114 protein-coding genes and 2 pseudogenes (2 of these 116 running past the window's edge) are annotated in these 111,496 nt (G+C 64.4%); 72 read left to right on the forward strand and 44 right to left on the reverse strand.

The window, feature by feature from the left end; translation table 11 throughout:
• On the forward strand, positions 1-689 hold the 3' portion of the coding sequence (locus tag C4E04_RS07145; RefSeq protein ID WP_109596218.1) for an NAD(P)/FAD-dependent oxidoreductase. Its footprint begins 256 nt before the window's first position; 689 of the gene's 945 nt are visible here — the last part of the coding sequence; its start codon lies off the left edge, out of view; it ends in the stop codon at positions 687-689.
• A gap of 21 nt (positions 690-710) precedes the next feature.
• Here the strand turns inward: C4E04_RS07145 and C4E04_RS07150 are convergent, their stop codons facing one another.
• Positions 711-1,490 carry an alpha/beta hydrolase family protein gene (locus C4E04_RS07150; RefSeq protein WP_210204603.1) on the reverse strand — a complete coding sequence of 260 codons (780 nt, stop codon included), beginning with the start codon at positions 1,488-1,490 and terminating at the stop codon, positions 711-713.
• Positions 1,487-1,729 (reverse strand): hypothetical protein, encoded by a 243-nt coding sequence (locus C4E04_RS21165; protein WP_210204604.1) that lies wholly within the window; start codon positions 1,727-1,729, stop codon positions 1,487-1,489. Before C4E04_RS21165 ends, C4E04_RS07150 begins: the two co-directional genes overlap by 4 nt.
• A gap of 161 nt (positions 1,730-1,890) precedes the next feature.
• On the opposite strand from C4E04_RS21165, the gene C4E04_RS07155 reads away from it, so the two are divergent.
• Positions 1,891-3,225: a solute carrier family 23 protein gene (locus C4E04_RS07155; protein WP_109596220.1), complete on the forward strand. Its 1,335-nt coding sequence runs from the start codon at positions 1,891-1,893 to the stop codon at positions 3,223-3,225.
• 128 nt (positions 3,226-3,353) lie between these two features.
• On the forward strand, positions 3,354-4,214 hold the full coding sequence (locus C4E04_RS07160) for an SDR family oxidoreductase (RefSeq protein WP_109596222.1): 861 nt from the start codon (positions 3,354-3,356) through the stop codon (positions 4,212-4,214).
• A 64-nt stretch (positions 4,215-4,278) separates the two neighbouring features.
• On the opposite strand, the gene C4E04_RS07165 is transcribed toward C4E04_RS07160, so the two are convergent.
• Positions 4,279-4,482: a hypothetical protein gene (locus C4E04_RS07165; RefSeq protein ID WP_162559309.1), complete on the reverse strand. Its 204-nt coding sequence runs from the start codon at positions 4,480-4,482 to the stop codon at positions 4,279-4,281.
• Between the two features lie 196 nt (positions 4,483-4,678).
• Between C4E04_RS07165 and C4E04_RS07170 the strand changes: the two genes are divergently transcribed.
• A complete protein-coding gene (locus tag C4E04_RS07170) occupies positions 4,679-4,852 on the forward strand; it encodes a DUF1328 domain-containing protein (protein ID WP_109596226.1) in 174 nt (57 codons plus the stop codon).
• A 131-nt stretch (positions 4,853-4,983) separates the two neighbouring features.
• Here the strand turns inward: C4E04_RS07170 and C4E04_RS07175 are convergent, their stop codons facing one another.
• Complete coding sequence (locus C4E04_RS07175; RefSeq protein ID WP_174219259.1) at positions 4,984-5,529, reverse strand: sigma-70 family RNA polymerase sigma factor; 546 nt, start codon at positions 5,527-5,529, stop codon at positions 4,984-4,986.
• Positions 5,526-5,744: a NepR family anti-sigma factor gene (locus tag C4E04_RS21100; RefSeq protein ID WP_174219260.1), complete on the reverse strand. Its 219-nt coding sequence runs from the start codon at positions 5,742-5,744 to the stop codon at positions 5,526-5,528. Before C4E04_RS21100 ends, C4E04_RS07175 begins: the two co-directional genes overlap by 4 nt.
• A gap of 187 nt (positions 5,745-5,931) precedes the next feature.
• Here C4E04_RS21100 and C4E04_RS07180 point away from each other — a divergent pair, with 187 nt between their 5' ends.
• From C4E04_RS07180 to C4E04_RS07205, 6 genes are all read left to right on the forward strand, one after another.
• Positions 5,932-6,735 (forward strand): response regulator, encoded by an 804-nt coding sequence (locus C4E04_RS07180; protein ID WP_109596228.1) that lies wholly within the window; start codon positions 5,932-5,934, stop codon positions 6,733-6,735.
• A 298-nt stretch (positions 6,736-7,033) separates the two neighbouring features.
• On the forward strand, positions 7,034-7,450 hold the full coding sequence (locus tag C4E04_RS07185; protein ID WP_109596230.1) for a hypothetical protein: 417 nt from the start codon (positions 7,034-7,036) through the stop codon (positions 7,448-7,450).
• Between the two features lie 65 nt (positions 7,451-7,515).
• On the forward strand, positions 7,516-9,372 hold the full coding sequence (locus tag C4E04_RS07190) for an ABC transporter ATP-binding protein/permease (protein ID WP_109596232.1): 1,857 nt from the start codon (positions 7,516-7,518) through the stop codon (positions 9,370-9,372).
• A gap of 308 nt (positions 9,373-9,680) precedes the next feature.
• Positions 9,681-10,424, forward strand: a complete 744-nt coding sequence (locus C4E04_RS07195) for a PRC-barrel domain-containing protein (protein WP_162559310.1) — start codon at positions 9,681-9,683, stop codon at positions 10,422-10,424.
• Positions 10,425-10,700: 276 nt separating this feature from the next.
• Entirely contained in the window at positions 10,701-10,937 is a 237-nt protein-coding gene (locus C4E04_RS07200) for a hypothetical protein (protein WP_109596236.1), read from the forward strand.
• A 54-nt stretch (positions 10,938-10,991) separates the two neighbouring features.
• Positions 10,992-11,516, forward strand: coding sequence for a hypothetical protein (locus tag C4E04_RS07205; protein ID WP_109596238.1), 525 nt, complete (start codon positions 10,992-10,994; stop codon positions 11,514-11,516).
• 105 nt (positions 11,517-11,621) lie between these two features.
• Here C4E04_RS07205 and C4E04_RS07210 read toward each other — a convergent pair whose 3' ends face one another.
• Together C4E04_RS07210 and C4E04_RS07215 are read right to left on the reverse strand one after the other, a co-directional pair.
• Complete coding sequence (locus tag C4E04_RS07210; protein ID WP_109596240.1) at positions 11,622-11,816, reverse strand: general stress protein; 195 nt, start codon at positions 11,814-11,816, stop codon at positions 11,622-11,624.
• A 405-nt stretch (positions 11,817-12,221) separates the two neighbouring features.
• Positions 12,222-12,680: a hypothetical protein gene (locus tag C4E04_RS07215; protein WP_109596242.1), complete on the reverse strand. Its 459-nt coding sequence runs from the start codon at positions 12,678-12,680 to the stop codon at positions 12,222-12,224.
• Between the two features lie 131 nt (positions 12,681-12,811).
• Here C4E04_RS07215 and C4E04_RS07220 point away from each other — a divergent pair, with 131 nt between their 5' ends.
• The 4 genes from C4E04_RS07220 (at position 12,812) to C4E04_RS07235 (ending at position 15,032) form a co-directional block, all read left to right on the forward strand.
• Entirely contained in the window at positions 12,812-13,147 is a 336-nt protein-coding gene (locus C4E04_RS07220) for a helix-turn-helix transcriptional regulator (protein ID WP_109596244.1), read from the forward strand.
• A 12-nt stretch (positions 13,148-13,159) separates the two neighbouring features.
• On the forward strand, positions 13,160-13,585 hold the full coding sequence (locus C4E04_RS07225; RefSeq protein ID WP_109600892.1) for a YeeE/YedE family protein: 426 nt from the start codon (positions 13,160-13,162) through the stop codon (positions 13,583-13,585).
• 3 nt (positions 13,586-13,588) lie between these two features.
• Positions 13,589-14,047, forward strand: coding sequence for a YeeE/YedE family protein (locus tag C4E04_RS07230; protein ID WP_109596246.1), 459 nt, complete (start codon positions 13,589-13,591; stop codon positions 14,045-14,047).
• Between the two features lie 73 nt (positions 14,048-14,120).
• Positions 14,121-15,032 carry an MBL fold metallo-hydrolase gene (locus C4E04_RS07235; protein WP_109596249.1) on the forward strand — a complete coding sequence of 304 codons (912 nt, stop codon included), beginning with the start codon at positions 14,121-14,123 and terminating at the stop codon, positions 15,030-15,032.
• Positions 15,033-15,070: 38 nt separating this feature from the next.
• On the opposite strand, the gene C4E04_RS07240 is transcribed toward C4E04_RS07235, so the two are convergent.
• The gene (locus C4E04_RS07240; RefSeq protein ID WP_109596251.1) at positions 15,071-16,432 is read right to left on the reverse strand and encodes an ATP-binding protein; all 1,362 of its coding nucleotides are present in this window, start codon (positions 16,430-16,432) and stop codon (positions 15,071-15,073) included.
• A 1-nt stretch (position 16,433) separates the two neighbouring features.
• The gene (locus C4E04_RS07245; protein WP_109596253.1) at positions 16,434-17,093 is read right to left on the reverse strand and encodes a response regulator transcription factor; all 660 of its coding nucleotides are present in this window, start codon (positions 17,091-17,093) and stop codon (positions 16,434-16,436) included.
• A gap of 94 nt (positions 17,094-17,187) precedes the next feature.
• Here C4E04_RS07245 and dsbD point away from each other — a divergent pair, with 94 nt between their 5' ends.
• The 5 genes and pseudogenes from dsbD to C4E04_RS07270 all read left to right on the forward strand — a co-directional run bounded on the left by dsbD (position 17,188) and on the right by C4E04_RS07270 (position 22,766).
• A complete protein-coding gene (gene dsbD, locus C4E04_RS07250) occupies positions 17,188-19,029 on the forward strand; it encodes a protein-disulfide reductase DsbD (RefSeq protein WP_109596255.1) in 1,842 nt (613 codons plus the stop codon).
• 35 nt (positions 19,030-19,064) lie between these two features.
• Positions 19,065-19,694, forward strand: a complete 630-nt coding sequence (locus tag C4E04_RS07255; RefSeq protein WP_109596257.1) for a DsbA family protein — start codon at positions 19,065-19,067, stop codon at positions 19,692-19,694.
• Positions 19,695-19,745: 51 nt separating this feature from the next.
• Positions 19,746-20,411 (forward strand): annotated as a pseudogene (locus C4E04_RS07260) (L,D-transpeptidase); the annotation flags it as partial.
• Between the two features lie 122 nt (positions 20,412-20,533).
• Entirely contained in the window at positions 20,534-21,679 is a 1,146-nt protein-coding gene (locus tag C4E04_RS07265) for a c-type cytochrome (RefSeq protein ID WP_109596261.1), read from the forward strand.
• A 178-nt stretch (positions 21,680-21,857) separates the two neighbouring features.
• The gene (locus C4E04_RS07270) at positions 21,858-22,766 is read left to right on the forward strand and encodes a DMT family transporter (RefSeq protein ID WP_109596263.1); all 909 of its coding nucleotides are present in this window, start codon (positions 21,858-21,860) and stop codon (positions 22,764-22,766) included.
• A gap of 18 nt (positions 22,767-22,784) precedes the next feature.
• Here the strand turns inward: C4E04_RS07270 and C4E04_RS07275 are convergent, their stop codons facing one another.
• Entirely contained in the window at positions 22,785-23,495 is a 711-nt protein-coding gene (locus tag C4E04_RS07275) for a GntR family transcriptional regulator (protein WP_109596265.1), read from the reverse strand.
• Between the two features lie 168 nt (positions 23,496-23,663).
• Here C4E04_RS07275 and C4E04_RS07280 point away from each other — a divergent pair, with 168 nt between their 5' ends.
• The 19 genes from C4E04_RS07280 to C4E04_RS07370 all read left to right on the forward strand — a co-directional run bounded on the left by C4E04_RS07280 (position 23,664) and on the right by C4E04_RS07370 (position 42,098).
• Positions 23,664-24,401, forward strand: a complete 738-nt coding sequence (locus C4E04_RS07280) for an SDR family NAD(P)-dependent oxidoreductase (protein ID WP_245416264.1) — start codon at positions 23,664-23,666, stop codon at positions 24,399-24,401.
• A gap of 27 nt (positions 24,402-24,428) precedes the next feature.
• The gene (locus C4E04_RS07285) at positions 24,429-25,646 is read left to right on the forward strand and encodes an ABC transporter substrate-binding protein (RefSeq protein WP_109596267.1); all 1,218 of its coding nucleotides are present in this window, start codon (positions 24,429-24,431) and stop codon (positions 25,644-25,646) included.
• Positions 25,647-25,711: 65 nt separating this feature from the next.
• Complete coding sequence (locus tag C4E04_RS07290) at positions 25,712-26,614, forward strand: branched-chain amino acid ABC transporter permease (RefSeq protein ID WP_109596269.1); 903 nt, start codon at positions 25,712-25,714, stop codon at positions 26,612-26,614.
• A gap of 4 nt (positions 26,615-26,618) precedes the next feature.
• Complete coding sequence (locus tag C4E04_RS07295; protein WP_210204606.1) at positions 26,619-27,626, forward strand: branched-chain amino acid ABC transporter permease; 1,008 nt, start codon at positions 26,619-26,621, stop codon at positions 27,624-27,626.
• Positions 27,619-28,380, forward strand: coding sequence for an ABC transporter ATP-binding protein (locus C4E04_RS07300; RefSeq protein ID WP_109596271.1), 762 nt, complete (start codon positions 27,619-27,621; stop codon positions 28,378-28,380). Before C4E04_RS07295 ends, C4E04_RS07300 begins: the two co-directional genes overlap by 8 nt.
• A complete protein-coding gene (locus C4E04_RS07305) occupies positions 28,373-29,086 on the forward strand; it encodes an ABC transporter ATP-binding protein (protein ID WP_109596273.1) in 714 nt (237 codons plus the stop codon). The genes C4E04_RS07300 and C4E04_RS07305 overlap by 8 nt, the downstream gene beginning before the upstream one ends.
• A 3-nt stretch (positions 29,087-29,089) precedes the next feature.
• Complete coding sequence (locus C4E04_RS07310; protein ID WP_109596275.1) at positions 29,090-29,911, forward strand: SDR family NAD(P)-dependent oxidoreductase; 822 nt, start codon at positions 29,090-29,092, stop codon at positions 29,909-29,911.
• Positions 29,908-30,657: an SDR family NAD(P)-dependent oxidoreductase gene (locus C4E04_RS07315; RefSeq protein WP_109596277.1), complete on the forward strand. Its 750-nt coding sequence runs from the start codon at positions 29,908-29,910 to the stop codon at positions 30,655-30,657. The genes C4E04_RS07310 and C4E04_RS07315 overlap by 4 nt, the downstream gene beginning before the upstream one ends.
• 15 nt (positions 30,658-30,672) lie before the next feature.
• Positions 30,673-32,379 (forward strand): FAD-dependent oxidoreductase, encoded by a 1,707-nt coding sequence (locus tag C4E04_RS07320; protein WP_109596279.1) that lies wholly within the window; start codon positions 30,673-30,675, stop codon positions 32,377-32,379.
• A 23-nt stretch (positions 32,380-32,402) separates the two neighbouring features.
• Positions 32,403-33,005, forward strand: a complete 603-nt coding sequence (locus C4E04_RS07325) for a glutathione S-transferase (protein ID WP_109596281.1) — start codon at positions 32,403-32,405, stop codon at positions 33,003-33,005.
• Positions 33,006-33,146: 141 nt separating this feature from the next.
• Positions 33,147-34,769 (forward strand): ABC-F family ATP-binding cassette domain-containing protein, encoded by a 1,623-nt coding sequence (locus tag C4E04_RS07330; RefSeq protein WP_109596283.1) that lies wholly within the window; start codon positions 33,147-33,149, stop codon positions 34,767-34,769.
• Between the two features lie 307 nt (positions 34,770-35,076).
• Positions 35,077-35,745 (forward strand): cytochrome c, encoded by a 669-nt coding sequence (locus C4E04_RS07335; protein WP_371682056.1) that lies wholly within the window; start codon positions 35,077-35,079, stop codon positions 35,743-35,745.
• A gap of 52 nt (positions 35,746-35,797) precedes the next feature.
• Positions 35,798-37,027, forward strand: a complete 1,230-nt coding sequence (locus C4E04_RS07340) for a cytochrome c (protein ID WP_371682057.1) — start codon at positions 35,798-35,800, stop codon at positions 37,025-37,027.
• 6 nt (positions 37,028-37,033) lie between these two features.
• The gene (locus C4E04_RS07345) at positions 37,034-37,216 is read left to right on the forward strand and encodes a hypothetical protein (protein ID WP_109596287.1); all 183 of its coding nucleotides are present in this window, start codon (positions 37,034-37,036) and stop codon (positions 37,214-37,216) included.
• Between the two features lie 16 nt (positions 37,217-37,232).
• Complete coding sequence (locus C4E04_RS07350) at positions 37,233-37,802, forward strand: cytochrome C oxidase subunit II (RefSeq protein WP_109596289.1); 570 nt, start codon at positions 37,233-37,235, stop codon at positions 37,800-37,802.
• Positions 37,792-39,417, forward strand: a complete 1,626-nt coding sequence (locus C4E04_RS07355) for a b(o/a)3-type cytochrome-c oxidase subunit 1 (protein WP_109596291.1) — start codon at positions 37,792-37,794, stop codon at positions 39,415-39,417. The genes C4E04_RS07350 and C4E04_RS07355 overlap by 11 nt, the downstream gene beginning before the upstream one ends.
• Positions 39,414-40,232: a cytochrome c gene (locus C4E04_RS07360; RefSeq protein WP_109596293.1), complete on the forward strand. Its 819-nt coding sequence runs from the start codon at positions 39,414-39,416 to the stop codon at positions 40,230-40,232. Before C4E04_RS07355 ends, C4E04_RS07360 begins: the two co-directional genes overlap by 4 nt.
• Before the next feature lie 215 nt (positions 40,233-40,447).
• A complete protein-coding gene (locus C4E04_RS07365; RefSeq protein ID WP_109596295.1) occupies positions 40,448-40,822 on the forward strand; it encodes a YbaN family protein in 375 nt (124 codons plus the stop codon).
• Between the two features lie 106 nt (positions 40,823-40,928).
• Positions 40,929-42,098, forward strand: a complete 1,170-nt coding sequence (locus C4E04_RS07370; RefSeq protein WP_371682058.1) for a cytochrome P450 — start codon at positions 40,929-40,931, stop codon at positions 42,096-42,098.
• A gap of 13 nt (positions 42,099-42,111) precedes the next feature.
• On the opposite strand, the gene C4E04_RS07375 is transcribed toward C4E04_RS07370, so the two are convergent.
• Positions 42,112-42,954: a universal stress protein gene (locus C4E04_RS07375; RefSeq protein ID WP_109600903.1), complete on the reverse strand. Its 843-nt coding sequence runs from the start codon at positions 42,952-42,954 to the stop codon at positions 42,112-42,114.
• A 233-nt stretch (positions 42,955-43,187) separates the two neighbouring features.
• On the opposite strand from C4E04_RS07375, the gene C4E04_RS07380 reads away from it, so the two are divergent.
• Both C4E04_RS07380 and C4E04_RS21355 read left to right on the forward strand, forming a co-directional pair.
• The gene (locus C4E04_RS07380; RefSeq protein ID WP_109596297.1) at positions 43,188-43,799 is read left to right on the forward strand and encodes a hypothetical protein; all 612 of its coding nucleotides are present in this window, start codon (positions 43,188-43,190) and stop codon (positions 43,797-43,799) included.
• Between the two features lie 54 nt (positions 43,800-43,853).
• Positions 43,854-44,144, forward strand: a complete 291-nt coding sequence (locus C4E04_RS21355) for a DUF6522 family protein (protein WP_109596298.1) — start codon at positions 43,854-43,856, stop codon at positions 44,142-44,144.
• 22 nt (positions 44,145-44,166) lie between these two features.
• Here the strand turns inward: C4E04_RS21355 and C4E04_RS07390 are convergent, their stop codons facing one another.
• Positions 44,167-46,023, reverse strand: coding sequence for a mechanosensitive ion channel family protein (locus tag C4E04_RS07390; protein WP_109596300.1), 1,857 nt, complete (start codon positions 46,021-46,023; stop codon positions 44,167-44,169).
• 307 nt (positions 46,024-46,330) lie between these two features.
• Between C4E04_RS07390 and C4E04_RS07395 the strand changes: the two genes are divergently transcribed.
• The 8 genes and pseudogenes from C4E04_RS07395 (at position 46,331) to C4E04_RS07430 (ending at position 54,414) form a co-directional block, all read left to right on the forward strand.
• The gene (locus C4E04_RS07395; RefSeq protein WP_109596302.1) at positions 46,331-47,128 is read left to right on the forward strand and encodes a hypothetical protein; all 798 of its coding nucleotides are present in this window, start codon (positions 46,331-46,333) and stop codon (positions 47,126-47,128) included.
• A 120-nt stretch (positions 47,129-47,248) separates the two neighbouring features.
• Positions 47,249-48,163 (forward strand): LysR family transcriptional regulator, encoded by a 915-nt coding sequence (locus C4E04_RS07400; protein ID WP_109596304.1) that lies wholly within the window; start codon positions 47,249-47,251, stop codon positions 48,161-48,163.
• A gap of 245 nt (positions 48,164-48,408) precedes the next feature.
• Positions 48,409-49,452 carry a TRAP transporter substrate-binding protein gene (locus C4E04_RS07405; RefSeq protein WP_109596306.1) on the forward strand — a complete coding sequence of 348 codons (1,044 nt, stop codon included), beginning with the start codon at positions 48,409-48,411 and terminating at the stop codon, positions 49,450-49,452.
• A gap of 155 nt (positions 49,453-49,607) precedes the next feature.
• Positions 49,608-50,171 (forward strand): TRAP transporter small permease subunit, encoded by a 564-nt coding sequence (locus C4E04_RS07410; RefSeq protein WP_245416266.1) that lies wholly within the window; start codon positions 49,608-49,610, stop codon positions 50,169-50,171.
• A complete protein-coding gene (locus tag C4E04_RS07415) occupies positions 50,168-51,451 on the forward strand; it encodes a TRAP transporter large permease (protein WP_109596308.1) in 1,284 nt (427 codons plus the stop codon). The genes C4E04_RS07410 and C4E04_RS07415 overlap by 4 nt, the downstream gene beginning before the upstream one ends.
• A 42-nt stretch (positions 51,452-51,493) precedes the next feature.
• On the forward strand, positions 51,494-52,174 hold the full coding sequence (locus tag C4E04_RS07420; RefSeq protein ID WP_109596310.1) for a DUF2848 domain-containing protein: 681 nt from the start codon (positions 51,494-51,496) through the stop codon (positions 52,172-52,174).
• 40 nt (positions 52,175-52,214) lie between these two features.
• Positions 52,215-53,569: pseudogene (locus C4E04_RS07425) on the forward strand (amidase).
• Between the two features lie 50 nt (positions 53,570-53,619).
• Positions 53,620-54,414: a putative hydro-lyase gene (locus C4E04_RS07430; RefSeq protein WP_109596312.1), complete on the forward strand. Its 795-nt coding sequence runs from the start codon at positions 53,620-53,622 to the stop codon at positions 54,412-54,414.
• Positions 54,415-54,438: 24 nt separating this feature from the next.
• Here the strand turns inward: C4E04_RS07430 and C4E04_RS07435 are convergent, their stop codons facing one another.
• Positions 54,439-55,311 carry an IclR family transcriptional regulator gene (locus tag C4E04_RS07435; RefSeq protein WP_109596314.1) on the reverse strand — a complete coding sequence of 291 codons (873 nt, stop codon included), beginning with the start codon at positions 55,309-55,311 and terminating at the stop codon, positions 54,439-54,441.
• 197 nt (positions 55,312-55,508) lie between these two features.
• On the opposite strand from C4E04_RS07435, the gene C4E04_RS07440 reads away from it, so the two are divergent.
• The 9 genes from C4E04_RS07440 (at position 55,509) to C4E04_RS07480 (ending at position 66,527) form a co-directional block, all read left to right on the forward strand.
• Positions 55,509-56,528: a TRAP transporter substrate-binding protein gene (locus C4E04_RS07440; RefSeq protein WP_109596316.1), complete on the forward strand. Its 1,020-nt coding sequence runs from the start codon at positions 55,509-55,511 to the stop codon at positions 56,526-56,528.
• Between the two features lie 5 nt (positions 56,529-56,533).
• Positions 56,534-58,429 carry a TRAP transporter large permease subunit gene (locus tag C4E04_RS07445; RefSeq protein WP_245416267.1) on the forward strand — a complete coding sequence of 632 codons (1,896 nt, stop codon included), beginning with the start codon at positions 56,534-56,536 and terminating at the stop codon, positions 58,427-58,429.
• Positions 58,426-60,060, forward strand: a complete 1,635-nt coding sequence (locus C4E04_RS07450; RefSeq protein WP_109596318.1) for an acyl-CoA synthetase — start codon at positions 58,426-58,428, stop codon at positions 60,058-60,060. The genes C4E04_RS07445 and C4E04_RS07450 overlap by 4 nt, the downstream gene beginning before the upstream one ends.
• A gap of 55 nt (positions 60,061-60,115) precedes the next feature.
• A complete protein-coding gene (locus tag C4E04_RS07455; protein WP_109596321.1) occupies positions 60,116-60,901 on the forward strand; it encodes an SDR family NAD(P)-dependent oxidoreductase in 786 nt (261 codons plus the stop codon).
• Between the two features lie 40 nt (positions 60,902-60,941).
• Complete coding sequence (locus C4E04_RS07460; RefSeq protein ID WP_109596323.1) at positions 60,942-61,745, forward strand: SDR family NAD(P)-dependent oxidoreductase; 804 nt, start codon at positions 60,942-60,944, stop codon at positions 61,743-61,745.
• 40 nt (positions 61,746-61,785) lie between these two features.
• Complete coding sequence (locus C4E04_RS07465) at positions 61,786-62,646, forward strand: PCC domain-containing protein (RefSeq protein ID WP_109596325.1); 861 nt, start codon at positions 61,786-61,788, stop codon at positions 62,644-62,646.
• 82 nt (positions 62,647-62,728) lie between these two features.
• Positions 62,729-63,454 carry a hypothetical protein gene (locus C4E04_RS07470; protein WP_109596327.1) on the forward strand — a complete coding sequence of 242 codons (726 nt, stop codon included), beginning with the start codon at positions 62,729-62,731 and terminating at the stop codon, positions 63,452-63,454.
• A gap of 134 nt (positions 63,455-63,588) precedes the next feature.
• Complete coding sequence (locus C4E04_RS07475; RefSeq protein ID WP_162559313.1) at positions 63,589-64,881, forward strand: oligosaccharide flippase family protein; 1,293 nt, start codon at positions 63,589-63,591, stop codon at positions 64,879-64,881.
• Positions 64,882-64,985: 104 nt separating this feature from the next.
• Positions 64,986-66,527 (forward strand): alkaline phosphatase, encoded by a 1,542-nt coding sequence (locus C4E04_RS07480; RefSeq protein ID WP_109596331.1) that lies wholly within the window; start codon positions 64,986-64,988, stop codon positions 66,525-66,527.
• 6 nt (positions 66,528-66,533) lie between these two features.
• Here the strand turns inward: C4E04_RS07480 and C4E04_RS07485 are convergent, their stop codons facing one another.
• From C4E04_RS07485 to ccoN, 9 genes are all read right to left on the reverse strand, one after another.
• Complete coding sequence (locus C4E04_RS07485; protein WP_109596333.1) at positions 66,534-67,646, reverse strand: hypothetical protein; 1,113 nt, start codon at positions 67,644-67,646, stop codon at positions 66,534-66,536.
• Positions 67,643-67,792 (reverse strand): cbb3-type cytochrome oxidase assembly protein CcoS, encoded by a 150-nt coding sequence (gene ccoS / locus C4E04_RS07490; protein ID WP_109596335.1) that lies wholly within the window; start codon positions 67,790-67,792, stop codon positions 67,643-67,645. The genes C4E04_RS07485 and ccoS overlap by 4 nt, the downstream gene beginning before the upstream one ends.
• A 4-nt stretch (positions 67,793-67,796) precedes the next feature.
• A complete protein-coding gene (locus C4E04_RS07495) occupies positions 67,797-70,037 on the reverse strand; it encodes a heavy metal translocating P-type ATPase (protein ID WP_109600909.1) in 2,241 nt (746 codons plus the stop codon).
• 10 nt (positions 70,038-70,047) lie between these two features.
• Positions 70,048-70,548 carry a FixH family protein gene (locus C4E04_RS07500; protein WP_109596337.1) on the reverse strand — a complete coding sequence of 167 codons (501 nt, stop codon included), beginning with the start codon at positions 70,546-70,548 and terminating at the stop codon, positions 70,048-70,050.
• A gap of 14 nt (positions 70,549-70,562) precedes the next feature.
• Entirely contained in the window at positions 70,563-72,032 is a 1,470-nt protein-coding gene (gene ccoG, locus C4E04_RS07505) for a cytochrome c oxidase accessory protein CcoG (protein ID WP_109596339.1), read from the reverse strand.
• 224 nt (positions 72,033-72,256) lie between these two features.
• Positions 72,257-73,141, reverse strand: a complete 885-nt coding sequence (ccoP, locus tag C4E04_RS07510) for a cytochrome-c oxidase, cbb3-type subunit III (protein ID WP_109596341.1) — start codon at positions 73,139-73,141, stop codon at positions 72,257-72,259.
• 3 nt (positions 73,142-73,144) lie between these two features.
• Positions 73,145-73,300 (reverse strand): cbb3-type cytochrome c oxidase subunit 3, encoded by a 156-nt coding sequence (locus C4E04_RS07515; RefSeq protein ID WP_109596343.1) that lies wholly within the window; start codon positions 73,298-73,300, stop codon positions 73,145-73,147.
• A gap of 12 nt (positions 73,301-73,312) precedes the next feature.
• Positions 73,313-74,047, reverse strand: a complete 735-nt coding sequence (gene ccoO / locus C4E04_RS07520) for a cytochrome-c oxidase, cbb3-type subunit II (RefSeq protein WP_109596345.1) — start codon at positions 74,045-74,047, stop codon at positions 73,313-73,315.
• An 11-nt stretch (positions 74,048-74,058) separates the two neighbouring features.
• Positions 74,059-75,723 carry a cytochrome-c oxidase, cbb3-type subunit I gene (ccoN, locus tag C4E04_RS07525; RefSeq protein ID WP_109596347.1) on the reverse strand — a complete coding sequence of 555 codons (1,665 nt, stop codon included), beginning with the start codon at positions 75,721-75,723 and terminating at the stop codon, positions 74,059-74,061.
• A gap of 359 nt (positions 75,724-76,082) precedes the next feature.
• Between ccoN and C4E04_RS07530 the strand changes: the two genes are divergently transcribed.
• Positions 76,083-76,364, forward strand: a complete 282-nt coding sequence (locus tag C4E04_RS07530; RefSeq protein WP_109596349.1) for a hypothetical protein — start codon at positions 76,083-76,085, stop codon at positions 76,362-76,364.
• A 12-nt stretch (positions 76,365-76,376) separates the two neighbouring features.
• Here the strand turns inward: C4E04_RS07530 and C4E04_RS07535 are convergent, their stop codons facing one another.
• A complete protein-coding gene (locus C4E04_RS07535) occupies positions 76,377-76,841 on the reverse strand; it encodes a hypothetical protein (protein WP_210204608.1) in 465 nt (154 codons plus the stop codon).
• A gap of 393 nt (positions 76,842-77,234) precedes the next feature.
• Here C4E04_RS07535 and C4E04_RS07540 point away from each other — a divergent pair, with 393 nt between their 5' ends.
• Positions 77,235-79,004: a mechanosensitive ion channel family protein gene (locus tag C4E04_RS07540; RefSeq protein WP_109596351.1), complete on the forward strand. Its 1,770-nt coding sequence runs from the start codon at positions 77,235-77,237 to the stop codon at positions 79,002-79,004.
• 3 nt (positions 79,005-79,007) lie between these two features.
• On the opposite strand, the gene greA is transcribed toward C4E04_RS07540, so the two are convergent.
• The 10 genes from greA to C4E04_RS07590 form a co-directional block, all read right to left on the reverse strand.
• The gene (greA, locus tag C4E04_RS07545; RefSeq protein WP_109596353.1) at positions 79,008-79,475 is read right to left on the reverse strand and encodes a transcription elongation factor GreA; all 468 of its coding nucleotides are present in this window, start codon (positions 79,473-79,475) and stop codon (positions 79,008-79,010) included.
• 109 nt (positions 79,476-79,584) lie between these two features.
• A complete protein-coding gene (locus C4E04_RS07550; protein WP_109596355.1) occupies positions 79,585-80,706 on the reverse strand; it encodes a branched-chain amino acid ABC transporter permease in 1,122 nt (373 codons plus the stop codon).
• Complete coding sequence (locus tag C4E04_RS07555; protein WP_109596358.1) at positions 80,703-81,725, reverse strand: branched-chain amino acid ABC transporter permease; 1,023 nt, start codon at positions 81,723-81,725, stop codon at positions 80,703-80,705. The genes C4E04_RS07550 and C4E04_RS07555 overlap by 4 nt, the downstream gene beginning before the upstream one ends.
• Positions 81,722-82,459 (reverse strand): ABC transporter ATP-binding protein, encoded by a 738-nt coding sequence (locus C4E04_RS07560; protein ID WP_109596360.1) that lies wholly within the window; start codon positions 82,457-82,459, stop codon positions 81,722-81,724. The genes C4E04_RS07555 and C4E04_RS07560 overlap by 4 nt, the downstream gene beginning before the upstream one ends.
• Positions 82,452-83,231: an ABC transporter ATP-binding protein gene (locus tag C4E04_RS07565; protein ID WP_174219261.1), complete on the reverse strand. Its 780-nt coding sequence runs from the start codon at positions 83,229-83,231 to the stop codon at positions 82,452-82,454. The genes C4E04_RS07560 and C4E04_RS07565 overlap by 8 nt, the downstream gene beginning before the upstream one ends.
• Before the next feature lie 2 nt (positions 83,232-83,233).
• Positions 83,234-84,424, reverse strand: a complete 1,191-nt coding sequence (locus C4E04_RS07570; protein ID WP_109596362.1) for a substrate-binding domain-containing protein — start codon at positions 84,422-84,424, stop codon at positions 83,234-83,236.
• A 94-nt stretch (positions 84,425-84,518) separates the two neighbouring features.
• The gene (locus C4E04_RS07575) at positions 84,519-85,454 is read right to left on the reverse strand and encodes a DMT family transporter (protein ID WP_109596364.1); all 936 of its coding nucleotides are present in this window, start codon (positions 85,452-85,454) and stop codon (positions 84,519-84,521) included.
• A 110-nt stretch (positions 85,455-85,564) separates the two neighbouring features.
• A complete protein-coding gene (locus C4E04_RS07580) occupies positions 85,565-86,479 on the reverse strand; it encodes an SMP-30/gluconolactonase/LRE family protein (RefSeq protein ID WP_109596366.1) in 915 nt (304 codons plus the stop codon).
• 32 nt (positions 86,480-86,511) lie between these two features.
• Positions 86,512-87,348, reverse strand: a complete 837-nt coding sequence (locus C4E04_RS07585) for a universal stress protein (protein WP_109596368.1) — start codon at positions 87,346-87,348, stop codon at positions 86,512-86,514.
• A gap of 89 nt (positions 87,349-87,437) precedes the next feature.
• On the reverse strand, positions 87,438-88,262 hold the full coding sequence (locus C4E04_RS07590) for a polyphosphate kinase 2 family protein (protein ID WP_109596370.1): 825 nt from the start codon (positions 88,260-88,262) through the stop codon (positions 87,438-87,440).
• Positions 88,263-88,411: 149 nt separating this feature from the next.
• On the opposite strand from C4E04_RS07590, the gene C4E04_RS07595 reads away from it, so the two are divergent.
• The gene (locus C4E04_RS07595; protein WP_109596372.1) at positions 88,412-89,047 is read left to right on the forward strand and encodes a glutathione S-transferase family protein; all 636 of its coding nucleotides are present in this window, start codon (positions 88,412-88,414) and stop codon (positions 89,045-89,047) included.
• Here the strand turns inward: C4E04_RS07595 and ligD are convergent.
• From ligD to C4E04_RS07630, 7 genes are all read right to left on the reverse strand, one after another.
• Positions 89,028-90,620: a non-homologous end-joining DNA ligase gene (gene ligD / locus C4E04_RS07600; RefSeq protein ID WP_109596374.1), complete on the reverse strand. Its 1,593-nt coding sequence runs from the start codon at positions 90,618-90,620 to the stop codon at positions 89,028-89,030. The two genes, C4E04_RS07595 and ligD, sit on opposite strands and share 20 nt — an antisense overlap.
• Positions 90,621-90,662: 42 nt before the next feature.
• On the reverse strand, positions 90,663-92,303 hold the full coding sequence (locus C4E04_RS07605; RefSeq protein ID WP_109596376.1) for an ABC transporter ATP-binding protein: 1,641 nt from the start codon (positions 92,301-92,303) through the stop codon (positions 90,663-90,665).
• A 1-nt stretch (position 92,304) separates the two neighbouring features.
• Positions 92,305-93,441, reverse strand: a complete 1,137-nt coding sequence (locus C4E04_RS07610) for an ABC transporter permease (RefSeq protein WP_109596378.1) — start codon at positions 93,439-93,441, stop codon at positions 92,305-92,307.
• A gap of 8 nt (positions 93,442-93,449) precedes the next feature.
• Complete coding sequence (locus tag C4E04_RS07615) at positions 93,450-94,370, reverse strand: ABC transporter permease subunit (RefSeq protein WP_109596380.1); 921 nt, start codon at positions 94,368-94,370, stop codon at positions 93,450-93,452.
• 70 nt (positions 94,371-94,440) lie between these two features.
• Positions 94,441-96,024 (reverse strand): peptide ABC transporter substrate-binding protein, encoded by a 1,584-nt coding sequence (locus tag C4E04_RS07620; protein WP_109596382.1) that lies wholly within the window; start codon positions 96,022-96,024, stop codon positions 94,441-94,443.
• A 160-nt stretch (positions 96,025-96,184) separates the two neighbouring features.
• Complete coding sequence (locus C4E04_RS07625; RefSeq protein ID WP_109596384.1) at positions 96,185-96,619, reverse strand: heme-binding protein; 435 nt, start codon at positions 96,617-96,619, stop codon at positions 96,185-96,187.
• An 84-nt stretch (positions 96,620-96,703) separates the two neighbouring features.
• The gene (locus C4E04_RS07630) at positions 96,704-97,930 is read right to left on the reverse strand and encodes a urate hydroxylase PuuD (RefSeq protein ID WP_109596386.1); all 1,227 of its coding nucleotides are present in this window, start codon (positions 97,928-97,930) and stop codon (positions 96,704-96,706) included.
• Positions 97,931-98,160: 230 nt separating this feature from the next.
• Here C4E04_RS07630 and uraH point away from each other — a divergent pair, with 230 nt between their 5' ends.
• The 6 genes from uraH to C4E04_RS07660 all read left to right on the forward strand — a co-directional run bounded on the left by uraH (position 98,161) and on the right by C4E04_RS07660 (position 102,576).
• Positions 98,161-98,514 carry a hydroxyisourate hydrolase gene (gene uraH / locus C4E04_RS07635; RefSeq protein WP_109600913.1) on the forward strand — a complete coding sequence of 118 codons (354 nt, stop codon included), beginning with the start codon at positions 98,161-98,163 and terminating at the stop codon, positions 98,512-98,514.
• A 2-nt stretch (positions 98,515-98,516) separates the two neighbouring features.
• Entirely contained in the window at positions 98,517-99,959 is a 1,443-nt protein-coding gene (gene puuE, locus C4E04_RS07640; protein WP_109596388.1) for an allantoinase PuuE, read from the forward strand.
• A 79-nt stretch (positions 99,960-100,038) separates the two neighbouring features.
• A complete protein-coding gene (gene lysM, locus C4E04_RS07645) occupies positions 100,039-100,485 on the forward strand; it encodes a peptidoglycan-binding protein LysM (protein WP_109596390.1) in 447 nt (148 codons plus the stop codon).
• A gap of 63 nt (positions 100,486-100,548) precedes the next feature.
• A complete protein-coding gene (locus C4E04_RS07650) occupies positions 100,549-100,866 on the forward strand; it encodes a rhodanese-like domain-containing protein (protein WP_371682040.1) in 318 nt (105 codons plus the stop codon).
• A 137-nt stretch (positions 100,867-101,003) separates the two neighbouring features.
• Complete coding sequence (locus C4E04_RS07655; RefSeq protein ID WP_109596392.1) at positions 101,004-101,441, forward strand: cytochrome c; 438 nt, start codon at positions 101,004-101,006, stop codon at positions 101,439-101,441.
• A gap of 187 nt (positions 101,442-101,628) precedes the next feature.
• A complete protein-coding gene (locus C4E04_RS07660; RefSeq protein ID WP_109596394.1) occupies positions 101,629-102,576 on the forward strand; it encodes a cytochrome c in 948 nt (315 codons plus the stop codon).
• 45 nt (positions 102,577-102,621) lie between these two features.
• Here the strand turns inward: C4E04_RS07660 and C4E04_RS07665 are convergent, their stop codons facing one another.
• A complete protein-coding gene (locus C4E04_RS07665) occupies positions 102,622-103,239 on the reverse strand; it encodes a helix-turn-helix domain-containing protein (protein WP_109596395.1) in 618 nt (205 codons plus the stop codon).
• 127 nt (positions 103,240-103,366) lie between these two features.
• Positions 103,367-104,296 carry a DMT family transporter gene (locus C4E04_RS07670; RefSeq protein ID WP_174219262.1) on the reverse strand — a complete coding sequence of 310 codons (930 nt, stop codon included), beginning with the start codon at positions 104,294-104,296 and terminating at the stop codon, positions 103,367-103,369.
• 211 nt (positions 104,297-104,507) lie between these two features.
• Between C4E04_RS07670 and C4E04_RS07675 the strand changes: the two genes are divergently transcribed.
• The 3 genes from C4E04_RS07675 to C4E04_RS07685 all read left to right on the forward strand — a co-directional run bounded on the left by C4E04_RS07675 (position 104,508) and on the right by C4E04_RS07685 (position 106,950).
• Positions 104,508-105,317 (forward strand): UDP-2,3-diacylglucosamine diphosphatase, encoded by an 810-nt coding sequence (locus tag C4E04_RS07675; RefSeq protein ID WP_109596397.1) that lies wholly within the window; start codon positions 104,508-104,510, stop codon positions 105,315-105,317.
• Positions 105,317-106,333, forward strand: coding sequence for a glycosyltransferase family 1 protein (locus C4E04_RS07680; RefSeq protein ID WP_109596399.1), 1,017 nt, complete (start codon positions 105,317-105,319; stop codon positions 106,331-106,333). The genes C4E04_RS07675 and C4E04_RS07680 overlap by 1 nt, the downstream gene beginning before the upstream one ends.
• A gap of 107 nt (positions 106,334-106,440) precedes the next feature.
• On the forward strand, positions 106,441-106,950 hold the full coding sequence (locus tag C4E04_RS07685) for a DUF305 domain-containing protein (protein ID WP_109596401.1): 510 nt from the start codon (positions 106,441-106,443) through the stop codon (positions 106,948-106,950).
• Between the two features lie 17 nt (positions 106,951-106,967).
• On the opposite strand, the gene C4E04_RS07690 is transcribed toward C4E04_RS07685, so the two are convergent.
• Entirely contained in the window at positions 106,968-107,453 is a 486-nt protein-coding gene (locus C4E04_RS07690) for a hypothetical protein (RefSeq protein WP_109596403.1), read from the reverse strand.
• 104 nt (positions 107,454-107,557) lie between these two features.
• On the opposite strand from C4E04_RS07690, the gene C4E04_RS07695 reads away from it, so the two are divergent.
• Entirely contained in the window at positions 107,558-108,736 is a 1,179-nt protein-coding gene (locus C4E04_RS07695; protein WP_162559314.1) for an MFS transporter, read from the forward strand.
• Here C4E04_RS07695 and dgcA read toward each other — a convergent pair.
• Positions 108,706-109,689, reverse strand: coding sequence for an N-acetyl-D-Glu racemase DgcA (gene dgcA, locus C4E04_RS07700; protein WP_109596407.1), 984 nt, complete (start codon positions 109,687-109,689; stop codon positions 108,706-108,708). The two genes, C4E04_RS07695 and dgcA, sit on opposite strands and share 31 nt — an antisense overlap.
• Before the next feature lie 79 nt (positions 109,690-109,768).
• Between dgcA and C4E04_RS07705 the strand changes: the two genes are divergently transcribed.
• Both C4E04_RS07705 and C4E04_RS07710 read left to right on the forward strand, forming a co-directional pair.
• Entirely contained in the window at positions 109,769-110,920 is a 1,152-nt protein-coding gene (locus C4E04_RS07705) for an MlaE family lipid ABC transporter permease subunit (RefSeq protein WP_109596409.1), read from the forward strand.
• A gap of 2 nt (positions 110,921-110,922) precedes the next feature.
• Positions 110,923-111,496, forward strand: the 5' portion of a protein-coding gene (locus tag C4E04_RS07710) for an ABC transporter ATP-binding protein (protein WP_109596411.1). The gene runs 224 nt beyond the window's last position; only the first 574 of its 798 coding nucleotides appear in the window; its start codon is at positions 110,923-110,925; its stop codon lies off the right edge, out of view.

Genomic DNA, 111,496 nt, shown 5'->3' on the forward strand with positions numbered 1-111,496 from the left:
GTCTGCGCAGGCAGCCGGATCGGTTCGTCGCCGTCACCGAAGGGGAGGGCGGCAGCCGCCAGATTTCTGCAAGGTACGTTCTTCTTGCCACGGGCGGCGTCGATATCGAGCCCGACCTGCCCGACCTGCCCAATGCGATCCAGCGCGGTCTCGTGCGGTATTGCCCGATCTGTGACGGCTACGAATCCCGCGACCGCCGCATTGCGGTGATCGGTTACGGCGACCGGGGCCTCGGCGAGGCGATCTTCATCGCACGCACATATTCGCGTGACGTGACGCTCCTCACCCTCGGGCAGCCTCTCGAAAAGCCCCTGAGGCGGCAGGGCGAGCTCGATGCCCTCGGCGTTAAGGTGGTCGAGGCCCCAGTGGAGCGTCTCGATCTTGAGGGTGACCGGATCGCAGCACTGCATGCGGGTGGCAAGGAGCTGCATTTCGACGTGCTCTATTCCGCCCTCGGTCTCAAATACCGTTCCGATCTCGCCCTGTCTCTGGACGCGGAGCACGATCCTTCCGGCGGCCTCATCGTCGACGGCCATTGCCAGACGAGCGTGAAGGGACTCTATGCGGCCGGCGACATCGTGCGCGGCCTCGATCAGATCGTCGTCGCCATGGGCCATGCGGCCATGGCCGCCATTCACATCCACAACCGTTGCGAGTTGCCCACCGAGGACGAGCCCGACGGCGCATGATGCTCGGCCCTAAGCTGAAATTCAGCTCAGGGCTTTGGCGAGGAGCGGGAGGCTGATGTCCATCCGGTAGTCCACGGAGGAGTGGTTGTCGTGGAACTCCTCGTAGACATGGGTGATGCCGGCCGCCGCGAGCTTGCGATGGAGGATCCGCGATCCGTAGACCATGTTGTACTGGTCGATGTCGCCACAATCCACATAAAGGCATTTCATGCCGCGCAGGGCCTTTTGGTGCCGCTCCTCGTCCACCATGCGCAGGGGGTCCCAGCGCAGCCAGTTCGCCCAGCGCTCCTCGATCAGCTCGCAGGTCTGCATGTCGACCGGCAGGCGCACGCCGTAGAACGCCTCGGGGGCCGGATCGAAGGTCGCGGACTGGGCGAGGATCATTATGGTGTGCCAATCGGCATCCTTCGCCTTTGGGCCAGCCTCGAACTTCCGGATGAAGGTCTCGATGGACATGCCGTGATCGGCGAGGTGCCGGAGCGCGCCGGCGAATTCACCGAGGTGATAGAGGAACTCGAAGCCCACATCGCCCGAATGGCTCGCCGCTGCGGCCCAAACGGTCCCGCCATGGCGCAAGGCGTGAACCAGGGAGCCGTATCCGCCCGAGCTCTTGCCGAAAACACCCCGCCGCCCATCGCCGCCGCACCCGAAGCTGCGCTCCACGAGGGGCAGCATTTCCCGGATCAGGAAAGTTTCCCAGGCGCCGGTGGCGGCGCTATCGATATACTGATTGCCACCAAGGCGGGTGAAGCAGTCGGGAAATACCACCACGACCGGCGGCATGGCGCCCGTGCCGATCAATCGGTCGAGGCGCTCGGGACGTTCTCGCCGTAATTCTTCCAGTTGGTGTGGGCCGGGCCGCCCGCCGTGTAACCGACCAGGTCCACCAGGAGGGGAAGGCCGCTCCCGTCGTGGCCCGCCGGAACATAGACGTCGACGCGCCGCCGCGACGGGTCGCCGAGCAGGTTGCCCTTCAGGCACTCGCTGTCGATCCAGAGGGTGTGCACCGTTCCTTCCGGCTGGGTGTAGTCCTTCCGCATGGTCATCCTCGTCCCGTGGAGGACGAAACGTGACGGCGGACGGCTCCTTTGTCCAGATCGAAGCCTCGCGTGGCCGTGAATAAGTCCTTTCCGGACCTAGCCATTTCCCCGGTCCCGGCGCTACGGTGCGCGGGACATTGCATTGCTCGGGGGATTGGACAATGGCCGCAGGCTACCTTCCAAAATGGACGTTGAAGACGGAAGGCATCATCATGCCGGATGAGCGCCTGCCGATGGGGCAGACGCTCGTCGTGGGGCTCCAGCACGTGGTCGCCATGTTCGGCTCCACGGTGCTCGCTCCCATCCTCATGGGGTTCGATCCCAACGTATCGATCCTGTTTTCCGGCATCGCGACGCTGCTCTTCTTCGTGATCGTGGGCGGCCGGGTGCCGAGCTATCTCGGGTCGAGCTTTGCGTTCATCGGGCCGGTTCTCGTCGCCACCGGCGCGACGGTCGGCAGCCCTAACCCCAATATCGCTCTGGCGCTCGGCGGCATCATCGCGGCCGGTGCCCTGTATTTCCTGATCGGTGTCGTCGTTCAGATGGCAGGCCACCGCTGGATCGAGCGGCTCATGCCGCCGGTGGTGACGGGCGCCATCGTGGCAGCCATCGGCCTGGTGCTCGCACCCATTGCGATCTCCAGTGCGTCGGGCACGACGCCTGACAATCAGGCAGGCTCTGACTTCGCCCGTTGGATTGCGCTCACCACAGTCGTGGCGGTCGGCCTTGTGGCGGTCTACGCACCGGGCATGTGGCGCCGCCTGCCGGTGCTCGTCGGTGGCGCCGTGGGCTATCTCGCCTATTATGTGTGCGCCAATATCCTCGGCCTCGGCCAGGCCATCGACTACGCGAAGGTGAGCGAGGCGGCCTGGTTCGGAATGCCGCAATTCCACAGCCCGGTCTTCGACATGCGCGCCGTCAGCCTGATCGCTCCGGTGGCTCTGATCCTGGTTGCCGAGAACCTGGGTCATATCAAGGCCATCGGCGCCATGACCGGGCGCAATCTTGATCCCTATCTTGGCCGCGCCTTCATGGGCGACGGGCTCGCGACCATGCTCTCAGGTGCCTCTGGCGGCACGGGCATGACCACCTATGCCGAGAACATGGGCGTCATGGCAGTGACCCGCATTTACTCCACGCTGATCTTCATCGTGGCGGCTTTCATCGCGCTCATCCTCGGCCTTTCGCCGAAGTTCGGGGCCTTCATCGGCACCATCCCGGGTCCGGTGCTCGGCGGCCTGTCCATCGTGGTGTTCGGTCTCATCGCCGCAACGGCCGGTCGGATCTGGGTCGAGAACAGGGTCGACTTCTCCAATCCGCGCAACCTGATCACCGTCGCGGTGGCCCTGATCCTTGGGGCCGGCAATTTCAAGTTCACGCTTGGCGGGTTCACTCTGGATGGCATCGGAACCGCGACCTTCGGCGCCATCATTCTCTATCACCTCCTCCATGCGGGCCAGCCGACCGCAGCCGAGCGGGCCCAGCCGGCCGAATAGCTCTCCGCAGGAACACGCCTCGAAAGCCCGCGTTGGGAAGCCAGCGCGGGCTTTGTCATGAATGAGCCCGGCGTTCCCCTGAACGCGCCGGTCGCAGGACCGCGCCCCATCGCCAAGCGGATCATGCCATGAGCTCTCAGCAGACCAAGACGTTGCCGCCTCAGACCCAGGACAAACAGCCGGGCCGGGAAACCGAGATGCATCCCAGGCCCGATTACGAGCCGCGCTTTCCCGGCAGCGGCCGGCTGAAAGGGAAGGTCGCGCTCATTACAGGCGGCGACAGTGGCATCGGGCGGGCTGTATCGGTTCTCTTCGCCCGCGAAGGAGCAGACGTAGCCATCGTCTATCTCAACGAGGGGGAGGACGCCCAGGAGACAAAGCGCCTGGTGGAGCGCGAGGGGCGGCAATGCCTGACCATCGCGGGCGATGTCCGCGACCCGGATTTCGCGAAGGCGGCCGTCGAGCGGACCCTGAAGCAGTTCGGGCATCTCAATATTCTTGTGAACAACGCAGCCGAACAGCACCCGCAGAAGGACATTGCGGCGATCAGCCCCGAGCAGCTCGACCGAACCTTCCGAACCAACATCTTCGGGTATTTCTACATGGCTCAGGCGGCCCTTCCGCACCTTGGAAAAGGCTCTGCCATCATCAACACGACCTCGGTCACGGCCTATCGCGGCAGCCCCGAACTGCTCGATTACAGCGCTACCAAGGGAGCGATCCTGGCCGTCACGCGGTCCCTGGCGAAAAAACTCGCCGAAAAGGGCATTCGCGTGAATGGGGTCGCGCCGGGGCCGATCTGGACACCTCTTATCCCCTCGACTTTCACGGCTGAGCACGTCGCCAAATTCGGAGCCGATACACCACTGAAACGTCCCGGACAGCCGAATGAAGTGGCGCCGAGCTTCCTTTTCCTGGCCTGCGAGGATTCGTCCTACATCACCGGCTCCGTCCTGCATCCCAATGGCGGCGAGCCGACGGAATCCTGACAGCAAAGAGGGCGGCTTGCGATGGGCCGCCCTCGGTTCAGGATGAAAAGAAATTGGGAAGCGTTTAGCGCCTGTTGCGCACCCTGACAGGTACCGGCACGGGAACAGGCGCTGCCCACACAAAGAAGAGCATGACTGCGGACAAGGAAGCGCCGATCAGGAAGACGATTTCGGCGATCTTCACTTGGGATGTCCAGCCGATGACAGCCGCAAGAGACGTGAGGATCGTAAAGATAAAAAATGTGCGGATGGCAATGGAACGATTCATTGGAATAGCCTCCCAAGTGTTCTGGGAAACGTGCTTATCAGACCGCGGTTCCATACTGCTCTGGTCTCCTTTCAATACTTAATGTGTCGTCAGGAAAGCAGTGAAATGAGTCAGAAAGACGGAACCCTACAGTCGCGCTTCGCGTTGTTTGTGCATCATCGGCTGCGGCCGAAGTCACTGTAAGCGAGGTAACACCATGCTCGGTTGGGCTGTCACTTTTCTGATTATCGCTCTGGTCGCGGCTCTGTTTGGTTTCGGCGGTATTGCCGGTACGGCGGTCGAGATCGCAAAGCTCATTTTCTTCGTGGCAATCGTCCTGTTCGCCATTTCGGCTGTCATCGGACTGCTGCGTGGACGAAACCCTCTCTGACGTAAGTCACGCTCCACCTAAAAAAGCGCCGCCCCCCGGGCGGCGTTTTTCATGTCTGACGTTAGGGAAATCAGGCTTCCAAGGGAAATGGTTGGGGATCAGAGAGTAAGGAAAGGGTGATCCGGGCCGTGTTAGCCGGTTCCTTGCAGGGCAGCCCGCGTCATGCTGTCGGGACCGAGGTCGTCCACGTCGTCCACATTGAGAAGAGAGGCGAGGCGGAACCTTGCTCTGTTGACACGGCTTTTAATGGTCCCAACGGCGCAGCCGCAGATATTGGCGGCCTCTTCGTAGGAAAATCCCTGTGCGCCGACGAGCAGAAGCGCTTCCCTTTGGTCAGGCGGGAGCTTGGCAAGTGCGCTGCGAAAATCCTCGAAATCGAGGCGGGCGCCCTGTTCCGGCTGCACCTTCAGGCGACTGGCGTAAGAACCCTCCGGGTCCTCCACCTCGCGGCGGCGCTTGCGGTATTCGGAGTGGAAGAGGTTGCGCAGGATCGTGAAGAGCCACGCGTTGAGATTCGTTCCGCGCTCGAAACGATGCAGATTGGAAAGCGCGCGGAGCAGCGTGTCCTGAACGAGGTCATCGGCCCGATCAACTTGTCCTGACAGGGAAATTGCAAAGGCGCGGAGGCTCGGAACGGCAGCGAGGAGAGCCTCGCGAAGAGCCGGTTCCGGAGTCATTTTGCCTTCTCCCCGCTGCTTCTCTCCAGCTTCTCCAGGAGATCCTTGAAGCGGTCGGGCACGGGCTGCTGCATCAGCTCATCGTACATTGCCCGCAGCTGGTCGCCGATGCGATTCTGACTCGTTTTGTCCAGCTGAGGCTCGGATGCAAGCTTCTCGTTCAACGACTCCTCCGGGATGACCCGAGCCAGCTTGTTTCCCTTTTCACCCGTCATTGAGGTCCCCTTGTGATACCCACAGGCTAATTCAGGATGGTTAACCTTGGCAGTATCTGTATATTCATTTTCGAGCAATAACGCCGACCGTTGCCTCTGGTTCCCAAAAATGGAACTTTCTTCGTGCCGTCGAGTTTAATGGGTCCGTAGCGAGAACCGAGTCAAAAAGCTAAATAAGGGGAAGCTAATGTCGACAGCCCAGCTTGTCGTCCAGCACTTGCCATATCTTCGTCGTTATGCCCGCGCACTCACCGGCAGCCAAATGGCCGGCGATGCCTATGTGGCAGCCACCTTGGAAACCCTCGTCAGCGAGCCCGAGACCATCGGGCCGTCAGGGAACGTCAAGGTCGAGCTGTTCCGGGTCTTTACCCGCATCTGGAATTCCCTTTCGGTCAACGGCCGTAGTGAGCAGGTTCAGCGTGACCTGCCCGCAGAGGTCCGCTTGGGCCAGATTACCCCGCTGCCGCGTCAGGCCTTCCTCTTGTCCTGCCTCGAAGGTTTCGGAGAGGAAGAAGTGGGCCAGATCCTCGAGACGGACACGAAAAGCGTCCGTGATCTCGTCGACGAGGCGGGGCGCGAGCTGGCCGCCGACATGGCCACCGATATCCTCATCATCGAGGACGAGCCGCTGATCGCCATGGATCTTGAAGCCCTCGTCGAGGGGCTCGGCCATAATGTCACGGGCGTTGCCCGCACCCGCACGGAAGCCGTCAAGCTGGCTTCCGCCAAGCGCCCGGGGCTCATTCTCGCCGATATCCAACTTGCCGATGGCAGCTCTGGCCTCGATGCGGTCAACGACTTGCTCAAGGCCTTCGAGGTTCCGGTTATTTTCATCACGGCTTATCCGGAGCGCTTCCTCACCGGTGAGCGGCCGGAGCCGGCCTTCCTCATCGCGAAGCCGTTCCAGCCCGCGAACGTGTCCGCCGTCATCAGCCAGGCCCTGTTCTTCCAGCAGAGTGCCCGTCGGCGCGAAGTCCGCGCAACGGCCTGATCGGACAGGCGAGTGTGAGCAGGAAAGTAAATGCCCGGCGCTAGGCCGGGCATTTCTTTTTGGTGGCTCAAAAAGGCAAATAAAAAAGACGGGCTTATAAAAGCCCGTCTGAAGGTGCCGGCCAATGCACAAGGGGAATGCGGGGAGGACCAGGAGGCCGGTACTTCAAGAACGCCACAGTACCGGGAAGGTTCCGGACCTGTTCTTTTATTTACGAAAAGTAAATCTCCAGGAACATCGCCGATAGGGCCGCGTTGTTCTGCCGGAAGTAGCCAAGCTGCCGGAATTGGAGGGGAAAATGCGCAACCTGCCTGCGATCGTCATCGGAACCGTAGGAAGCGCTTTCCTGGCCGGCGGGCTGTTCTTCGCCGATTCGGACATGATGCGTAACGTATCAGGTCCCGAAAGCCTGATGACGGAGCAGGGCAGGGGTGAAATTGCCTCCCGGCCCTCGCAGTTTGAAAGTCTCGATTTCCGGATTCTCTTCGGGTCGGATTCGGTGACGAACACGACCTATTTCGGCGACGCGAGGCAGCCTCTGGCGACCTTGAAGGAAAAGCGTCAGGAGCCCGCCCCGAAGGCCTTGCCGCAACGTCACGAATCCAAGGACGAGCTGCAGAAAAAGGGCAGGCCGCGGACCTTTGGCTGCGTGACGTCCGTCAGCCCGCTGGCGCGCGCTGCCGCCGAACAGAGCCCCAGCCTCTGCCTGGCGTAGCATGGGCAGGCGCCCGTCCAGGGTTAGGTGCACGAGGACCGGCATAGCCACCATCGGAGGATTGTGTGAGTGAGGATGGGCAGGCTGTTGGCCGGCGTCGGCTGTTCGCCCGGTTCTGGCGAACGGCGTCTGGTTTCTGGACGGGCGTACGACGGCAAGAGGCTTGGTTCCTTACCGTATCGCTCCTCGCGATCATTCTCGCCCAGCTCTTCGTCCAGTATCGACTGAACGTCTGGAATCGCGAAATCTTCGACGCACTTGAGAAGCGCGACGTTGCCCTGGTCGGTCGCCTTGCCCTGCTGTTCCTGCCCTTGGCTTTAGGGGCTGTGGCATTCAATGTCGCGTCCGTCTGGGGGCGGCTGACGACCCAACGCGCCTGGCGCGCCTGGCTGACCGACCACCAGATCGACCGCTGGCTGAAGAATGGGCGCTACTACCAACTCAACCTTGTAAAGGGACAGCATCAGAATCCTGAATTCCGTATCGCCGACGACACGCGGATTGCTACGGAATCTCCTGTGGATTTCGCTTTCGGCGTCACGACCGCGGTTCTGACCGCCGTCACGTTCATCGGGGTCCTATGGGCGGTTGGGGGCGGGATTTCTTTCGAATTGGGTGGGCGCTCCCTGACCATTCCCGGCTATCTGGTGTTTGTCGCAGTCATCTACTCCGCCATCACCACGACCGCGATGATCTTCATCGGCCGTCGTTTCGTTCAGGTGGCCGAGGACAAGAACCAGGCGGAGGCCGAGTTTCGTTATGCGGTCACCCGCCTGCGTGAGAATGGGGAGAGCATCGCTCTACTGGGCGGAGAACCCGAGGAGCGTAGCAGCCTGAGCATCGCGCTCGGCCACGTGATCGCGCAATGGAAGGCGCTGTGTGGACAATACCTGCGCACCACCGTGGTGTCTTACGGCAATTTTGTGCTTGCACCCGTCATTCCCCTCATCCTGTGCGCGCCAAAGTACCTTGCCGGAACCATGACGCTTGGAGAGGTCATGCAGGCGGCGACTGCCTTTGTGACAGTCCAGCAATCCTTCAACTGGCTCGTGGAGAATTACCCTAAGCTTGCCGACTGGACGGCCTCCGCCAACCGTGTCGCTGGCCTGATCGTCTCTCTTGACCAATTGGAGCGGGCCGAGGGGCCGGGCATCGGCCGGATTGCCCGCAAGGAAAAGGAGGAGCAGGCGGCGCTTCGTCTCCATGGGGTCTCCGTAACCCTGGACGATGGCACGGCGGTCGTTGGGGAGACAGAGGTCAAGATCAATCCCAGCGAGAGGGTGCTGGTCGTCGGTGAGTCCGGGGCCGGCAAAAGCACGTTGATCCGGGCCATTGCTGGTTTGTGGCCCTGGGGAGAGGGCGAGATCATTTTCCGGCAGGGCGCCAAATTGTTTTTCATGCCGCAACGTCCCTACGTTCCCATGGGGACGCTCAAGCATGCCGTCGCCTACCCTAACCCGGCCGACAGCCTGGAAGATGGCGCCGTGGTCGAAGCGCTGAAGAGCGCGGGTCTGGGTCACCTGACCAATCGCATCAATGATGAGGGCGAGCCCTGGGATAGAACGCTCTCCGGGGGCGAGCAGCAGCGCTTAGCCTTCGCCCAGCTTTTCATTCAGAGGCCCGACATCATCGTCATGGACGAGGCGACCTCTGCGCTGGATCCCGAGACGCAGGACGTGCTCATGGAAAGGATCATCGAGCGCCTTCCCGATTCGGCGATCATCAGTGTGGGGCATCGTCCGGAGCTGGAGGCCTTCCATAATCGTCGTCTGGTCCTCGCGCGCCGAGAAGATGGGGCCCGTCTCGTGGCGGATGAACCTTTGTCCCCGCGAACCTTCGCCGTGAGGCGCGCTATGTCGCTTCTGTTCCGTCGGCCGGGACCCAGGACTTCCGAACCGTCCCAACCTCGCCAGAAAGCCTGATTGAGCTTCTCAAAGGTTTTGGCGAGAGCCCGCTGCCGGGAAGCAGCCGCCAAGGGAACCAATTGCGGGCCGGCTAGTTGATAAAAATTCATGTATTTTATGCTCCTCCCCAAGGGATGGGGCAGTATTTGTCTGTGTGCTTGAATATAAATTCAGGAATTTAGCTGCGCCACGAGCATAATGGTGAGTATGCACTGCTCGCATTAGTGAATTTGGAGAATTTTGTCGGAACGACAATGCCAAGATTGCGTTAAACCGACACGCGCTCAGGCGTATCGTGCGGATTAATGACCTTAGGAGATTATGCAATGCTTAAGAAGCATATGGCTGCCTGTCTTGTTGCGACCTTCTTCGCGGCGCCTGCTTTCGCTCAGACCTCGACGGCGCCGACTTCCGGTGCGACCGACCGCCCGGCCGCGACGGGTTCGGGCTCGACCACGTCCGGTTCGCCCGCCATGCAGCCCGGCAATACGGGTTCGTCGATGAATTCGTCCTCCATGGACACGTCCAAGTCGACCACCATGGCGCAGTCTGGGACGACGCAGGGCCAGTTCATGACCCACATGCAGGCCGACCAGATGATGGCCTCGGACCTCATCGGCACCAAGGTGATCAGCGCCAATAACGAGTCGATCGGCGACATTAACGATGTGATCGTTGACCGGAATGGCCAGGCTGTGGCGGCCGTGGTCGGCGTCGGCGGCTTCCTCGGCATTGGCGAGAAGGATGTGGCAGTGCCCTTCAACTCGCTGGAATTCGCGACCCGCGAGCAGGTCAATGCCATGAATAACGCCAACGCTTCCAACAATGCTGCCTCGACGACCGGTTCGACGGCCCCCAATACGGCTGCCACGAACAACTCGGCGATGAACAACAACGCTGTGAATGCGACTGGCTCGACGACCACGGCCGGCACCTCGGCCAGCAGCCGCGATAATGAGCCGGAGCGGGTGATCCTGCGCATGACGAAGGCCGAGCTTCAGGCCGCTCCGAAGTTCGACAAGCGCGCTGACAGCAGCACTGCGACCGGTACCGCTGCGCCGAAAAAGTAAGATTCGGCGATAGGCTGTTTGAGACGGCGCCCGGAAACCGGGCGCCGTTTTTCTATATCGGGTCAATAGGGGCCAAGAAAAAGGCGCGGTCTAAAGACCGCGCCTCGAAAGGTGCCGGCTCAGGGGGCATTGGAACCGGTTGAGCAGGTAACGCCGTTGAAGGTCTCCGGTTCCGTGGGATTTCGAAATTTTTTCCGGGCCCCGTCGAAGGGCGCATTGCCGCAGGAGGAACCGTAGCGGAGCCGGCACGTTGCCCCCGCAGATGCGGAGGTTTCCATGACTGCAACCAACGAGCTCGACGCTGTTCTCACCCACGAAATTATTCCTGACGAGTTCTGTCGTCTCGCTTCCAGCACGCCCCCTCGGGAGAAGCCTCTTGTCGCGTCGCTCCTGAGCGGAGTTGTGCCGGCACGCCAGCAGGATGGGGTTCTGTGTCCTCTCATGCTGCGACGGCACCTCGTCGTTCCGCTTTGGGAGCCGAGCCTGGCTGGGGAGGCCGGGGGACAGTTTTAGGGATCTCATATCGGTCAGTAGCGATTGCAGATGATTCAAGTCGAAAACCGCCCTATGAACGAGAATTCTGTTACGGTCCTCTTTCCTCCCCCGATCGTCCCTCTGATCGATGCGTTCCGATCTCTCGAAGTGCTTGCGGAGCATTATGATCTCCATGTCCTCGAAGGGCCCGAGGAGGATCTTGCGCGCTTCATGGAACCGAGTGCCGCAAAGGCAGTGATCTCGGACGCTATGCTGCTGGCATTCGCTCTCGGCCGTCAGAGGGGCGAGCCTCTCGTCCACTGCCCCTTACGGTCACGCAAAGGCAGCGCTGACGAATATTGCATCTTCACCCTGATTGCGGCTGCCCGGGAGCCCGATACCGGCCTTGCGTTAGAGGCGGCAGCTACCCTTCGCGTGATTTCCTTCGAATTCGTGTTCGCCATGGCGACGGATCTTCTGCGACGAATGGACCGTGGCGGTTTCGTGCTTGAACGGCCGAGCCTTCACGAGTTTCGGGCCATTGTCGGGGAAGGGGAGCTTTTCGAGCAATCGATTGAGCCCATAGGCACAGAGGCGACTTTCCGTTTCCACCATTGACGCATAGCGCTGCGGTACCGCCGAGACGCAGGCTTTTTGGATCCGTCCTGTCGGAATAAAGAAAAGGGGCCGTCTAGCGGCCCCTTTTAGTTGCTATGAGGAGCTTTACTCCTGGTTGGAGCGGTTGCTGCCCGAAGCCTGGCCGCCCTTGCGTCCTGCCTCCGAAGCCAACTCGCGATCCTGCGAGAACGAGCGCTTCTCGGCCGGAACACTCTTGCCGCCTTTGCTCGCAATCTCACGCTGCCTGTCACCATCCATCGAAGCAAAGCCACGCTTCGAAGTCGAACTTCCTGTTGCCATCACAAGCCTCCTAAGCAATTAACTCTGCCTTGAAAACCGCGGGGAATTTGGTTGGTTCCGGCTGTTCTTAACAGTTTCCTTGCTCGCTTATTAAAGTTATCAAAAATGAGGAGATGGGTTGTTTTATGTAAGGCGCTGTAAGGGCAAGAAGAATGTTGTCCTTTTATTTCCGATGATGAAAGCTTGGCGGTTTCATTCGTATTTTAACCCCTTGGGAGACTACACGTTTCGTTTCAGCCAGAATGGGGATGCGGAGATAGCAAAATGCTTTGGGACTATTTGAGTGGGTAGCGTAGGCTTATTGTGTGCTAAATCCACTTGATAAGCAGGTCTCGCAATAAAAGTATAGCCTTTGCAAAGACATGCATTGATCAAGTGCATTTACATGCAACTTCGCTATATATGCTATAGCCGGGCCGCCTGAAGGGCGTGGCTGGCGCGGCTGTCGTGGTCGTGGGGGCCGGGTCCGATGGGGCCGAAATCGCCGCGCAGCGCTTTCAGCGCATATCGCTCGGTATCGATCTCACGAGCGGTATGGAAGCCGAGCCGTCGGAGGACGGGCAGGGGCGGGCACCACCCCTGAATCGCATGCTGGAGTAGGAAGGCGGTCACCAGTGCCGGGAGGGCCAGCCAGCGCCTGTCGCCCTTATAGGCGAGCGCAACGCCCGTGAAGGCGAGGGTGGCGGCATTGGTCTCCAGCGTCCGCTCGATATCCCATTCCCGGTCAAGCTCGCGCAGTCGGCGGTCGATGCCTTCCGGGTGGGCCGCATGCCACCGAATGCTTTCGGCAATGCCGCGCATGATTTGATGATTGGCCGATGCGGATGTGTGATCTGTGACCCGTTCGACAGTGCTCGCAACCATGCTTCAATTTCCTCCAAAACGGGGCAACGGCGCGTCTGCGCGCCGGTTCCGCCGTAGCCTTCGGCCGGATCTCTTGACATATACTAAGCAAGTACTAAATTAGCATGATCTTATTTAAGAGAGGCACATAAATGCTCCGGCCGGACCTTGATCTTGAGAGTTTTGAGCGCCAGGCGACTGAGGTCGCCGACATCCTTCGGGCAGTGGCCAACGAGCGTCGCCTGATGATCCTGTGCAAGCTGGTGGAGTGGGGCGAGGCCAATGTAACCTCTCTGGCTGAGGCGGTGGGCCTGTCGCAATCGGCCCTGTCGCAGCATCTGGCCAGGATGAGGGACGAGGGGATCGTCACGTTCCGGCGTGAGAGCCAGACGATCTGGTACCGGATTGCGGATCCGCGCATCGAGCAGCTTCTCGCCACCCTCTACGGACTGTTCTGCAAGCAGGCCGAGCCCGGCAAATCGGCCTGAATGGAGGTCGCCATGGATCACTTCACGCCCATCTCGGCCCTCATTGGCGGCCTTCTGATCGGCCTGTCGGCAGCCTGGCTCCTTGTGCTGAACGGGCGCGTCGCCGGCATCAGCGGGATTCTTGGAGGGCTGCTTCCTCCGGCCCCTCGCGAAACCGGCTGGCGCATGGCTTTCCTGGCCGGCCTGTTCGCCGCGCCACTCGCCTATGCGGCATTCGGCGGAACACTGCCGCCTGTGGACTTCGATGTCTCGCTGCCCGTTCTGGTCACGGCGGGTCTGCTTGTCGGCTTTGGAACACGCCTGGGCTCGGGCTGCACCAGCGGTCACGGTGTCTGCGGCATCGGGCGCGGATCGCCTCGCTCAATCGTTGCGACCGGCATCTTCATGGTCTGCGCCATCGCGACCGTCTACCTCACCCGCCATATTGTAGGGATGTAAGCCATGCCGTTGATCGCTTCCGCCTTCGCGTCGGGCCTGCTGTTCGGCCTCGGGCTGATCGTCTCGGAGATGGTCAACCCAGCCAAGGTGCTCGGCTTCCTCGACATCTTCGGCAACTGGGACCCAAGCCTCGCCTTCGTCATGGGCGGTGCCGTCATTGTCTCGGCCCTGGGAACCTTCGTCGCAAGACGGCGCGGCGTGCCTGTGCTGGCGCCACGCCTCGACATGCCCAGCCGGCGCGACCTCGATCCGCGCCTGATGACAGGCGCCGCCTTGTTCGGCATCGGCTGGGGCCTGGTCGGCCTGTGTCCCGGTCCGGCGCTCGTCGATCTGACCTTCGGTCCCTGGCAGATATTCGCCTTCGTCGCCGCCATGGTGGTCGGCATGGCGCTCTTCCGTCTCGTTCCCGATGATTGGCCGCAAGCCGCCTTCAGGCGAGAGGCCGCGCGCGTGGATGGGTGAGCCTGCCGAGAAAACGTCGCCCGACCCATTTTGTCCTAAACCGACCTTCACTCTGTCATGAGGAGAAGACCCTATGCCGACCCTGACTTCGCCCCTGCATGGACGCCCTATCGTGAAGGGCTTCTATGAGAAGCGCACCGGCAGCGTCCAATACGTGGTCGCTGATCCTGAGACGAAGAAATGCGCCATCATCGATCCGGTGCTGGACTTCGATCCAAAATCCGGAGCGACCGCCACGACACAGGCCGACGAGCTCCTCGCCCATATCGAGCGCGAGGGATATGAACTGGAGTGGATCCTCGACACCCATCCCCACGCCGACCATTTCTCGGCCGCCGGTTACCTCAAGGACAAAACCGGTGTGCCTACTGCCATCGGCGAAAAGGTGGTCGAGGTCCAGAAGCTCTGGAAGGGCATCTATAATTGGCCCGACAGCTTCCCGACGGACGGCTCGCAATGGGACAAGCTCTTCGCCGATGGCGAGCGCTTCAAAATCGGCAACATGGACGTCGAAGTGATGTTCATGCCGGGCCACACGCTCGCCTCCATCACGTATGTCGTTGGCGATGCAGCTTTCATCCACGACACGATCTTCATGCCCGATAGCGGCACGGCCCGTGCCGATTTTCCTGGCGGCTCCGCCAAAGTTCTGTGGCAGAGCATTCAACGGATCATGTCCTTGCCGGACGACACGCGCCTCTTCACCGGGCACGATTACCGGCCGGGCGGACGTGAAGCAAAATGGGAAAGCACGGTGGCGCAGCAGCGGCGCGAGAACACCCATCTCGTCAAGGCGAAGACCGAGGCGGAATTCGTTGCCCTCCGCGAGGGACGGGATCGTGAATTGCCGATGCCGAAGCTCATCCTGAACGCCCTGCAGGTGAATATCCGAGGCGGGCGTCTGCCTGAGCCGGAGAGCAATGGCACGCGCTATCTCAAGATTCCGCTCAACGTTCTCGGAAACGCTCCCTGGGGCGACGACTAAGCGGCACGAAGTGGGACCTTCTGGCGGACCGGATGCCGTCAGCCTGGAACCACTTCGACACCGAAACCTGCCCTCAGGCCGGGATGGCCATGGCGGTTGCGAAGCTCGAATGGTGCTTTCGCGTGCCTGAGCGCCGTCGCGACGATGGCGAGGCCAAGCCCGCTCCCGATGACGCTGCGGTGGCGGCCGCGAAAGAAGCGGTCGGTCACGAGGCCGATCTCGTCTTCCGGGATGCCGGGGCCGTCATCCTCCACAGTGATGACGGGAGGGTTTGAACTGTCGTCGAGGAACCATCGCACACGGCCGCCCTCCGGCGAATGCTGCACGGCGTTTTCATGCAGATTGCGTACGGCGAGATGGAGGAGCTCCCTGTTCATCCGGATCGTCGTTCGATAGAGCAGGGGGTCGATCTCCACCACAACGCCGGATGCAGTGGCACCGAGGCTCGCCGCAACATCCTCGATAGCGCGCCCGGCCACGATGTCCTGCACTTCTCCCTCGTTTTGCGAGGCATCGAGCGCCGACATGGCAAGCAACTGGCGCACGAGCCGGCCTGTACGGTCGACCGCCACCAGAGTCTGCCTCAGGGCAGCTTCGCGGATTTCCGGATCCTTCGCGGCTAAGGCCACCTGGACCTGGGTACGCAGGCCGGCGAGCGGCGTGCGCAATTCGTGGGCAGCGAAAGCCGTGAAGCTGCGCTCGTGCTCCCGTGCCGCCGCGACCTTTCCGAACAGGCCGTTCAGGGCCTCCACCACTGGGCGGATTTCTGAGGGCGGGACATTGATCTTGACCGGGCTCAGATCCTCCGGACCGCGCTCCTTAAGACCGCGTGCGAGGCTGCGGAGGGGCCGCAAGCCCTGCCCGACGCTGGCCCAGATCAGGAAGGCCAGTATCGGCACCATGAGGGCCGCCGGCAGGAGCAGGCTGCGGACGAGATCCGTCACCAGACGGTCGCGCAACCCCAGCCTGTCGCCGACCAGGACGCGGATGCCCGTATTCCGGTCGGCAACCGCATAGACGCGCCACGGTTCGCCCTCGATCTCGCGCTCGGAAAAGCCACTTGCCTCGTTCGACAGCTCCTCCTCTGGAGCCCCCGTGGAGCGTCCGATCAGCCGCCCGTCCAGGGACCAGATCTGGCACGAGAGCTGGCGCTCATAACCGAGATGCAGGGACTCTGGGATGGGGAGCGGGGCCGTGGATGAGTCCCCCCTTGACGCCAGAGCGACCTCGCCGCTTCTGGCGAGCGACGCGACCATGCGGGCCGCCTCCATGAGCCGCGTATCGAGCACATGTTGCAGCTGACGCTTGGTATCGACGTAGATCCAGGCGGCTGCGACCAGCCAGATCAGGCCCGTGGTGGCAATCAGGACAACGAACAGGCGGGTGCGGATAGAGCTCATGTTACGGGCTCCGAAGGCGATAGCCGAGGCCGCGCACTGTCTCGACGGCGTCCCGCCCGATCTTGTTGCGCAGGTGATGAATGTGCACCTCGACGGTGTTGCTCTCCACGTCCTCGTCCCAGCCATAGAGGCGGTCGGCAAGCTGGTCCTTCGACAGTACCGTGCCCGGATGGCTCATCAGTGCCTCCAGGATGGAGAACTCGCGCCGGGACAGGGCGGCGGGCCGGCCATCCACCTCGACGGTGCGGCGGCCGGGATCGAGCACAATGTCGTTCCAGGTCAGGACCGGCGATGCGCGTCCGGCGGCGCGACGGGAAATGGCCCGCAGACGGGCCGCCACCTCGTCGAGGTCGAAAGGCTTGCCGAGATAATCGTCCGCGCCGCTGTCGAGACCATCGATGCGGTCTGCAACCGTGTCCTTGGCGGTCAGCAGCAGGACGGGCGTTGCGTCCTGGCGCCGGCGCAGTTCCCGCAGGATGTCGAGCCCGGAACCGTCGGGCAGCATCAGGTCGAGCACGACGGCGTCGAACGCCGTCGTGGCCAGAGCCGCCCTGGCATCACCGCAGGATGCAACAGCATCGGCCGTGAATCCGTGCAGCCCGAGACCGATTTTCAGGCCGTCGAGCAGCATCGCGTCATCTTCAACCACGAGAATTCGCATCAAGCACCTCTGCGGGCTCAGTGGCCCGCTAGCCTTAAGGCTGCCTTAAGGTTGGCCGGGAGTTTGGGGACATCGCCCGATTGCGAGGATTCGCTTGTCCCATAATCTTATCCGAATTGTGTTCGCGCTTGCGGCATGGATTGTCGGCTCGGCCGGAGTGGAGGCTCAGTCCAGGATCCCACGCGCCGACGAGGTTTTCCGGCTCAGTACCTCAAAGAGCCCCGATGGAGGTGTCTCCTTCGAATGGGAAATCGCTCCAGAAACCTATCTTTATCGCAACAAAGTAGCGGTTTCGGTCGCCTCTGACGGTTCCCGGCCGATCCCGGTCGAGACCAGCGCGGGCACGAATAAGGACGATCCCACTTTCGGCGAGACCGAGGTCTATTACGAGGCCGCCCGTGCGGTTGTTTCGGCGGGCGCCCTGGCGGCTGCAGGCTCGCCACAGACCATCCACGTCACCTACCAGGGCTGCGCGGAAAAGCTTGGGATCTGCTATCCGCCCGAGACGAAAGCGCTCGACCTTGCGGCGCTTCCCATTGCGCCCGGAGAGGAGGGCAAATCCGCCGCTGCGGTCTCATCCCCCAATGACGTGTCGGCGGATCTGTCGTTGCCGGCCGAGACACCAGCCCCGTCCACGATTGCCACGCCGACATCGGAGGCCGGCGCATGGATGGGCGGTAGCCTCGCATCAACCCTGGCGGCCTTCCTGGGTTTCGGCTTGCTGCTCACTTTCACGCCTTGCGTGCTGCCGATGATCCCGATTCTGTCCGGAATACTCGCCCGCAGCGGCGGGCGGCTCTCGGCGGGCCGGGGCTTCGCGCTCTCCACTGCCTATGTGCTGGCCATGGCGGCGGCCTACGCCCTGCTCGGCATTGCGGCCGCATGGTCCGGACAGAACCTGCAGGCAGCCCTTCAGGCGCCCTGGGCGCTCGGGGCCATGAGCGTTCTGTTCGTCATCCTTGCGCTGTCCATGTTCGGGCTGTTCGAGCTTCAGCTTCCGAGTTCCTGGACCGGCTTCATTTCAGGGAAAACCTCCGGCATGGGCGGCTCGCTGTCTGGCGCAGCGGTTCTCGGCTTCACGTCCGCCCTGATCGTCGGCCCCTGTGTGACGCCGCCGCTCGCCGGGGCGCTGCTCTATGTGTCCCAGACCGGGGACGTGGCGCGCGGCGCTGCGGCCCTGTTCATGCTTGGCCTCGGCATGGGCCTGCCGCTGATTGCGTATGGCACCCTCGGCGCCAGGGCGCTGCCGAGATCGGGGCCGTGGCTGGTGCGCGTGAAGCAGGTCTTCGGCGTGGTCTTCCTCGGGATTGCGGTCGCGATGATCTCCCGCATCGCACCGCCGCAGGTATCGCTCGCCCTCTGGGCACTGCTCGCCATCGGCGCAGGTGTGTTTCTGGGTGCCTTCGATGCACAGCCCGACGGGTCCCTGCGCCGGCTGGCGAAGACGGCCGGCATTGCGGCGGTTCTCTATGGCGGGACACTGGTCGTCGGCACCGCCGGCGGCGCAAGCGACCCGCTCCAGCCGCTCGCATTCCTGGCGCGGGACGCCCAGCCTGCTGCAGCGACGGAGCTGGCGGCATCGCGCGTAACCACGCCCGCCCAGTTCGACGCGGCACTCCGCACGGCGCGGGCGCAGGGCAAACCGGTCCTCGTCGACTTCACGGCCGGGTGGTGCGTGACATGCCGGGAAATCGACCGCACGGTCTTTGCCAATCCGGTCGTACAGACACGGCTCAAGGACGTTGCAGTCATCCGCGCGGACGTGACGGATTACAATGAAGGCAGCCGTGCGCTGATGCAGCGCTTCGAGGTGGTCGGACCTCCGACCATGTTCTTCCTCAGCCCCAAGGATGGCCGGGAAATTCCAAGAACGCGTCTGATCGGCGCCGTCGACGTCAACCTCTTCCTCGACACGATCAACCTCGCAGGCCTCTAGGCTGAACCTTCCCTTTCCAACCCTCGGTGTTATCCATGGCTCATTTCATCAAGACCCTGTTTGCCGCGCTGTTGATGGCGGTGGCTCTCGTGCCCCTGTCGGCGCCAGCCCAGGCTCAGGCCAAGGCCATTTCGGAGGAAGCGATTCTGAACGATCCAGAGGCGCCCGTGGGCGGCAATCTCACAGGCGACATCACGATCGTGGCGTTCCTCGACTACAACTGTCCGTACTGCAAGCGATCGGCGCCGGACCTGGAGAAACTGGTCAAAGCCGATGGCAAGATCAGGCTCGTCTACAAGGATTGGCCCGTCCTTACGCCAGCCTCCTTCCACGGCGCCCAGCTCGCACTCGCGGCCAAATACCAGGGCAAGTACGAACTGGCCCACCATGCCCTGATGAGCCTTCCGGGCCGCAGGAACGACAAGGACAAGATGACCGAAGCCATCCAAGCCGCGGGCATCGACATGGAGCGTCTGGCCCAGGACCTGAAGCAGCATGGTGCTGAGATCCAGTCGCTCCTCCAGCGCAACCTCGATCAGGCAGAAGCCCTTGGGCTGACGGGCACGCCGGCCTACCTGATCGGCCCGTTCAAGGCCGCCGGAGCGCTCAACTACGAGCAGTTTCAGCAGGCGGTGGCCCAGGCCCGCGCCCAGGGGCGGCAATAACCGGCCTTCGCTTCGCGTCCGATCCTTATCTCACTCCGCTACGGAGCTTGCATGACCATTCTCACTCGGCATACCGGCCTTCTCCGCGCTTTCCTCCTGCTTCTGCCGGTCGTTCTGGCCGGCTGCAACACGACGGCGCCACCACAAGCCGTGGCCGCTGCGGCGCCAGCGGTCGATCCCCTGACTGCCCGGCGCTATGCGGCAATCCATGACGAGAAGCATCAGGTTCCGGGCGTCGACCCGTCAGCCCTCAAGCCGCGCAACGTGCGTCAGCTCGTGGATTATCCCACCAAGGAGAAGCCCGGCACCGTCGTGATCGATACGAATGCCCGTTTCATCTACCTCGTGCAGGAGGGCGGCAAGGCACTGCGCTACGGGGTCGGGGTCGGCAAGGAGGGGCTGGAGTTCAAAGGGTCGGCGAATGTGCAACGCAAGGCCCAATGGCCGCGCTGGACTCCGACGCCCGACATGATCCGGCGCGAGCCCGGACGCTACAAGCGCTGGACCGGCGGGATGGAGGGCGGTACCGCCAACCCCCTCGGCGCCCGCGCCCTGTACCTGTTCAAGGATGGAAAGGACACGCTCTACCGCATCCATGGTACCAATGAGCCGGATACCATCGGCGAGGCGGTGTCCTCGGGTTGCATCCGCATGATGAACCAGGACGTGATCGACCTTTACGGCCGCGTCCCCCTCGGCAGCAAGGTGATTGTCCTGTAAAGATTATTCATTCCGCTGCGGAAGAGGCGGGACTCGTCGCCCTTTTCGAGCCTTCGGGTCCGCGTCCATTCCGGTTCGGTCAAACATAAGCGTCGCCAGTCATTGCCAAGGATATGCCCATGGATTGGAGAATTTTCATCGGCTACAGCCTCGCCGGCGTGGCGGCGCTGGCTTATGCCGGCTTGACCAGCGGCCCCGAGCATCGCCCGCAACCACCGGCGACGAGCGGGGCGGGCGCCCGGGTGGTCGAGAGCGCGGCGGCGCCAGTTGCGCCATCAGCGGCGCCAGCCCAAGCCAACAAGGCGCCAGAGAGCGCCAGCGCAGCCCCCGCTGGAGCAGCCAGCCCTTCCGGAGATGGGTGGAGCGTTCCCAATGTCGACGACCTCCCCAACGATGCATGGGGCAGGGCGGTGCGCTTCGGCCGGGATCTCACGGCCGCCACCTATGCCCATATCGGCCCGGAAGTGGCCGACACCTCCAAACGCTATGCGGGCAATAACCTCTCCTGCCAGAACTGCCATCTGGATGCAGGCACCAAGAAATTCGGCCTGCCCTTCGTGGGCGTGTTTGGCGATTTCCCGCAGTATCGCCCGCGGGAAGGGGGCGTCGGAACCATCGAGGATCGGGTCAACGGCTGCATGACGCGCAGTATGAACGGCAAGCCCTTGCCTCTGGACTCCGCCGAGATGACTGCGTTCGTCGCCTATATCAAGTTCGTGTCGACCGGACGTCCTATCGGCGCCAAGACCGACGGGCGCGGGTCGGGCAGCATCCCGGAACTGACGCGGCCCGCCAATGTGGAGCACGGCAAGGCTGTCTACGCCGAGAACTGCGCCGCCTGCCATCAGGAGAACGGGCAGGGGGTCCGCAGAGGGGTCGTGGGCGATGCCAAGGGTTATGAGTTCCCACCCCTATGGGGACCGGACAGCTTCAATAACGGCGCCGGCATGGCCCGCCTGATCGCGGCCGCAAACTTCATCCACAGCAACATGCCGCTCGGCGCGAGCCTTGAAGCGCCGGTGCTCTCGCCGGAGGATGCCTGGGACGTCGCCGCCTATGTCCAATCCCATGCCCGCCCGGAAAAGGCCGGTCTGGAGAACGACTTCCCGGTGCGGTCGCAGAAGCCGCCGGATGCGAGCTACCCGCCTTTCGCCGACGGTTTCAGCCAGGAACAGCATAAGCTGGGTCCCTTCCAGCCTATCCGCGAGAAGCTGAAAGAGCTGAAGGCGTCGGAGACCGAGAAGGCGACATCCACCACGAATTGAACCTTGCGATTACGAGCGCCTGAATGGAGCCGCTGACCTTTGGGAAGCGGCTCTCTTTCCTGTTGGCACCGTCTTCTTCGAGCCCGGACCGGATCCCCTCCGCCGAAAAATGCTCTAAAGGAGAGGCCAGAACGTTTCATCGCGGACCGGAGGGTCAACTCCGGCGAGGATATTCCCCGTGGCTCTCTTCGCTCTCGGCACGTCATTCTGCATCGCGCTGGCCAGCCTGATCTCCGCCGAAGTGGTGAAGGCCGTCGGCGGGCCCATGGCACTATCGCGCTGGCGCATGCTGATCGGTTTTCTCATCCTGGCCCTGATCGCGACCGCCGTGGGCGGCTGGAGCACCGTCTCGGCGCATCATTTTCCGCTGATCCTTCTCTCGAGCCTCGTGGCCATCGTCGTCGCGGACCCTGCACTGAATGCCGGTATCGCGCTGATCGGCGCGCGCCGAACCGGCCTGATCTTCTCGTTGAGCGCGCCGTTTGCGGCGGCGCTCGGGTTTCTGACACTCGGGGAGACCCTGCGTTGGAGTCAGCTGATCGGCTGCGCCCTCGTCGCCTGCGGAATTGCTGTGGCAGTGGGCTTCAGCCGTAGACCGGCATCCAGCCCGGATGCGAAACCCGACAGCTCCGTTCACGCGGAGGTTCGCCTGTCAGGCGCGGGAGTTCTCCTGGCCGTGCTTGCGGCCTTCGGTCAGGCGGTCGGGATCCTTACCATGCGGCCGGTGATGCTCGACAATCCGGACCCGTTCGCCGTGATGGCTCTGCGGGGCCTCGTGGCCGTCGTCGTCCTCTGGGCCTACCACCTCGCATTCCCGGGAACCTGGAAGAACGGTATCGGCGTTCCTGACCGGAAGACCATGGCCCGGGTCGCGATTGGGGTCTTCATCGGCTACGTGGTTGGCATGTCGATGCTGATGATCGCTCTGACAGGAACGAGCGTGGCGGTCGCCTCGACCCTGTCCTCCATGGCGCCTGTCGCCATCCTGCCGATGCTGTGGCTGCGTACCGGGACCAGGCTTCCTTGGCAGGCCTGGTTCGGCGCCTTCGTGACGGTTCTCGGCACCGCAGTCCTTTTCCTGAAGTAGAGGCCGAGCGGGCCGCCGTCAGAGTGAACTGACCTCGTCTGCCAGATTGAACCTGATCCGTTTCTGCTGAAGGCCCTTGTCGAGGGAGCGCTGGAGGACAAGGCCTGCGAAATAGACATGTTCGCGCATGAGATACTCGGCCCGTTCGCCGTCGCGTTCCGACAGAGCCTCGGCGATGCGGTGGTGATCGTCATGGGAGCGCTTGATGATCTCGTAATCCTCCCAGACGAAGATGCGGTCGGAGGCCAGCGGCACGTTATGGCACTGCCGCACGAAGTCCGTCACATAGCGATTGTCGGCGGCCTGGATGACGGTGTCGTGGAACTCGACATTCATCTGCCGGTAGGGGCCGAGATCGTCGGGATCGAGAAACCCTTTAGAGAGGATGCGGTCGCCTGTCTCGACGCATTCATCGAGCACCCGGAGAGCTTCTGGTGACATACCGCGCCTTGCGGCGAGTCCGCAGGCGAGGGCTTCCAGCCGTGCCCGGACGTCGAATGCCGCAAGCACATCGCTGAGCGAGAAGGCGCGGACCGTATAGCCGCGGTTAGGTTCGTAGATCAGGAGGCCCTCGTTCATGAGGGTCGCGAGTGCCTCGCGCAGCGGTGTACGCGAGACACCAAGGGATTCGGCCAAAGGGATCTGCTGCAGTCGCTCGCCCGGCGGAATCTCTCCCGAAAGGATGCGCTCCCGCAGAAGGTCGCCGATTTCCGTAGAGCTGTTCGCCACATTCGCCTCCCGAGAGGTCCAATTCGCTGAGGATTGGATACAATCATTCGTAAAAGAGGGAAAGCGGATTGACAAACTTGTCTTTCTCTTGCTCGATTGTATCCAAGAGATGGCTACAGACCGTCCGCGGAGGAAATTTTGACACGGCAGGCGCAACGAGTTGCGCTGGTGACCGGTGGAGCCGGAGGCATTGGTGCCGCGGTTTGCCGGACGCTGGCAGAGGATGGCCTCACCATTGCGGTCACGGACAAGGATCTCACCGTGGCGCAGGAGCTTGCGGAACGGCTGCCCGGCTCCGGGCATCGGGGCTTCGCCGTCGATGTGTCCGACGAAGGCTCTGTGAGGCGCCTCTACGACGAGGTCGAGTTGTCCCTCGGCAAGGTCTCGGTTCTCGTCACCTGTGCGGGCGTTCTGCTGCTGCGATCTGATGGATCTCGCAATGAAGTGGTCGAAACCTCTCTCGATGAGTGGGAGGTGACGCAGGCCGTCAATGCGCGCGGGACGTTCCTCTGCTGCCGGGAATATGCGCAGCGGATCGGCCCGGCCCCCATCGACGGACGGGTCGTCACGCTCTCGTCCGTCGCTGCGCAGCTTGGCGGATATCGCTCCAGTTCCTCCTATATTGCCAGCAAGGCCGCGATCCTCGGGCTGACCAAGGGACTTGCCCGGGAACTCGCCCCGAAGCGCGTAACCGTGAACTCGGTCGCTCCGGGCCTGATCGACGCGCCCATGCTGCGCCTGTCGCTCGATCCCGCCGACGACGAAAAGGCTGCATCCACCATTCCTCTCGGGCGCCTCGGCACGCCGGAGGATGTAGCGGGCGCGGTGCGCTTTCTCGTCTCGCCGGCAGCTTCGTACATCACGGGGGTCACCATCGACGTCAATGGCGGCTACCGGATGCAATAGGCCTCAAGGCCGAAATGGGAGGAAACAATGAAAGTCACGGCAAAACAGATATGGCTTGGAGCGGCCCTGCTGGCGGCAGGTCTCGTTCATGCGTCACAGGCCGGCGCGCAGGAGCCTGGCCTCACGGACAAGACAATTAAGATCGGCATGTTCTCGCCCCTGTCAGGGGCCAACATGGCCTACGGCTTCGATGTCGTGAACGCCGCCAAGATGTACTATAACAAGATCAACAAAGAGGGCGGCGTCCACGGTCGCCAGATCGAGCTCGTCGTCGAGGACGACCGCTGCAACGCGAACGATCTCGTCTCCGCGGTCAAGAAACTGGTGGAGCAGGACCAGGTCTTCATGCTCAACGGCGGATCGTGCTCCGCGGCTGCCGTCGCGGCGAAGGATTATGTCGTCCGCAGCAAGGTCCCGTGGGTCATGCTCAATGCCTCGGCCGACGGCGCTCTGTATCCGCCGACCGACTATATCTTCGGCGCCTATTCGATCACGCAGTATGCGGTCGGCGGCTCGGTCGTGGATTTCGGCAAGGAGCATCTGAAGGCCAAGAAGATCGGCTACATCAACCATGACGATGCCTATGGGGCCTGGAACCTCGAGGCGGCGCAGGACACCGCCAAGCAGCTCGGCGTCGAGCTCGCGGTGGAGTCCATCAACCCGAACATCACGGACGTGACGGCACCCCTGATCAAGCTCCGGGCCGCCAATCCGGACATGATCGCGATCACGACCTATGCGAAGCCAGCGGCTCTCATCATCAAGAAAGCGCACGAACTCGGCATCACGAAGCCCATCGTGCTCACGGTGACCGGCACAGCCAACATGTCCCAGCTGGTGGAGAATGTCGGCAACAAGGATGCGCTCAAGAACTTCTATGTCCAGGATGTTCTCGCTGACGTGCCCGGCGGCCCCAAGATCAAGTGGGTCTACGACATGTATAAGGAGAACTATCCGGACCTCGCCGCAAAGCCGGACCACCCGCAGGCCTATATGCCGTATGGCATCGCTCCCGCCATGTCGGTCGTGAATGCGCTCAAGGAGGCCGGGCCCAACCCGACCCGCGAGAAGGTGGCCGAGGCCCTGCGATCCCAGAAATTCGACTCCGGCGTGATGGCCGGCCCCATCGAATTCGGGCCGAACGATCGCGCGGCACAGGAATCGACCATCTACCTGAAGTTCGATGGCAGCCAGCAGACCCTGATCCCCGGCTCGTTCCAGAGCCGCTGGAAGTACAAGGGCTGAGTTAAGCATCCAACTTCCGCGGAGGCCTGGCGCCTCCGCGGCCCCCCTGACTTAGCGAGGTCGGCATGACGCTCGAGGTGGCACTCCTTTTCCTGCAGCAAGGCATCGCCTCCGGCCTGGTGGTCGGCAGCGTCTATGCGTTGCTCGCTCTCGCCATCGTTGTCATCTTCAAGACATCGGAGGTGCCGAACTTCTCGCAGGGCGAGATGGTGATGGCGGCGGGCTATATTGCGCTCTACCTGCTCGTCTTCCGGAACCTGCCGCTCTGGGTTGTGATGCCTGCGACGATTCTCGCGGCTTTCGCAGGAGCGGCCCTTTTCCGGCGTCTGATCCTGAATCAGGTGGCGCGGGCAAACGGAAGCCCGGTCAATCTCGTGATCGCGACGCTGGGGCTCTCGTATGTTCTCAGAGGGTTCGTCCGGCAGACCGGGTTCGGCGATACGCCGCGCTCGTTTCCCCCGGTTATCGAGCCGCAATCGATCATGATCGGGCAGGCCTCCGTGACGACCCTGGACCTCGTGATCCTCGCAACGGCGGTCGTCGTCATGGCTGCCTTCTTCTGGATGTTCAAATACACGAAAGTCGGGCGCGCCATGCGGGCCGTCGGCATGAATCCTAAGGCTGCACAGCTCGTCGGCGTTGATCTCACGCGCATCCACATGATCGTGTGGGGCTTGTCAGGGGCGATCTCGGCCGTCGCCGCACTGCTGATCTCGCCGAAGGTGTTGATGACGGCCGATATGGGTTCCATCGTGACCCTGGGCTTCGCCGCGGCCATCGTCGGCGGTTTCACGAGCCTGCCGGGCGCGGTCGTCGGCGGGTTCCTGATCGGCATCATCGAGAATCTCGTGGGTCTTTTCGTCACCTCGCGGGCCATCGTGCTCGCGCCGTTCCTGGCCATCATGCTCGTGCTCGTCATCCGTCCGCAGGGGCTGTTCGGTGGCCGCGTCGAAATCAAGAAGGTCTGAGCTCATGTCCGACAAGACGGCCGCCATGGCTCCTCGCTCCGAGGCCAGTCTGCCGGCGGGCTGGTCCGCACGGGGCATTCCTTTCGTGCAGATTGCGCTGCTCGCCCTGGCGGCGGCCGCCCTGGTCATCCTGCCCTTTGTGGTGACCGGATACGTTCTCTATATCGCCAATCTTCTCCTCGTATTCGTGGTGCTCTGCCTCGGTCTCCACCTCGTAATCGGCGAGACGGGGCAGTTCGCACTGGCGCACGCGGCTTTCTATGGCATCGGCATCTATACGAGCGGGCTGGCGGGCAACGCTTTCGGGTGGCCTTTCCCACTGTCCATGCTCCTCGCTGGGCTGATCGCCGGGGCGGTCGGAGTTGTGATCGGTGCTGTCGCGCTGCGCATGCGTGACATCTATCTGGCGCTCGCGACCTTCGCGTTCGGCGAGGCCATGCAATGGGTGTTCCTGAACTGGGACCGGGTAACCGGAGGCCCGAACGGCCTGCGGATCAGCCCGGCCCGCCTGGGCGCCTTCGAGATCCTCAGCGACAAGCAGGCCTATCCGGTCGTGGTCGTCATGGCGCTGTTGATGCTGGTCCTGACGATCATCATATCTCGCTCGCGCCTCGGCCGCGCCTTCCGGGCCGTGCGGGAATCCGAGGTCGCCGCGATGGCGATGGGTGTCCCGGTGCGCCGCGCCAAGATCGTAGCCTTCGGGCTCTCGGCTTTTTATGCGGGCGTCGCGGGCAGCATGTTCGCGACATTCTCCACCTATATCCATCCGGACAGCCTCGGCTTCCAGACCACGATCCTGGTGCTGACGATGGTCGTGGTCGGGGGGCTCGGCTCCATCGCCGGCGCGGTCGGCGGCGCCATTGCGTTCGGGCTCATATCCGAGGTCCTGCGCCAGACACCTTCGTATCAGGAGATCATCTACGGGCTCATCCTGATCGTCTTCATGATGTACGCCCCGCGCGGCGTCTTCGCGTTCATTCGCGACAGGATGGGGAGGGCGGCCCGTGGCTGATCATCTGCTCCAGGTGCATGACCTCACTGTCAGGTTCGGCGGCCTGACGGCGGTCAATCGCTTCGACATTTCCGTAGAACGCGGCACGATCCACGCCCTGATCGGGCCGAACGGTGCCGGAAAGTCGACGACGTTCAATTGCATCTCGCGGTTCTACCAGCCGACGACCGGGACGATCCTCCTCGACGGCACGGACGTGACGACCATGCCGGCCAGTGCCATGGCACGGCTCGGTGTCGCGAGGACTTTCCAGAACCTCGAGCTGTTCGGGGAGCTGACGGTTTTCGAGAATGTGATGATCGGCGCGCATGTCCACGCGGGGCGGACATGGCGCGATGCGCTGTCGGCGCGTCCACCCGAGGTCGCCGAGCACGCCGAGCATCTTCTGGAGCGCACCGGCCTGTCGGCCTATCGCCATACCCGTGCCCGCAACCTGGATTTCGGGCATCAGAAGCTTCTGGAACTTGCGCGGGCTCTGGCCATCCGACCGCGCCTCCTCCTGCTGGACGAGCCCGCCGCCGGCCTCCGCAACCGGGAAATCGCCGCCCTCGATGCGCTGCTCACGGATCTTTGCCGCCGGGAGGGGATCACGATCCTGCTCGTGGAGCATGTCATGCAGCTCGTCATGGCGATCTCCGATCGGATCACTGTCCTGAATTTCGGAACGAAGATCGCGGAGGGCACGCCCGAGGACGTCCGGAACGATCCCGCCGTCATCGAGGCCTATCTGGGACAGGAGATGGCTCATGCCTGACCTTCTCGAACTGACCGGCGTTTCCGCCTCCTATGGCCGCATTCAGGCCCTGTCGAATGTATCCCTCCGGGTGCAGGAGGGCAGCGTCGTGGCGCTGCTCGGCAGCAATGGCGCCGGAAAGACGACCACGCTCAACACGATCTCGCGCCTCGTGCCCGTCACCTCTGGCAGCATCCTGTTCGACGGCAAACCCATCGAGAACTGGCCGTCCCACAAGGTGGTGGAAGGCGGAATCGCACAGGTCCCGGAAGGGCGGGAGGTCTTCCGGGACATGAGCGTCCGTGAGAATCTCGAATTGGGCGCCTATAGACGCAAGGACACGGCGGCGGTCCGGTCCGATTTCGAGCGGGTGCTCGACTATTTCCCCAAGCTCAAGGAACGGCTGCAGCAGCGAGCCGGGACGCTCTCGGGCGGGGAGCAGCAGATGCTCCTGATTGGCCGCGCGCTCATGATGCGTCCGCGTCTTCTCCTGTTGGACGAGCCTTCGCTCGGCCTTTCGCCCGTGCTCGTGCAGCAGATCTTCGGCATTATCGACCGCCTGCACAAGGACGGGCTCACCATTCTGCTCGTCGAGCAGAACGCCGCCATCGCTCTGGCGTGTTCGCGCTACGCCTACATTCTGGAAAACGGTGAAATGGCCCTTCAAGGTCTCTCGGACCAGCTGCGTCGTGACGACGGCGTGCGCCGGACCTATCTCGGGCACTGACGCATGGGGCGCTTCGACGGACGTGTATTCCTGATCACCGGCGCCGCCCGCGGGATCGGCGCAGCCGTTGTGCGTCGCCTTGCGAGCGAGGGTGCGGCAATCGCGGCCGCCGATCTGAATTCCGAGGGGCTGGACGATCTGCGCGAGGAGATGGGAGGTCAAGGCACTCCGATCCTGACACGGACGCTCGATACTCGCCGTTCGGACGATGTCGACCGTTTCGTTGCCGATATCGAAAGCAGGCTGGGTCCGCTCTGGGCAGCGGTTCCCTGCGCGGGCGTCGCGCGTGCCCGGCCCGCAGAGTCGATGCAGGATGATGATTGGGCCACCGTGATCGACGTCAATCTGACGGGTGTCTTCTATACATGCCGCGCCGCTGGCCGGGCCATGCTCGCGTATGGCAGGGGAGCCATCGTCAATGTTGCGTCGGTTACGGCACTCGGCGGGCAGCCGGGCCGGGCCAATTATGCGGCGTCGAAATGGGGATTGGTCGGACTGACCAAGACCCTTGCGACGGAGTGGGGCAGGCGCGGCATTCGCGTCAACGCGGTTGCGCCGAACGGCGTAGACACGCCGATGATCCGGGATGGCATTCCGGCGCCCTTCCTTGAAGACGTGATGCTCGACCGCACGCCGCTCGGGCGCTTGGCGCAGCCGCATGAAATCGCCGCCGCCATCGCGTTCCTGCTCTCTGACGATGCGGCCTACGTCAATGGCGCGGTGCTCGAGATCGATGGAGGTCTGACGGCCGGGTTCCTCACCCACCGCCACGGAGCCGACTTCGCGACGAAATCCATATCGGCAAGCCAGGGAGAGAGCGCGTGAACGGAAAGGGCAGCGGCGACAGGCCTGTCGCGTTGGTGACGGGCGGAGCCCAAGGCATCGGACGCGCCATCTGTGAGCGGCTTGCGCGCGACGGCTTTCATGTGGTGGTCCTCGACCGTAACGAGGCCGCGACCGAAACCGCCTGCAGGGAGATGAAAGCCGGCGGCCTGTCCGCACAGCCAGCCTGCGTCGACCTGACGGATCATGAGGCGATCCGCTCGCTCATAGGCGAGCTTCCGCCTCTTTCTGCCTTGGTGAACAATGCCGGGATCTTTGACGAGCGGCGCTTCTTCGATCTCACGGCGGAGGATTTCAGGCGTGCCTACGAGGTCAACCTCGTCGCGCTGTTCGCCCTGTCGCAGGCAGCCGCGGAGCGAATGGCTGCCGGGGCCAAGATCGTCAACATCGCGTCCCGCGCCTTTCTGGGAGCGAGAAACCACGCTCATTACGTCGCGTCGAAGGCTGCCGTCGTCGGCTTCACGCGGGCGATGGCGATGGAACTTGCGGGCCGCGGAATCCTGGTCAACGCCGTCGCGCCTGGACTGATCGACACGCCACTGCTCGCGGCACTCACGCCCGATCGTCTTGCCGCGCAGCTCGCGCTCCAGCCGACCGGCAAGGCCGGGCGTCCGGAAGATATTGCGAACGCAGTGGCTTTTCTCGCGTCGCCCGGAATGGACTTCATCACCGGCCAGGTCCTCCTAGTGGATGGCGGCAAGTCCCTGGGCGGCGGCATGGGCCTTTGAAACAGAGATTGCTTGATGGCTGATCGTAGCGAGACGTTCGACGAAGCTTATGATGTCGTGGTCGTGGGGTCCGGTGCCGGAGGCATGGCGGCGGCGCTCGCGGCTCGCAAGGCCGGCCTCGACGTCATCGTCGTCGAAAAGGCTGCCTGGATCGGCGGCAGCACCGCCATCTCCGGTGGGGCCGTGTGGATCCCTAAGAACCACCACCTCGCAGATGTCGGCCTTGAGGATGACGACACGCAGGTCCTCTCCTATCTTCGAGCCATTCTGGGAAACCGCCTGCGCCAGGACATGATTGAGGCATTCCTTGAGAACGGCCCGCGGATGGTATCGTTCATGGAGCGCGAGACCGAGGTCGTCTTCCAGGCCCGTGCCTATTCGCCCGATTATCAGCCCGACCTGCCGGGCGCGTCCCTCGGCGGGCGGACCATCGACCCGGCACCGTTCGATGGCCGAACCCTTGGCCGGAACTTCGGTCTGCTCCGCCCGCCTCTGAAGGAGTTTCTGGCGTTCGGTGGGATGATGGTGAACCGGAAGGACATCGACGCTCTCCTCGGCATATCGAGCTCTGTGGCCAATCTCCGCCACGGAATGGAAATTCTTCTCCGGTATTTCGCAGATCGGGTGTCCTATCCGCGTGGCACGCGCCTGTTGATGGGCAATGCACTGGCGGGACGGCTCCTGAAATCGGCGCTCGACGCGAGAATTGTCCTGCGCACGGAGACTTCCGCCAAGAGGTTGATGATATCTGAGGGCCGTGTTGCCGGGGTCCTTGTCGAGCATGGGGGACGAACGGCCAGCATCGGTGCGCGGCGCGGGGTCGTGCTGGCTGCCGGGGGCTTTCCGGCCGACGATCGAATGCGCGCTGAGTTCATTCCGTTCGCCGACCGGCACAAATCCATGGCGCCTGCCGCGAATACGGGCGACGGCATCAGGCTTGCCCTTGAGGTTGGCGGAGTAATCGACGAGGACAATATCGGGAATGCCTTCTGGGCACCGGTTTCAACGCTGAAAAGGGCTGACGGGACCGAGATCCGGTTCCCGCATCTCATTCTCGACCGGCAGAAGCCGGGCCTTGTGGCCGTGAACGGGGCAGGGCGGCGCTTCGTGAACGAGGCGGTCTCGTACCATGAGTTCGTGGAGGCGATGCATCGTTCCCATGAGACGGTGCCGACGATCCCGGCCTTCCTGATCTGCGACCGGGCCTTCATCCGGCGTTATGGCCTCGGGCTCGTCCGCCCCGGCCTTCGCCGCCTGCGTCCCTTTATCGATGCCGGATATCTGATCGAAGCCGGCAGCATCCAGGAACTCGCCCGAAAGCTGGAGATCGACCCCGTGACCCTGTCGGAGACAGTGCGCCGGATGAACGATTACGCGGCTTCCGGTCATGACCCCGAATTTGGCAAGGGCTCCAGCGCTTATAACCGCTATCTCGGCGATCCGGCGCACAAGCCCAATCCCTGCCTGGGGCCGATCGCGACGGCTCCCTTCTATGCGGTTCGCGTTTGGCCCGGGGATATCGGGACGGCTGCCGGCCTCAAGGTCGACGCCAAGGCCCGTGTTCTCGACCGGGGCGGCGAGCCGGTTCCGGGGCTGTTCGCCTGCGGCAACGACATGAACTCCATCATGGCCGGAGCCTATCCGGGCGCCGGCATCACGCTCGGCCCCGCCTTGACCTTCGGCTACATTGCCGGCCGGGAGCTGGCCCAGTCAGCCGCTTGACACGAAAAGGAGTGCCCTTTGCCATGAAGCTGTTCTATTCCTCGACCTCGCCGTTTGTCCGCAAGGTCCTTGTCGTCGCCCATGAACTTGGCCTCGCCGACAGGATCGAGCGCCTCGCCTGTGCGGCCCATCCGGTCAATCGGGACAAGACGATCATCAAGCACAATCCTCTTGGCCAGGTGCCGACCCTCCTGCTCGAGGATGGGCGCATGCTCGCGGACAGCCGCGTCATCTGCGAGTATCTAAATGACCAGGCGGGCGGCACGATCTTCCCGTCCGGCCCGCAGCGGTGGGACGTGCTCGTCGAACAGAGCTTGGCGGATGGATTGCTGGATGCGGCTCTTCTGGCCCGCTACGAGCGCGCGGTTCGGCCACCCGAGAAGCTCTGGCCGGAATGGCTCGACGGGCAAATCGACAAGATCCATACGGCCCTCGCGGCACTCGAAAAGGCCGCGCCGGGGCTCGGCGACCGTGCTGATATCGGAACTATTTCCTACGGATGCGCCCTGGGATATCTCGACCTGCGCTTTGAAGATTTGAACTGGCGGGAACATTATCGGGCCGCGAAGGACTGGTTCGCGCGCTTTGACGAAAGACCCTCCATGCGGGAGACCCGGCTCGGATAATCCGTCAGAGCTCAAGCGTGAGGCCGTACCGCCGGTGCGGCCTTGCGTCTCGACCAAAGGCGAAAAGATCGCGGCGGAGCCTTCTCGTCGCGAAGCGCGACCCATGGCATAAGGCCGCCGAATTTCCCCGGGCCAAGGTCTATGATTCGCGTCGAGAATGTCAGTAAGCAGAGCAGCCATCGGATCCTCTTCGTGGAGGCTTCCGCGACCCTGCAGAAGGAAGAAAAGGTCGGTCTGGTCGGCCCGAACGGTGCGGGGAAGACCGCTCTCTTCCGCATGATCAACAGGGAGGAGCAGCCCGACGAAGGCCAGATCTCCGTCGATCGGGGCATCACCGTCGGCTATTTCAGCCAGGATGTCGGCGAAATGGCGGGTCGCAGCACCATTGCCGAGGTGATGGATGGCGCCGGCCCGGTGAGCACCGTGGCTGCCGAGCTTCGGGAGCTGGAAGCCGCAATGGTGGACCCGGACCGGGCGGACGAACTCGACCAGATCATCGAGCGCTATGGCGAGGTTCAGGCACGGTATGAGGAGCTGGATGGCTACTCCCTCGAGGGGCGGGCGCGAGAGGTCCTGGCCGGGCTGGGCTTCAGCCAGGAGATGATGGACGGCGATGTCGGCGCCCTGTCCGGCGGCTGGAAGATGCGGGTCGCACTCGCGCGCATCCTTCTGATGCGCCCGGACGTCATGCTCCTGGACGAGCCGAGCAACCATCTCGATCTGGAGAGCCTCATCTGGCTGGAGGCTTTCCTGAAAGGCTATGACGGCGCGCTGCTCATGACCTCGCACGACCGCGCCTTCATGAACCGCATCGTCAACAAGATCATCGAGATCGACGGCGGAAATCTGACGACATATTCGGGCGATTACGAATTCTACGAGCAGCAGCGAGCCTCGAACGAGCAGCAGCAGCAGGCTCAGTTCGAGCGTCAGCAGGCGATGCTTGCCAAGGAAATCAAGTTCATCGAGCGCTTCAAGGCACGCGCCTCTCATGCCGCTCAAGTGCAAAGCCGGGTCAAGAAGCTGGAAAAGATCGACCGGGTTGAGCCTCCGAAGCGTCGTCAGGCCGTCGCCTTTGAGTTCCAGCCGGCGCCTCGCTCGGGGGAGGATGTTGTCAGCCTCAGGGGCGTCCACAAGCGTTATGGCAGCCGCAGCATCTATGAAGGGCTGAACTTCGCGGTGCGCCGGAAGGAGCGCTGGTGCGTCCTTGGCGTGAACGGTGCCGGCAAGTCGACGCTGCTGAAGCTGGCAGCGGGAGCGACGGATCCCGATGAGGGAACGGTGAATATCGGCAGCAGCGTGAAGATGGGATACTTCGCTCAACATGCCATGGAATTGCTGGAAGGTGATCGCACCGTGTTCCAGTTTCTGGAGGATGCATTCCCGCAGGCGGGGCAGGGCTCCCTTCGCACCCTTGCCGGATGCTTCGGCTTCTCGGGCGACGACGCAGAGAAGAAATGCCGTGTGCTCTCAGGTGGCGAGAAGGCGCGCCTTGTCATGGCAAGGATGCTCTACGATCCGCCGAACTTCCTGGTGCTTGACGAGCCTACGAACCATCTCGACATGGCCACCAAGGAGATGCTGATCGCCGCGCTCTCGCGCTACGAGGGCACCATGCTCTTCGTCTCGCACGATCGCCATTTCCTCGCTGCATTGTCAAACCGGGTGCTCGAACTGACGCCTGAGGGAGTTCAGCAATATGGCGGCGGCTACACGGAATATGTGGCGCGCACCGGCCAGGAGGCTCCGGGCTTGCGGAACTGAGTAGAGCGCAGGGGCGCCTCCGAGCTTTGGCCTCGAAACCGCGACTGTCTTTCCAGTAACCGGCCCGCGAGGCAGACGGCGCAGATCCGATTTTCGATCGTTATACCATAATCCGGCATATTCGGGCTTGTCCTGTAAGATCAGCCTTCTTGCCGGATAACGATCTCCATTATTCCTGACCGAGGCACTTGCACTGGGGTTGTCGGCCGTGAGGCGGACCCTACGATTAAGTTTCTCAGGACTGGCGAATATTGGAGATCGAAGGTTGCCGACCCGCGATTACTTCCTTCTAGGCTGGCTCCTTCTCATTGCCGCCTATCCTGTATCCGCCCGGGCACAAGCCACCGAACAGGCCCCCGATACGCAGGCGGCGCGGGTTCTCGCCTGCGCGCCATGCCATGGCGCGAAAGGGGAGGGGACCGATGACGTCTATTTTCCCCGTCTTGCGGGCAAACCGGCAGGCTATCTCTTCAATCAGCTGGTCGCCTTCCGGGAAGGGCGCCGCAAATATCCGCCGATGAACTACCTGCTCGAGTTCCAGCCCGACGAGTCCCTGAGGAAGATGGCGGAGTATTTCGCCGAACAGATGCCGCCGCTTCCCACCCCTGCCATTCCGAGCGTCAGCAAGGAGGTGCTTGCCCTGGGGGAGACACTTGTGACGCAAGGGGCGGCCGACCGGGACATTCCGGCCTGTTCGAGCTGCCACGGCGTGCACTTCACGGGAATGGAGCCAGGCATCCCCGGGCTTCTCGGGTTGCGGGCGAAATACATCAGCGCGCAGCTCGGCGCATGGCGCTATGGCACGAGGACGGCCATTGCGCCGGACTGCATGCAGGTGGTGGCCGGTCACCTGACGGAGGAAGATGTCAACGCCATCGCGGCTTATCTGTCGTCCCGTCCCGCCCCCGACAATCCTGCTCCGGCCAAAAAGGGAAGCTACGCGCTTCCCTTCGCGTGCGGCAGTCAGCCGAACTAGGGGCATACACATGCGGATTTATAAATACATCCCATCGTTTGCCCTCACGGCCATGACGATCCTGGTATCCATATCGGGCAGTGGTGTGGCGCTTGCGCAGGATCGAGCAAAGGCCGATCCCGCGATTATCGCCAAGGGCGAGTATCTGGCGAGGGCAGGGGATTGCATCGCCTGTCATACGGCCCCGGAGGGTCGGCTTTTCGCCGGCGGGCGCGCCATGCCGACACCCTTCGGCACGCTTTACACGTCCAACATCACGCCCGATCCGGAAACGGGGATCGGCAAATGGACGGCCGACGACTTCCACAAGATGATGCATTCGGGCCGCATGCCCGACGGGGGGCTGCTCTATCCGGCCATGCCGTTCGGTTCCTATACCAAAGTCACGCGGGAGGATAACGACGCGATCTTCGCCTATCTCATGAGCATTCCTCCGGTCAAACAGGCCAATCGCCCGCATGACCTGCGCTTTCCTTACAACAACCGTTCTTTGATATTAGGCTGGCGTACGCTGTTCTTTCGCGAAGGCGAGTTCAAGCCCGATCCCAACCAATCGGCGGAATGGAACCGCGGCGCTTATCTCGTCGAGGGGCTGGGCCATTGCGGCATGTGCCACACGCCCATCAACGCCCTGGGCGGCAGCTCCGAGACGGAGGCTTTCCAGGGCGGCCTGATCCCGATGCAGAACTGGTACGCCCCCTCTCTGACCTCCAATAAGGAGGCCGGCCTCGGCGAGTGGAGCATCAAGGACATTACGGACCTCCTGCGCACCGGAATCTCGAACCGGGGCACGGTCTACGGTCCCATGGCCGAGGTCGTCTACAACAGCCTCCAATACCTCACGGACGAGGACATTCGCGCCATGGCCATCTATCTCAAGAGCATTGGCCAGAGCAGCCCACCGGAGCCGCCGAATTCCGCCGTACCGACAACGGAGAGCAGTCTTCTGCTCACCCTGGGAAAGACCGTCTACGACAAGCAATGTGCGAGCTGCCATGGCGCAGACGGCAAAGGCAAGCCGCCTCACTACCCACCTCTTGCAGGCAATCAGTCCATCCAGATGGCCTCCGCGGTCAATCCGATCCGCATGGTCCTGAACGGCGGCTATCCGCCGGGGACTTTCGGCAATCCCCTGCCGCACGGCATGCCGCCTTTCGCACAGTCGCTGTCCGACAACGAGGTCGCGGCCGTCGTCACCTATATCCGCACCGCCTGGGGCAACCGCGGAACCCCGGTGACTGCGGCACAGGCCAACGAATTGCGCTCCGCTCCGCTCAATTGAGGCACCATGATCAATTCCGAGCCCCCTTCACCCCGCCCGCAGGCCACGCACGACGAGGCCACGGACGCGGCCGTGCGCGCGGGACCCAAAGGGGCGGCCGTGGTCGCCGGTATCGCGACTGCGATCGTCGTGGCGATCTGGTTCGCGTTCTACTTCTTCGTGTTCCTTCCCCGTGGGGTTGCCCAATGATGAGCTGCGTTTTCCCATGACAGCCGGTCACACCCACACTTCCGATGACGGCGCTGACGTGGCCGCCCGTGCCGAACGCCGATGGACGATGCTGTCGGTGGCGATCATCGTGGTCCTTTCGGGAGCTGCAGCCTTCGCGGGCATTCATCAGGCGACCATGCCCCAGGCCCGTGTCGAGACGGCTGATCCGACCACGTTGCACATTCAAGGGGAGTTCGTGGAGACGAATCTGGGCAGCGCTGTCGAGCCGGATGGCTCAGTCACCGTGAGGGCCATCGGACAGCGCTATTCCTTTACCCCACAATGCATCCTCGTACCGGCCGATACGCCGATCACGCTTCGAGCGACGAGTTCGGATGTCGTGCATGGACTGCTGATCCAGGGCACGAACGTCAACACCATGCTGATCCCCGGCTATGTGTCGGTCCTGACAGCCCGCTTCCAGAAACCCGGCGACCATCTCATGCCCTGCCAGGAGTTCTGCAGCATCGGGCATGAGGGAATGTGGGCCAGGGTCAAGGTGATCGACAAGGCCGCCTTCAACGACATGGCATCTCAGCAGCGGAGACTGAGCTGTGTTGAGTAGCAAGCGCCTCATCCTCGCCCATTTCTGGCTCGCCTTCGCGGTTTTCGGGATCGCCCTGCTCCTCGGGGCCTGGCAGATGTTCGTCCGGAGCCCCCTTCACACCTGGATCAGCAATCCGGAATGGTACTACCGCTCGCTCACGGCGCACGGCACCGTCATGGGTTATGTCTTCCCGACCCTGGTTGCCATGGGGTTTGGATACTCAATCAGCGAGGCAGCGCTCCGGCAGCCACTCGTCGGGCGCCGCTGGGCATGGGTCGGTTTCTGGCTGATCGCCGTCGGAGCCGTCACGGCCATGATTCCGGTGTCCATGGGCCTCGCGTCGGTTCTTTACACCTTCTATCCGCCGCTGATCGGTAATCCCTTCTATTATATCGGCGTCGTTCTGGTGGTTGTCGGATCCTGGATCTGGGTCGGGCTGATGTCCGTCAACCTCTACGTCTGGAAGCGGGATCATCCGGGCGAGCCGGTGCCGCTCGCCATGTTCGCCAATGTGGCTGGCTCCTATCTGTGGGGCTGGACGGCGGTCGGCGCTGCCCTCGAGCTCCTGTTCCAGATCCTGCCTGCCGCTCTCGGCTTCACGTCGACCATCGACGCCGGGCTGTCGCGAGTGTTCTTTTCCTGGACGCTGCACGCGATCGTCTATTTCTGGCTGATGCCGACCTATATCGCGTATTATACGATCTTTCCCCGGGCGATCGGCGGAAAGCTCTACAGCGATCCGATGGCGCGCATCGCCTTCATCCTGTTCCTCGTGGTCTCGATGCCGATCGGGATCCACCACGCCTTTGCGGATCCGCAGGTCGGTGCAGGCTTCAAGTTCATCCATTCCGCCTTCACGGCCTTGGTGGCTTTGCCGACGCTTCTGACGGTCTTCACGATCTGTGCGTCCGCCGAGCTGGCGGCGCGGCTCCGTGGCGGGCGAGGGCCGTTCGGATGGGTCAGGGCCCTGCCGTGGGGCAATCCGATCATGCTGGCCACGGCTCTCTCCTTCGTCATGCTCGGTTTCGGTGGCGCGGGTGGACTCATCAACATGAGCTACCAGCTGGATACGACGATCCACAATACGCAATGGATCACGGGGCATTTCCACCTGATCTTCGGTGGCGCAATCGTCATCATGTATTTCGCCATAGCCTATGATCTCTGGCCTCACTTGACCGGCCGCGCGCTTGAAAGCCTCGGACTCATACGGCTCCAGCTCTGGCTCTGGTTCATCGGCATGATGGTGACGACGTTCCCATGGCACTATGTCGGCATTCTCGGCATGCCCCGTCGCATGGCGTATTTCGACTACAGCCATCCGGGTCTGGCTGCCGAGGCCTTTTCGGTGAGCATGTCGGCAGTTGGGGGATTCATTCTCGTCGCCTCAGGCGTCCTGTTCCTCACGGTGCTGATCCGAGGGCAATGGGCGCCGCTGACAGAGCCCGGCGAGTATCGTTTCAGCACGGCGGTCCACCCACCCGTCTCACTTCCGGCGGCCCTCAACGGGCATGCGCTCTGGGTCTGTCTGATGATCGGCCTGACCGTGACCAATTACGGCTTCCCGATCATGCAGCTTCTCGTGCGGCCGGAGACCTCCGTACCGGCCGTCTATGTGGGGTCACAGCAATGAGCACGGAGCGCCTCTTCTCGCTCAGGAACCCCTGGTTCGTAGGAGCCGTCGGGATCACGGCGGGGCTTTTCGTGCTGACGGCCGTCGGCGGTCTGATCATTCTTCCCTTCGCACAGCGGGACGTCACCTTCGCGGGCATCTGGGATGCGATCTGCAGTGCCGCGGGGGTGCCTCAGGCACGTTCAAGCGCGAACCCGGTCCAGCCGGACTTCAAGATCTCGACAGTGGTCATAACCCCGGCGATGCTCAGCAATCCCAGCCAGGAATCCATCGGCCGCGGAGCCACGCTCGCGCAGCAATGCGCCATCTGCCACGGCCCCGTCGGCGTCACCAGGGCCGATTCCCCGAACCTTGCAGGCCAGTATGCACCCGCGATCTACAAACAGCTCAAGGATTTCAAATCCGGCGCACGGGTCAATGCGGTCATGACGCCTTTCGCCCTGCCGTTGAGCGAGCAGGACATCGTGGATCTGTCCGCCTATTATGCCTACCTTCCCCGCCTTCCGGCCTACCACCCCGACCAGGGCAGGCCCGCGCCGCGGATCGTGGTCAATGGTGCACCCTTGCGCAACATCGCTTCCTGCGGATCCTGCCACGGTGGCCTCGACAACAAGACCGGCAGCCCTTGGCTGGAAGGCCAGTCGGCCGCCTATATCAAGGCCCAGCTCGAGGCTTTCGCGTCCGGCGCGCGCCGCAACGATATCAGCCAGCAGATGCGCAATATCGCCCGCCAGATGACCCCTGCGGAGATCGAGGAGGCGGCTCAATACTACGCATCGCAGCCGCCGCACCTGCAGCGGGCGAGCGTGCCTTAAAGGCGATCGGGCAGCAGGCCATCGACTGCTCGCGCCAGACAGGCGACTTGGTGCGGCTCTCGGCCGCCTCCAGTTTACAGGAGGGCAACGCTATGAGAGCAAGGCCGTATAACACTCTTGGCCGATAGGGAGGCTTCCGTTTGGACTTAAGGAATGTCGCCTTAAAGGCGAAGAGGAGTTGCACGCTCCCTCGACCTTTCCGCTCCTGAACTTTCATGCGCAGGCTTTACTCCTGTTTCGGATATGGATGCATCGCCCTCGCGCTGCTTGGCCTGATGCTCCCGCTCCTGCCCACGACGCCGTTTTTGCTGCTCGCCCTCTGGTGCTTTGCCCGATCCGCCCCGGAACGAGTGGAATGGCTTTATGATCATCCCAAATTCGGAGCGCTGCTATCAAACTGGCGCGACGAGGGAGCCATTCCGCTTTCAGCAAAGGTCGCGGCCGTTGGTTCGATTGGCCTCTCCTACGCGGTGATTGTTTGGACCACGGATGGCGGGCTCGTGCGTCTGATCGCGGCCTTCCCGATGGCCGGAGTGGCGCTCTACGTGTCTACACGCCCAAGGCCGAGCGAAACCAAACGCGACGGTTAGGGGGCGTCTGCGCGGCTTCCGATCTCTCTTTTATTTGCTTTGCCGCAAAGCTGCGTGTCATCGGGGGTGCAAGAAAGGGCGCCAAGCTCACCTTTCTCACCGGACCATTACTTTGAGCAAGTCCTCACAGCCCGATTGGGATCCGCGGTCCTCGACCGTGCTCGATGATCAGATCGCAGCCTATGACGATATGCGGCGCCGTTGCCCCGTGGCGCATAGCGACTATCTCCATTGGTCCGTCTTCAGGCACGCCGACGTCATGCAGGTGCTGGAAGACCATGGCACTTTCAGCAGCATCGTCTCACAGCATCCCTCCGTACCCAATGGAATGGATCCACCCCGGCACACCGCCTACCGGGCTCTCATCGATCCATATTTCGCGCCGGAGCGAGTGCAGGCCTTCGAACCGATCTGCCGGGACATCGCCCTGGACCTGATCGCCAGACTGCCGAATGACGGCGAGGTCGAAATAATGGACGGGCTGGCGCGGGATTTTGCGCTGCGGATCCAGTGTGCCTTTATGGGCTGGCCGGATACCTTGCATGAGCCTTTGCGGCAGTGGACGCGGCGGAACCATGACGCCACCCTGGCTGGCGACCGGTCCGCCACGGCGGCCGTAGCCCGGGAGTTCGACGGCTACGTCAGAACTCTGCTCGACCTGCGCCGCAGCGCCGGTGAGTGCGCGCCGGATGATGTGATGTCTCGCCTGCTCAGGGAGCGAATTGACGGCAGAGCGCTGACAGATGAGGAGATCGTCAGCATCGTGCGTAACTGGACCGTGGGTGAACTCGGCACTATCGCGGCCAGTGTCGGGATTGTGGCGCATCAACTGGCTGTCTGCCCGGACCTGCAGCAGCGCCTGCGCGCGGATTCCTCGCTTCTGCTGCCTGCGATAGACGAGGTCCTGCGCATGCATGGGCCGCTGATCACCAATCGTCGGATCACGACCCGTGCGGTAGAGATCGGTGGCCGCCGGCTTGAGGCAGGAGCGCGCATCAGCTTGATCTGGGCCTCTGCCAATCGTGACGAGGCTGTTTTCGGAAACCCGGACGAGTTCCGGCTCGACCGCGATCCGTCGCAAAATCTGCTCTACGGCGCTGGAATCCATGTTTGCCCAGGGGCGGCCTTGGCCAGGCTTGAGCTCCGCGTTGTGATGGAGGAACTGCTGGCACGTACCGATCGGATAGCGTTGGTGCCGGAGAACCGGCCTGTCCGTGCCGCTTATCCGGCCAGCGGCTTCGCGTCGCTGCCCCTGCGGATCGAGCGGGGCGCATGAGGGCGCCCCTCGATCAGTAAGAGAGAAACAGCGGAACCGGACAGCTTTTGAGCAATGACTGCGTCGTGCCACCGAGCACCATCTGGCGCAGGCGCGAATGGACATAGGCGCCCATCACAATCATGTCCGCATGGGTCAGAGTCGCATGGTTGCGTAATGTCTCGGCTACATCGCCGTTGATCGCCGGTAGGTTCAACACGCTCACTCGGACGCCGTGGCGCGAAAGATGCGGGGCTATTTCGGCACCCGACGCCATGTGCGTTAGATCCTTCTCGCCCGTGATACTGACCAGATCGACCTGTTCGCATTCCCGCAGGAAGGGAAGGGCGTCGTTCAGGGCGCGTGCGGCCTTGGCACTGCCGTCCCATGCCACCACGATCCGGCGGGCCGCAAAGGTCTCCCGGCCGGGAGGGACAACGATGAGCGGACGGCCGCTGTCGATAAGCACCGCCTCGATGAGACCGCGGTCGATGGCCAGCGCAACCGGTTCGGCGTCCAGCACCGTCAGGTCATGGCTTCGCGCCAGGGTCGTGAAGCTCCTGATGAGATCCGCATAGGCGAGTTGCGGTGCCTGAGTCGTACAGGCAAGTCCGGAGGCTGCCGCAGATTGCCGGGCCGTATCGACGACGGCGTTCGCCAAGGCATCGAGCCGGCGATTCTCGGCGGCGACCAGGCCCTTCGCCACGCTGCTGACGAAAGCATGCGTGAGCACGAGTTTCAGCGAGGCGGCCTGAACGGTCACATGAGCTCCGGTCTCCCTGGCCAGCGAGAGGCCATAGGCCAGTGCCGAGACGGATTCTTCGTTATCCCCTTCCTCCGTCAGGCCGATCAGAATGCTGTGGATGTTCTGAAACACCGTATCCTCCTGTGGCGATGCCGGTTCAGGACTTGCGAGGCTGTAATCCTGCCCCATTTCGAGCCGTCCGGCAAAGCCGGCTGTGAAGCACACCATAATTGCATCAGGTCATCGCAACGACATTGAGCCAGCGCAATGACCGGCCGACGAGATCGGACGAAGATTAAAATGCAAATTGCCAAAGCCGCTCCTGGCAATTCAAGCGCTACTCCAAGCGAAAGGTGATGGCACCAATGAAATTTCCGGACTTCTTCGACAGGGCACCCAGCCTCACCGTTTACGATCCTCTCGCGGCGTTCCTGGGCGCTGTCGAGGATGGGCTCATCACGTATTCCTACTCCGATGCCGTCAAGCTCGCCGGACATTCCTGCCCGACCGTGGCGGGTGCATTTCTCATGACCGTGAAGGCCCTTGAGCACCTCTATGGCAGTGAGGTCCCGGTGCGGGGCGAGATCGACGTTGAGCTCCGACAGGACGCGTCCGAAGGGGTTGCGGGCGTGGTCGCTTCCGTGGCTGCCCTGCTGACTGGGGCGGCCGGCGAGGGTGGTTTCAAAGGGATCGCCGGACAATTCGAGCGGCGCGACCGTCTCCGCTATGGCATGGACTTCGATGGCGAGGTTTCGTTTCGTCGCCGTGACACGGGTGTCCGCGTTGTCGCGAGGATGAATGGAGGCGCAGTGCCGCCCGTTCCGGAATCCCGGGTGTCGCTCCAGCGCGTTCTTTCCGGCGATGCATCGCGCGACGAGGCCAGGGAATTTGGCCTTCTGTGGCAGGAGCGGGTTCGCCGAATGCTGATCGAGCATGCGGATGATCCCGATTTCATCCGTCTGGAGGCGGTCTCCTGATGTCGAGGCGTTTGGCTTTCGTTTCGCCGCTCAGCCTGGAAAGGATGTCTTCTCATGGCAAGCGTCAAAGTCCTGAACGGCAGTGTCCAAGTCGATGCGTCCCTGCTCGCCGAGCAGTTCGATCTTGAGCCGTCGTCCGTAATCGACCTTCTTCGCAGAGGGGAGATCACGAGTCGGTATGAGCGAGGTACCGGAGAAGACGAAGGGCGTCATCGGCTGACCTTCTTCCACGGAAGCAGGCGACTGCGCCTTATCGTGGACGGAACAGGACAAATCCTGCGCCGCTCATGCATCGATTTTGGCGAGCGGGCACTCCCGGCTTCTCTTCACAAGCCAGGCCCATAACTTCCGGCCCCGTCGCTGAATCTCAGCGAATTCCGGAAAGGCGATCTGCGGCTGCGGCGAACGTAATCGGCTTGGGGACGGCAACGATTCCGTTTTCCCGGAACGTGCGCTGAATAGCCAAATAGACCGCCTTGCGGATGGCGAATTGCTTGCCTGCTCGCGCCTTGAATTTGCCGCGCACCAGCAGCGTGCCATCCTCGACCGAGGCAATGCCCTGGCTCTTGAACGTCTCGAGCAGGTCCCCGCTCAGATCCGGGTCGTCCGCAATCTCCTGTCCGATCTGTTTGAAGAGCTTGCGCACCTTGTCGACATCCGTGTCGAACGCGACCCGGAACACCAGCTTCTCGATCACCCAGTCACGGGAATAGTTCTGAATCTTGCCGATTTGTCCGTAAGGGATGGTCGCGATGGCGCCCCGCGGATGGCGCAGGCTCACCGAGCGAACCGAGATCCGCTCCACCATGCCCTTGGCACCGGACGTTTCGATGTATTCGCCGAGGCGGAAAGCATCGTCGAGCAGGAAGAACAGTCCCGACACGATGTCTTTTACGAGCGTCTGCGAGCCGAAGCCGATGGCCAGCCCGAAGACGCTCAGGCCGGTGATCAGCGGCCAGACATTCACGTCGAGGATGACGAGGATCGTCAGAACCGACAGGACGAAGATGCTTGCCTTTGCCGTTCCTTGAAGAAGCGGCAGCAGGGTCTCCAGGCGGGTGCGGGGGGCATGCGTGTTCCCTTCGGTTTCGGCATCCGGTTCCCGATGCTCCTTGGCCCGGACGCGTTCGATGCTTGCGGCGGTCACGTTCCAGAGCAGCGCGCCGACAAGCGCCACGAGGATCATTTCGACGGCGCGCGTGCTGATGAGCGTAACGTTGAAGCCGATCGCCGTCAGGGCCGGCAGGGCCCATAGATACGCCAGCAGGCCGATGACAAGGACCGCAAAGGCAAAGCGCGCCATCCGCCGGAATGTGGCGGCCAGGAGGGAAGTGGATGGGTCGTCGGCCTTGCGTTCCACCCAAGCGCCGATTGCACTGTCGACGTGGGGAGCAACGAGAACCAGGAGGAGCGTGCCGAGCATCGCCAGTCCGGGGAGGGGTCTCTCAACGGTCACGCCGATCTGGAGCGCCAGGAAGGTGCCGACGAGCGCCAGGATGGCCAGGGTCGGCCAGGCGGATGCGAAATGCGCACGCCAGGTGGAGCGGGGTTCCGACCCGGCAACCGCCATAGCGATGGCCTTGCGATGATGCCAATAGGCATAGACGAGCAGAACCGTGGTCGGGAGGCTGACGATGAACAGCCCCGTCATGTCGCGGAGGGCAGGCCCTGCATTCCAGGCCTTCAGTGTGGCAAGGGCCGCCAGGCCGAGGAATCCCCATGCGGAGCCGGCCGCCAGAATTCGGGCGAATGAGGCAAGGCGAGGCCCCGGCAAATCCTGGCCTGCGTTGCTGTGCAACAGGCCCGTGACAAGGCGGCCGAAGAGTAGGCCGAGAATGGCCGCAATGCCCCATACCCTTGCCACATGGCGCTCAATCTCGTCCACGAGACTGAATCTGAGGAGGATGACGATGATCAGCGCAGCCAGGAATGCGCTGGCTATTTCTCGCAATGGCCGTACTGAAGGAAGGGCTTTCGATGTCGAACGGCCGAGCAGGTACCTAACCCCGTGAAAGGCGAGGGCCGAAGCCAGAACAGTCCCGATGACGATTGCGGCGAAAGTGCCGGGAGCGTGATTGGTCGCAAGGCTATCGACGAATGCACTCCAGTCACGGCCGACATCGCCGATTTGCGCAAGTCTTCTCTTGAAGCCGGATTCCAGCGCGATGCCGATCGCGTCAAGACGGTCGATGAACAGGCCGGCGCCCTCCGTTACCTCTGTCAAGACGTCCTCTTTCTGTTCTGGCGACGTAACACCTGGCTCCGTAGAGCCGCACAGGGATTATCCTCACAGGAATATAGTTCTTGTCCAGAGCAGAGATGACGGATCCCGAGCATTGGACGGGGCCATGGCCAACCGTGCGGCCCTGGTTTGACGTGGGCGCAGTTGTGCGGCCGCGGGCCATTTGGAACTATGCTTTGCCACAGGCCCGGGCTAAGTCGCCCCTGTTCCTCATTCCGGTGCCATCTCTGGATGCCCGCCGGGGTAATCTATCGACAGCCTGCCATCTGAAGGTCGGAAAATCTTGGACATGTCTTTCTGGTTGCCGCTGGCAATCAAGATGCTGACGAGCGCCGCCATCGTGGTCGGAGCCTCTTTCATCGTCGAGCGAAGCGGTCCCTTCATGGGAGCGATGATTGCGACGCTGCCGATCTCGGCCGGGCCGGCCTATGCGTTCCTGGCGCTGGATCACGGACCGGATTTCATCGCGGCCAGCGCCTTGACCGGGCTTGCGGTCTCGGCCGCAACGGTTCTCTTCATGGTCGTCTATGCGGCGGTTGCCCAGCGGCGTGGCCTGCCGGCGAGCCTCGGCGCCGCCTTTGCGATGTGGGCGATCGCCATCTGGCTCATTCTTCAGGCTCAATGGACCTTTGGCGGCGCGCTCCTCCTGAACGCAGCGGTCTATGCCGGGGCTCTGCCGCTCGCGCGCAGGTTTGCCTCGTCGGCTATGCCAGCGTCTCCAAAGAAACGGGCATGGGATGTCCCTTTCCGAGCCGCGCTGGTCATGACCGTGGTCGGCGTCACGGTCTTGGCCGGGCGAGCGCTGGGGCCGTCCATCGCTGCCGTGGCGGCGCTCGCCCCTGTCGTTCTGATCAGCCTGTCCCTGATCCTGCAGCCTCGGATCGGCGGCGTGGCCGCTGCCTCCGTGATCGCGAACGGGGTTCCGGGCATGGTGGGCTTCGTCCTCGCGCTAAGCCTTCTCCATCTCTGTTCCGTCCCGCTGGGGACGTGGCTGTCACTTCTGCTGGCTTTGGCGACGAGCGTCGGCTGGAATGCGTCGCTCATCGCAGCGAGGCGTTGGCGGTCGATTTCGCGGGCTGGGGCTTGATCGCCCGTCCAAGGCGCCTCTTAGCGCTGGCCCGAGGCCGGACGCTTCGTTCATAATCCTTGTCACTGTCGATCCGCATCCGATTTCCGGCGCGGAGCCCGTTATTCGGACGAGCAGGTCATGATCGATCTGAGAAACATTGAAACGTTCTTCTGGGCCGCCGCGCTCGGCAGCCTGAGGGCGGCCTCCGAGAAACTCGGGACGACCCAGCCGGCCGTGTCGCAAAGGATCGCCTCCCTGGAAGCCGCTTTGGGCGTGCGCCTGTTCGAGCGGGACGCGCGCGGCGTGACCCTGACCGCGAAGGGGCGGGAAATCCTGTCCCATGCCGAGCGGATGATGCAGGTCCGGCGCGATATGCTCCGCGCAGCCCAGGATCAGAATGTCATGAGCGGCATGGTCCGGATCGGCGTGGCGGAGACTATCGTGCAAACTTGGCTGTCCGCGCTCATCGAGGAGGTTCACAGTGCCTATCCGGCTCTGGTGCTGGAGATCGAGGTCGACAGCACGCATGTGCTCCGCTCCCATCTGATATCGCGCCAGATCGACCTCGCCTTCCTGATGGGGCCCGTGCTTCAGGAGCGTGTCGAGAACCTGCCGCTCTGCACCTATCCGCTCGCCTGGGTCGCCAGTCCTGCACTCAATCTCGGGAGTGGACCGCTTACGCTCGACCAGGTCGCAAGCCGGCCGATCATCACCTATCCGTCCAACAGCAGCCCTTACCGCGTGGTGCGGGAGATGCTTCTTCGCGCAGGCGTAAAGACGCCGCGCATGTACGGAAGCGCCTCCCTTTCCATGGCGGTGCGCATGGCGCTGGACGGAATCGGCACGGCCGTGATCGCGCCCGTGTTTCTGGACAAGGAACTGGCCTCAGGTGAACTCCAGCTTCTTGAGGTGAAGGGTGATCCCCTGCCGGATCTGAGCTTCACGGCAACCTGGATTGACGGACCGGACAGTCACGCGCCGCGCCTTATTGCCACGCTTGCGCAAGAGGTTGCGGCCCGGGCCGAGAACCGGAACGGGTCGACATCTAAATAAAATTTATATCCCTTATTCAAACATTCGACTGGACAATAAAAACGATACTGGAATGCAATGACCGGAGAATGACATTCGGAGAGATGGAATTTCGGCAGGATCGACAAGGCAAAAGACGATCTTGTCGTCATCCGCCGAGTGTTCGTCTTCGAATTGATGCATTGTTGCAAAGAGCTGGGAGTGGCCTCTCTTTTCTGAAACAACGTGCCGGTTCGCATCAAAAACCAACCAGAGGATGGTACCCCATGAAAAGAATTCTTTATGCCGCCGCAGCGCTGCTCGTGACGTCCGGTGCCGCGCTCGCGCAGGACCTGCCCAAGACCCATCTCAAGATCATCGGGGGCCTCAGCAACCTCACGGCCTACAACGATTTCGAGAAGCCCTTCTGGACCAAGACGATTCCAGAACTTTCCAAGGGCCAGGTTACGGCGGAGATCAAGGGCTTCAACGAGATGGGCCTTAAGGGACCTGAGATCCTGCGTCTCATGTCCCAGGGCGTCATCGAGTTCGGCACCGCGACGCTCTCCTATTTCGCTAGCGACAACCCGATCAACGAGGCTATCGATCTTGCGGGTCTTGCTCCCGACGTGAAGACCGCGCGCGCTGTCACAGACGCGTTCGAGCCGGTTTACGCCAAGCTCTACGGCGAGGGCTCCAACGTGAAGCTCTTGGGGATCTCGACCTATCCGGCGCAGGTCCTGTTCTGCAACGCCGAGGTCAACAGCCTCGCGGATCTCAAGGGCAAGAAGGTTCGCACCAGCAGCCGTACGCAGGCTGAGTTCGTGGAAGCATTCGGTGGTTCGAGCGTGACGATGGCCTTCGGCGAGGTTGTGCCCGCTCTGCAGAACAAGGTGGTGGATTGCGCAATCACCGGCTCTCTCTCGGGCTATTCGGCCAAGTGGTATGAGGTTTCGACGCACCTCTTCGCGCTCCCGATCAACTGGAACCAGCAGATCCATGCCGTCAACCAGAAGGCCTGGGACAAGCTCGATCCGAAGGTGCAGACCTTCCTCCAGACCAACATCAAGACCCTGATGGACGATATCTGGAAAGCGGCCGCAGAGCAGACGCAGCAGGGTTATGACTGCAACACCGGCGCCGATGCCTGCACGTTGCCCGTCAAGGGCAAGATGAAGCTGGTTCAGCCGTCCGATGCCGACCGCGCGCTTCTCAAGAAGGCTCTCCAGGAATCGATCCTGCCTAAGTGGGCCGCGCGTTGCTCTGCCGATTGCGTGAAGAGCTTCAACGAGACCATCGGCAAGACGCTCGGCGTCACGGCCTCCAAGTAATCCGTATCGATCGCGCCGGAGCTCTTATGGCTCCGGCGCATCCAATCACCCATTTCAGCCCGCCGCGGCGCATGAAGGGTCGGAAAAAAGGTGCTCTCATGAGACCAGAGGTCCATCCATTCTTTCTTGACGGCCCGTCCCGCGTTGCGGAAACCATGTCCCGCTGGGCCGTATGGTTCGGCGGAGCGTTGACGATCGGCAGCGTGCTGCTGATTTCCTTCGATGTGATCGTCCGGAAGTTCTTCGGCTTCAGCACCGGCGGCGCGGACGAGCTGTCGAGCTATGCCTTCGCGATCAGCACCTCCTGGGCGCTCGCCTTTGCGACCCTGCAGCGCGCCAATGTGCGTGTCGACGTGCTCTACCAATATCTGCCGGTGCGGATTTCGGCCGTGCTGGACTGGCTCTCCATCGTGGCGCTCGGCGCATTCATGGCGATGCTGACCCGCTATGCCTACGAGGTCGTTGCGACATCCTGGGTGCAGAACTCCGCCGCCAACACGCCGCTGGCGACACCGCTCGTCATCCCGCAAGGGCTCTGGTTCATCGGCCTCGTCTGGATGTGCCTTGTCCTGGCCCTGATGTTGCTGAGGGCCTCAGTGGCCCTGATCACGGGCCGGTTCGATGAGGTCAAGGCCATCGCCGGCGTCCGCTCGACCCAGGAAGAAGCCGAGGAAGAGGCTGCCGCCGGAGAGCGCATTATCCGGGGAGACGCCGCATGATCACGACCGCACTGATCCTTCTCCTCGTCCTCATCGGGCTGAGCATTCCGGTCGGGGCCGCCCTTGGCGTCCTCGGGCTGCTCCTGGACCCTCTCTATTCGATGCTGCCGCTGACGCGCGCCATCGGTGAGCTGGCCTGGAGCACGAACAACGAATTCCTCATGGTCGCGATCCCGCTCTTCATCCTGCTGGGCGAGATTCTCCTGCGTGCTGGGTTCGCGGAACGCATGTACAGCGCCATGAGCCTGTGGCTCTCCTGGCTGCCGGGCGGCCTCATGCATGCCAATATCGGAGCCTCGACGTTGTTCGCGGCCACGTCCGGCTCGAGCGTCGCAACCGCCGCTACGGTCGGCACGGTCGCAATCCCGCAGATCAAACGCTACGGGTACAACGAGCCGCTCTTCCTCGGTAGTCTCGCGGCGGGCGGAACCCTCGGCATCCTCATCCCGCCTTCGATCAACCTTGTGATCTATGGCGTCCTGACCAATTCCTCGGTTCCCAAGCTCTATCTCGCGGGCATCATTCCGGGCTTCCTGCTGGCCGCCCTGTTCATGCTCGTGATCATCGCCGCCTGCATCGCAAAGCCGTCCTGGAGCGGGCACAAGATCCGCGCGAGCTGGGGCGAGCGCTTCCGGAGCCTTGTCCACCTTGCGCCGCCGCTCGGGATCTTCTTTCTGGTCGTCGGGTCGATCTATGCGGGTCTTGCGACGCCGACGGAGGCCGCTGCCCTCGGCGTGCTGGGCGCCCTGATCCTTGCGGCGTGGTTCCGCCGCCTGACCTGGACGATGCTGCGCACCTGTATCGAAGGCACCATGCAGGCCACGGCCATGATCATGCTGATCGTGATTGGCGCGGCCTTCCTGAACTTCATCATGTCGGCCACCGGGCTGACGGATGCCATCACGGGCTCCATCACGGGGCTCGGGCTCTCGCCGGGCTGGATGCTGTTGATCGTCATCCTGTTCTATCTCGTGCTGGGCTGCTTCATGGAGACCCTCTCCATGATGATCACGACCATCCCGATCGTCGCGCCCATCATGATGGCTCTCGGCTACGACCCGATCTGGCTCGGCATCATCATCATCATTCTGGTGGAGGCTGCGCTGATCACGCCGCCGGTCGGGCTCAACCTCTTCGTGGTTCAGAGCCTGCGCAAGAGCGGGTCCATGGGGGCCGTCATCACGGGCGCGCTGCCGTTCGTGCTCGCCATGTTCCTGCTGCTGGCGCTTCTGGCCTTCTTCCCCGGCCTCGCGCTCTGGCTTCCCAGCATCTTTGGATAGGCCCAGGCCTCAAACTCTCGTATCAACATCGTCAGGACGATAATGAAACTCTCTTTCCATGCAGAAGGCTTGAACAGTCCCCTCGAGGTCGAGATCTCGTCCCTCATTGTGGCGGGCTGGGCGGGGCGCGACCGGCATGCCATTGAGCACCACATCGAGGAGCTCTTCGCCATCGGCGTACCGCGTCCGAGTTCCGTTCCGCTGTATTACCGTGTCGCCGAGAACCAGCTGACCCAGGCCTCGCACATCCAGGTGGTGGGCGATCAGTCCTCGGGCGAGGTGGAGACGTTCGTCTTCCAGGTCGGCGGCGAACTCTATGTCAGCCTGGCGTCCGACCACACCGACCGGAAGCTTGAGACGCACAGCGTTGCTCTCTCGAAGCAGATCTGCGCCAAGCCCGTTGCCAAAGGCGCATGGCGCTACGCGGATGTCGCCGATCACTGGGACGAACTGGTGATCCGCTCCTTCATCCAGGAGGGCGGGGAGCGGGTGCTCTATCAGGAAGGCACCCTGGCCTCGCTCCGTCCCCCGCTCGACCTGATCGCCGGATTCACGGGCGGAGCCGCGATGCTTCCCGAAGGCATCGGGATGATCTGTGGTACGGTCGGCGCCAAAGGCGGCATCCGGCCAGCGCCATCCTTCAGCATGGAGTTGTTTGATCCGCGCCACGGGCGCACATTGAGCCACGACTATACCATCGAGGTTCTGCCGGAGATTTCCTGAGCCTCGTCCCCTGCGGCCTCCTTACGACGGTTGAGAAGACATGGTTTCGACAGTGAAAGAACAGCAAGCGGCCCTCGCTGAAGGCCACACCACGGCCGTGGCTCTGACCGAGGAGGCGCTTGCCCGCGCGTCCGATCCTGCGGGGGAGGGGGCCGTGTCTTCACCCGGCTTTACCCCGAGACGGCCCGTGCGTCCGCTCAGGCGTCCGACATCCTCCGCAAGGCAGGGCTGGTCCGCACGCCCATCGACGGCCTGCCGATTTCGATCAAGGACCTGTTCGACGTTGCCGGCGAGGTCACCATGGCCGGGTCCGTGGCCCGGGACGGCGAGCCCGCCGCCACGGAAGACGCCACGGTGGTCAAGCGCCTGCGCGCCGCCGGGGCCATCATCGTCGGCCGCACCAACATGACCGAGTTCGCCTATTCGGGCCTGGGCCTCAACCCGCATTACGACGTGCCGCGCAATCCCTGGGATCGGGCGACGGGCCGGATTCCCGGCGGCTCGTCCTCGGGCGCGGCGGTTTCAGTCTCGGACGGTATGGCGGTCGCGGGCATCGGCTCTGATACCGGCGGCTCGGTCCGCATTCCGGCGGCGCTCTGCGGACTGGTTGGGTTCAAGCCGACGGCTGCGCGCATCCCCCTGACGGGCGTGCTGCCACTCTCGACCAGTCTCGATTCCATCGGCCCCATCGCTCACTCGGTGGAGTGTTGCGCAATCCTCGATGCGATCATGGCCGCTGACGAGGAGCCGCTTCCGCAGCCTGCCGACATCCGCGGCTTGCGGTTCGCCGTCCCGACCACTCTCGTGCTCGAGGGGATGGATCCGGATGTCGCGAAGGCCTTCCAAGCCGCGCTCGCGAGCCTCTCGGCCGCGGGTGCGCACGTGGAGGAGATCGCGATTCCGGAATTCGCCTCGCTTGCGGCCATCAACGCCAAGGGCGGGTTTACGGCCTCGGAGGCCATGGCATGGCACCGGGACCTGATCGGGCGCGCGGGGAACCGCTACGATCCGCGGGTCATGCCGCGCATCCTGCGTGGCCAGGAAATGTCGGCCGCCGACTACATCGACCTCCTCGCTGCGCGCAAGGCCTGGATCGCGGCCGTGGAGGCGCGGATCGCCGGTTATGACGCGCTGCTCCTCCCGACCGTTCCGGTGGTCGCACCCGCGATTGCCGATCTCCTGGCAAGCGACGAGGCTTATTTCGCCACCAACGGCCTCATCCTGCGCAACCCGACTCTCATCAACTTCCTGAACGGATGTGCCCTGTCGGTCCCGTGCCATGCGCCGGGCAACGCTCCTGTGGGCCTCATGATTGCGGGCGCAGCCGGTGCCGACCGCCGGATTCTCGCCATCGGCATGGCCGTGGAGGCGCTGCGCCAACGCTCGCAAAAGTAACCTTCGCCCATTGGCCGGGATCGCGACAGAACGACAAAAAGGACGCGACGATGCCTTCAGTGACCCATAACGACGCCGCCTATCGGGCGCGGCTCGATGCCCGTGCGGGCATTCTGACGGGCCCGACGGCGAATCTCGCCCCCGGCCATGTGCAGGCGAACCTCGCCATCCTTCCGGAGGATCTGGCGCACGACTTCCTCCGCTTCTGCCAGCGCAACCCCAAGCCATGCCCGCTTCTGGCGGTGTCCGAAACGGGCGATCCGTTCCTGCCGGAACTGGGCCGGGATATCGACATCCGCACGGATGTACCGCGCTACAGGGTGTGGCGGCACGGCGAACTCGTGGCCGAGCCCACGGATATTCGCGATCTGTGGAACGACAAGCTCGTCTCGTTCCTGATCGGCTGCTCGTTCTCGTTCGAGGAGGCCATGCTGGCCGATGGCCTGCCCGTGCGCCATATCGAACAGGGCTGCAATGTGCCCATGTACCGGACCAACATGCCGACCGTGGCGACTGGGCCGTTCTCGGGACCGCTCGTGGTCTCCATGCGTCCGCTCAAGGCCGCGGACGCAATCCGGGCCGTGCAGGTGACGTCCCGCTTTCCATCCGTGCACGGCGCGCCGGTGCATCTGGGCGATCCTTCGCTGATCGGCATCGCCGACATCGGCAAGCCGGATTACGGCGATCCCGTCGAGATCCGGGAGGGCGAGATCCCGGTCTTCTGGGCCTGCGGGGTCACGCCGCAATCGGTCATCGCAAATGTCCGGCCGGAATTCTGCATCACCCATGCGCCCGGTCACATGCTTGTCACCGACCTCCTGAATTCCTCCATTTCGGTGCTCTGACGCGTATCCAGGCTGCAGGGCTCCTTATGGATAGGCGCGCCCGGTCTTCTTCCGAGGCGGCTTGTCGGCACCGTCGGCATTGAGGAGGCGCGCTTCGATCCAGGCTGCTTCCTTCTGAAGGAGCGGCACGAGTTCACGCTGCCGCTCCTCGCTGAGCCGGCTTTCCGTGGCGGCGATGGAGAGCGCACCGGCCGGACGATTGTTCGGTCCGCGGAACGCGACGCCGATCGCCCAGGAATCCGCGAGGAGCAGGCCGGGATTGAGAGAGTAGCCCCTCTGGCGCGTCTCGCGGACCAATTTCCGCAGCATAGGCGGCGAGAAGGGCGGGTATTTGTCGGCCAGCACGTCCGCATTCGCCGCAAGAACCTCGTCCACCTCGTCGTCCGGCAGGGCGGCCAGTAGTGCCAGACTGCCCGCCCCGATGCCGAGCGGGTGGCGGTCTCCCGCATGGAGGGCGTGGACTCGGATCGGGTAGGGGCCTTCCTCCCGGTGCACACAGATCGAATAGACATCACGCGGGACCGACAGGAACGCCGTATCGCCGGTCTCCTGGCTCAGCCGCACGAGCGAGCGAAGCGAGATCGAGTGGATGCCGAAGCGGGCGCTCGCGAGGGTGCCCAGAACGTAGATTTCAGGGCCGATATAATAGCGCCGGGTCTCGAGGTCCTGATCGAGAAGCCCGGCCCGCACCAGTGCGAGAAGCATGCGGCGGACCGTCGGCTTCGGCAGATTGCACTGCTCGACGATCTCGGACAGCCGGGCACCCGGGGAGCCCGCCCTCCCGACGAGGAGCAGCAGCGTCGCGGCGCGGTCGATGGCCTGCGCACCGCTGGCGGCCGCCTCGTCGATTCCCTGGACGGCAATCTTGGCCGAGATCGTCTTCGGATGTTCCAGCATATGGACCTTCTCGGGCCTTCGAATAGAGCTTTCTCTAGGGGAAGCATTTTCAATTGACAACGACCGGGGACGGAGTGCCTCCTAATGCCCTGAAAGAAGCGCCCGGAAAGAGGCGCTCGTAAAACAACAAGGGTCCGGCATATGGACCTGGATCGAGGAAACGCGAAGGTCCTGCGGGACCGGACCAGGAGGCTTACATGATTTTGTCTCGTCGCCGGCTGCTGAGTGTCGGCTCGACCGCTTTCGCCGGTGCCGTCATCGGCGCCCCGTTCATCGCGCGGGCCCAGCAGGCGGAGTTCACGTACAAATACGCGAACAACCTGCCCGAGACGCACCCAATGAACGCCAGGGCGCGCGAAATGGCGGCCGCGATCAAGGCCGAGACCAACGGCCGCGTCGACCTCCAGATCTTCCCCAACAGCCAGCTCGGATCGGATACAGATACGCTGAGCCAGGTGCGCTCGGGCGGCGTCGAGTTCTTCACCCTGTCGGGCCTGATCCTGTCGACCCTCGTGCCGGCCGCCTCGATCAACGGGGTGGGCTTCGCGTTCCCGAACTATGATGCCGTCTGGAAGGCCATGGACGGGGAGCTCGGCGCCTATGTGCGCGCCCAGATCGCGAAGGCCAACCTCGTAGCCATGGACAAGATCTGGGACAACGGTTTCCGGCAGACCACCTCGTCGACGAAGCCCATCAATACCCCTGACGACCTGAAGGGCTTCAAGATCCGGGTGCCGGTCTCGCCGCTCTGGACCTCCATGTACAAGGCCTTCGACGCCGCGCCCGCCTCCATCAACTTCAACGAAGTCTACTCGTCGCTTCAGACCAAGGTGGTCGAAGGGCAGGAGAACCCGCTGGCCATCGTCTCGACCGCGAAGCTCTACGAGGTTCAGAAATACTGCTCCCTCACCAACCATATGTGGGATGGATTCTGGTTCCTGGCGAACCGCCGCGCCTGGGAGCGCCTGCCTGAGGACGTGCGCACCATCATGGCGAAGCACATCAATGCGGCGGCAATCAAGGAGCGCGAGGACGTCGCCAAGCTCAACGCCAATCTCCAACAGGAGCTTGCCGGAAAAGGCCTGGTGTTCAACCAGCCCGATCCCGTGCCGTTCCGGGACAAGCTGCGGCAGGCCGGCTTCTATGCCGAATGGAAAGGCAAGTACGGCGACGAGGCCTGGGCCATTCTGGAAAAGTCCGTCGGCAAGCTGGTCTGATCCCCATGGCCCGCATTCAGTCGCACCCTGGTGGGGCGAGCCTGATCGCGGAGCGTTCCGGATTCCCTGCGGAGCGCTCCTGGCTGGCATCGCTCGATGCCGTTCTTGGCGCCATCGTGGAAATTCCGGTCGCGATCCTCGTCGCGGTCGAAATCGTGATCCTGTTTGCGGGCGTCGTGGCGCGTTTCGTGCTCCACCAGCCCCTGATCTGGTCGGATGAGCTGGCCTCGATCCTGTTCCTCTGGCTCGCCATGCTCGGCGCGGTCGTCGCCTTCCGTCGCAACGAGCACATGCGCATGACGGCCATCGTCGCCCGGGCGTCGCCAGAAGCCCGGGCGTTCCTCGACGTGTTCGCGACTGCGGCTGCGCTGGCGTTCCTGCTCCTCATCGCCTGGCCGGCCTTCGAATACGCGCAGGAGGAGACCTACATCACGACGCCGGCCCTCGAGATCACCAATGCCTGGCGTGCCGCGGCCCTGCCGGTCGGCGTCGGCCTCATGGCGGTGTTCGCCCTGCTGCGCCTGGCGCGGGTCGGCTCGCTCCGAACCCTCGCGTCGGCCGTTGTGGCGGTCGTGGTGATCGTCGGTGCCTTCTGGCTCGCCGAGCCCCTGTTCCGCCAGCTCGGAAACCTCAACCTCGTCATTTTCTTCGTCGGCGTTGTTGCCGCATCAGTACTTGCGGGCATTCCGATTGCCTTCGCGTTCGGGCTTTCGATCTTCGGCTACCTTATCCTGACCACCCATACGCCCCTCATGGTGCTGGTCGGACGCATGGATGAGGGCATGTCCCATCTCATCCTGCTCGCCGTGCCGCTCTTCGTCTTCCTCGGTCTCCTGATCGAGATGACCGGCATGGCCCGCGCGATGGTCGCCTTTCTGGCGAGCCTTCTCGGGCATGTGCGCGGCGGCCTTCATTATGTGCTGGTCGGGGCGATGTATCTGGTGTCCGGCATCTCGGGCGCCAAGGCGGCAGACATGGCAGCCGTCGCGCCCGTCCTGTTCCCCGAGATGAAGGCGCGGGGCGCCAAGCCCGGCGATCTCGTGGCCCTTCTTTCGGCCACGGGCGCGCAGACCGAAACCATACCGCCGAGCCTCGTCCTGATCACCATCGGGTCGGTGACGGGCGTGTCGATTGCGGCTCTCTTCACGGGCGGTCTCATGCCGGCTGTCGTCCTGGCCATCACGCTCTGCTTCGTGGTCTGGTGGCGCTACCGGAAAGAGGATCTCAGCCATGTGAAGCGGGCAAGCCGGGGTGAGATCGGGCGCTCCTTCATCGTGGCGGTTCCGGCCATCGCGCTGCCCTTCGTCATCCGTGCTGCCGTGGTCGAAGGCGTCGCGACCGCCACCGAGGTCTCCACCATCGGCATCGTCTACGCCATCGTGATCGGGCTCGTCATCTACCGCCAGTTCGACTGGCGGCGGTTGAAGCCGATGCTGGTCGACACGGCCTGCCTCTCGGGTGCGATCCTGCTTATCATCGGCACCGCGACCGGCATGGCCTGGGGCCTCACGCAATCCGGCTTCTCGCGGTCGCTGGCGGCCGCCATGACCGGCCTGCCGGGCGGCGCCGTGACGTTCATGATCGTGTCGATCATCGCGTTCGTCATCCTGGGGTCCGTGCTGGAAGGCATTCCGGCCATCGTGCTCTTCGGGCCGCTTCTCTTCCCAATCGCGCGGGCCGTCGGCATCCACGAGGTGCATTATGCGATGGTGGTCATCCTGGCCATGGGCATCGGCCTCTTCGCGCCGCCCTTCGGGGTCGGATACTACGCCGCCTGCGCCATCGGGCGGGTCGAACCGGCGGAGGGCATGCGGCCGATCCTCGGCTATCTCTTCGCGCTCCTCATCGGCACCTTTATCGTTGCGGCAGTGCCGTGGATCTCGATCGGCTTCCTGAAATGACAGGGCCTTCCGAGCCCCTGAAAGGCTTCGTGCCCGTCTCCAAGCGGGTCATGAACCTCGCCAATTTCCTCAGCCAGGCGGCGCGCCGCCATCCGGACGAGGTCGCCTTCGTGTGGGGTGATGCGACCTGGACCTGGGCGGACTTGGATCGACGCGTGAATGCCATGGCGGCGGCCCTGGCAGCGCTTGGGGTCCGGAAAGGGGATCGCGTCCTGGTGCAGTCCAAGAACTGCAACCAGATGTTCGAGTCGATGTTCGCCTGTTTCCGGCTCGGGGCCGTCTGGGTGCCGACGAATTTCCGTCAGACGCCGGACGAGGTCGCGTATCTCGGCCAGTCGAGCGGCGCCTCCGCGATGATCTGCCACCGTGAATTTCCGGAGCATGTCGCGGCGGTACGGGCAGCCTGTCCGGACCTCCGGTTCGCAATCTCCATCGGGGCTTCCGATTTCGGCGAGGATTATGACACCCTCGTAGAACAGCATTTCGGTGAAGGCGCCGACATGGCGCCCGTCGAGCACGACGATCCGTGCTGGTTCTTCTTCACCTCCGGCACGACCGGGCGCCCCAAGGCCGCTGTCCTCACACACGGCCAGATGGCTTTCGTGGTGACGAACCACCTCTGCGATTTGATGCCCGGCACCACGCACGAGGATGCGTCCCTCGTCGTGGCGCCGCTGTCGCATGGCGCTGGCGTTCATCAGCTCACGCAGGTGGCGCGAGCCGTGAAGACTGTCCTGCTCCCTGGCGACAAGTTCGATGTCGATGAGGCCTGGAGGCTCGTCGAGCGTTGGCGGATCACGAACCTCTTCACGGTCCCGACCATCGTCAAGCTGCTGACCGAGCATCCTGCCGTCGACGCGCACGATCACACGTCCCTACGATACGTGATCTATGCGGGCGCACCCATGTACCGGGAGGACCAGAAGCACGCGCTGCGGACGCTCGGCAAGGTGCTGGTCCAGTATTTCGGCTTAGGCGAGGTCACGGGCAACATCACGGTGCTGCCTCCGGCGCTCCACGACCCGGAGGATAGCCCCGACGTGAAGGTAGGGACCTGCGGCTACGAGCGGACCGGAATGCAGGTGTCGATCCAGGACGAGCAGGGGCGCGAACTTGCGGCGGGCGAGACCGGGGAAATCTGCGTCTGCGGTCCGGCTGTATTCGCGGGCTATTACGACAACCCGGAGGCTAACGCCAAAGCCTTTCGGGATGGGTGGTTCCGGACAGGCGATCTCGGCCATATGGACCGCGACGGTTATCTCTACATCACCGGCCGGGCCTCCGACATGTACATTTCCGGCGGCTCCAACGTCTATCCGCGTGAGATCGAGGAGAAGATCCTGACCCATCCGGGCATCGCCGAGGTGGCGATCGTCGGAGTGCCGGACAGGACCTGGGGCGAGGTGGGCGTAGCTGTCTGCGTCCTGCGGCCCGGGGCCGATCTCGACGAGGGCGCGCTCCTCGCCTGGATGGACGGCAAGGTCGCCCGCTACAAGCTTCCGAAGCGCGTGTTCTTCTGGGACGCTCTTCCGAAGTCCGCCTACGGCAAGATCACCAAGAAGCAGATCCGTTCGGAACTCGAAGCCCGGGGCTGCCTGCCACTGGACCGGCCGGTCCGGGTGCCGGCCTGACCCTGGCGGCGACGCGCCCGTGACGGAAGGCTTACAACCGCATGGGGAGACGATTATGGCTCAGCAGACAGTGCTCGTGACCGGGGGAGCCTCGGGCATTGGCCTCGCGGTCGTTCAGGCCATCCTGGCAGAGGGCTGGCGTGTCGTGGTTGCGGATCTGAACGCCGAGAGCCTCGAGCGGTGCAAGGATAGCCTTGGGCCAAACGGCGACAGCGTGCGCTATGAGCCCATGAATGTTGCGGACGAGGATGCGGTTATCCGCGCCGTCGCCGCTTGCGAGGCGGAGTTCGGTCCCCTGACGGGCGTTGTCAATTCCGCCGGCATCGGGCGCGACGTGCCGGCGCTCGACACCGATGTCGAGCTCTTCCGCAGGATGCTGGAGGTCAACCTGATCGGCAGCTTCGTGGTGTCCCGGGAAGTCGCGAAGCGCATGAGGGAGCGCGGCGGCGGCGCCATCGTCAACGTCGCGTCCGTTTCGGGCATCGCAGGCAACAGGGGGCGCGTGGCCTACGGAGCTTCCAAGGGGGGCGTCATCACCATGACGAGGGTGATGGCCGTCGAGCTGGCTACTATCGGCATCCGCGTGAACGTCATCGCGCCAGGTCCCATCGAGACGCCGCTCGTTCAGGAGATGCACACGCCGGAGGTGCGGGCGGCCTGGATGACGACGGTGCCGCAGCGGCGCTACGGTTCGCCGGACGAGATCGCAGGAGCGGCCGTGTTCCTGCTCGATCCACGCAAGTCCAGCTACATCACAGGGCAGACGATCTGTGTCGATGGAGGCTTTTCCATCGCGGGCCTTCTCGACGATGTCGGGGTCGCTGCCGCGATGCCCGCATGAGCGTGCGGCAATCCCATTTTCGCGACGGATCGAGAGGACCATGAGCGAACGTCTGAAGGGCAGAACCGCCATCGTGTTCGGCGCAGGCTCGTCTGGCCCGGGCTGGGGCAACGGCAAGGCCGCTGCTGTCGCCTATGCCCGCGAGGGCGCCAGGGTGGCCTGCATCGATCTTGCGCAGGCAGCTGCGGACGAAACTGCGGATATCATCTCGCGGGAGAGCGGTATCGCCCTGGCCCTCTCGGCCGACGTCACCGATACGGGATCGATCCAGACGGCCGTTGCCGAAACGATCGATGCGTTCGGCGCCATCGACATCCTGCACAACAACGTGGGCGTGACTCACATGGGCGGCCCGGTTGAGCTGAGCGAGGAACAGTTCGCTGCGGCCCTCGACCTGAATATCGGCCCCGTCTACCGGACCGCCAAGGCGGTGGTTCCGCATATGCTCCGGCAGGGCAGGGGAGCCATCGTCAACATCTCGTCGCTCGCGGCGATCCGATGGACCGGCTATCCCTATTTTGCCTATTACGCCACCAAGGCGGCGGTCAATCAGGCGACCGTGGCGCTCGCCATGCAATATGCCCGCGACGGCATAAGGGCCAATTGCATCATGCCCGGCCTCATCGACACGCCGCTGATCTACAGGCAGATCTCCGGGCAATATGCATCGGTCGACGAGATGGTTGCGGCCCGCAACGCCGCTGTCCCGATGGGCAAGATGGGAACGGCATGGGATGTCGCGAACGCGGCCGTCTTTTTGGCTTCCGACGAGGCCCGGTTCATCACCGGAGTTTGCCTGCCCGTGGACGGCGGGCAGAGCTGTGCGGTGTCGGAATTCCGCTGAGGCCATAATCTGTGCCGAACGGATATGAGAGAGCACAACGATGAGGCAGATCCTTCACCCAGGCCCTATTGCGAGCAATCGCGCGACGGTCGTGGCCAGCACGCCCGTTCGCCTGCGCTTCAGGCTGGAGCCGGGGCACACGGTCGACGAGGCTGTTTCAAAGGGATTTGCAGCCGCCGGATGCGAAGGCGGTTTCGTGACCTTCAGGGGCGGCCGGTGCGAGCCGTTCAAATACGTGATGCCGGCGGCATCGCCCGATGACAGTCATGCAGCCTGGTACAGCGACACCTTCGCGCCCGCAGGCCCGGTGTCGTTCGAACGGGCCGGGGCCATCGTGGGCCGGCGTGACGGAAGGCCTTTCCTTCATTGCCACGGAATCTGGACCACACAAGACGGCGTCCGGATGGGCCATCTGCTCGCACCGGACACTCTCATCGGGGAACCGGTGGAGGCATCGGGCATCGGCGTGAGAACTGCCACCTTCGAGGCCCGGCCTGATGCCGAGACCAACTTTACCCTGTTCGAGCCGGTCAGGACTGACGGTGCGGAGGACAAGGTGGGGGCACGCGTCTTCCTGGCCAGGATCCGCCCCAATGTCGACATCAGCCTCGCCATCGAGGCGATCTGCCGGGAGCACGGCATCCGGACCGCCCATGTCCATGGCATCGGCAGCCTCAACGAAGTGCGCTATGCCGACGGGTCGAGCGTGGAATCCCACGCGACGGAGGTCCTGATCCGGCATGGCCGCGTGGAGAGTGTCGACGGCCAGCCGAGAGCTCGCCTCCATTTGGACGTGGTCGACATCGAGGGTGGGATTTCCAGCGGAGAGATCGTTCACGGCGACAACCCGGTCCTTGTCACCTTCGAGCTCCTCATCGAGGCGGCCGAGTTGGAAACATAAAGGCGCAGTCCTGCTCGGTTCACCTCGGGGCGGATTGCCGGTAAAGAGCCGGTGGCGATTCAGGAGGGGCGGCCGCTCCAATATGTCCAGCTGGCGAGACGAGAAGAACCAGAAGGCGCTTGCCCGGCTGGAAAGCCGGCTTTCGCCGTCCTTTCCGGCCTGCGTCCTAGCGCACGCTCTCCGGCAGCCGCTGATCCCGCCAACCCAGCGTCGGGCCATGGAATCCTACTGGCGTCACCGCCCGCTCTTAGCCGACAGGCTGGCGCGGGCCCTTGCGGCGAAAAGCGGGGAGCCTGCCGGGTGGCAATGGCGCCTCGGGCGCGACAAGGACACAGGTCTGCCCGCAACCTTCCGCATGCCGCCGTCACCCTATCGGGAGGCGGCTTCCTCGCGCGGGCCGGGCCATTGCTGCGTCTGCGGCCAGCCGGTCTACCGGCTGGGTTGGCACCAGGATGCCTGGGACGACGGCAAGCCGAACCGGAATGCGACCTGGCATTCCGCCTGTGTGGTCGCCTGGCGGCTCTGGACGGCGCCGACGGACCATCTCCGCATGCTGAAGCTGCGCCAGAAGCGGAAATGCCCGGCGACAGGCCGCCGCCTGCTCAGGACCGCCGAAGTGGATCATCGCGTTCCGCTCTTTGCCGTCTGGTCCGAACATAGGACGAGAGCCTGGCCGGAGCTTCTTGCCTTCTGGGGCGCTCCCAACCTCCAGGTGATCAACCGGCAGGTCCACCTGGAAAAATGCGCCGAAGAGGCGGCGGAGCGGGCGAGACGCCGCGCCGCCCCGTCGCTCGCGACGGAAAGCTGAGGCCGCAGCCCGGCCTTTGAGCCATGCGCCAGCGGGGACCATGCCGCGCCACATGGTCCTCTTCCGGTGACCGGACCTGTCCGATAAGAGGTGCTTCCCTTACGGCAGGCCATCCCGGCCCTGCATTCCCGGTGATGTTGGCACGAATTCCTTTTCTCCCGGCGCTTCTTGCCGTCGGGTCCCGTTACCTGCCCCGTGGCAGCCTCGTTCTCCTCCTGGGGACGCTCTCGGCGCGTGCGATCTCGACGGTCGGGCTGCTGGTCACGGCCGCGATCCTCGGTCCGTCTCCCTATGCGGCCCTCGGGGTCTATGTGAGCATCCTGTCCCTCCTGTCCGTTGCCGCCTGTGGCCGCTACGAGGCCGCGATCCTGGCGGTCCGGCATGAGGGGGATGCCCGTGCGCTTGTCATGCTGTCGCAGGGGATTTGCGCCCTGTTCCTCCTGGCGGTGTCGAGTCTCTGTGCCCTCGTGATCCTGATGGGATGGAACGATCTCGTCGCTCTGCCCGCCGCCGCCATGGCGCTGCTGCCCCTGGGAATCCTGGCGCGGGTGAAGCTGCGGATCGAGAATCTTATCCTGACCCGGTCGGGTCGTCCCCGGGTCCGGGCGCGCAGCGCCATCGTCCAGAGCATCGTCCAACCCCTGGTGACGCTCGCGTCCTACTGGATCGGCGCGGATGCTGTTCTGGCTCTGGTCCTCGGCGATGCAGTGGGGCATCTCGTTGCGGCCTTCGTTCTGCGCATGGGTAACCGGGATTGGCGACGGGAGACCCAGCCGCGCGGCGCTCTGCTCCATCATGCGGCGAAGTGGCGGCAGATGCCTCTGGCGGGCCTGCCCAACGCCTTCTTGAGCATCGCGTTCGATTCTGCGCCCGCCCTGTTGGCCGGCCTGACCCTGCCGCCACATCTGGGCGGGCAGATGATCCTGGCGCTTCGCCTGCTGGATATCCCGGGCTTCCTGGTGGGCTTCGTAGCGGTGCCGACCCTGCAGCGGGCCATCGTCGAGGACAAGACGCCGCTGCGCTATGCGCTGCGTCCGGTTCTGCGACTGGCGCTCATGCTCGGCGGCATGTTCCTTGCCATCATCGTGATGGCCCATTTCCTCTCGCCACTTCTTCTGCATACACGCTGGCCCGAGCTGTTCCGTCTGGTGCAGTGGTTTGCGCTGAGCTCCGCCTTCCTGGCGGTGACCAATCCGCTGATCGAGCTCGTTGCGATCTACGGGGTGGAGGTCCGGGCCTTCCGTAGGCATCTGGCCTCGCTCCTGATTCTTGCGGTCTGCACGGCCGGGCTGCTGATCTTTGGCGAGAGAGTGCCATCCCTCGCCCTGCTTCTCGCGTTGGCGGGCTTGGCGCGGGCCGCAATGTTCTCCCGCCTGCTCTTCCAGCAGAGCCGTCGCGAGAGGGGAGCGGCCGTGCCGGCAAGGTGAGGCCCACCCCGACAGGATTGCGCTTTACCCGGAACGAGGACTAGCCTTGTGGACCTTCGTCCGACCGGCCGCCCCTACGGGCCGCTCCCATCCACGAGCCGAGAATGCGCGATCTGTCCCTGCCGAGGCGGCACTTCCTCCTGGCATCCCTGGGCGGGAGCTTGTCCCTGCGCCCGTTCAGCATCCTCCAGGCTGCACCGCGCCTGCCCGACGATCCATTCACGCTTGGAGTGGCGTCCGGCGCGCCGCGTCCGGACAGTGTCGTCATCTGGACACGTCTCGCGCCGAAGCCCCTTGAGGGCGGCGGAATGCCGGAGACACCGGTCGCGGTCGACTGGCAGATGGCCGAAGACGAGGGGTTTCGCCGCATCGTCCGCAAGGGCCGCGTTATGGCCGAGCCCGCATCGGCGCATGCGGTCCATGTCACGGTCCCGGGACTCCGGCCCGCGCGCTGGTACTGGTATCGGTTTCGCGTCGGGCGGGCCGTAAGCCCGGTCGGCCGCACGCGCACCGCCGCAGCGCCCGGCGCTGCAGGCGGTTTGCGTTTCGCCTATGCGTCCTGCCAGCAATATGAGCAGGGCTTCTACGCTGCCTATGCGGACATGGCGCGCCGGGATCTCGACCTCGTCGTCCATCTCGGCGACTACATCTATGAAACGTCGTGGGGATCACAGCATGTGCGCAAGCACATGAGCGGCATTCCGACCACTTTACCCGAGTTCCGCGAACGCTATGCGCTTTACAAGCTCGATCCCGATCTCCAGGCCGCGCATGCGGCGTTTCCCTGGCTTTCGATCTGGGACGACCATGAGGTCGCCAACGATTATGCGAATGACCGCTCCTCGGCCATGGGCGACCGGGACCAGTTCCTGAAAGTCCGCGCAGCGGCCTACCAGGCTTATTACGAGCACATGCCCCTGCCGCCCAAGGCGCGACCGAGGGGGCCGGAGGCCGTCATCTATGACCTCTACGAATTCGGCCAGATGGCGAACCTGATCCTCCTCGACGACCGTCAGTACCGCTCTCCCCATGCATGCCTGCCCGGGCGCAGCGCGTCCCCGCGGGTCGACTGTCCAGATCGCCTGCGGGAGGACCGCACCATGCTGGGCGCCGTGCAGGAGGCGTGGCTCGACCAGGCGCTTGCCGACGCAAAGGGTCGCTGGACCATCGTGGCGCAGCAGACCCTGATGGCGGAGCGCGACCTCGATCCCGGCGATGGCCACGGCTACTGGATGGATGGCTGGGACGGCTATGCGGCCGGCCGGCGGCGGCTCCTCGACGGCATCGCGGCGCACCGTACGCCCAACCCCGTGGTGATCGGCGGCGACGTGCATGCCTTCTTCGCGGCGGATCTCAAGCGCGATTTCCACGACGAGAAGGCCGAGGTGCTGGCCACCGAATTCTGCGGCACCTCGATCACCTCCGAAGGGCCGAGCGCGAAGGGGATCGCAACCGTCCGGGCCAAGAACCCGCATATCCGCTATGCGCGCGGCGACAGGAGGGGCTTTGCGACAGTGTCCCTGACGGAGACGCACTGCGAAGTGAACTTCGAGGCCGTGGCCGACATCAAGGAGCGCAACTCCCCGGTCTCCCGCATCGCGTCCTTCGTATGCCTCGACGGCCGGCCGGGCGTGCAGGAGGCCTGAGGTTCCTTACGCTATGATGCCGGTCGCGAGGGCGCCGAGCAGGGCTGCGGCCAGCAGGCATGCGTCATGAAGGCCGAGCGCCCAGCGCGAGGGTTCCCGGTCCCGGTGGACCCACAAGGTCGTGCCGAGGGTCGCAAGCGACCAGCCGATTCCCACGAGGGCAGCCGAGAGCGAGAATTGGGCGGCGCTGGACGAGACCGCGAAGACCAGCGCTCCGGCCGTGAGCGCGAGGCCTCCTCCGCAGACGATCCATGAGGGGCGGATTGCCGCCGGCATTCCGGCGAGCGCGAGGGACGGTGCATACATAGCCACCACATGCCAGGCCACGACGCCCGACACGGCGCTGGTCAATCCGCATCCCACCATGGCGATGGGCGTCGCGCCCATGAGGGCCGTCATCAGGAACCAGGCCGCAGCACCAATCGATGTCGGCAGGAGGATTTCCCGCCAGGGCTTTCTCGGGCCCTCGGCCGCGAGGATCGAATGCTGCGGCCGGTATGGCAGGGCGGCGGTCGCCGTAAGAGAACCCACATGGGCCAGGGCTGCGGCGGCACCCATGCCGACGAAGACGCGCGGGGTGGCGAGCGCCTCGGCATAATCCGCGATGCCGGGAGCCGCGAACCCCGCGAGGGTCGCAGCTCCGAAAACCAGAAGGAGTGCCCGCGGGCTCCCGCCGCCGAGGCCGGCGGCCGCGTGGCGGTAGAACAGGCTGAAACCGCCCGCGACCCCGAGCCAGAACGCGCCGAGGATCAGGGCGCCGAAATGCCATTGGGTCAGAGCCCAGACGAGCACCAGCCCGCCCGCGATGCCGAGGCTCGCTCCGAGCGAGAAGGCAGCCCGGCGCCCGATCGCATCGAGAAGGAGCGAGGCGGGCAGTCCCGCGATTGCGGCCCCGGCATAGAAGGCCGCATAGGGCAGGGCCGCCCCGGCGCGGCTCGGCGCCAGGGAGAGGCCTGCCAGCGGCAGGATGCCGAGGATCAGGACCTGCGACAGGACCGAGAGGGCGAAGGCTGCGGCGAGCAGCACCGTCCCGCGCCGGTCGACCTCGCCGTCGCCGGATGCCAGGGTGCAGGCGCAGTCGAGCTGGCCCGCGCGTGGGAGGCCGGCCGACAAGGTCATGGTTTCACATCGTCGTCGCTCAGGACGCGCAGGGCCGCGCCCTGAACGTCATCGTACTGGCCGTTCCGGAGCGACCACAGAAAGGCGCCGAGGCCGCACAGGCCAAGCGCTAGGGCCGTCGGGATGAGGAAGAGAAGAACACCCATAGGATCAGGCTCCCTGAAGGGCCGGGGCGGCCGGGGCCGCTTGGCGGGACGGATCGGTTTTCGGCGCAGTGCCTCCGCCGCGGGCCCGGAGGGCATTCAGCGTCACGAGGCTGGAGGAGCCCGACATGGCGAGGGCGGCCACGAGGGGCGTGACGTAGCCGAGGAATGCGAGCGGCACCGCAAACAGATTATACACGAGGGCAATCATGAGGTTCTGGCGCATGAGGGCATGGGCCCGGCGCGAGATCCGCACGGCGTCCAGGACCGGCGCCAGCCGGTCGCCGAGGAAGACCGCATCCGCCTGAGCCTGAGTCAGGTCCGCGGCCGTGATCGGCGAGATCGAGATGTGCGCGGCCGCCAGGGCAGGGGCATCGTTGAGCCCGTCCCCGACCATGAGGATATGGCGGCCTTGCGCCTTCAGGTGCTCCAGTTCGGTGATCTTGTCTGCCGGCTTGGCGCCGCCGTGCCAGGTCTCGATGCCGAGCGCCTCCGCGACGGGAGCGACGGCTTCCGGCCGGTCGCCCGAGAGGATGCGGCAGTCGAGGCCGAGGGCCTGCAGGGCTCCGACGACGCGCGCCGCGTCCGGCCGCAGGGCCTGGCGGACGAGAAGCACCGCGCGCTCCCGGCCGCGCGAAAACGCGATCAGGGAGGCCTGTGGGTCTGTCTCTGCCATGGCGGCTGCGAGATCCTCTGCGCCGCAGAAGGTCGGGCTGCCGAGGCGGATCTCTGCTCCGTTCACGACGGCCCGGACGCCCCGGCCCGGCTCCTCGACGGCGCCCTCGAAGGGGCGGGGATCTCTGGCCTCCCGCGCTGCCGCCCCCGCGAGGGGATGGTGGCTCGACAGGGCGAGGCGAGCTGCGGTCTCCAGAAGTTCCGGACGGATCGCGCCCGTATTGGCGACCCGCATCTCCGGAAGGGTCAGGGTGCCGGTCTTGTCGAAGACGACCGTGTCGATGGCCGCGAGGCGCTCCAGGGCGTCGCCGGAATTGAGCAGGACATTCGATCTGAACAGGGCGCCCGACGCGACCACCTGCACCACCGGGATCGCGAGGGCGAGGGCACAGGGGCAGGTGATGATGAGCACCGCGACGGCCGTAATGACCGCATCGTGCACGGAGGCGCCGGTAGCGATCCAGACGGTGGCCGTGAGCGCGGCGGCGCCGTGCACCACGGGCGCATAGGCCCGCGCAACCCGGTCCGCGAGCTGCCGGTAGCGCGATTTCGCGGCCGAGGCGTTCTCGAGCAGGCGCTCGACCTCGTCGAGCAGGGTTCCCTGACCGGCAGCCGTGACGCGCAGGGTCAGCGCTCCCGCATGGTTGAGGCTGCCGGCATAGACTGCATCGCCGTCGTCAAGGGCGCGCAGGGTGGTTTCACCCGTCACCAGGCTCTCATCAACCTCGGAGGTGCCGGACAAAACGATCCCGTCGACCGGGATGCGCTCACCGGGACGCACGAGGACCCGGTCGCCCGGCGCGAGTGCCGCCACGGGCACGAGGGTTGCGTCGCCCGCGCCGTCGAGGCGATGGGCGACCTCGGCCCTGAGGGACGCGAGGTTGCCGGCCACCGCCCGCGTCCTGCGGCGCATGGCCTGGTCGAGATAGCGCCCGCAGAGGAGGAAGAAGAGGAGCATCACCACGGAGTCGAAATAGGTGTTCTCCGCATGGTTGATCGTCTCGATCACCGACATGACGAGTGCCAGCATAATGCCGATGGTAATCGGCACGTCCATGTTGGTGCGTCCCTTCTTCAGTGCGCCGATGGCGCTGCGGAAGAAGGGCTGCCCCGCATAGGCGACGGCCGGCAGGGAGATGAGCGCCGCGAGCCAGTGGAAGAAATCGCGCGTTTCCGGCGAAATGTCCGTGACGTTGCCGGACCAGACGGAGACCGCGAGCAGCATGATGTTCATGGACGCGAAGCCCGCGACCGCGAGACATTTGAGAAGCCATTGCGCGCGCCGCGCCTCCTCCTCCTCGACAGCCCGAGCCCGGAACGGGTGGGTCCGGTAGCCGAGCCGGCGCAATTCTTCCACCACCTGTGCGGGATTGAGATCGCCTCGCCATTGCAGGGCGAGCCGATGGGTCGTGTAGTTGAGGCGTGCCGAGAGAAGCCCCGGCAGATCGGAAAGCCCACCCTCGATCTCGCCGATGCAGGCGGCGCAGTCGATCCCTTCGACCGCGAGGTCGAGATGGGCCGTGCCGTCATCCTGGCGCTTCACATAGACGGAAAGGTCGAGGGTCTCGGCCATGGCCATTCCTTCAGAGGGCGATGCGGCTCTTGGACCGGAAGACCGTATCCTCGGCCCGCTTGAGGCTGATCACAAGGTCCCATTGCCCCTGGTGCAGAGGCGTCTCGCATTCGAATTGGCCCGGCGCTACTTCGACAGCCTCAAGCATAACATCGCGGCGGCGATCTGTCGGATGGGCGAGGCGAATTTCGGGAACGAGCCCGGCAATCGCGCGGCTCTCGGCGTCGCGGGCGCCGATCACGATCCGCGTTGCCGCGCCGCCCCGCTGCAAGGTGGCCTCGACGGCCCAATGGCGGGCATCCTGCGCGTGAGCGGCCGCAACGTCGTTCTTGAAAGTCAGCCCGGCCTTGTAGGCGCTCTCGGTCTCGACACCGCTGAAGCTCGACACCGCGATGCGCGCCATGACGATGTTCACGGCGAAGACAACCGAGAAGAAGGCAAGGAGGTAAAACAGCACCATTCGCCCGGTGAGCGGACGGGGCGAGCGGGAGGTGGCAAGGGGCGTGGGCATGGGAACGGTGCTCCTCAGGGCGCCATGAAGTGGTCGTTCGCGTAGGCGGTCTCGCCGCTCGCGATGTCGGTCAGGGTGAAGCGAAGGGCCGTGGACGAAGGATGCTTCGCATCGCCGGCGGTCACGAGGACGCGGGCCTCCAGGGTCTGGTCCGGCCCGACGACGACCATCGGCCGACCCTGCGGATCCAGCTGACCGCCGACGATGTCGAGACGGGCGTCCTGCAGGCCGTCCACGCCCAGGGCATAGCGGCGCTCTTCCAGGTTCTTGTTCGAGACCCGGATCGTGAATCCGTTGCGGATGGCACCGTCCGACAGGCGCACGAAGACGGGGTTCCGATCGTGCATGACGCTCAGATCCGTCGTGTGGCGCGTGGCAAGTGCCGCGACCATGATCGCGCCGACCAGCGCGATGAGGCCGGCATAGAGGAGCGTCCGAGGGCGGACGACGCGGCGGACCTCCGGGCGTCCCTCGATCCTGGCCTGGACGTTCATCTCGGTGTCGTAGGCGATGAGGTTCTCCGGACGGCCGATCTTCGCCATCACGGTGTTGCAGGCATCGATGCACAGCCCGCACTGGATGCAATCGAGCTGAAGCCCGTCCCGGATGTCGATGCCGGTGGGGCATACGGCGACGCACTGGTTGCAATCGATGCAATCACCCGCTGGAGCGCCCTGCTTCTTCAAGGCGTCGTTCTTCTTCATGGAGCCGCGCGGCTCGCCGCGGTCGTAGCGGTAGGTCACGTTGAGCGCGTATTCGTCCGTGAGCGCGGCCTGGATCCGGGGCCAGGGGCACATATAGGTGCAGACCTGTTCCCGCATGAAGCCGGCGAGCGTGTAGGTCGTGAAGGTGAGGATGCCGATCCAGATATAGGCGATCGGCGGCGCCTGGAAGGTCAGCAATTGTCCGACGAGGGTAGGGGCGTCGGCGAAGTAGAGAACCCAGGCGCCTCCGGTCCACCAAGCGATGAGGAGCCAGATGGAGTGCTTGAGGAGCTTCAGTGTGAAGATCTCGAGGGTCGCTTTCTCCTTGGTGCGCCTCGTCCGCTCCCGGCGGTCGCCCTCGATCAGCCGCTCGACCGCGTAGAAGAGGTCGGTCCAGACCGTCTGGGGGCAGAGATAGCCGCACCAGATCCGGCCGGCGACCGCATTCATCAGGAAGAGCACCAGGGCGGCCAGGATCAGCAGGCCCGTGATGTAATAGACTTCCTGCGGCCAGATCTCGATGAAGAAGAAATAGAACCGGCTGTTGGCCAGGTCGACCAGGATGGCTTGGTTCGGCGCATGCGGGCCGCGATCCCAGCGGACGAAGGGCAGGAAGTAATAGATCCCGAGCGCAACGAAGAGCACCGCCCATTTGATGGTGCGGAACCGGCCCTTGACGGCCTGCGGATAGATCTTCTTGCGCGAGACATAGAGCGGCTGCTCGTCGGCCTCATCGACCGTCTTGGAGGGCAGGTGTCCGGCAAGGGGAGAGTCAGCCATGGAATCCGTCGCAAATGCTCATCACGCAAAGTCGCGGCTTCATAGGCCGCCGCTCCGGGCGACGCTTTGATTTCGGTCAAGACGAAGGGGCCGGCACGCCTGTGCCGGCCCTCTGCGACGAAGTGCGCCAGGGAGGACGGCCCGCTTCCCCCGGGATGCGGGCCGCCCGACGGTTGCCGTCCCGCATCGTTAGATGGAGAGGCACTCGTCTTTCCGGCGATTCTTTATTCCGCCCGACCGCCTCCGAGGGAGTGGACGTAGAGAGTCAGGGCCTTGATGGTCGTGTCGTCGAGACGTCCCTGCCAGGCGGGCATCACGCCTCCGCGGCCGTTGTGCAGACCCTCCATGATGGCGGTCTTGCTCGAACCGAAGAGCCAGATCTGGTCGGAGAGATTCGGCGCCCCGAGATCCTGGTTGCCCTGGCCCTTGTCGCCGTGGCAGGCCGCGCAGTTGTCGGCGAAGATCTTCGCGCCGGCAGCCAGATCCGCGCCCTGATCAACGGGCAGGCCCGACAGGGAGCGCACGAAATCCGCGACCTGCGAGATTTCCTGGCGCTTGAGCATGCCTTCGCGTCCGAAGGCCGGCATGGAGCCCTGATGGCCCTGGTCGCTCGTGGAGCGGGCGCCGTGGCGGATCGTCTGTTCGATCTGCGCGAGATTGCCGCCCCAGAGCCAGTCGTCGTCGTTCAGGTTCGGATAGCCCTTTGCGCCTGCGCCGCCTGCGCCGTGGCAGGGTGCGCAATTGTCACCGAAGGCAGCCTTGCCCTGGGCGCGCGCAAAGGTGAAGAGCTCCGCATCCTGACCGACCTGCTCCAGCGGCGTCTCGGCCAGCTTCGCGGTCATTCCGGCCCGTAGGCTCTTGAGATCGGCGAGATCGGTCTCGATTGCCTCACGCGAGTGCCAGCTGAGCACGCCCTTGGTGTAGGACGAGACGAGCGGCCATGCCGGATAGGCGACGCAATAGGCCGCGGCCCAGATGATGCTGGCATAGAAGGTCCACAGCCACCAGCGTGGGAGCGGGTTGTTGAGCTCCTGGATCTCGTCCCAGCTATGCCCGGTCGTCGTCACGCCCGTGACGGAATCGACGGGTCCGTGTGTCTCTTGGGACATGGATCAATCCTCCCGGAGAGGGATGCGGGCGGCCGCGTCGAAGCGGTCCTTCCGCGAGGGGGCGAGGGCATAGACCAGCACTGCCACGAAGACAGCGATGAAGTAGGCGAGCCCCCAGGTCTGAGCGAATTCTGCGAGGAATTTGTAGGTCGCGGGCATGGGTCCTGGTCCTCAGCGCACGTTGGCCTTGTTGTCGTAGAGCTTGAAGTCGACCTGCGTGCCGAGCATCTGCAGATAGGCGATGAGCGCGTCGGCTTCGGTGATCTTCTGCGGGTTGCCGCCGAAATTGCGCACCTGCGCGCCCGGGTAGCGCTTGACGAGATCGTCGCCATTCGGCGCATCCGTGGTCGCCTGCGTGCGGACGTCGCCCTCGGCCTTCTCGATCATCTCGGGCGTGTAGGGCACGCCGAGCTGCGCCTGGACGCGCATGTCCTGCGCGATGTTGGCGGTGTCGAGCTCGGTCTTGGCGAGCCAGGGATAGGCGGGCATGATCGAGCCGGGCACCACTGCGCGCGGGTCGAGCAGGTGGTCGCGATGCCACTCGTCCGAGTATTTGTTGCCGACGCGCGCGAGGTCGGGACCGGTGCGCTTCGACCCCCACTGGAAGGGACGGTCGTACATGCTCTCGGCCGCGAGCGAGTAATGGCCGTAGCGCTCCACCTCGTCCCGGAGGGGACGGACCATCTGGCTGTGGCAGTTGTAGCAGCCCTCGCGGACGTAGATGTTGCGGCCGGCGAGCTCGAGAGGGGTGTAGGGCCGGACGCCCTCCACCTTCTCGATGGTGCTCTTGAGGTAGAAGAGCGGCACGATCTCGACGAGACCGCCGATGGAAATGACGATCAGCACGCCGATGACGAGGATGATCGAGTTCGTCTCGAAGATCTTATGACGGGCCCAAACGGACATGATCGGTTCCTTTACTCTGCAGCAACCAGCGACGGCTGCAGGGCTTGCGGCGCTTCCGTGGCCGCCTGGCCGACCGTGATGGTCTTCCAGACGTTCCACGCCATGATCAGGCTGCCGGCCACGAAGAGGGCACCGCCGAGCGCACGGATGACATAGAAGGGGTGCATCGCCTCCACGACTTCGATGAACGAGTATTCAAGGAAGCCGAGATTGGTGTAGGCGCGCCACATGAGGCCCTGCAGGATGCCGGCGACCCACATGGACGAGATGTACAGCACGATGCCGAGGGTCGAGATCCAGAAGTGCCAGGAGACGGCCTTCATGGAATAGAGGCGTTCCTTGTTCCAGAGCCACGGCACGAGGCAGTAGATCGCCCCGAAGGAGATGTAGGCGACCCAGCCGAGCGCGCCGGAATGCACGTGCCCGATGGTCCAGTCGGTGTAGTGCGACAGGGAGTTGACGGCCTTCACGGACATCAGCGGACCCTCGAAGGTCGACATGCCGTAGAAGGCGACCGACACCACCATCATGCGCAGGACCGGATCGGTGCGCAGCTTGTCCCAGGCGCCCGAGAGGGTCATGAGGCCGTTGATCATGCCGCCCCAGGAGGGCATCCAGAGCATGATCGAGAACACCATGCCGAGGGTCTGCGCCCAGTCGGGCAGGGCCGTGTAGTGGAGATGGTGCGGGCCGGCCCAGATGTAGATGAAGATCAGGGCCCAGAAGTGGATGATCGACAGGCGGTAGGAATAGACCGGCCGCTCTGCCCGCTTCGGGATGAAGTAGTACATGATGGCCAGGAAGCCGGCCGTGAGGAAGAAGCCGACCGCGTTGTGGCCGTACCACCACTGCACCATCGCGTCCTGGACGCCCGACCACACGATGTAGCTCTTGGGCGAGAAGAGCGAGACCGGAATGGCGGCATTGTTGCCGAGATGCAGGACCGCGATGGTCAGGATGAACGCGATGTAGAACCAGTTCGCCACATAGATATGGGGCTCCTTGCGGCGCAGGATGGTGCCGAGGAAGACCAGGAAATAGGCCACCCACACGACGGTCAGGAACAGGTCTGCATACCACTCGGGCTCGGCGTATTCCTTGCTCTGGGTGATCCCGAGCAGGTAGCCGGTGCCGGCGATGACGATGAAGAAGTTGTAGCCCAGCACCACGAACCAGGGAGCGATGTCGCCTGCAAGCCGCGCACGGCAGGTGCGCTGCACCACGTAGAACGAGGAGCCGATCAGCACGTTGCCGCCGAACGCAAAGATCACGGCCGACGTGTGCAGGGGACGCATCCGCCCGAAGGAGAGCCAGGAGGTGTCGAAGTTGAGCGACGGGAAAGCCAGCTGCAGCGCGATCAGGAGGCCGATCGTGAAGCCTGCAACGCCCCAGAAGACGCTCGCGATGGTGGCGAACTTCACCGGGCCCATATTGTAGTTGGGCCTGCCGTCGATCGTCAGCGGCGGGAGTTCGGCCGGCCGGTCGTAATAACGGTCGACGATCTTGAAGACGGCGGCGCCCGCCGCTGCGGCGAAGAGATACGCGTGGAAGGCGTATTCGGGCGTATGGGCTTTCGCCGCGATGATGATGCTCAGGAGTGACAGAGCCGCGAGAGCAAGCGCGGTGCCTGCCTCGCCGAAGGTCATTCCCTTGGGTGATGTTGCCGTATGAGCCATGGCCTCGACCGTTGTGAAGGGAGGCGAGCACGCAGCTTCGCCTTCTGGCTCACCCCTTAGGGGCCGGGGCGGCAAGGCACATTGATCTGAATCAATGGCTCGCTTGCCCCGGTCCCCGGGTCCGCGGTTCGCGGTCGCAATGTGATCTGGCGGTCGATCCGGCTTGGTCCGCGGGCCTAGCGGGTAAGCCATTTTAGGTGCGCTGCCGCGCCCTTTTCCGGCAGCAAGCGGGGCCGTTGCGCCCCGTTGTCGCAGCCAGGCCGCAAATTTTCCCGTGTGGGGTGTGTTCCTTTTAGGAGAAACTTTACCTTGCGGCAGGATTGCTGGGGACAGATAGAACACATTCCAGGAGAACGGTCATGCGCCGCCCCACCCTTGCCGCATTGCTCATGCTGGGCCTCGTCGCCCCTGCAGCCGCCCAATCCGCCGATACGGGCCCCGTGACCCGTGCGGAGATCCGCGAACTGATCGAGGCCGCTCAGGCGACCGCCAAGGCCTCCCGGGAGAATGTGGAATATTCCCGCGTCGTTCCGGACCTTCTGTTCCAGATCCTGGCGAAGCTCGACAAGATCGAGGACAAGCTCGACAAGGTCGAGAACACGATCAAGGCCGACAAGAACGCCGCCCAGAAGAAGCGCTGACCGCGCGTCGGGTCAGGTCTGTCGCGTCTCAGTGCCGATCGCCTCTTCTTCGCTTTTGAGGTCGCTCAGGAAATTGGGATTGTTCCAGATCTCCGATGTCGGGACCCAGCCGATCGGATTCATGGCCTGAGGCACGAGATAAACGAAGTCCTCCGAGATTCTCTCGACCGTGCAGGGGTAGGCCCGCCGGTCGCCCGGGGGGCGGTAGATCACGGTTGCGCCCTTGCGCATCTGGCCCGTCGGTTGAAAGGTCGCTCGGTCGGAGGATTGCAGTTCGTGGCCCGGCCCTTCGGGCTGGATCGCGTTGCTCTGGCGGGCCCGGTGACGGTCGAGAGCCGCGATGGCGGCCCTGGCGCGATCACGGTAGCGTTCGGTCACGACTCTCAGGACTGAGCCGCTCTCTCGACCAGGATACCAGGCTACCCCACCCACCTTGGCGAGTTCGGCGGCGACGATTTCGACCTCTTCATCATTCATGGCGCGTATCCTGTCCGGGCCGACGGGATCGCCGATGGCGCTCTCGGGGGCCATGGGAATTGTGCGAGGTGGGAGGAGGGTAGGGTCCGGTCCTTCGGGCGAGACTCCTGCTTTTGGCAAAAGGGGGTTTTTATTCTGAGGCAAGTGGTCCGGATCGTAAATAGGAAAGCTTTGTTGGATTTCACGGCTGCGGCAGTGCGTCTTGCTGTTTTTCCGAGGAATTGGATTTTATTGATGTAAAGGTCGACAATTCGCCAAGTGCCAGGATCGTATTCCCGGCTCCCGAGCGATCTGCGGTCCCGGGTGGAAGGCGGACATACGGATGACTATGATGCGGCGGATTCCTCCGGTCCGAGGTGTGGGGCCCGCGGACAGATTCAGGATAGACCACGAATGAACATCTCCAGAGGACGGCACGGGCAGGAAGCGGCTATCCCTTTGGTCTGCGCGCTGCTCGTGATCACCTTCGTGGCGCTACAGTTCCTAGCGACCCCGGCGGCGCTCGGCAGCCTCAGTCTGCTCGCGCCCCCCGAGACGTCCAGCCCGCGCGACACGCTCGAGGATTTCCGGAACAACGCTCGCCGAGCGACCTCCCTCCTCATGGATGCCTATCGGGAGAATGCTGCCGAGCCGGGCCTGTTCTGGAGCCGGAGCGTCAAGGACAAGGTCAAGGAAGCTGAGGCGCTCCTGGGGCGTGCGTCCAGGGCCCTCGACCTGCGGAACGTGCCGCCCGTCGAGCTTGACCACCGGCGGCTGGAAGCGACCCTGCTCCTGAAGGAGGTCCTCGACCGCCTGCCGCTGCCGGACACTGCGGCCATTCCAGGCAGCGAGGCCATCGCCAAGGGCCCGATCCCAAGCTGGCGCATTCCCGGCACCGAGATCCGGATCGTCCGCATGACGGAAGGCCCGCATGCAGGCGAGTATCTTTTCTCCAGCGAAACCGTGGACCAGTTGGACGATGTCTACCGAGTCATTCGTGATCAGCCGGACATCAGCGGCGCCACCTCGGACTTCTACGATTTCTTCAGCCAGTCACCCGGCCAGCTTCTCCCGCCGAAATGGTTCACGCTGATCGAGAAGTTGCCGCCCACCTTCCGGCACGAAATCGCCGGGCAGGCCATCTGGCAATGGATCGGCCTGTGCCTGCTGATCGGCTTGTCTGCCTGGGCGGTTCTCATGGTGCGACGTCTGGCCAGAAGGGCGACATCGAGCCATGACCATGCGGGCTTCATGTCCCTGCTGGCGACCGTCCTGACGCCCGGGGCAATCGCCGTGGCCAGCATCGCGATCGTCACGCTCGCCGATTACGAGATCAACCTCACCGGGCGCGTCAATGACATCGTGGGGCAGATCGGGCAGGGCATTGCCTATGCGGCCGTCGTCGTGGCGGTGATGAAATTCTCCAACGGCTTGGCGAACCACCTCACATTCTCCCGCTCGGAGAGCATCGACGCGCATCTGGCGCGGGCGGCCGTGCGGATCGGCGGCATCGTCGTGAGCATCGTCCTCCTGATCTATGGCGCTTCCTATCTGGGGATTCCGCTCGCCGGCCTCCTGGCGGGTCTCGGTGTCGGCGGCCTTGCGGTGGCGCTGGCCGCGAAGCCGACGCTCGAGAATTTCATCGGCGGCCTGATCCTCTATGCCGACAGGCCCGTGCGGGTCGGGGACCTGTGTCGCTTCGGCTCTCTCGAAGGGCGCGTGCAGGAGATCGGCATCCGCTCCACCCGCATCCGGGGGCTCGACCGATCCCTGATCACGATCCCCAACGCTACCTTCGTGAACATGAACATCATCAACCTGACCAACCGGGACCGGATGCCCTATGTCAGGACCGTCGGCCTGCAGGCCACCGGCAGCGCGGCCATCCGCCAGGAGGTGGAGGTGATCGCCGCGACCGTGGCGGAGCATCCGCGGATCGAGCCGACATCGATCCAGGTCCGGCTGCGCGAGGTGCACGAAGAGAAGCCGAAGGCCGAGATCCAGGCCCTCATCATGACATCCCGCTGGGACGATTTCCTGAAGATCCAGCAGGATCTCGACCTGATGCTGCGCGACAGGCTCATGGCCATGAAAGAGATCGAGCCGGCCGCCGACGATTCCAATGTCTATCCGCTCAAGGAACTGGGCGAGGCCGAGGGCCCGAAAGCCTCCACGGCCTCCTGACGCCTATTCGATCCGCACGATCTCGGCCTCGGTTTGGGCCACGGCGATCTCGTCGCCGACCTGCTTGCCCAGGAGCGCCTGGGCCAGCGGCGACACATACGAAATGCTGCCCTTTGCCGGGTCCGCTTCGTCCTCTCCGACGATGCGATAGGTCTGGCTCCGCCCGTCCTCCCGCACGAAAGTGACCCGGGACCCGAAGCGGACCTGGGAGAAGTCGGTCGGATCGGGCACCGGCTCCGCGGTCGACTTGCGGTGGGCCCAGTAGCGCAGGTCGCGGGACACCCGCGCCACCTCACCCTTGTCCTCGGCCTCCTGGGCCTGCGCGAGCCGCTGTCGCAAATCCTCGATCATCGCGTCAATCTGCGCGAGGCCCTGGGGCGTGACCAGGTTCTGGTGCGGGCTGATGGGCCGGTCCGGCAAATCCTCGAAGGCCTCTCCGCCTTCACTTTCACGCACAAAGGCACGGCTCATCGCAGCAACCCTCCGCTCTTCAGGGAAAACGATTCCAGGCCTGCTTTGTTCGGCCAAGCTCGTGGGCCGAAAGGGTAGGTGCTGCCCCTCGGAGCAGCGGGATGCGGCCCTAAAGGTGATGCTCCCGGCGCAGACGTCCGACGATGCCGCCCGGGAAGGCGTAGATGCTGACGATGAACAGGATGCCGAGCCACAGGAGCCAGCGGTCCGGGTGGACCAGCTGGGGCAGGAGCGGGATGCCGGCTAGCGCCTCGCTTGCGGCGCCCATCAGCACCTGAAGGTAGCTCTGGGCCAGTACGAACAGGGTCGCGCCCAGGACGGCACCATACAGGGTGCCCATGCCGCCGATCACCACCATGAGCAGGATGTCGATCATGATCGAGAATGACAGGGTCGTGTCGGGGCCGTTATAGCGCAGCCAGAGTGCCATGAGGCCTCCGGCGATCGTGGCCGCAAGGGCCGAGATCACCGAGGCGGCGGTCCGGTAGGCGACTACCCGGTAGCCGAGAGCCTCGGCCCGGAACTCGTTCTCGCGGATGGCCTGCAGCACCCGCCCGAAGGGCGAGTTCACGATGCGCAGCAGGAGAAGGAAGACGAGCAGGGTCACGGCGACGATGAGATAATAGGCGAGGATACGCCCGTTCACCGTGATCCCGAAGAGGGGCTCCGCCAGCGGCCGGAAGGCCGGGCGCAACTCGGCGGGAAGCTGGAACGAGAGCCCGTCCTCCCCGCCCGTGATGCCCGACATCTGGGAGGCCAGGACCGCGGCCGCGGACGCAACCGCCAGGGTGATCATCGAGAAGAAGATGGCGCGCACCCGCAGGGACAGGAGGCCGATGGCAGCCGCCAGCAGGGCCGAGAGTGCAAGCGCCGCGACCATGCCGAGGGCGACCGATTCCCAGGAGGGACCGAGCCGCTCCAGCGCGATGGCGATCCCGTAGCCGCCGATCCCGAAGAACATGGTGTGGGCGAACGAGACGATCCCCGTATAGCCGAGCAGCAGGTCGTAGCTCGCCACCAGAAGGATGAAGACGCAGATCTTGGCCGCCGTGCCGAGCGGCTGGCTGCCCGGGAACAGGAAGGGCGCTGCCATAAGGCAGGCCACGATCACGAGGAGGATCAGAGAAAGGATCCAGGACCGCGGCGGGTCGGACGACAGGAGCCACGCGACCGGGCCGCGGCGCGGCCGGGTCTCGTCATGTATGGCCGGAGAGGGGGAAGTGCTTCTCATCGGCGTGCCACCGGGAACAAGCCCTGCGGACGCCAGATCAGCACCAGGGCCATGACGAGGATATTGGACACGAGGGCCAGCTTCGGCGCCAGGAAGCCTACGTAATTGGCCACTAAGGCTACCAGGATGGACCCGACGAAGCAGCCGCCGACCGATCCCAGGCCGCCGATGATGATGACGATGAAGACCAGCACCATCACGTCCATGCCCATGCCGGCCGTGAGGGTCTGGCGGTAGAAGGCCCACATGACGCCGCCGAGCCCGGCCAGTGCCGAGCCGGCCACGAAGACGCTCACGAAGAGGCGGCGGATGCGGTAGCCGAGGGCCTCCACCATCTCGGGATTTTCCACCCCGGCACGGATGAGGAGCCCGATCCGGGTGCGGTTCAGCAGGAGCTGCATGGCGGCGAACACGAAGAGGCCGATGCCGACCGCGACCACCCGGTAGCGCTCCATCACGACGTCGCCGATCACGAAGGCGCCGCGCAGGGTCTCGGGGAGCGGGATCGGGATCGGAGAGGCGCCCCAGATCGCGTGGATGGCCTGCTCGGTGACGATGAGGCCGCCCATGGTGACAAGGATCTGCTTGAGGTGGCTGCCATAGACCGGGCGCACGATCACCCGCTCGAACACCGCGCCCACCACGGCAGTCAGGCCCATGGCGACGGCGATGCACAGGAGCAGCAGGGCAAGGTTGAGCGTGACGGAATCGGCGCTCGCCCACCCAGCCAGGGGACCGAGCACGATGAGGGTCGCGTAGGCGCCGAGCGAAATGAACACCCCGTGGCCGAAATTGATGATGTCCATGAGGCCGAAGACGAGGGTGAGGCCGGACGCCATGAGAAAGATCATCATGCCCATGGCGAGGCCCGCGAGGGTCAGCGTCACCCAGGCAGAGACATCGCCGACCAGGGGCAGGGCAGCCAAAGCCAGCACGGGGACGAGCGCCAGAGGCAGCCAGTCGGTCCTGGCGCGGGGCAAGGCGGCTGCGGAGGGGGCTTCGGCGGCGACGTCGCTCATTGGTGGGCATCCAGGCTGAGGCCGAGGAGACGCTGCTGCAGGGTCTTGTCGGCGACGAGTTCGCTCATGGCGCCGGAATGCACGACGAGCCCGTCATCCATGACGATCACGTTGTCGCCGAGTTGCGAGGCGGCATGGAAGTTCTGCTCCACCAGGAGGATCGTCTCCCCGGCGGCCTTGAGGGCCCGGAAGGCCTCGATCATGCTGCGCACCATGACGGGCGCAAGGCCCTTGGTGGGTTCGTCCACGAGGAGAAGCCGCCGCGGCTCGGCGATGGCGCGCGCAATGGCGAGCATCTGCTTCTGTCCGCCGGAGAGGTGACCGGCCGGCAGGTTCCAGAAGCGCTTGAGGGCCGGAAAGAGGCCAAGAATCCACTCGAGCCGCGCCTTGTTGACAGGGCCGCTCCGGGCCGCGAGCACGATGTTCTCGCGCACCGTGAGATCGCTGAAGATGCCCATGGATTCGGGCACATAGGCAATGCCCGATCTGGCAATGTCTGGTGTCGGCAGGGCCGCGATGTCGCGGCCGTCGAACAGGATGCTTCCTGCGGAGGGCCGCCAGAGGCCCATGATGGTGCGCAGGGTTGTGGTCTTGCCGGCGCCGTTGCGTCCGAGCAGCATGGTCAGCTCGCCCGCCGGCACCTCGAAATAGATTCCGTGGAGGATGTGATAGGGGCCGATATGGGTCTGCACCCCTTCGAGCCGGAGCAGCGGTTCGGCCGGGCTCTCAGCCATGGGACGCCTCCAGGCCGAGATAGGCCTCCTGAACGACCGGGGAGGCGATCACGGCGGCCGGCTCCCCGTCGGCCACCAGCGCCCCGTTGTGGAGCACGACGATCCGGTCGGCGAGGGAGCGGACCACGTCCATCTTGTGCTCCACGAGGAGAACCGTGGCATCGCCCTGGTTCCTGATGTCCTGGATGAGTTCGAGCACGGTCGGCACCTCGTCGACGCTCATGCCGGCGGTCGGCTCATCGAACATGAATACCTTGGGCTCCATGGCGATGAGGAGCGCCACTTCGAGCTTGCGCTGGTCCCCATGCGAGAGGGCGCCTGGGGGCACGTGACGCTTGTCCGCGAGGCGCACGCGTTCGAGGATCGCATCGGCCTTGTCGATGAGGTCGCGCCGGCTGCTCCATACGGACAGGAGTGACCACCCGGCCTCGGCGCGGCTCTGCACCGCAAGCCTGACGTTCTCCAGGGCGGTCAGCCGCGGAAACAGATTGGTGAGCTGGAAGGCACGGCCGAGACCGCGTTTTGCCCGCGTCGAAGGCGGAAGGCCCGTTACGTCCCGGCTATCCACGAGCACCTGCCCGGCCGTGGCACGCAACTGCCCGGAGATGAGGTTGAAATAGGTGGTCTTGCCGGCCCCGTTCGGCCCCACGATGGCGGTCAGCGTGCCAGGCATGAAGCGGCACGAAACATCGTCGACGGCCACATGGCCGCCGAACCGGACGGTGAGCCCGCGCGTCTCGAGCGCGGGCTCAGGCAACAGGGAAGGAGCCACGGTCAGCGCTTGTTGCGGACCGGGATCGGCAGCTTGTCGGCCGGAATCGTGTCGACGAGCTCGAGCAGGTCGTTCTGGTCCTTGCCGTCCGCCTTGACCTTGAAGTGATACATGACCTGGAGCGCCTGGTGATCCTCCTTGCGGAAGGTCATGGGGCCCTTCGGGGTTTCGAAGGTCATGCCTTCCATGGCCGAGATCAGCTTCTCGGGATCGGTGCCGCCGGCCTTCTCGATCGCCGTCAGGGCCGCGGAGGCGGCCGCGAAGCCGCCCGCCGTGAAGAAATCCGGCGGCGTGCCGTAGCGCTTCCGGTGCTCGGCCACGAGCCAGTCGTTCATCGCGTTCTTGGGAAAGTCCCAGTAATAGTAGATCGCGCCTTCCATGCCCGGGTAGTTCTTGTAGATCTGCATGGCCGGCAGGATGTTGCCGCCCGGCGCGATCTCGATGCCGTAGCGCTCCGGTTTCAGGTCGGCGATCTTCGGTAGCGGGTGCTGACCGGCCCAGATGATCTCGATGATCTTCCGGCCCGGCTTGTCCTTGAGTGCATCGAAGAGGCGCTGGGCGGAGGCCGTGAAGTCGGTGGCGTTCTGCGGTGCGTATTCTTCGAACACGACCTTGGCGTTCGGCCGGATCGCCGCAAGCGCGTTCTTGAGGGCCGCGACGCCGTCGCGGCCGAAGGCGTAATCCTGCGCCAGCGTCGCGATGGTCACCTCGCCGCTCGCCGGGACGGCCGCTGCTGCCCCGTAGGCGTCCTGCGTGGAATTGCGGGCCGTGCGGAAGATGAAGCGGTTCCACTTCTCGCCCGTGATGGCGTCAGCGACCGCGGGCTCGACGATGAGAACCTTGCCGTTCTCCTCCGCGACTGGAAGCATGGCGAGGGCCGCGGCCGATGAGGTGGTGCCCACTGCGAGGTCGACCTTGTCGTCGTTATAGGCCTGCTCCAGCAGGGTCTTGGCCAAGTCGGCCTTGAGCTGGTCGTCCTTGACGATCACGTTGATCTTGCGGCCCTGCCAGCTCATTGAGCCCTTGGTCAGGTATTCGAGGCCCATCATGAAGCCGGCCTCGGTCTGCTTGGCATAGGCCTCCAGCGGCCCGGTCTTGCCGGCGATGAGCGCAATCTTGATGTCCTGCGCCATGGCCGTGGACGCCATGAGCAGGCCGGCCGTCGCGGCCGCGAATGTGAGAGCAAGGCGCATGCGTTCCCCCTTATGGTTCGGAACATTGACGGCGCCGCTCGCCGCGATGTCAAGCTGGACGGGAGGAGGAGAAGGCGCGAAACGTCTAACCCGGTCAGGCCTCGGGAAGCACCGGCGCCTCGATGTCCTTCGCGATCCGCCCGCGCCGGGCGGCCTGGTGTTCCAGAAGAAGGAGCGCGAGCCCGGCGCTGCAGATGATGACAGCTCCAATGAGCGTCCAGAAGCCCACCACATCGCCGAAGAACAGGTAGCCGAGCACGATGGCCCAGACGATCAGCGTGTACTGGTAGGGTGCCACCACGGAAGCGGGCGCGAGCTTGAGGGAGCGGTTGACGCAGACATGCCCCGCCATGGAGACGATGCCGAGGAGGAACAGCCCCGCAAGATCGATCGGCCCCGGCGTCACCCAGGCGAACGGAATCGCGAGGATGCCGAAAACCAGCGCCCCGAGGATCTGGCCGAGCACGAGGATGGCGTCGGGTGTCTCCCGCAGGCGGCGGGTTGTGATCATGAGGAGCGAATAGAACATGCTCCCCGCCAGGGCGATCACAGCCGGCAGCGACAGGGTTGCCGGAGAGGGCCGCAAGGCCACGAGGACACCCACGAATCCCACCGCAATGGCCAGGATCCGAGGAGGATCGAGCCTTTCACCGAGCAGGAAGACCGCGAAGGCTGCCACATAAATCGGCGCCGCGAGATAATAGGTCATCACGTCCGCGAGCGGCAGATAGGTGACGGCCCCGTAGAAGCACGCGACCTCCAGGGTGGACAGGACGATGCGCACGAAGTGAAGCCCCGGCTGCGGGGGAACCTGGAGCCGGACCTTCTGGCCGCGCATGATCGGCAGGAGCACCGCCAGGGCCGCGGCGCTGCGCAGGAACAGGACCTGGCCGACCGAATAGGTGGCGACGAGCCATTTGCCCATGACGTCGTTCATGGCGAACAGGAAGACCCCGAGCAGCATCAGCCCGATACCGAACACCGCGCCGGAGCGGATCCTCGGGGAAAGTGACGTTGCGGAAGTCGACATGGGCGGTCTCGCGGCGCGGGAGACGCAGCAGGGTCGCCGGACGTCTCGCGCCGCCTTCATGATGGAAGCGCAGTCGTTGCACAAGGGCCTCCCGGCTGCCCGGGACAGCCTCAGAACGTCTTGGCGCCGTTGACCGGGAGCATGATGGCGTAGAGGGACGTGGTGGCGCAGACATAGAGGCGGTTGCGCTTCGGGCCGCCGAAGACGACGTTTGCGACGATCTCCGGGAAAAGGATCTTGCCGAGCAGCGTGCCGTCCGGGTCGTAGCAATGCACCCCGTCTCCGGCACTCGTCCAGATGCGCCCCGCGTCGTCGAGCCGGAAACCGTCGAAGAGCCCTTCCGTGCATGTGGCGAAGAGGCGGCCGTTGTGAAGCCTGCCCGCTTCGTCCACGTCGAAGACGCGGATGTGGCGGGGCCCGTCAGGCTCATGGGTCGCGCCCGTATCGGCCACATAGAGGCGGGTCTCGTCGGGCGAGAAGGCAAGGCCGTTCGGCCGCACGAAATCGTCGGCCACGAGGGAGACCGCGCCGCTTGCTGGATCGACCCGGTAGACGTGGCAGGCGCCGATCTCGCTCTCGGCCTTGTGGCCCTCGTAGTCGGAATCGATCCCGTAGGCCGGGTCCGTGAACCAGAACGATCCGTCGGAGCGCACGACCACGTCGTTGGGGCTGTTGAGGCGCTTGCCGTCGAAATGGCTCGCGATCACCGTGATGGAGCCGTCATGCTCCGTGCGGGTGACCCGCCGCGTGCCGTGCTCGCAGGTGACGAGGCGTCCCTCGCGATCCACGGTGTTGCCGTTGGAATAGCCGGAGGGGTGGCGGAAGACGCCCACATGACCGGTCGTCTCGTCGTAGCGCAGCATCCGGTCGTTGGGCACATCGCTCCAGACAAGGTAGCGACCGGCCGGGAAATAGGCCGGTCCCTCGGCCCAGCGGCATCCCTCCGCCAGTTTCTCCAGACGGGCGGTGGGAATGATGAGGCTTCGGAAGCGTTCATCGAAAACGACGGTGGAGGTCGCGGTCATGGGATGCTCGCAGGAGGGCGACCTCGTCCGGGTCAATGGGCCATCAGGACAGGGATCGTCGTGTTGGCGAGGATATGGCTCGTGGCGCCGCCGAAGAACATCTGCCGCAGGCGGCTCTGCGTATAGGCACCCTTCACCAGCAGATCGCAGCCGAGTGCCGCCGCCTCCGCCAGGATGACTTCGCCGGGCCGGTTGGATGGATCAGCCGCCACGATGGCGTCGGCGTTGATGCCGTGCATGCGGAGCGACCGGACCAGTTCAGACCCGGACGGGCCGGGAACGCCCCAATCCTCCAGTTCGAGCACCACCGTGCGGTTAGCCTTGGCAAGGAGCGGCATGGCGCCCAGTACGGCGCGGGCGGTCTCCGTGCTGCGGTTCCAGGCGATGACGGCGGTGTTGCAGAAGCCCGCGGGGGGCTGGGGCGGCGCGATGAGCACGGGCCGCCCGGTTTCGAAGAGGGCGGCCTCCACGGTGGAAAGGCGGGTATGGCCGTTCTCGCCGTCGGGGCGGCCGACCACGGTGACGTCGAAGACGCGCCCATAGGCGCCCAGGAAGGCGTCCTCCATCAGCCCATCCTGGCGCCAGCCGAAGCCGAGGCTAGCCAGCGACGAGGTGATGCGCGGCACGCCCTTGCTGATCATGAAGGCTTCGAAGCGCTCCCGGCAGGACTTGGCCATCTCCGCGCGGTTCTCCGGGGTGACGGGCGAGGGCACGCCGATCGCGATGTCGACGGGCAGCACCACCGGGTAGTCCGGCGTGACGGCCAGCCCTTCCATATAGCTGTCGAACATCCGGCCGACATGAAGAGCGGTTTCGAGAACGGGTTCGGCGACGCCGTGGTCTTCGATGGGAACGAGAATGCTTTTCATGACTGGTATTGTTGCGCTCCGGACGCCCCTCGGCAAGCCCCTATGGCCAAGCTTGCCTGGCTCTTAGGGACGCAGGACCGCTCATGGGGCTAATCGACCTTGAAGTCCCCGGGCTTCCAGGAGGGCTTGGGATATTGCGGGTCCATCTCTTCCAAGGTCGCCTTGACGACCCGTGCCACGATGGCGTTGCGGACCCATTTGCGGTCTGCCGGGACCACGTACCAGGGCGCCCATTCGGTGGAGCAGTTGTTCAGCATGGCCTCGTAGGCCTTCTGGAAATCGCCCCAGCTTTTCCGGTCTTCGAGGTCGCCGGGGTTGAATTTCCAATGCTTATTCGGGTTGTCGAGCCGTTCCTGGAGGCGCTCCTTCTGCTCGTCCTTGGAGATGTGGAGCATGAACTTGAGAATGGTGGTGCCGTTCTCGGTCAGCATCTTCTCGAAGGCATTGATCTGGTCATAGCGGCGCTCGATGTCCTTTTCGGGTGCGAGGCTGCGCACTTTGGCGACCAGCACGTCCTCGTAATGGGAGCGGTTGAAGATGCCGATGGTTCCGCGCCGGGGGCACGCGAGGTGGGCGCGCCGGAGATAATCGTGCGCGAGCTCGTCCTCCGACGGGCGCCTGAAGGCCGTCACCGAGACGCCGATGGGGCCGGTAGCATTGAAGACGCCGCGGATCGTCCCGTCCTTACCGGCCGTGTCCGTTCCCTGGAGAATGACGAGGAGCGCCCGCCGGCCCTCAGCGTAAAGGCGGTCCTGAAGCGCATCGATGTCGCGGGCGAGCGCGTCCGTCTCGATCTTGGTCGTCTCCTCGTCCCCGACCGTGGAGGTGTCGCGCGGGTCGAGATCCTTCAGCCGGAAGGTTTTTCCAGGGCGGATCAGAAACTTCTCGACAAGGGCGCGGCTGCGATCCGACATGAGGCGTTCTTCTCCAAAGGTAAGGGACGGGAGCGGGTTCAGGGCAACCATAGGGCGCCCGCCCGCCGGGGGAAGAGTTGCGTCTTTACTCCCTGCCGAAGCGATCTTAAGCAGGAGACGGCCAAGCTTGGAACTCGGAAGACGAACAGATGCTCGCTCTCTATTACTTCCCCGGAAATGCCAGCCTCCTTCCCCACATGATGCTGCGGGAGATCGGCGCCGAATTCGAGCTGCGGCTCGTGGACCGGGACCAGAACGCCCAGAAAAGCGCGGATTATCTCAAGCTCAATCCCAACGGACGCATCCCGGTTCTCGTGGACGGCGATCTCGTCCTGTTCGAGACCGCAGCCATCGCGCTCCACCTGGCCGACAAGTTCCCGGAGGCTGGGCTCGCGCCCGCCTTCGGCACCCGGGAGCGGGCCGAGTTCTACAAGTGGATGATCCACCTCACCAACACGCCCCAGGCCGAATACAGGGCATGGTTCTACCCTTACGAACACGTGAACGAGGAGGCAGCGGCCCCGAGCGTGAAACAGGCGGCTGAGCGGCGCCTGAACCGGATGTTCGACGTGATCTCCGAGCAGCTCGGAGACAAGACCTGGCTCCTGGGAGAGCGGTTCTCGGCCGCGGACCTGTTCCTGCTCATGCTGATCCGCTGGGGCCGCGGCATGCCCCGCCCGCCGCGCAGCCTGCCCAATCTCGGCGCTTTCGCCGAGCGGGTGCTCGCCCGCCCGGCCGTGCAGAAGGCCTTCGAGGCCGAGGGGCTCAAGGCTCCTCTGATCTGACGCGCTTCCTCTTCGCCTTCGGGGCGTCGGGAAGAACCTGGTCGATGCCGGCAAACTCCGCCCAGGGGTCCTTCTTGAGGCGGGCCAGGCGCCGGTTCAAATTAACGACCGTAAAGCCGTTGGGCTCGACCTTCGCAAGCTCCTCCCAGGAGACCGGGGTCGAGACCGGCGCCCCGGGCCTTGCGCGGGTCGAGTAGGGCGCGACGGCGGACGCCTCCCGGTTGTTGCGCAGGTAATCGATGAAGATGCGTCCCGCGCGTTCCTGCTTCACGGACGTGGTGGTGTAGCGCTCCGGCTCGTCCGCCGCCATGGCCTGGGCGAGGCTGCGGGTGAAGGTCAGGGCTGCGTCCCAGCCGGCCTTCGGCGTCAGGGGCGCGACCACATGCAGGCCCTTGCCGCCCGTGGTCTTGGCGAAGCTCTCGAGGCCGTAACCACGAAGGCGCTCTCGGACCGCACGGGCGCCGGCAACCACATCCGGCCATGCGACGCCTTCGCCCGGGTCGAGGTCGAAGATCAGCCGGTCCGGATGCTCCAGATCGGCGAGGGTGGCGCCCCAGACATGCATCTCCAGGACGCCGGATTGCACGAGGGCGACGACGCCCTGGATGTCACGGATCGCGAGCAGCTCCGCCTCGCCGGATTCGTCCCGCACGCTCTCGCGGTGGATGGCGTCCGAGAGGCCGGCCCAGGGATGGCGCTGGACAAAGCAGCTCTTCTGCGCACCCGAGGGGCAGCGGATCAGCGTGAGGGGACGGTTCTGTAGATGTGGCAGGAGCCATTCGGCGATGCCGACATAGAACTCCGCAAGCTGTTGCTTGGTGAGCCCCTGATCCTCCCACAGGACCCGGTCAGGGTGGGTGAGCGCGATCCCGGCGACCTCAGCGCCGCTGGAGGCCTTCTGGCTCGACGAGGAGGATTTCGTCTTGGTTGAGCCGGCCTTGGACGAACCAGTCTTAGAAGCTGCCTTCGCGGGCGCTCTCTTCTTCACAGAGGCCTTTTTCGGATCGCGGCCTGCGATCTCGTCCAGGGAGCGGCCGGTTTTGACGGACGAGGGGGCTTCTTCGAGAATGTCGGGGTCGTCGGCTTCGCGCGCGAACGCGTCGTCGCCCTTATTGAGGAGCCACGAGGGCTGCTTCTCGCGCGGGCGCTTGCCCATGCGGATCAGGTGCCAGGTTCCGTGAAGCTTCTCGCCGTCCAGGCGGAAGCTGAGGCGGCCCTTGGCGAGGCCATCATGCGGGTCGTCCTCCGGCGTCCAGGTGCCCCGGTCCCAGACCATGACGGTTCCGCCTCCGTACTGACCTTCCGGGATCGTGCCCTCGAAATCCCCGTACGAGAGGGGATGGTCCTCGACCTCGACGGCGAGGCGCTTCTCGCCGGGGACAAGGCTCGGCCCCTTCGTGACGGCCCAGCTCTTCAGGACGCCGTCCAGCTCCAGGCGGAAATCGTAATGGAGGCGGGAGGCGTCGTGCTTCTGGATGACGAAGGAGGAGCCTTGCCGACGGGAGGCGGCTCCCTTCGGCTCGGAGGTCTTGGTGAAGTCGCGCTTGGCGCGATAGGTCGCGAGCTTTGCCATGGCGCAGATTCAATTCGCGCCATGGCGTCCGGTTCCGGCGCCTTAAGCCACGGAGGCTGGGGCGACGGTCTCCCGTTCCTTCAGAAAGGCGGCCGCGATGAGGTCGCGGGTGTAGTCCTCCTGCGGGTGGTCGAAGATGGCATCGGCCGAGCCGCGCTCCACCACCTTACCGCTCTTCATGACCATGATCTCGTCCGAGAGGGCCCGCACCACCGCGAGGTCGTGGCTGATGAAGACATAGGCGAGGCCGTGGGCCTTCTGGAGGTCGCGCAAAAGCTCGACGATCTCCTTCTGGACCGAGCGGTCGAGGGCCGAGGTCGGCTCGTCCAGCACCACCAGCTTGGGGTGCAGGATCATGGCGCGCGCAATGGCGATGCGCTGGCGCTGTCCGCCCGAGAATTCGTGCGGGAAGCGGTTGCGCCAGCCGGGCTCCAGCCGCACTTCCTCGAAGGCCTGCGCGGCGCGTCGGTCCCGCTCCTTGCGGGAGATGCGCGGCTCGTGGACGAGCAGGCCTTCCGTCACGATCTCGCCCGCCGTCATGCGCGGCGAGAGGGAGCCGAAGGGGTCCTGGAAGACGAGCTGCAGATGGCGGCGCAAGGGGCGCATCCCGGCCCGGTCGAGGGGCATCAGGTTGCGGTCCTCGAAACGGACCAGGCCGCTCGCCTGCTGGAGACGCAGGACGGCCCGGCCGAGAGTGGACTTGCCGGAACCGGACTCGCCCACAACGCCCACCGTCTCGCCCTCGCGGACGGTCAGGTTCACGCCGTCCACCGCATGGAGCACGTGGAGCGGCTTGCCGAACAGTCCCGATTTCAGGACGAAGGAGACGCGCACGTCCCGGGCATCGAGCACCACGGGGGCGCCGGCTGGGGCCGGCTCCTTGCGGCCGGTCGGCTCGGCGTCGATCAGCATTCGCGTATAGGGGTGCTTCGGCGCCGCGAAGATCTCGGCCGTCGTGCCGCTCTCCACCACTTCGCCGCGCTTCATCACATAGGTGCGGTCGGCGAAGCGGCGCACAATGCCGAGATCGTGGGTGATGAACACAATCGACATACCGAGCCGCTTCTGGAGATCGGCCAGGAGTTCGAGGATCCGGGCCTGGACCGTCACGTCGAGGGCGGTGGTCGGCTCGTCGGCGATGAGCACGTCCGGATCGTTGGCCAGCGCCATGGCGATCATCACGCGCTGGCGCTGGCCGCCCGACATCTCGTGCGGGTAGGAGTCGATGCGCCGCTGCGGGTCGGGGATCCGCACCAGCTCCAGGAGCTCGATGGCGCGTTGGCGCGCCTGTGCCTTGCTCATCCCGCCATGGGTGGTCAGCGGCAGGGCGAGCTGCTCGCCGATCCGATAGAGCGGATCGAGTGACGTCATCGGCTCCTGGAAGATCATGGTGAGCTTGGAGCCGCGATAGCGGTTGAGCTTCTCGGGCGACAGGCCCACGAGTTCGTCGCCGCGGTACTTCACCGAGCCTTCCACCCAGCCGTTGGATGCCAGGAGGCCCATGACGGACATCATGGTCTGGCTCTTGCCGGAACCGGATTCGCCCACGATGGCGACGGTCTCGCCCGCATTCACGTCGAGGTCGATGCCCTTCACCGCGTGGAGGATGCCGTCGCCGGTGCGGAAGCGAACGTTGAGGTTTCGGACCGTCAGGACGGGTTCTGTGGAACGGATCTCGGCCATGTCAGCGGTCCTTCGGGTCGAGCGCGTCACGCAGACCGTCGCCGATGAAGTTGAGGCAGAACAGGATCGCGATCAGGGTCAGGGACGGGTAGATCAGCATCCAGGTGGCGCCCTGGATGTTCTTGGCGCCCTCGGAAATCAGCACGCCCAGGCTGGTATTGGGTTCCTGCACGCCGAGGCCGAGGAACGAGAGGAAACTCTCCAGCAGGATCACCTTGGGCACCAGCAGGGTCATGTAGACCACCACCGGGCCGAGGGTGTTGGGGATCACATGGCGGCGGATGATGCCTTTGGTCTCGACGCCAAGGGCCTCGGCGGCCTGCACGTATTCCTGGCGCTTGATGGACAGCGTCTGCCCGCGCACGATGCGGGCCATGTCGAGCCATTCCACGGCGCCGACCGCGATGAACATCAGGATGAAGTTCCGGCCGAAGAACACCACCAGCATGATCACGAAGAAGATGAAGGGCAGCGAGTAGATCACGTCCACGATGCGCATCATGATCAGGTCGGCGCGCCCGCCGAGATAGCCCGACGTGGCTCCGTAGACGACGCCGATCAGGATGGCCACGAAGGTGGCCAGAAGCCCGATGGCGAGCGAGATCTGACCCGCCTTCATGGTGCGGGTCAGGAGATCGCGGCCGTTGGTGTCGGTCCCGAAGAGGAAGTATTTCTTCTTCAACGGCACGTCCACGACGAGGCGTTTGCCGTCGTCCGCCTTGTCGACGACCTTGGCGACGCCGAACATGTCCGAACGGTCGAAATAGGCGAGGAGCCGCTCGTCGATGGGCCGCTGGCCCACGAGGGTCACGGTCACGCTGTCGCCCTTGACCTGGATATCCTCCGGCTTGGCGCGGACGCGGGCGCCGATGCGCTCGATCTGCGGGTTGACCTGATCCGGCTTGGGATAGGCCTCGAGGCTCGCCGGGACCTTCACGTAATCGGGATAGACCTGATCGAAGGGATGGCCCGTGAAGAACGGCCCGAAAATGCACGCGATGGCGATGAGCCCCAGCAGCACGATGCTGGTGACGGCGGCCTTGTTGGCGAGAAGCCGGCCCCGGGCCTCGACCCAAAGGGAGCGGCCGGAGACGGGATCGGTAAGGGTTTCGAGAGGAAGTGCAGCGCCTTCAGCCATGGCGGCCCTCAATCAAAACGGATGCGCGGATCGACGACTGCATAGAGGATGTCGACCACGAGGTTGAAGATGAGAACGAAGACCGCCACGACCACGACCGTGCCCATGACGAGCGTGTAGTCGCGGTTGAGGGCTCCTTCGACGAAGTAGCGGCCGATGCCCGGCAGGCCGAAGATGGTCTCGACGACCACGGAGCCAGTCAGGAGCGCGGCGGCGGCCGGGCCGAGATAGGAGATCACCGGCAGGGACGCGCCGCGCAGGGCATGGCGCACCACCGTATGCCAGGGCAGGCCGAGGGAGCGCAGGGTGCGGATGTGGTTCGAGCGCAGGTTCTCGATCATCGCCGCGCGGGTCATGCGGGCCACCACGGCGATCTGCGGCAGAGCAAGCACGATGACCGGCATGACGAGATTGCGTGGCGTCCCGTTGGCCCATCCGGCCACGGGCAGCCAGGCGAGGGTCAGGCCGAGTACGATCTGGAGAACGGGCGCCACCACGAAGTTCGGGATGGTCAGGCCCATGGCGCCGAGCCCGGTCACGAGGTAGTCCGCGAGGCTGTTCTGGCGCAGCGCCGCGATGGTGCCGAGGGTGCCGCCGACGAGGATCGCCAGGGTGAGGGCGAGTGCTCCGAGGGTCATGGAGATCGGCAGGCCACGGGCGAAGAGTTCGCCGACCGTGAAGTCGCGCAAGATGAAGGAGGGCCCGAAATCCCCGTGCATCACGGCAGAGAGATAGAGCCAGTATTGCTGGATCAGCGGCTTGTCGAGCTGGTAGATCCGGTTGAGGTTCTCCATCACCTTGGCCTCGAGGGGGCGTTCGAGGTCGAACGGGCCGCCGGGCGCGAGCCGGATCAGGAAGAACGAAATCGTCACGATGACCAGTAAGGTCGGGACCGCCGTCAGAAGACGGCGCAGTATAAAGGAGAGCAAGATGCTTTCTCCTGCTGAGAAACCTGAATGTAAAAAAGGGGCGGCCCATCGGCCGCCCCCATCGCCTTAATTACTGGTCCTTGGAGAGGAAACGCGACGGATAGACGCCGCGCGTGTTCTGCACGAACCCGTGGATCTTGGGCGAGATCAGGTTGCTCTTGCCGTAATACATGATCGGGATCCAGGGCATGTCCTTCATGAGGATACCCTCGGCCTTCTTGAAGATCTCCGCACGCTTCTTCAGATCGAGCTCCGTGGCGGCCTGATCGAGGAGCTTGTCGAACTCCGGATTGTTGTACTTGCCGTAGTTGAAGCCCTTGTTGTCGCTCTTGAGCAGGAACAGGAAGTTATTCGGATCCGAATAGTCCGCGATCCAGCCGTAACGGGCGAGGTCGAAGTCTCCGCCGTCGCGCAGATAGGCGAAGTGGGTCTTGCCGTCCGTGTTGATGAACGAGGTCTCGATGCCGGCCGGCTTGAACTGCTCGGCGATGGCCACCACGGTGTTCCGGTTGTTGTCGGTGGTGTTGTAGCGGATCTCGACCTTCAGCGGCTTGCCCGGACCGAAGCCGGCCTCCTTCAGGAGGGCCTTGGCCTTGTCCTCACGGTCGATCGGCGACATGTCCTTGTAGTCCATGTAGGCCGGCTCGCCGTAATTGCCCACGCCCGGAGGCATGAACGAGTAGCCCGGCTGCATGGTCTGGCCCCAGATCTGCTCCGCCACGAACTCGCGGTCGACCATCATGGACAGGGCCTGGCGCACGCGCACGTCGTTGAACGGCGCCTTGGAGGAGTTCACCACCAGGAACCAGGTGCCGAGATACGGGCCAAGCCGCACCTGATCCTTGAAGCGCTCCTTGAGCGACTTGATCTGATCGGCCGGCAGCTCGTCCATGGAGTCGAGCTCGCCCGCCTCGTAGCGGCGCACGGCGGCGGCCAGGTCAGGATGCGGGATGAAGTTGACCGTATCGATCTTGACGTTCTTCGCGTCCCAGTAATTCTCGTTCTTCACGAGCTTGATGTGGGAATTCGGGGCGAACTCGGCGAGCTTGTAGGCGCCGTTCGTCACCATGTTGCCCGGCTTCACGAAGTCCTTGCCGAACTTCTCGACCGACCCACGGTGGACGGGCAGGCTGGTTTGGTGGGTGAGCAGCTCGATGAAATAGGGGGTCGGGGCCTCGAGGGTGATCTCGACGGTCTTGGGATCGATCGCCTTGACGCCGAGCTCTTCGGGCTTCGCCTGGCCCTTGTTGATCTTTTCAGCGTTCTTGATCGGATAAAGGATGTTCGCGTATTTCGCGCCCGTCGCCGGATCCATGATGCGGCGATAGGAAAAGACGAAATCTTCCGCCGTGACCGGGTCGCCGTTGGACCACTTGAGGCCGTCGCGCAGGGTGAAGCGATAGGTCTTGCCGTCGTCGCTGGTCTCCCACTTCGCGGCCTGGCCGGGAACGGCCTCGCCCTTGGGATTGTACGTCACGAGGCCTTCGAGCATGTCGCGCAGGATGTGAGCTTCCTGGACGGTCGAGGTCTTGTGGGTGTCGAGTGTTTCCGGCTCGCCGGTGTTGCCGCGGTTGTAGACGATCTCGGCCGATGCCGGCCCGAGGAGGGCGGCGGTAGCGACGGCAGCGAGCGCCGCTTGTTTTATCCAGTTCATGGACGCGTTCCCTTTCTGGTGTTCCAATGTTTCTTGGAATGACTCGGTCACGGTCATTTAGGACAGTGACCTTGACTCATTTGTTGTTCAATCAACGGTTTCTGTCCAGTGGGTAAAAAATACCCTGTCGGGACAGATGCTTAAGGGAGAATTGCCTCCCTCAGGCGCCGGCGTCGAACGTCAGTCCCGCCGCTTCGATACCGGCTGCGGCGGCGATTTCGTCATTGTCGGAGGTGTCTCCCGATACTCCGACCGCGCCCAGGATCCGGCCCTGGGCATTCTTGATCAGCACCCCGCCCGGAACGGGGACGAGTTGGCCGCCCACCACGTGGCTCGCGGCGGCCACGAAATACGGCCGGTCGGTCGCCATCTTATGGAGGGCGCGGGATCCGACCCCCATGGCCAGGGCCCCATAGGCCTTGCCCATGGCGATCTCGGCGCGTTTGAGGCTCGTGCCGTCCTCGCAGGCCAGGGCCTTCAGCGCGCCTCTTTCATCATACACCACGATGGCCAGAGGCTTGAAGGATTTCGCGCGGGCCGCCTTGAGCGCCTCCGACACGATGGCTTGCGCGGTTTCCAGGGTGAGTTCGGTCACGTTCCCTCCTTTTTCGAGTGATTATAGAACGGTGTTTCGTGCCGGCGAGGCCTCTTCCGTCTCGCCAGGGACCAGCAATGCCCGTCAGCGGACGACGGCATCCTTCTGAGCGAGCCAGGACGCCACGGCCTTGCGCTCGTCCAGGGTCATCTCGGTGATGTTGTTCGGCGGCATCGCATGGGTCAGCACCGCCTGGACCCGGATGAGATCCGCATGGCGGGCAATGCTCTCGGGCGTGTCGAGATGCACACCCTTCGGCGCGATGGCGATGCCGTCCCAGACCGGCTGCGCCGCGTGGCACATGGAGCAGCGCGACTGGATCGCCAGCACCGCCTCGTCGAAGGAGGCCGCAAGGGTCGCCGGCGTCGCGTCCGCAGGCGCGCTGGCCAGGTTCTCGTTGCCGGGCTTGCCGATGATCGACAGCCAGATCGCCAGCGCGATGGCGGCGGCCGCGACGGCCCATGTCCACCAGGGCGAGCCTTTGCCGGCATGCTGGGAGTTGAAGAAGTGCCGTATGATGGCGCCCGCCACCAGGATGCACGCGACGATCCCGACCGCGTATTTCGACGACCACGCCAGCGGGTAGTGGTTCGACAGCATCAGGAACAGCACCGGCAGGGTGAGATAGTTGTTGTGGGTCGAGCGTTGCTTGGCCTGCTTGCCGAGGGCAGGGTCGGGCGTACGGCCGGCGATGAGATCCGCCACCACTTTCTTCTGGTTGGGGATGATGACGATGAAGACGCTGGCCGACATCCAGGTGGCGATCATCGCGCCCGTATGCAGGAAGGCCGCACGGCCGCTGAACAGGTGGGTGAAGATATAGGCCGCGACCAGGATGTAGACGAAGAGCACGCAGCCCAGCGCCACGTCGTTGCGCCCGAGGGCTGAGCGGCACAGCCCCTCATAGACGAGCCAGCTCAGGGCGAGGCCGCCGATCCCCACCAGGGGCACCTGCCAGGGGGTAAGCGCGCGCACGGCCGGGTCGATGGTGTAGAGGTCCGCGTGCAGGTAATAGACCCAGACGATCAGGAAGAAGCCGGTGATCCAGGTGGAATAGCTCTCCCACTTGAACCAGGTCAGCTCCTTCGGCAGCTCCGGCGGCGCCACCAGATACTTGCGCATGTTGTAGAAGCCGCCGCCATGGACCTGCCAGGCCTCGCCGCCGACGCCTGCCGGCAGCCCCTCGCGCCTCTTCAGGCTGAGATCGAGATGGATGAAGTAGAAGGACGAGCCGATCCAGGCGATGGCCGTGATGACATGGACCCAGCGCAGGAGCTGGCTGATCCATTCGGAGATCTGCGGGTCGAACATGCGGCCCCTTGAAATGTAAGATCGCGGTACCCTAGGGCCGCGGCTTCGTTTGCGAAAGGCCCGTCCAGAGGCTTTTTCAACAGGAACCGGTCGCCGCAGAGCCCGTGGCCACCGGGCGCGCTTGACGGCCACGCGGGGTGCCTGACAATCCGCTCTTCCGACCGATGCCGAAGGAGGCTCCCCTCGGGGCCTTCTGGATCGTCACGTTTACAGAGTTCGCAGAGGTTCTCATGGGCCGCTTGTCCACCCACGTCCTGGATACCGCCAACGGGTGCCCCGCACGGGGCGTCGCGGTCGAGCTCTTCGCCCTTGAGGGCAAGGCGCGCCGGTCCGTGGCGCGGACGGTCACGAATGCGGATGGGCGCACGGACGCGCCGCTTCTGACGGGCGAGAACTTCAGGACCGGAACCTACGAACTCGTCTTCCAGGTCGGGGCTTACTTTCGCGCCGCCGGAACCACGACGGCCGATCCGCCCTTCCTGGACGTCGTGCCGATCCGCTTCTCCATTGCGGAGCCGGACGGCCATTACCACGTGCCGCTCCTCGTCTCCCCGTGGAGCTATTCCACCTATCGAGGCAGCTGACCATGGCCGAGACCTCCTATCCCCGCGACCTCGTCGGCTACGGCCGGAATCCGCCCCATCCCCATTGGCCTGATGGGGCCAGGATCGCGGTCCAGTTCGTCGTGAATTACGAGGAGGGCGGCGAGAACTGCATCCTCCATGGGGACCGGGCCTCCGAGGCCTTTTTGTCGGAGATCGTCGGCGCCGCGCCCTGGCCGGGCCAGCGGCACATGAGCATGGAATCGATCTACGAATACGGCTCCCGCGCCGGATTCTGGCGTCTGTGGCGCATGTTCACGGAGCGCAGCCTGCCGGTCACCGTCTACGGCGTCGCCACCGCCCTGGCGCGCAATCCGGACGCCGTCGCGGCCATGAAGGAGGCCGAGTGGGAGATCGCGAGCCACGGGCTCAAATGGATCGACTACAAGGATTTCTCCTCCGACGAGGAGCGCGCGCATATGCGCGAGGCCATCCGCATTCACACGGAGGTCACGGGCAGCCGCCCGCTCGGCTGGTATACGGGCCGCACCTCGGAGCACACCAACCGGCTCGTGGCCGAGGAGGGCGGCTTCCTCTACAGCGCGGATTCCTACGCGGACGATCTGCCCTATTGGGAGGAAAGCCCGAAGGGGCCGCTCCTGATTGTGCCCTACACGCTCGACGCCAACGATATGCGCTTCGCGACGCCGCAGGGCTTCAATTCGGGCGACCAGTTCTTCGCCTATCTGAAGGATACGTTCGACACGCTTTATGAAGAGGGCGAGAACGCGCCCAAGATGATGTCGGTGGGCCTGCATTGCCGGCTCGCCGGAAGGCCCGGTCGGGCGGCGGCGCTTGCACGCTTTCTCGACTACGTCATGTCCCACGAGGGCGTCTGGGTGACCCGGCGCATCGACATCGCACGCCACTGGATCCGGCATCATCGTCCGGCGGGTCTCAAGCCCAGCACCATGACCAAGGCGGTCTTCGTGGAGCTTTATGGCGACGTGTTCGAACATTCACCCTGGATCGCCGAGCGCGCCTATGACGACGGGTTCACCTCGGCCCAGGATACGGCCGAGGGCCTGCATGCTGCCATGGTGCACGTGCTCTCGCAGGCGACCCGGGAGCAGAAGCTCGCACTCATCCGTGCGCATCCGGACCTTGCCGGGCGGCTCAAGCTCGCGGACCTCACGGACGATTCCCGCGGCGAGCAATCCTCCGCGGGCCTCGACAGCCTCACGGAAGAGGAGCGCGACCGGTTCCTGGCCCTCAACGATTCCTACCGCCAGAAATTCGGCTTCCCGTTCATCATGGCCGTGAAGGGACGGTCGAAGGAGGAGATCCTGGCGGCCTTCGAGGAGCGCCTCCAGCACGATGCGGAGCGCGAGTTCGACACCGCCATCGTGCAGATCGAGCTCATCGCCCTCCTGCGCCTGAAGGACCGCCTTCCGTCGCTCGCCGACGTGTTCTCGTCCCTGGCCTAAGCGGAACCGTTCGGGCCCGCTCGGCGTCTTTGTCTCAGCTTGGCCGGGTCGCGGCCGGAACGCGAGAGGAGAGGGAGCCATGGGTCTGTTCAAGTTCATCAAGGAGGCGGGAGCGAAGCTGTTCGGCGGGGACGCCCATGCGGCGACCCCGGACAGCCTGAAGAAGGAAGTGCAGGGCCACGGTTTCGATGCGAACAAGCTCGGCATCGACGTCCAGGGCGACAAGGTGAAGCTCTCCGGCCAGGCGGTCAGCCAGGAGGAGGCGGAAAAGATCATCCTGTCCCTCGGCAATACCTACGGAGTGGCCGAGGTCGATACCTCCGACCTTCAGGTGCAGCAGCCCGCAAAACAATCGACCATGTATACCGTCCAGAAGGGCGACACCCTCTGGGCCATCGCCGAGAAGCATTACGGCAAGGGCCAGGGCGCCAAGTACACCGAGATCGTGAAGGCCAATTCGCCGCCGGTGAAGAACCCGGACATGATCCAACCCGGCTGGGTCCTGCGGATTCCAGATCTCGCCTGAGGGCCGGATTGCCTGCCTCCGTGCTAAGCCGGTATGATCCCGCGCGAAGCACGGAGGCATTCCATGAACGGCCCGATTCCCGTCGTCGATCTCAACCGGGACGATATCAAGAAGGGACTGAGCGACGGATCCATCCTGCTCGTGGATGTGCGGGAGCCGCAGGAATTTACCGCAGGTCACATCCCGGGCGCGGTATCCCATCCCCTGTCGACCTTCGATCCCGACGCACTGCCGGCGGACCGGCGCATCGTGTTCTCCTGTGCGGCCGGTGTCCGCTCGCTGCGGGCCATCGAGTTCGCCCAGGCCGCGGGGCGCGACCTCCGCGAGCATTACAAGGGCGGGTTCAAGGACTGGATCAACGCGGGCGAGCCCATCGAATAGGCCGGTCTCAGCCCGGCCGCCCCCTCACAGAGTTGTGTTGAGGCGCCCGATTGCCCGGGCGGCGGAAACCATGCGCTAATGCCGCAGGCCGCTTGATTCAGAAGAACCGGCCATCGGGTTCAACAGGGAAGAATTTCATGAAGCGTAGTGTTGTTGTTGCCGGCATCCTGGCAATCGGGGTGACGGCGGCGTTCGCGCAGCAGGCCGACGTGATCGCCGAGCGGCAGAAGCTGATGAAGGAAAATGCCGATCATTCCCGCACCATCGGCGCCATGCTCAAGGATCAGGCTCCGTTCGACCTTTCCAAGGTGCAGTCGGCGCTCAAGACCTTTGCCCATACGGGCAAGGAGGCGCATGTCCTCTTCCCGGACAATTCCAAGGACGGCAAGTCCAAGGCGATGCCGACGGTCTGGGAGAAGAAGGGGGAGTTCGAGGCCCTCCTCAGCAAGTTCGAGAAGGATTCACAGGAAGCGCTCGTTGCCGTGAAGGACGAGGCCAGCTTCAAGGCCGAGATGCCGAAGGTGCTCCAGAACTGCGGCACCTGCCACAAGACCTTCCGCCAGCCGGTCGGCTAGGGGCGCCTGCCGCGAGATCCTTCGCTTCGCAGCCAAGGGTGCGGCATAACATTGACGGGTGCCGAGGCTCCAGAAGGCGGAGCGGCCCCGGTCCAGCGGGACGACGGGCGGGCTGTCCGGTCCGCCGTCCCGCACAGTTGCGGAGTCCACGTGATGCGGGCCCCGTTCTTTCGGAGTGTAGGGTCGAATGCGAAAAGCCGTTGCCGTGCTCCTTGGGCTCGTCGTGCTCGGAGCCGTCGCCTTCATGGCGCTCACGTCTCCGACTGCCTGGCAGGTGCTGCACGGGGAGCCCGGCATGGGGCAGGGGGTTCTGGCGGATGCGGGGCACCGTCCCGATCCCGAAAAGGGCCGTCTTCTGTTCTTCGCCGGCGGCTGCTCCTCGTGCCATGCGGTTCCGGGGCAGGACGACAAGATGCGTCTCGGCGGCGGTTATGCGCTCAAGTCGCCATTCGGCACCTTCCACGTTCCCAACATCTCGCCCCACAAGGAAGACGGAATAGGCGCCTGGACTCAGGCCGATTTCGTACGCGCCATGCGCGAGGGCGTCTCGCCCGACGGGGAGCATCTCTACCCGTCCTTCCCGTATACGTCCTACCAGCACATGAACACCGCCGATCTCGGAGACCTGTTCGCTTTCCTGATGACCCTGCCGCCCGTAGACGGCAAGGCGCCGCCCCACGACCTGCCGTTCCCGTTCAACATCCGTCGCGGGATCGGGCTCTGGAAACTCGCCTTCCTGGACGGTCATGTCTTCATGCCGGATCCGGACCGGTCGGCCGAATGGAATCGCGGCGCCTATCTGGTGGAGGGGCCGGGGCATTGCGCCGAGTGCCATAGCGAGCGCAACGCACTGGGCGCCATCATCCCCGAGCGGCGCTTCGCAGGCGGGCCCAATCCCGAGGGCCGCGGCATCGCCCCCAACATCACCCCGAGCCCGACCGGTATCGGCGGCTGGACGCCCGAGGAGTTGGTCACGCTGCTCACGACCGGTGAGACGCCGACATTCGACACGGTGAGCGGGCCGATGGGCTCCGTGGTCCACAATACGGCCCAATTGCCGGAGGCGGACCGCCGGGCGATGGCGGAGTACATCCTCTCCCTGCCGCCCCGGGTGGGCTACAAGAAGCCGCAATAGAAGAGAGGGCCGGAAGGGTGATGACAGGTCGCGTAGGCCGCGGCCTCAATCCATCACGGCGGCCTTGAGAATGCACACCATGGTGGCATGGCCCGGCTTGGTGCCGACGGCGCGCACCGTATGGCGGCGGTCGCAGCGATAGCGGAGGGTCTCGCCGGCCTTGGCCCGCTGGACGATGTCGCCGACCTCCACCTCGAACTCCCCGTCGAGGACGGACAGGCACTCGATGGAGCCGCGCTGGTGGCCGTCGGAATCGAGCACACCGCCCGGCTCCGCCTGCACGTCGTACCATTGCAGCCACTCGATGGTCTTCAGCCAGCCGATGATAGCCAAGCGGACCTTGCCGTCCTCGGAGACCAGGATAGGCGTATCGGCCCGGGTCGATTTCTCGATGAAAGGTTCCTCGTCGCTGGAGGCGAGGACGCGCTCGATGGACACGTCGAGGGCTTGGCTCAGGCGCCAGATGGTCGCGAGAGTAGGGTTGGTCTCGTTCCTCTCGATCTGGCTGATGATCGATTTCGCCACGCCGGACTGCTCGGCAAGCTCTGACAGGGAGAGGTTGTAGGCCTTGCGCAGCCGCTGAATGGTCTTGCCCAAATGGCCGGAAATGACCTGTGCGCCGGTCTCCAGTTCCCGGTGCCTCTCCTTGCCTTCGACGCCCATCTCACTCGCCTCTGTTCTGAATGACAGAACAATCGTTCCGCAAAACGGTTGTGGGGTAACCGCAGAGGCTGGTCAAGCGGACCTCGTCCCGAACGCCATTTTTCGGCGGGATCGGGCCGATTTTGCCCTAGCCATGCCTCTGGGCGGCGGTTTCCAGCGCCTTGGTGCGCTCCAGGCCGAGCTGATGCTCCCGCCAGACGATGAAGAGGCCCGTCCCGGCCACGATGGCGGCGCCCGTCATCACCGTGACGGTGGGAAGGTCTCCGAAGACGAACCAGCCGAGCAGGAGCGCCCAGATCATGGTGGTGTATTCGAACGGCGCCAGGATCGAGGTGTCCGCATAGCGGTAGCTCTGGGTGAGCAGGATCTGCCCGATGCCGCCGAGAATTCCCACAACGACGAAAAGCATGAGGTCCTTCAAGGTGGGCACGGCCCAGCCGAGCGGAAGGGTCAGGAGTGACAGCCCGGAGGCCAGGATGAAGAAATAGAACACGATGGCGCCGGTCCGCTCGGTCTGGGTCAGGCGGCGGACCTGGATCGTCGCCCCGGCGGAGCAGAAGGCGCCCACGAATGCGAAGATGGCCCCGATGCTCGCCCCCGTGCCCACGCCGCCGGACAGGGTGCTGAGCTTGAGAAAGGGAGAGAGCATGATGAGGACGCCGACGAAGCCGATCCCGACGGCGGTCCAGCGATAGGAGCGGACCTTCTCCTTGAGGATCAGGGCGGCAAGGATCACCACGATGAGGGGCGAGGCGTAGCCGATCGCAATCGCGTCGTGCAGGGGCAGGTACGCAAGGGCCGCAAAGCCGAGATACATGCTCGACGTGCCGATCAGTCCGCGCAGAAAATGCCCCGGGACATGGTCGGTCCTGATGGCGTTGATGAGGTCGCCCTGCCAGGCGAGCCACGCCAACAGGGGGATCAGCGCGAGGAAGCAGCGGAAGAAGACGAGTTCGCCGACAGGATAATCGGCCGCAAGGGCCTTCAGTCCGGCGGACATGAACGTGAAGACGAGGGCGGAGAGGACTTTGAGGGAAATCCCCAGAAGAGGTTTCACGGCACGGGGGTCTTCATGGGTTCAATGTGAGTCGTTGCGGCAAAGGGTAGCCAATCACGGTCCGTCCGCTGCGTGAACCCCTTGCATGCCGAATTTCCCTGCGCCCTGCGCATGGTTGCGCGCGCTGTTGTCACAATTTTGCAGGCAAGGCGTCACGGGGGTGAGACGCGAATCCGCTCAGCTCTTGCCGTTCTCCTGGAAAGGGTGCGCAATGGCCCAGGATTTCGGTCTCATCCGCGTGCGGACGCTCTTCCTGTCCGACCTCCATCTCGGCACCAAAGGCTGCCAGGCGGACCAGCTGCTCGGCTTCCTGAAGGCCTATGATGCCGATACAATTTATCTGGTCGGCGACATCGTCGACGGCTGGCGGCTCCGGTCCGGCTGGTATTGGCCGCAGGCGCATAACGACGTGATCCAGAAGCTCCTGCGCAAGGTCCGCAAGGGGACCCGCCTCGTCTACATCCCCGGAAACCATGACGAATTCCTGCGCGACTATCTCGGCGTTCATCTCGGCGGGATCGAACTCGCCGACTCGGCCCTGCACGAGGCCGCCGACGGCCGACGCTACCTGGTGATCCATGGGGACCAGTTCGACATGGTGGTTCGCCATGCCCGCTGGCTCGCGCTTCTGGGGGACGGGGCCTACACGGTCGCGCTGGCCGTAAATACCTATCTCAACGTCGCGCGCCGGAGGCTCGGGCTCACCTACTGGTCCCTGTCCTCCTGGGCGAAGCTGAAGGTGAAGAACGCCGTGAACTATATCGGCCGGTTCGAGGAGCTCCTCGCGGCGGAGGCCCGGCGGCACGAGGCGGATGGCATCATCTGCGGGCACATCCACCATGCCGCCATGCACGACCTTGGCGGTGTGCGCTACGTCAATACCGGCGATTGGGTGGAATCCTGTACGGCCATCGTCGAGCATTACGACGGAAGGCTGGAAATGATCCGCTGGGCCGAGGCAACCCAGCGGCAGAAGCCGCTGCCGGCCGGGGCCGGATCCCTCGGCGTTGAGGCGGCCTGATGCGCCTGCTCGTCGCGACAGATGCTTGGCGGCCCCAGGTGAACGGCGTGGTGCGCTCCCTCGAGTACATGGCCGTGGAGGGGCCGGCCCTCGGGGCCGAGGTGACGTTCCTCACCCCTGAGCGCTTCCGCTCCTTTCCCATGCCGACCTATCCGGAGATCCGCCTCTCGGTCGCCCGACCGGGAAGGATCGCGGCCTTCATCGAGGAGGCGCGGCCGACCCATATCCATATTGCCACCGAGGGCCCCATCGGCCTCGCGGTCCGGCGCCTCTGTGCCCGGGAGGGAAGGGCCTTCACCACGAGTTATCATACCCGCTTCCCGGAATACGTCTCGGCCCGCCTCCCGGTCCCGAAGGCCTGGACCTATGGCGCCCTGCGCCGCTTCCACAACAGCGGACGGGCCGTGATGGTGAGCACCCGCTCCCTCGCGGAGGAGCTGCGAGGCCATGGGTTCCGCAACATCCTGCGCTGGACTAGGGGCGTGGACACCGCGCTCTTCCGGCCCCGCTCGGAGCGTGCTTTCGACCTGAAGCGGCCGGTCTTCCTCTATGTCGGTCGGGTGGCCATCGAGAAGAATCTCGGGGCTTTCCTGTCCCTCGACCTGCCGGGCACCAAGGTGGTGGTCGGCGACGGGCCGTCCCGCCCGATGCTGGAACGCGTCCATTCGGACGTGCGCTTCCTCGGCTCCCTCTCCGGGGAAGCGCTGGCGCGGGTCTATGCCTCGGCGGACGTGTTCGTGTTCCCGAGCCTTACGGATACCTTCGGGATCGTGCTGCTGGAGGCCCTGGCCTCGGGACTGCCCATCGCGGCCTATCCGGTGACGGGGCCGCGCGACGTGGTGGGAGTTTCGGGCTGCGGGGTCCTCGATACGGATCTGCGCCGGGCAGCCCTCGCGGCCCTCGACATTCCCCGTGGTCGCTGCCGGGCCTATGGCGAAACCTTCACCTGGCGGGAAAGCGCCCGTCAGTTCTTCTCCAATATCGAGATGGCCTGCGAGGGCACCGGGCCGCTCTGACAGTCAGTCTCGTCGACCGGGGGACAACGGCGAGGAACCGTCGCGCCGGGAGCCGGTTCTGCTCCTGTATCCGCCGCAGCGCGGGATCGGAACAGGAGGGTGTATCCATGTCCTATGCCCGCTTCGGCGCCATGATCGTCACGTCCACGGTCGTGATGTACGGCCTCATGTATCTCAATACCTATGCCCTCGACCATGTCTGGTTCAGCCAGACCAGACTCTGGATGGCTCTCATCATGGGGGCGAGCATGGCGTTGATCATGCTGGGCTTCATGCTGGGCATGTACCGGAATGCTCGGGCCAATATCGCCATTGCGTTGGGAAGCGTGGCGGTCTTCGCGGTGGCCCTGTGGCTCGTCCGCAGCCAGGAGACCGTTTACGACACCGCCTACATGAAGGCCATGATCCCGCATCACTCGATCGCCATCATGACCAGCGAGCGTGCTCATATCCGTGACCCACGCGTCCGGAAGCTCGCCGATGGAATCATCGAGGCTCAGGTCAGGGAGATCGGCGAGATGAAGCAGCTGATCGGCGAACTGGAACGCAACCCCGCCCCCTCGGGAGCGCCGGATCTGGCCCCCGGCGGCGGCGAGACGAAGACGTCGGCCCGCTGAAAGGCGGGCCATGCGAGCTAGTTTAGGGTCTGGCGAACGAGATCGGTCTGGCGAAACCGTTGCACGGAGCCGGCCGGAAGGGGCGTGGGGGCGAGGTCTCCATCGCAGAGGGACATCATCGCCTGTATCCGCCCCTCGAGATAGCGAAGCGTTTCGAGGATCCGGGCGATGCGGCGCTCCGTTTCGTCCTGCAACGGGCCGTCCTCACCAGAACTGTCGTCGGCGAGCGCAGCGTATTCCGTTTCCCGTCGGGTCTGCGCAATGGCGCCTTCCATGTCGAGGAGGCTCGACCGGATCTGCTCCATGGTCCGGGCAGTCTCGTCGTTCGTTAGCTTCCGTTCGAGCCCGGCGATGGCGGACAGGACCGCCTTCGTATCGGCATTGCGGTTGCGGCGGGCATATTCGCGCAGGAACCAGCGCCCGCGGGACGTCTCCATGACGGCGGCCTCGATGGCCTCGTAGTCCCCAGGACTGAGCGTGACGTGCGTCTCTTCATCCGGCATGGTGGACTCCACTCGGTCTCGCGGCCCCGATTCTCGGTCCATGAATGGGCCGAAAGCCGGCGACAGCTCAAGGCCTTCCCTTACGTTATCAACGACCTTACGCCGTGCCCTTGCCCTTTTCCGCCGCCTCGGTCCGCCTGTCGGCCCTTCATGCTGCGAGCTTCTTCAGCCACGGCTTCTATTTGCCGTTCTTTCCCATCTGGCTGAAGAGCCGGGACTTGGACCCGGCGGTGATCGGCATCGTGGTGGCCATCCCCATCATGGTGAGGATCCTGGCCACGGCGCCCCTGCTCAGCCTTGCGGACCGCTCCTTCGGGCCGCGCCGGCTGCTGCTCGCGAGCCATCTGGGGCAGATGGTTGTGTTCCCGCTCCTGATGTTCGCGCAGGACAGCGCGACGATCATCGCCCTCGTGGCCCTGGTGGCCATCGCGCAAGCGGCCGTGATCCCGGGGAACGACCTGGTGACCACGGCGGCGGTCCAGAACGATCCGCGCCTGCATTACGGGCGGCTGCGCGGTTTCGGCTCGATTTCGTTCTTCATCGCCAACATCGTGGCCGGCTACCTGGTCGGAGCTTTCGGAGCGGATATCGTCCTCGCGGCCCTCACGGTCATCCCGCTCCTATGCATGGCCGCGACAATCTCGGCCGTGCCGGCGCACGGGGCCGACCTTTCCGCAAGGGGCAGCGCTGGCGCACCCGCTAAGGGCCTTCCGGCTGTCCTCTGGATCGTCATGATCGCGGCCGCCATGACCCAGGGGACGCATGGGGCGCTCAACGCCTTCGCGAGCATCTACTGGCAGTCGCAGGGCTTTGCGGATTCGGTCATCGGCTATTTCTGGGCCGCGGGCGTCATCGCCGAGATCGTCGTGTTCATGGTCCTGGGCAACGCAGTCGGCCGCGGCTCGGGCCTCGGGCTCATCGCCATCGGGGCCGCTGCCGCCGTATTCCGCTTCACCCTGATGTCCTTCCACCCCGGCGCGGCCCTGACGCTCGGCCTCCAGACCCTGCACAGCCTGACCTTCGGGGCCTCGCATATCGGCGCCATGGCGGCCCTGACGGCCCTGGCGCCGCTCCATGCTAGAGGCCGGGCACAGGGCATCTACGGGTCCCTTGCGGCCCTTTTCACGGCGGCCTCCACCATCGCGAGCGGCCTGATTTACAAGGAGGCCGGCGCGGCGGTCTTCGCTGCCATGGCGCCGCTCGGCGCCATCGGCCTCGTTCTCATCCTGGTGGCGTCCCGGATGCTGAAGGCTCAGCCCCAGAGAGCAGGGGCGGGCGGGTAAACGATGCTGCCCTCGTAAGTGAGGCCCGGCTCCCGGTCCTTCGCGAGGAGGAGCGGGCCGTCGAGATCGACGAAGCGGGCGCGGGGCGCCAGCACCATGGCCGGGGCCATGGCGAGGGAGGTTCCGACCATGCAGCCGATCATCAGCGAGAAGCCGCGGGCTTCGGCCGCATCCGCCAGGGCGAGGGCTTCCGTGAGGCCGCCGGTCTTGTCGAGCTTGATGTTCACGGCGTCGTAGAGGCCGACCAGCCGGTCGAGGCTCGCCCGGTCGTGGACGCTCTCGTCGGCGCAGATGGCGACCGGCCGGGAGATTGTCCCCAGGAAACCGTCGTTCTTGGCCGGAAGAGGCTGCTCCACCAGGGCGAAGCCCGCTTCAGCGCAGGCCGCGAAGTGCTCGGCAATGTTGTCCTCGGTCCAGCCCTCGTTGGCGTCGGCGATCAGGGTCGCATCGGGGGCTGCCCGGCGCACGGCCGCAATCCGCTCCAGGTCACCGCCCGGGGCGCCGAACTTCACCTTCAGGATCGGCCGGTCCGCCGCCTTTGCGGCCGCCTCGGCCATGGCCTCGGGCGTGTCGAGGCTGATCGTATAGGCCGTGGTCGCCGGCGGCCAGCGGGTCACGCCTGCCGTGAGGTGGGCGCGGATGCCCGAGCGCTTGGCGTCCAGATCCCAGAGGGCGCAATCGAGGGCGTTGCGGGCCGCGCCCGGCGGCATGGCGGCCTGCAGGGCCTCGCGGGTCAGGCCTGCCTCGACCTGCGGCCGAAGGGCCTCGATGGCCGCAGCCACCCCCTCGACGGTCTCGCCGTAGCGGGCATAGGGCACGCATTCCCCATGGCCCACGGCCTCGCTGTCCCGGATCGTCGCCGTGACGACGACGGCTTCCGTACGGGAACCGCGGGCGATCGTGAATTTGCCCGCGATGGGGAACCGGTCGACGGTAACGGACAGCTGACGCATTCTGGGCCTCTTCTCGTAACTTCGGCTCGACTTGTGCCTTGGCGACACGCTATCACCAAACGGAATCAATGCCGGAAGGATGATCGTGGCGCAGAGCATCTTGGCTCAAGAGCCGCAAGTCGAAATCGACGGAGCCGGAGATCAGGTGACGGCGAAGCTCGCCGGGCACTGGATCGCCGAGAATTCCGGTCGGGTGGAGTCGCTGGCTGCGGAGATCGCGGCCGGCGCGGACCATCATCGCGTGATCATCGACCTCGGCAAGGTGGAGCGCCTCGATACCCTCGGCGCCTGGGTGCTCGACCGCACCCGGCACGAGCTGGGCGAGAAGGGGCTCACGGCGGATTTCGCCAATGCGTCCCCGGAGCAGCAGATCCTGCTCGACGAGGTCGCCTATCGGGGCTTCCAGGAAAAGAAGGTCGTCCAGCACTCGAAGGTCATGGATTTCCTGGTCGACGTGGGCAAGACCGTCCAGGGCGCCGGCAAGGATCTTGTGGACGGTGTGGCGTTCCTGGGCGAGCTGGTCTCGGCCCTGATCCGCGTGATTCTCAATCCGCGGCGGTTCCGCGGCACGGCTGTCGTCAACCAGCTGGAGCAGATCGCCTATCGGGGCGTCCCGATCATCGTGCTGATCTCGTTCTTGGTGGGCTGCATCATCGCCCAGCAGGGCATCTTCCAGCTCCAGCGCTTCGGCGCGACGCCCTTCGTGGTGGACCTGATCGGCATCCTGGTCCTGCGCGAGCTCGGCGTTCTTCTCACGTCGATCATGGTCGCGGGCCGCTCCGGCTCGGCCTTCACGGCCGAGATCGGCTCCATGAAGATGCGGGAGGAGATCGACGCCCTGCGGGTCATGGGGCTCGACCCCATCGAGGTGCTGATCGTGCCGCGCATCCTCGCCCTGTTGATCGGCCTGCCGCTCCTCACCTTCATCTCGTCCATCGCGGCGCTCTCGGGTGGCGGCATCACGGCGTGGCTCTACGGGGACATCAGCCCAGACGTCTATCTCTCCCGCCTCAAGGCGGCGCTGGCTCTCAACACCTTTTTCGTCGGCATCATCAAGGCCCCGTTCATGGCCCTCGTCATCGGCATCATCGCGACCCTCGAGGGCGTGGCGGTGGCCGGATCCGCCGAGTCGCTGGGCCGGCACGTGACATCCTCGGTCGTGAAGGCCATCTTCATGGTGATCGTGCTCGACGGTCTCTTCGCCATGTTCTTCGCAGCGATCAAGTATTGACCATGGATACGCGCCGTCCCCCCTCCGCCGAGAACCGGGAAGTGGTCATCCGCGTGCGTGACGTGGAGGTCGGCTTCGGCGAGAAAACGATCCTCAAGGACCTGGACCTCGATGTCTATCGCGGCGAAATCTTAGGCTTCGTCGGAGCTTCGGGCCAGGGCAAGTCGGTCCTGACCCGCGCGATCCTGGGTCTCGTGCCCAAGCGGGCCGGCACCATCGAGGTGCTGGGCCAGAACCTCGACGAGCTTTCCGCCTCCGAGCGCCGGCTCCTGGAGCGGCGCTGGGGAGTGCTGTTCCAGCAGGGCGCCCTGTTCTCGGCCCTGACCGTGAAGCAGAACGTCCAGGTTCCGATGCGGGAGTTCCTTCATCTGTCGGACCGGCTCCTCGACGAGCTCGCCATGCTCAAGATCGAGATGGTCGGCCTCAAGCCGGACGCCGCCGACAAGCTGCCCTCCGAGCTCTCCGGCGGAATGATCAAGCGCGCGGCGCTCGCCCGGGCGCTCGCCCTCGATCCGGACATTGTCTTCCTGGACGAGCCGACCTCGGGCCTCGACCCTATCGGCGCGGGCGAATTCG

It is taken from the genome of Microvirga sp. 17 mud 1-3, from assembly GCF_003151255.1.
Taxonomy (GTDB): Bacteria; Pseudomonadota; Alphaproteobacteria; order Rhizobiales; family Beijerinckiaceae; genus Microvirga.

Excerpts from the sequence above, each read along its gene's own strand:
- C4E04_RS21165 (WP_210204604.1), bottom strand. The coding sequence starts at position 1,729 with ATGCGGAAGGACTACACCCAGCCGGAAGGAACGGTGCACACCCTCTGG.
- C4E04_RS07155 (WP_109596220.1), top strand. The coding sequence starts at position 1,891 with ATGGCCGCAGGCTACCTTCCAAAATGGACGTTGAAGACGGAAGGCATC.
- C4E04_RS07160 (WP_109596222.1), top strand. The coding sequence starts at position 3,354 with ATGAGCTCTCAGCAGACCAAGACGTTGCCGCCTCAGACCCAGGACAAA.
- C4E04_RS07165 (WP_162559309.1), bottom strand. The coding sequence starts at position 4,482 with ATGAATCGTTCCATTGCCATCCGCACATTTTTTATCTTTACGATCCTC.
- C4E04_RS07170 (WP_109596226.1), top strand. The coding sequence starts at position 4,679 with ATGCTCGGTTGGGCTGTCACTTTTCTGATTATCGCTCTGGTCGCGGCT.
- C4E04_RS07175 (WP_174219259.1), bottom strand. The coding sequence starts at position 5,529 with ATGACTCCGGAACCGGCTCTTCGCGAGGCTCTCCTCGCTGCCGTTCCG.
- C4E04_RS21100 (WP_174219260.1), bottom strand. The coding sequence starts at position 5,744 with ATGACGGGTGAAAAGGGAAACAAGCTGGCTCGGGTCATCCCGGAGGAG.
- C4E04_RS07180 (WP_109596228.1), top strand. The coding sequence starts at position 5,932 with ATGTCGACAGCCCAGCTTGTCGTCCAGCACTTGCCATATCTTCGTCGT.
- C4E04_RS07185 (WP_109596230.1), top strand. The coding sequence starts at position 7,034 with ATGCGCAACCTGCCTGCGATCGTCATCGGAACCGTAGGAAGCGCTTTC.
- C4E04_RS07195 (WP_162559310.1), top strand. The coding sequence starts at position 9,681 with ATGCTTAAGAAGCATATGGCTGCCTGTCTTGTTGCGACCTTCTTCGCG.
- C4E04_RS07200 (WP_109596236.1), top strand. The coding sequence starts at position 10,701 with ATGACTGCAACCAACGAGCTCGACGCTGTTCTCACCCACGAAATTATT.
- C4E04_RS07205 (WP_109596238.1), top strand. The coding sequence starts at position 10,992 with ATGAACGAGAATTCTGTTACGGTCCTCTTTCCTCCCCCGATCGTCCCT.
- C4E04_RS07210 (WP_109596240.1), bottom strand. The coding sequence starts at position 11,816 with ATGGCAACAGGAAGTTCGACTTCGAAGCGTGGCTTTGCTTCGATGGAT.
- C4E04_RS07215 (WP_109596242.1), bottom strand. The coding sequence starts at position 12,680 with ATGGTTGCGAGCACTGTCGAACGGGTCACAGATCACACATCCGCATCG.
- C4E04_RS07220 (WP_109596244.1), top strand. The coding sequence starts at position 12,812 with ATGCTCCGGCCGGACCTTGATCTTGAGAGTTTTGAGCGCCAGGCGACT.
- C4E04_RS07225 (WP_109600892.1), top strand. The coding sequence starts at position 13,160 with ATGGATCACTTCACGCCCATCTCGGCCCTCATTGGCGGCCTTCTGATC.
- C4E04_RS07230 (WP_109596246.1), top strand. The coding sequence starts at position 13,589 with ATGCCGTTGATCGCTTCCGCCTTCGCGTCGGGCCTGCTGTTCGGCCTC.
- C4E04_RS07235 (WP_109596249.1), top strand. The coding sequence starts at position 14,121 with ATGCCGACCCTGACTTCGCCCCTGCATGGACGCCCTATCGTGAAGGGC.
- C4E04_RS07240 (WP_109596251.1), bottom strand. The coding sequence starts at position 16,432 with ATGAGCTCTATCCGCACCCGCCTGTTCGTTGTCCTGATTGCCACCACG.
- C4E04_RS07245 (WP_109596253.1), bottom strand. The coding sequence starts at position 17,093 with ATGCGAATTCTCGTGGTTGAAGATGACGCGATGCTGCTCGACGGCCTG.
- C4E04_RS07255 (WP_109596257.1), top strand. The coding sequence starts at position 19,065 with ATGGCTCATTTCATCAAGACCCTGTTTGCCGCGCTGTTGATGGCGGTG.
- C4E04_RS07265 (WP_109596261.1), top strand. The coding sequence starts at position 20,534 with ATGGATTGGAGAATTTTCATCGGCTACAGCCTCGCCGGCGTGGCGGCG.
- C4E04_RS07285 (WP_109596267.1), top strand. The coding sequence starts at position 24,429 with ATGAAAGTCACGGCAAAACAGATATGGCTTGGAGCGGCCCTGCTGGCG.
- C4E04_RS07290 (WP_109596269.1), top strand. The coding sequence starts at position 25,712 with ATGACGCTCGAGGTGGCACTCCTTTTCCTGCAGCAAGGCATCGCCTCC.
- C4E04_RS07295 (WP_210204606.1), top strand. The coding sequence starts at position 26,619 with ATGTCCGACAAGACGGCCGCCATGGCTCCTCGCTCCGAGGCCAGTCTG.
- C4E04_RS07305 (WP_109596273.1), top strand. The coding sequence starts at position 28,373 with ATGCCTGACCTTCTCGAACTGACCGGCGTTTCCGCCTCCTATGGCCGC.
- C4E04_RS07310 (WP_109596275.1), top strand. The coding sequence starts at position 29,090 with ATGGGGCGCTTCGACGGACGTGTATTCCTGATCACCGGCGCCGCCCGC.
- C4E04_RS07320 (WP_109596279.1), top strand. The coding sequence starts at position 30,673 with ATGGCTGATCGTAGCGAGACGTTCGACGAAGCTTATGATGTCGTGGTC.
- C4E04_RS07325 (WP_109596281.1), top strand. The coding sequence starts at position 32,403 with ATGAAGCTGTTCTATTCCTCGACCTCGCCGTTTGTCCGCAAGGTCCTT.
- C4E04_RS07330 (WP_109596283.1), top strand. The coding sequence starts at position 33,147 with ATGATTCGCGTCGAGAATGTCAGTAAGCAGAGCAGCCATCGGATCCTC.
- C4E04_RS07340 (WP_371682057.1), top strand. The coding sequence starts at position 35,798 with ATGACGATCCTGGTATCCATATCGGGCAGTGGTGTGGCGCTTGCGCAG.
- C4E04_RS07345 (WP_109596287.1), top strand. The coding sequence starts at position 37,034 with ATGATCAATTCCGAGCCCCCTTCACCCCGCCCGCAGGCCACGCACGAC.
- C4E04_RS07350 (WP_109596289.1), top strand. The coding sequence starts at position 37,233 with ATGACAGCCGGTCACACCCACACTTCCGATGACGGCGCTGACGTGGCC.
- C4E04_RS07360 (WP_109596293.1), top strand. The coding sequence starts at position 39,414 with ATGAGCACGGAGCGCCTCTTCTCGCTCAGGAACCCCTGGTTCGTAGGA.
- C4E04_RS07365 (WP_109596295.1), top strand. The coding sequence starts at position 40,448 with ATGCGCAGGCTTTACTCCTGTTTCGGATATGGATGCATCGCCCTCGCG.
- C4E04_RS07380 (WP_109596297.1), top strand. The coding sequence starts at position 43,188 with ATGAAATTTCCGGACTTCTTCGACAGGGCACCCAGCCTCACCGTTTAC.
- C4E04_RS21355 (WP_109596298.1), top strand. The coding sequence starts at position 43,854 with ATGGCAAGCGTCAAAGTCCTGAACGGCAGTGTCCAAGTCGATGCGTCC.
- C4E04_RS07395 (WP_109596302.1), top strand. The coding sequence starts at position 46,331 with ATGTCTTTCTGGTTGCCGCTGGCAATCAAGATGCTGACGAGCGCCGCC.
- C4E04_RS07400 (WP_109596304.1), top strand. The coding sequence starts at position 47,249 with ATGATCGATCTGAGAAACATTGAAACGTTCTTCTGGGCCGCCGCGCTC.
- C4E04_RS07405 (WP_109596306.1), top strand. The coding sequence starts at position 48,409 with ATGAAAAGAATTCTTTATGCCGCCGCAGCGCTGCTCGTGACGTCCGGT.
- C4E04_RS07410 (WP_245416266.1), top strand. The coding sequence starts at position 49,608 with ATGTCCCGCTGGGCCGTATGGTTCGGCGGAGCGTTGACGATCGGCAGC.
- C4E04_RS07415 (WP_109596308.1), top strand. The coding sequence starts at position 50,168 with ATGATCACGACCGCACTGATCCTTCTCCTCGTCCTCATCGGGCTGAGC.
- C4E04_RS07420 (WP_109596310.1), top strand. The coding sequence starts at position 51,494 with ATGAAACTCTCTTTCCATGCAGAAGGCTTGAACAGTCCCCTCGAGGTC.
- C4E04_RS07430 (WP_109596312.1), top strand. The coding sequence starts at position 53,620 with ATGCCTTCAGTGACCCATAACGACGCCGCCTATCGGGCGCGGCTCGAT.
- C4E04_RS07435 (WP_109596314.1), bottom strand. The coding sequence starts at position 55,311 with ATGCTGGAACATCCGAAGACGATCTCGGCCAAGATTGCCGTCCAGGGA.
- C4E04_RS07440 (WP_109596316.1), top strand. The coding sequence starts at position 55,509 with ATGATTTTGTCTCGTCGCCGGCTGCTGAGTGTCGGCTCGACCGCTTTC.
- C4E04_RS07445 (WP_245416267.1), top strand. The coding sequence starts at position 56,534 with ATGGCCCGCATTCAGTCGCACCCTGGTGGGGCGAGCCTGATCGCGGAG.
- C4E04_RS07450 (WP_109596318.1), top strand. The coding sequence starts at position 58,426 with ATGACAGGGCCTTCCGAGCCCCTGAAAGGCTTCGTGCCCGTCTCCAAG.
- C4E04_RS07455 (WP_109596321.1), top strand. The coding sequence starts at position 60,116 with ATGGCTCAGCAGACAGTGCTCGTGACCGGGGGAGCCTCGGGCATTGGC.
- C4E04_RS07460 (WP_109596323.1), top strand. The coding sequence starts at position 60,942 with ATGAGCGAACGTCTGAAGGGCAGAACCGCCATCGTGTTCGGCGCAGGC.
- C4E04_RS07465 (WP_109596325.1), top strand. The coding sequence starts at position 61,786 with ATGAGGCAGATCCTTCACCCAGGCCCTATTGCGAGCAATCGCGCGACG.
- C4E04_RS07470 (WP_109596327.1), top strand. The coding sequence starts at position 62,729 with ATGTCCAGCTGGCGAGACGAGAAGAACCAGAAGGCGCTTGCCCGGCTG.
- C4E04_RS07475 (WP_162559313.1), top strand. The coding sequence starts at position 63,589 with ATGTTGGCACGAATTCCTTTTCTCCCGGCGCTTCTTGCCGTCGGGTCC.
- C4E04_RS07480 (WP_109596331.1), top strand. The coding sequence starts at position 64,986 with ATGCGCGATCTGTCCCTGCCGAGGCGGCACTTCCTCCTGGCATCCCTG.
- C4E04_RS07485 (WP_109596333.1), bottom strand. The coding sequence starts at position 67,646 with ATGACCTTGTCGGCCGGCCTCCCACGCGCGGGCCAGCTCGACTGCGCC.
- ccoS (WP_109596335.1), bottom strand. The coding sequence starts at position 67,792 with ATGGGTGTTCTTCTCTTCCTCATCCCGACGGCCCTAGCGCTTGGCCTG.
- C4E04_RS07495 (WP_109600909.1), bottom strand. The coding sequence starts at position 70,037 with ATGGCCGAGACCCTCGACCTTTCCGTCTATGTGAAGCGCCAGGATGAC.
- C4E04_RS07500 (WP_109596337.1), bottom strand. The coding sequence starts at position 70,548 with ATGCCCACGCCCCTTGCCACCTCCCGCTCGCCCCGTCCGCTCACCGGG.
- ccoG (WP_109596339.1), bottom strand. The coding sequence starts at position 72,032 with ATGGCTGACTCTCCCCTTGCCGGACACCTGCCCTCCAAGACGGTCGAT.
- ccoP (WP_109596341.1), bottom strand. The coding sequence starts at position 73,141 with ATGTCCCAAGAGACACACGGACCCGTCGATTCCGTCACGGGCGTGACG.
- C4E04_RS07515 (WP_109596343.1), bottom strand. The coding sequence starts at position 73,300 with ATGCCCGCGACCTACAAATTCCTCGCAGAATTCGCTCAGACCTGGGGG.
- ccoO (WP_109596345.1), bottom strand. The coding sequence starts at position 74,047 with ATGTCCGTTTGGGCCCGTCATAAGATCTTCGAGACGAACTCGATCATC.
- ccoN (WP_109596347.1), bottom strand. The coding sequence starts at position 75,723 with ATGGCTCATACGGCAACATCACCCAAGGGAATGACCTTCGGCGAGGCA.
- C4E04_RS07530 (WP_109596349.1), top strand. The coding sequence starts at position 76,083 with ATGCGCCGCCCCACCCTTGCCGCATTGCTCATGCTGGGCCTCGTCGCC.
- C4E04_RS07535 (WP_210204608.1), bottom strand. The coding sequence starts at position 76,841 with ATGAATGATGAAGAGGTCGAAATCGTCGCCGCCGAACTCGCCAAGGTG.
- C4E04_RS07540 (WP_109596351.1), top strand. The coding sequence starts at position 77,235 with ATGAACATCTCCAGAGGACGGCACGGGCAGGAAGCGGCTATCCCTTTG.
- greA (WP_109596353.1), bottom strand. The coding sequence starts at position 79,475 with ATGAGCCGTGCCTTTGTGCGTGAAAGTGAAGGCGGAGAGGCCTTCGAG.
- C4E04_RS07550 (WP_109596355.1), bottom strand. The coding sequence starts at position 80,706 with ATGAGAAGCACTTCCCCCTCTCCGGCCATACATGACGAGACCCGGCCG.
- C4E04_RS07555 (WP_109596358.1), bottom strand. The coding sequence starts at position 81,725 with ATGAGCGACGTCGCCGCCGAAGCCCCCTCCGCAGCCGCCTTGCCCCGC.
- C4E04_RS07560 (WP_109596360.1), bottom strand. The coding sequence starts at position 82,459 with ATGGCTGAGAGCCCGGCCGAACCGCTGCTCCGGCTCGAAGGGGTGCAG.
- C4E04_RS07570 (WP_109596362.1), bottom strand. The coding sequence starts at position 84,424 with ATGCGCCTTGCTCTCACATTCGCGGCCGCGACGGCCGGCCTGCTCATG.
- C4E04_RS07575 (WP_109596364.1), bottom strand. The coding sequence starts at position 85,454 with ATGTCGACTTCCGCAACGTCACTTTCCCCGAGGATCCGCTCCGGCGCG.
- C4E04_RS07580 (WP_109596366.1), bottom strand. The coding sequence starts at position 86,479 with ATGACCGCGACCTCCACCGTCGTTTTCGATGAACGCTTCCGAAGCCTC.
- C4E04_RS07585 (WP_109596368.1), bottom strand. The coding sequence starts at position 87,348 with ATGAAAAGCATTCTCGTTCCCATCGAAGACCACGGCGTCGCCGAACCC.
- C4E04_RS07590 (WP_109596370.1), bottom strand. The coding sequence starts at position 88,262 with ATGTCGGATCGCAGCCGCGCCCTTGTCGAGAAGTTTCTGATCCGCCCT.
- C4E04_RS07595 (WP_109596372.1), top strand. The coding sequence starts at position 88,412 with ATGCTCGCTCTCTATTACTTCCCCGGAAATGCCAGCCTCCTTCCCCAC.
- ligD (WP_109596374.1), bottom strand. The coding sequence starts at position 90,620 with ATGGCAAAGCTCGCGACCTATCGCGCCAAGCGCGACTTCACCAAGACC.
- C4E04_RS07605 (WP_109596376.1), bottom strand. The coding sequence starts at position 92,303 with ATGGCCGAGATCCGTTCCACAGAACCCGTCCTGACGGTCCGAAACCTC.
- C4E04_RS07610 (WP_109596378.1), bottom strand. The coding sequence starts at position 93,441 with ATGGCTGAAGGCGCTGCACTTCCTCTCGAAACCCTTACCGATCCCGTC.
- C4E04_RS07620 (WP_109596382.1), bottom strand. The coding sequence starts at position 96,024 with ATGAACTGGATAAAACAAGCGGCGCTCGCTGCCGTCGCTACCGCCGCC.
- C4E04_RS07630 (WP_109596386.1), bottom strand. The coding sequence starts at position 97,930 with ATGTTCGACCCGCAGATCTCCGAATGGATCAGCCAGCTCCTGCGCTGG.
- uraH (WP_109600913.1), top strand. The coding sequence starts at position 98,161 with ATGGGCCGCTTGTCCACCCACGTCCTGGATACCGCCAACGGGTGCCCC.
- puuE (WP_109596388.1), top strand. The coding sequence starts at position 98,517 with ATGGCCGAGACCTCCTATCCCCGCGACCTCGTCGGCTACGGCCGGAAT.
- lysM (WP_109596390.1), top strand. The coding sequence starts at position 100,039 with ATGGGTCTGTTCAAGTTCATCAAGGAGGCGGGAGCGAAGCTGTTCGGC.
- C4E04_RS07650 (WP_371682040.1), top strand. The coding sequence starts at position 100,549 with ATGAACGGCCCGATTCCCGTCGTCGATCTCAACCGGGACGATATCAAG.
- C4E04_RS07655 (WP_109596392.1), top strand. The coding sequence starts at position 101,004 with ATGAAGCGTAGTGTTGTTGTTGCCGGCATCCTGGCAATCGGGGTGACG.
- C4E04_RS07660 (WP_109596394.1), top strand. The coding sequence starts at position 101,629 with ATGCGAAAAGCCGTTGCCGTGCTCCTTGGGCTCGTCGTGCTCGGAGCC.
- C4E04_RS07665 (WP_109596395.1), bottom strand. The coding sequence starts at position 103,239 with ATGGGCGTCGAAGGCAAGGAGAGGCACCGGGAACTGGAGACCGGCGCA.
- C4E04_RS07675 (WP_109596397.1), top strand. The coding sequence starts at position 104,508 with ATGGCCCAGGATTTCGGTCTCATCCGCGTGCGGACGCTCTTCCTGTCC.
- C4E04_RS07680 (WP_109596399.1), top strand. The coding sequence starts at position 105,317 with ATGCGCCTGCTCGTCGCGACAGATGCTTGGCGGCCCCAGGTGAACGGC.
- C4E04_RS07685 (WP_109596401.1), top strand. The coding sequence starts at position 106,441 with ATGTCCTATGCCCGCTTCGGCGCCATGATCGTCACGTCCACGGTCGTG.
- C4E04_RS07690 (WP_109596403.1), bottom strand. The coding sequence starts at position 107,453 with ATGCCGGATGAAGAGACGCACGTCACGCTCAGTCCTGGGGACTACGAG.
- dgcA (WP_109596407.1), bottom strand. The coding sequence starts at position 109,689 with ATGCGTCAGCTGTCCGTTACCGTCGACCGGTTCCCCATCGCGGGCAAA.
- C4E04_RS07705 (WP_109596409.1), top strand. The coding sequence starts at position 109,769 with ATGATCGTGGCGCAGAGCATCTTGGCTCAAGAGCCGCAAGTCGAAATC.